100 protein-coding genes and 1 tRNA gene are annotated in these 103,060 nt (G+C 57.4%); 40 read left to right on the plus strand and 61 right to left on the minus strand.

The genetic code is table 11. The annotated features are described in order from the left end of the window. Positions 1 to 195: 195 nt before the first annotated feature. The 7 genes from Q0932_RS15960 to sfsA form a co-directional block, all read right to left on the minus strand. Positions 196 to 270, minus strand: a tRNA-Phe gene (locus tag Q0932_RS15960). 78 nt (positions 271 to 348) lie between these two features. Continuing rightward, positions 349 to 531: a DNA gyrase inhibitor YacG gene (gene yacG / locus Q0932_RS15965; protein ID WP_299355343.1), complete on the minus strand. Its 183-nt coding sequence runs from the start codon at positions 529 to 531 to the stop codon at positions 349 to 351. Next, on the minus strand, positions 528 to 1,553 hold the full coding sequence (locus Q0932_RS15970; protein ID WP_299355346.1) for a ribonuclease E/G: 1,026 nt from the start codon (positions 1,551 to 1,553) through the stop codon (positions 528 to 530). Before Q0932_RS15970 ends, yacG begins: the two co-directional genes overlap by 4 nt. After that, positions 1,550 to 2,128: a Maf family protein gene (locus Q0932_RS15975; RefSeq protein ID WP_299355348.1), complete on the minus strand. Its 579-nt coding sequence runs from the start codon at positions 2,126 to 2,128 to the stop codon at positions 1,550 to 1,552. The genes Q0932_RS15970 and Q0932_RS15975 overlap by 4 nt, the downstream gene beginning before the upstream one ends. 43 nt (positions 2,129 to 2,171) lie before the next feature. Next, complete coding sequence (gene infA / locus Q0932_RS15980) at positions 2,172 to 2,390, minus strand: translation initiation factor IF-1 (protein WP_007205486.1); 219 nt, start codon at positions 2,388 to 2,390, stop codon at positions 2,172 to 2,174. An 80-nt stretch (positions 2,391 to 2,470) separates the two neighbouring features. Then, the gene (locus Q0932_RS15985; RefSeq protein ID WP_299355351.1) at positions 2,471 to 3,349 is read right to left on the minus strand and encodes a carbon-nitrogen hydrolase family protein; all 879 of its coding nucleotides are present in this window, start codon (positions 3,347 to 3,349) and stop codon (positions 2,471 to 2,473) included. A 58-nt stretch (positions 3,350 to 3,407) separates the two neighbouring features. Beyond that, the gene (gene sfsA / locus Q0932_RS15990) at positions 3,408 to 4,115 is read right to left on the minus strand and encodes a DNA/RNA nuclease SfsA (RefSeq protein ID WP_299355353.1); all 708 of its coding nucleotides are present in this window, start codon (positions 4,113 to 4,115) and stop codon (positions 3,408 to 3,410) included. Positions 4,116 to 4,160: 45 nt separating this feature from the next. On the opposite strand from sfsA, the gene Q0932_RS15995 reads away from it, so the two are divergent. Genes Q0932_RS15995 through Q0932_RS16010 form a run of 4 tightly spaced genes read left to right on the plus strand, consistent with a single transcriptional unit; the run spans position 4,161 to position 7,181 of the window. Continuing rightward, on the plus strand, positions 4,161 to 4,880 hold the full coding sequence (locus Q0932_RS15995) for a molybdopterin-binding protein (protein WP_299355357.1): 720 nt from the start codon (positions 4,161 to 4,163) through the stop codon (positions 4,878 to 4,880). Continuing rightward, positions 4,877 to 5,602, plus strand: coding sequence for a GNAT family N-acetyltransferase (locus tag Q0932_RS16000; protein WP_299355360.1), 726 nt, complete (start codon positions 4,877 to 4,879; stop codon positions 5,600 to 5,602). The genes Q0932_RS15995 and Q0932_RS16000 overlap by 4 nt, the downstream gene beginning before the upstream one ends. A gap of 11 nt (positions 5,603 to 5,613) precedes the next feature. Continuing rightward, positions 5,614 to 6,186, plus strand: a complete 573-nt coding sequence (locus Q0932_RS16005) for a peroxidase-related enzyme (protein ID WP_299355363.1) — start codon at positions 5,614 to 5,616, stop codon at positions 6,184 to 6,186. Next, a complete protein-coding gene (locus Q0932_RS16010) occupies positions 6,183 to 7,181 on the plus strand; it encodes an OmpA family protein (RefSeq protein WP_299355366.1) in 999 nt (332 codons plus the stop codon). Before Q0932_RS16005 ends, Q0932_RS16010 begins: the two co-directional genes overlap by 4 nt. 73 nt (positions 7,182 to 7,254) lie before the next feature. Here the strand turns inward: Q0932_RS16010 and Q0932_RS16015 are convergent, their stop codons facing one another. Further along, complete coding sequence (locus Q0932_RS16015) at positions 7,255 to 8,160, minus strand: LysR family transcriptional regulator (protein WP_299355369.1); 906 nt, start codon at positions 8,158 to 8,160, stop codon at positions 7,255 to 7,257. Positions 8,161 to 8,470: 310 nt separating this feature from the next. Next, positions 8,471 to 9,358, minus strand: coding sequence for a site-specific integrase (locus Q0932_RS16020; protein WP_299355372.1), 888 nt, complete (start codon positions 9,356 to 9,358; stop codon positions 8,471 to 8,473). A 170-nt stretch (positions 9,359 to 9,528) separates the two neighbouring features. Between Q0932_RS16020 and Q0932_RS16025 the strand changes: the two genes are divergently transcribed. From Q0932_RS16025 to Q0932_RS16085, 13 genes are all read left to right on the plus strand, one after another. Continuing rightward, entirely contained in the window at positions 9,529 to 10,470 is a 942-nt protein-coding gene (locus Q0932_RS16025) for a DUF5906 domain-containing protein (protein WP_299355375.1), read from the plus strand. 345 nt (positions 10,471 to 10,815) lie between these two features. Further along, on the plus strand, positions 10,816 to 11,514 hold the full coding sequence (locus Q0932_RS16030; protein WP_299355377.1) for a VPLPA-CTERM sorting domain-containing protein: 699 nt from the start codon (positions 10,816 to 10,818) through the stop codon (positions 11,512 to 11,514). A gap of 1,242 nt (positions 11,515 to 12,756) precedes the next feature. Next, positions 12,757 to 13,248 (plus strand): hypothetical protein, encoded by a 492-nt coding sequence (locus Q0932_RS16035; RefSeq protein WP_299355380.1) that lies wholly within the window; start codon positions 12,757 to 12,759, stop codon positions 13,246 to 13,248. Positions 13,249 to 13,271: 23 nt separating this feature from the next. Next, complete coding sequence (locus Q0932_RS16040) at positions 13,272 to 13,508, plus strand: hypothetical protein (protein ID WP_299355382.1); 237 nt, start codon at positions 13,272 to 13,274, stop codon at positions 13,506 to 13,508. 308 nt (positions 13,509 to 13,816) lie between these two features. Beyond that, on the plus strand, positions 13,817 to 14,377 hold the full coding sequence (locus Q0932_RS16045; protein WP_299355385.1) for a hypothetical protein: 561 nt from the start codon (positions 13,817 to 13,819) through the stop codon (positions 14,375 to 14,377). A gap of 2 nt (positions 14,378 to 14,379) precedes the next feature. Beyond that, entirely contained in the window at positions 14,380 to 14,727 is a 348-nt protein-coding gene (locus Q0932_RS16050) for a hypothetical protein (protein WP_299355388.1), read from the plus strand. Next, positions 14,724 to 16,091 carry a phage major capsid protein gene (locus tag Q0932_RS16055; protein WP_299355391.1) on the plus strand — a complete coding sequence of 456 codons (1,368 nt, stop codon included), beginning with the start codon at positions 14,724 to 14,726 and terminating at the stop codon, positions 16,089 to 16,091. Before Q0932_RS16050 ends, Q0932_RS16055 begins: the two co-directional genes overlap by 4 nt. 302 nt (positions 16,092 to 16,393) lie before the next feature. After that, entirely contained in the window at positions 16,394 to 16,633 is a 240-nt protein-coding gene (locus Q0932_RS16060) for a hypothetical protein (protein WP_299355394.1), read from the plus strand. Beyond that, a complete protein-coding gene (locus Q0932_RS16065) occupies positions 16,614 to 16,796 on the plus strand; it encodes a hypothetical protein (RefSeq protein ID WP_299355397.1) in 183 nt (60 codons plus the stop codon). Before Q0932_RS16060 ends, Q0932_RS16065 begins: the two co-directional genes overlap by 20 nt. Next, entirely contained in the window at positions 16,793 to 16,972 is a 180-nt protein-coding gene (locus tag Q0932_RS16070) for a hypothetical protein (protein WP_299355400.1), read from the plus strand. Before Q0932_RS16065 ends, Q0932_RS16070 begins: the two co-directional genes overlap by 4 nt. Beyond that, positions 16,963 to 17,133, plus strand: a complete 171-nt coding sequence (locus tag Q0932_RS16075) for a hypothetical protein (protein ID WP_299355403.1) — start codon at positions 16,963 to 16,965, stop codon at positions 17,131 to 17,133. Before Q0932_RS16070 ends, Q0932_RS16075 begins: the two co-directional genes overlap by 10 nt. Beyond that, positions 17,126 to 17,434 (plus strand): hypothetical protein, encoded by a 309-nt coding sequence (locus tag Q0932_RS16080; protein ID WP_299355406.1) that lies wholly within the window; start codon positions 17,126 to 17,128, stop codon positions 17,432 to 17,434. Before Q0932_RS16075 ends, Q0932_RS16080 begins: the two co-directional genes overlap by 8 nt. Positions 17,435 to 17,448: 14 nt before the next feature. Then, positions 17,449 to 17,799, plus strand: coding sequence for a hypothetical protein (locus tag Q0932_RS16085; protein ID WP_299355409.1), 351 nt, complete (start codon positions 17,449 to 17,451; stop codon positions 17,797 to 17,799). A gap of 332 nt (positions 17,800 to 18,131) precedes the next feature. On the opposite strand, the gene Q0932_RS16090 is transcribed toward Q0932_RS16085, so the two are convergent. After that, positions 18,132 to 19,040 (minus strand): AEC family transporter, encoded by a 909-nt coding sequence (locus Q0932_RS16090; protein WP_299355412.1) that lies wholly within the window; start codon positions 19,038 to 19,040, stop codon positions 18,132 to 18,134. Positions 19,041 to 19,183: 143 nt separating this feature from the next. On the opposite strand from Q0932_RS16090, the gene Q0932_RS16095 reads away from it, so the two are divergent. Continuing rightward, positions 19,184 to 20,113, plus strand: a complete 930-nt coding sequence (locus Q0932_RS16095; protein WP_299355415.1) for a homocysteine S-methyltransferase family protein — start codon at positions 19,184 to 19,186, stop codon at positions 20,111 to 20,113. Between the two features lie 3 nt (positions 20,114 to 20,116). On the opposite strand, the gene Q0932_RS16100 is transcribed toward Q0932_RS16095, so the two are convergent. Beyond that, positions 20,117 to 22,144: an NADPH-dependent 2,4-dienoyl-CoA reductase gene (locus tag Q0932_RS16100; protein WP_299355418.1), complete on the minus strand. Its 2,028-nt coding sequence runs from the start codon at positions 22,142 to 22,144 to the stop codon at positions 20,117 to 20,119. A 200-nt stretch (positions 22,145 to 22,344) separates the two neighbouring features. Here Q0932_RS16100 and Q0932_RS16105 point away from each other — a divergent pair, with 200 nt between their 5' ends. Both Q0932_RS16105 and Q0932_RS16110 read left to right on the plus strand, forming a co-directional pair. Next, on the plus strand, positions 22,345 to 23,106 hold the full coding sequence (locus Q0932_RS16105) for an SDR family oxidoreductase (RefSeq protein ID WP_299355421.1): 762 nt from the start codon (positions 22,345 to 22,347) through the stop codon (positions 23,104 to 23,106). 58 nt (positions 23,107 to 23,164) lie between these two features. After that, positions 23,165 to 24,049, plus strand: coding sequence for an amidohydrolase family protein (locus tag Q0932_RS16110; protein WP_299355424.1), 885 nt, complete (start codon positions 23,165 to 23,167; stop codon positions 24,047 to 24,049). Between the two features lie 6 nt (positions 24,050 to 24,055). Here the strand turns inward: Q0932_RS16110 and Q0932_RS16115 are convergent, their stop codons facing one another. Together Q0932_RS16115 and Q0932_RS16120 are read right to left on the minus strand one after the other, a co-directional pair. After that, a complete protein-coding gene (locus Q0932_RS16115; RefSeq protein ID WP_299355427.1) occupies positions 24,056 to 24,433 on the minus strand; it encodes a hypothetical protein in 378 nt (125 codons plus the stop codon). Positions 24,434 to 24,444: 11 nt separating this feature from the next. Next, complete coding sequence (locus Q0932_RS16120) at positions 24,445 to 25,218, minus strand: DUF6478 family protein (RefSeq protein WP_299355430.1); 774 nt, start codon at positions 25,216 to 25,218, stop codon at positions 24,445 to 24,447. Positions 25,219 to 25,418: 200 nt separating this feature from the next. Here Q0932_RS16120 and Q0932_RS16125 point away from each other — a divergent pair, with 200 nt between their 5' ends. The 3 genes from Q0932_RS16125 (at position 25,419) to Q0932_RS16135 (ending at position 28,603) form a co-directional block, all read left to right on the plus strand. Continuing rightward, positions 25,419 to 26,300 (plus strand): CPBP family intramembrane metalloprotease, encoded by an 882-nt coding sequence (locus Q0932_RS16125; protein ID WP_299355433.1) that lies wholly within the window; start codon positions 25,419 to 25,421, stop codon positions 26,298 to 26,300. A gap of 72 nt (positions 26,301 to 26,372) precedes the next feature. Next, positions 26,373 to 27,332, plus strand: coding sequence for an acetyl-CoA carboxylase, carboxyltransferase subunit beta (accD, locus tag Q0932_RS16130; protein WP_299355436.1), 960 nt, complete (start codon positions 26,373 to 26,375; stop codon positions 27,330 to 27,332). A 2-nt stretch (positions 27,333 to 27,334) separates the two neighbouring features. Next, positions 27,335 to 28,603, plus strand: a complete 1,269-nt coding sequence (locus Q0932_RS16135) for a folylpolyglutamate synthase/dihydrofolate synthase family protein (protein WP_299355439.1) — start codon at positions 27,335 to 27,337, stop codon at positions 28,601 to 28,603. A gap of 240 nt (positions 28,604 to 28,843) precedes the next feature. On the opposite strand, the gene zapE is transcribed toward Q0932_RS16135, so the two are convergent. Then, positions 28,844 to 29,911: a cell division protein ZapE gene (gene zapE / locus Q0932_RS16140; protein WP_299355441.1), complete on the minus strand. Its 1,068-nt coding sequence runs from the start codon at positions 29,909 to 29,911 to the stop codon at positions 28,844 to 28,846. A 133-nt stretch (positions 29,912 to 30,044) separates the two neighbouring features. On the opposite strand from zapE, the gene Q0932_RS16145 reads away from it, so the two are divergent. Beyond that, complete coding sequence (locus Q0932_RS16145) at positions 30,045 to 31,280, plus strand: MFS transporter (protein ID WP_299355444.1); 1,236 nt, start codon at positions 30,045 to 30,047, stop codon at positions 31,278 to 31,280. On the opposite strand, the gene Q0932_RS16150 is transcribed toward Q0932_RS16145, so the two are convergent. The 8 genes from Q0932_RS16150 to mbfA all read right to left on the minus strand — a co-directional run bounded on the left by Q0932_RS16150 (position 31,277) and on the right by mbfA (position 38,209). After that, positions 31,277 to 32,197 (minus strand): alpha/beta hydrolase, encoded by a 921-nt coding sequence (locus tag Q0932_RS16150; protein WP_299355447.1) that lies wholly within the window; start codon positions 32,195 to 32,197, stop codon positions 31,277 to 31,279. The genes Q0932_RS16145 and Q0932_RS16150 overlap by 4 nt on opposite strands. Further along, positions 32,194 to 33,105, minus strand: coding sequence for an ornithine cyclodeaminase (locus tag Q0932_RS16155; protein WP_299355449.1), 912 nt, complete (start codon positions 33,103 to 33,105; stop codon positions 32,194 to 32,196). Before Q0932_RS16155 ends, Q0932_RS16150 begins: the two co-directional genes overlap by 4 nt. Further along, positions 33,102 to 33,722 carry an HAD family phosphatase gene (locus Q0932_RS16160; RefSeq protein ID WP_299355452.1) on the minus strand — a complete coding sequence of 207 codons (621 nt, stop codon included), beginning with the start codon at positions 33,720 to 33,722 and terminating at the stop codon, positions 33,102 to 33,104. The genes Q0932_RS16155 and Q0932_RS16160 overlap by 4 nt, the downstream gene beginning before the upstream one ends. Positions 33,723 to 33,754: 32 nt before the next feature. Next, a complete protein-coding gene (locus Q0932_RS16165) occupies positions 33,755 to 34,744 on the minus strand; it encodes a DMT family transporter (protein WP_366141423.1) in 990 nt (329 codons plus the stop codon). Positions 34,745 to 34,894: 150 nt separating this feature from the next. Continuing rightward, the gene (locus Q0932_RS16170) at positions 34,895 to 35,347 is read right to left on the minus strand and encodes a YaiI/YqxD family protein (protein ID WP_299355455.1); all 453 of its coding nucleotides are present in this window, start codon (positions 35,345 to 35,347) and stop codon (positions 34,895 to 34,897) included. Between the two features lie 3 nt (positions 35,348 to 35,350). Beyond that, positions 35,351 to 36,184, minus strand: coding sequence for an S-formylglutathione hydrolase (fghA, locus tag Q0932_RS16175; protein ID WP_299355458.1), 834 nt, complete (start codon positions 36,182 to 36,184; stop codon positions 35,351 to 35,353). Between the two features lie 79 nt (positions 36,185 to 36,263). Further along, positions 36,264 to 37,193, minus strand: a complete 930-nt coding sequence (locus Q0932_RS16180) for an AEC family transporter (protein ID WP_299355461.1) — start codon at positions 37,191 to 37,193, stop codon at positions 36,264 to 36,266. A 41-nt stretch (positions 37,194 to 37,234) separates the two neighbouring features. Continuing rightward, positions 37,235 to 38,209 carry an iron exporter MbfA gene (mbfA, locus tag Q0932_RS16185; protein WP_299355464.1) on the minus strand — a complete coding sequence of 325 codons (975 nt, stop codon included), beginning with the start codon at positions 38,207 to 38,209 and terminating at the stop codon, positions 37,235 to 37,237. A 119-nt stretch (positions 38,210 to 38,328) separates the two neighbouring features. Here mbfA and Q0932_RS16190 point away from each other — a divergent pair, with 119 nt between their 5' ends. Both Q0932_RS16190 and Q0932_RS16195 read left to right on the plus strand, forming a co-directional pair. Further along, a complete protein-coding gene (locus Q0932_RS16190; RefSeq protein ID WP_299355466.1) occupies positions 38,329 to 38,949 on the plus strand; it encodes a TetR/AcrR family transcriptional regulator in 621 nt (206 codons plus the stop codon). Then, positions 38,949 to 39,320, plus strand: a complete 372-nt coding sequence (locus tag Q0932_RS16195) for a GFA family protein (protein ID WP_299355469.1) — start codon at positions 38,949 to 38,951, stop codon at positions 39,318 to 39,320. Before Q0932_RS16190 ends, Q0932_RS16195 begins: the two co-directional genes overlap by 1 nt. 13 nt (positions 39,321 to 39,333) lie before the next feature. Here the strand turns inward: Q0932_RS16195 and Q0932_RS16200 are convergent, their stop codons facing one another. From Q0932_RS16200 to Q0932_RS16210, 3 genes are all read right to left on the minus strand, one after another. After that, positions 39,334 to 40,152 carry a DUF2189 domain-containing protein gene (locus tag Q0932_RS16200; RefSeq protein ID WP_299355472.1) on the minus strand — a complete coding sequence of 273 codons (819 nt, stop codon included), beginning with the start codon at positions 40,150 to 40,152 and terminating at the stop codon, positions 39,334 to 39,336. A 197-nt stretch (positions 40,153 to 40,349) separates the two neighbouring features. Beyond that, entirely contained in the window at positions 40,350 to 40,886 is a 537-nt protein-coding gene (locus Q0932_RS16205; RefSeq protein WP_299355475.1) for a hypothetical protein, read from the minus strand. Between the two features lie 120 nt (positions 40,887 to 41,006). Next, positions 41,007 to 42,239: a DUF3179 domain-containing (seleno)protein gene (locus Q0932_RS16210; protein ID WP_299355478.1), complete on the minus strand. Its 1,233-nt coding sequence runs from the start codon at positions 42,237 to 42,239 to the stop codon at positions 41,007 to 41,009. A gap of 551 nt (positions 42,240 to 42,790) precedes the next feature. Here Q0932_RS16210 and Q0932_RS16215 point away from each other — a divergent pair. After that, a complete protein-coding gene (locus tag Q0932_RS16215; protein ID WP_299355481.1) occupies positions 42,791 to 43,372 on the plus strand; it encodes a GNAT family N-acetyltransferase in 582 nt (193 codons plus the stop codon). Positions 43,373 to 43,425: 53 nt separating this feature from the next. On the opposite strand, the gene Q0932_RS16220 is transcribed toward Q0932_RS16215, so the two are convergent. The 8 genes from Q0932_RS16220 to Q0932_RS16255 form a co-directional block, all read right to left on the minus strand. Then, positions 43,426 to 44,115, minus strand: a complete 690-nt coding sequence (locus Q0932_RS16220; RefSeq protein ID WP_299355484.1) for an ABC transporter ATP-binding protein — start codon at positions 44,113 to 44,115, stop codon at positions 43,426 to 43,428. Then, entirely contained in the window at positions 44,112 to 44,867 is a 756-nt protein-coding gene (locus Q0932_RS16225; protein WP_299355487.1) for an ABC transporter ATP-binding protein, read from the minus strand. The genes Q0932_RS16220 and Q0932_RS16225 overlap by 4 nt, the downstream gene beginning before the upstream one ends. Then, a complete protein-coding gene (locus Q0932_RS16230) occupies positions 44,860 to 45,843 on the minus strand; it encodes a branched-chain amino acid ABC transporter permease (protein ID WP_299355490.1) in 984 nt (327 codons plus the stop codon). Before Q0932_RS16230 ends, Q0932_RS16225 begins: the two co-directional genes overlap by 8 nt. Before the next feature lies 1 nt (position 45,844). Beyond that, positions 45,845 to 46,765: a branched-chain amino acid ABC transporter permease gene (locus tag Q0932_RS16235; protein ID WP_299355493.1), complete on the minus strand. Its 921-nt coding sequence runs from the start codon at positions 46,763 to 46,765 to the stop codon at positions 45,845 to 45,847. Positions 46,766 to 46,826: 61 nt separating this feature from the next. Continuing rightward, on the minus strand, positions 46,827 to 47,963 hold the full coding sequence (locus Q0932_RS16240) for an ABC transporter substrate-binding protein (RefSeq protein WP_299355496.1): 1,137 nt from the start codon (positions 47,961 to 47,963) through the stop codon (positions 46,827 to 46,829). Between the two features lie 140 nt (positions 47,964 to 48,103). Further along, positions 48,104 to 48,559, minus strand: a complete 456-nt coding sequence (locus Q0932_RS16245) for a MarR family transcriptional regulator (protein ID WP_299355500.1) — start codon at positions 48,557 to 48,559, stop codon at positions 48,104 to 48,106. Further along, positions 48,556 to 49,290: an SDR family NAD(P)-dependent oxidoreductase gene (locus Q0932_RS16250; RefSeq protein WP_299355503.1), complete on the minus strand. Its 735-nt coding sequence runs from the start codon at positions 49,288 to 49,290 to the stop codon at positions 48,556 to 48,558. Before Q0932_RS16250 ends, Q0932_RS16245 begins: the two co-directional genes overlap by 4 nt. After that, positions 49,287 to 51,572 (minus strand): bifunctional salicylyl-CoA 5-hydroxylase/oxidoreductase, encoded by a 2,286-nt coding sequence (locus Q0932_RS16255; RefSeq protein ID WP_299355506.1) that lies wholly within the window; start codon positions 51,570 to 51,572, stop codon positions 49,287 to 49,289. Before Q0932_RS16255 ends, Q0932_RS16250 begins: the two co-directional genes overlap by 4 nt. Before the next feature lie 172 nt (positions 51,573 to 51,744). Between Q0932_RS16255 and Q0932_RS16260 the strand changes: the two genes are divergently transcribed. Further along, the gene (locus Q0932_RS16260; RefSeq protein ID WP_299355509.1) at positions 51,745 to 52,920 is read left to right on the plus strand and encodes an acyl-CoA dehydrogenase family protein; all 1,176 of its coding nucleotides are present in this window, start codon (positions 51,745 to 51,747) and stop codon (positions 52,918 to 52,920) included. 2 nt (positions 52,921 to 52,922) lie between these two features. On the opposite strand, the gene Q0932_RS16265 is transcribed toward Q0932_RS16260, so the two are convergent. The 8 genes from Q0932_RS16265 to Q0932_RS16300 form a co-directional block, all read right to left on the minus strand. Next, positions 52,923 to 53,405, minus strand: a complete 483-nt coding sequence (locus tag Q0932_RS16265) for an RNA pyrophosphohydrolase (protein WP_299355512.1) — start codon at positions 53,403 to 53,405, stop codon at positions 52,923 to 52,925. Between the two features lie 188 nt (positions 53,406 to 53,593). Further along, positions 53,594 to 54,928: a S41 family peptidase gene (locus tag Q0932_RS16270; RefSeq protein WP_299355515.1), complete on the minus strand. Its 1,335-nt coding sequence runs from the start codon at positions 54,926 to 54,928 to the stop codon at positions 53,594 to 53,596. A 3-nt stretch (positions 54,929 to 54,931) separates the two neighbouring features. Next, the gene (locus Q0932_RS16275) at positions 54,932 to 56,071 is read right to left on the minus strand and encodes a peptidoglycan DD-metalloendopeptidase family protein (RefSeq protein ID WP_299355517.1); all 1,140 of its coding nucleotides are present in this window, start codon (positions 56,069 to 56,071) and stop codon (positions 54,932 to 54,934) included. Beyond that, positions 56,068 to 57,588, minus strand: coding sequence for a 2,3-bisphosphoglycerate-independent phosphoglycerate mutase (gene gpmI / locus Q0932_RS16280; protein WP_299355520.1), 1,521 nt, complete (start codon positions 57,586 to 57,588; stop codon positions 56,068 to 56,070). Before gpmI ends, Q0932_RS16275 begins: the two co-directional genes overlap by 4 nt. 112 nt (positions 57,589 to 57,700) lie before the next feature. Beyond that, on the minus strand, positions 57,701 to 59,743 hold the full coding sequence (locus tag Q0932_RS16285) for a hypothetical protein (protein ID WP_299355523.1): 2,043 nt from the start codon (positions 59,741 to 59,743) through the stop codon (positions 57,701 to 57,703). Further along, entirely contained in the window at positions 59,740 to 62,487 is a 2,748-nt protein-coding gene (locus Q0932_RS16290; protein WP_299355525.1) for a DUF4159 domain-containing protein, read from the minus strand. The genes Q0932_RS16285 and Q0932_RS16290 overlap by 4 nt, the downstream gene beginning before the upstream one ends. Continuing rightward, complete coding sequence (locus Q0932_RS16295; protein ID WP_299355527.1) at positions 62,484 to 63,356, minus strand: DUF58 domain-containing protein; 873 nt, start codon at positions 63,354 to 63,356, stop codon at positions 62,484 to 62,486. Before Q0932_RS16295 ends, Q0932_RS16290 begins: the two co-directional genes overlap by 4 nt. Further along, positions 63,353 to 64,360, minus strand: a complete 1,008-nt coding sequence (locus Q0932_RS16300; RefSeq protein WP_299355529.1) for a MoxR family ATPase — start codon at positions 64,358 to 64,360, stop codon at positions 63,353 to 63,355. Before Q0932_RS16300 ends, Q0932_RS16295 begins: the two co-directional genes overlap by 4 nt. A gap of 67 nt (positions 64,361 to 64,427) precedes the next feature. On the opposite strand from Q0932_RS16300, the gene Q0932_RS16305 reads away from it, so the two are divergent. Further along, positions 64,428 to 65,018 (plus strand): DUF1285 domain-containing protein, encoded by a 591-nt coding sequence (locus Q0932_RS16305; protein ID WP_299355531.1) that lies wholly within the window; start codon positions 64,428 to 64,430, stop codon positions 65,016 to 65,018. On the opposite strand, the gene sulP is transcribed toward Q0932_RS16305, so the two are convergent. Next, a complete protein-coding gene (sulP, locus tag Q0932_RS16310; RefSeq protein ID WP_299355534.1) occupies positions 65,015 to 66,757 on the minus strand; it encodes a sulfate permease in 1,743 nt (580 codons plus the stop codon). The two genes, Q0932_RS16305 and sulP, sit on opposite strands and share 4 nt — an antisense overlap. A 152-nt stretch (positions 66,758 to 66,909) precedes the next feature. On the opposite strand from sulP, the gene Q0932_RS16315 reads away from it, so the two are divergent. Beyond that, on the plus strand, positions 66,910 to 68,052 hold the full coding sequence (locus tag Q0932_RS16315) for an aromatic ring-hydroxylating dioxygenase subunit alpha (protein WP_299355537.1): 1,143 nt from the start codon (positions 66,910 to 66,912) through the stop codon (positions 68,050 to 68,052). Between the two features lie 3 nt (positions 68,053 to 68,055). Here Q0932_RS16315 and Q0932_RS16320 read toward each other — a convergent pair whose 3' ends face one another. After that, positions 68,056 to 69,729 carry a TIGR01244 family sulfur transferase gene (locus Q0932_RS16320; RefSeq protein ID WP_299355540.1) on the minus strand — a complete coding sequence of 558 codons (1,674 nt, stop codon included), beginning with the start codon at positions 69,727 to 69,729 and terminating at the stop codon, positions 68,056 to 68,058. A gap of 201 nt (positions 69,730 to 69,930) precedes the next feature. Between Q0932_RS16320 and mutL the strand changes: the two genes are divergently transcribed. The 3 genes from mutL (at position 69,931) to Q0932_RS16335 (ending at position 73,380) form a co-directional block, all read left to right on the plus strand. Then, positions 69,931 to 71,790 (plus strand): DNA mismatch repair endonuclease MutL, encoded by a 1,860-nt coding sequence (mutL, locus tag Q0932_RS16325; RefSeq protein ID WP_299355543.1) that lies wholly within the window; start codon positions 69,931 to 69,933, stop codon positions 71,788 to 71,790. Next, positions 71,787 to 72,938 (plus strand): DNA recombination protein RmuC, encoded by a 1,152-nt coding sequence (rmuC, locus tag Q0932_RS16330; RefSeq protein WP_299355546.1) that lies wholly within the window; start codon positions 71,787 to 71,789, stop codon positions 72,936 to 72,938. The genes mutL and rmuC overlap by 4 nt, the downstream gene beginning before the upstream one ends. A 115-nt stretch (positions 72,939 to 73,053) precedes the next feature. Beyond that, positions 73,054 to 73,380 (plus strand): DUF3775 domain-containing protein, encoded by a 327-nt coding sequence (locus Q0932_RS16335; protein ID WP_299355549.1) that lies wholly within the window; start codon positions 73,054 to 73,056, stop codon positions 73,378 to 73,380. Positions 73,381 to 73,498: 118 nt separating this feature from the next. Here the strand turns inward: Q0932_RS16335 and Q0932_RS16340 are convergent, their stop codons facing one another. Next, positions 73,499 to 74,641 (minus strand): saccharopine dehydrogenase NADP-binding domain-containing protein, encoded by a 1,143-nt coding sequence (locus Q0932_RS16340; RefSeq protein ID WP_299355552.1) that lies wholly within the window; start codon positions 74,639 to 74,641, stop codon positions 73,499 to 73,501. A 12-nt stretch (positions 74,642 to 74,653) separates the two neighbouring features. Then, positions 74,654 to 75,709: a saccharopine dehydrogenase gene (locus Q0932_RS16345; protein WP_299355554.1), complete on the minus strand. Its 1,056-nt coding sequence runs from the start codon at positions 75,707 to 75,709 to the stop codon at positions 74,654 to 74,656. Positions 75,710 to 75,948: 239 nt separating this feature from the next. Between Q0932_RS16345 and polA the strand changes: the two genes are divergently transcribed. Beyond that, positions 75,949 to 78,759 carry a DNA polymerase I gene (gene polA, locus Q0932_RS16350; protein ID WP_299355557.1) on the plus strand — a complete coding sequence of 937 codons (2,811 nt, stop codon included), beginning with the start codon at positions 75,949 to 75,951 and terminating at the stop codon, positions 78,757 to 78,759. A 6-nt stretch (positions 78,760 to 78,765) separates the two neighbouring features. Here polA and Q0932_RS16355 read toward each other — a convergent pair whose 3' ends face one another. Then, the gene (locus tag Q0932_RS16355; RefSeq protein WP_299355560.1) at positions 78,766 to 79,521 is read right to left on the minus strand and encodes a TIM barrel protein; all 756 of its coding nucleotides are present in this window, start codon (positions 79,519 to 79,521) and stop codon (positions 78,766 to 78,768) included. 213 nt (positions 79,522 to 79,734) lie between these two features. On the opposite strand from Q0932_RS16355, the gene Q0932_RS16360 reads away from it, so the two are divergent. Next, the gene (locus tag Q0932_RS16360) at positions 79,735 to 80,670 is read left to right on the plus strand and encodes a DMT family transporter (protein ID WP_299355562.1); all 936 of its coding nucleotides are present in this window, start codon (positions 79,735 to 79,737) and stop codon (positions 80,668 to 80,670) included. Here the strand turns inward: Q0932_RS16360 and Q0932_RS16365 are convergent. The 4 genes from Q0932_RS16365 to Q0932_RS16380 are packed head-to-tail and all read right to left on the minus strand — an operon-like array spanning position 80,667 to position 84,583. After that, positions 80,667 to 81,593, minus strand: coding sequence for a metal ABC transporter permease (locus tag Q0932_RS16365; protein ID WP_299355565.1), 927 nt, complete (start codon positions 81,591 to 81,593; stop codon positions 80,667 to 80,669). The two genes, Q0932_RS16360 and Q0932_RS16365, sit on opposite strands and share 4 nt — an antisense overlap. Continuing rightward, on the minus strand, positions 81,590 to 82,795 hold the full coding sequence (locus Q0932_RS16370; protein WP_299355568.1) for a metal ABC transporter permease: 1,206 nt from the start codon (positions 82,793 to 82,795) through the stop codon (positions 81,590 to 81,592). Before Q0932_RS16370 ends, Q0932_RS16365 begins: the two co-directional genes overlap by 4 nt. Before the next feature lie 3 nt (positions 82,796 to 82,798). Continuing rightward, a complete protein-coding gene (locus Q0932_RS16375) occupies positions 82,799 to 83,605 on the minus strand; it encodes a metal ABC transporter ATP-binding protein (protein ID WP_299355570.1) in 807 nt (268 codons plus the stop codon). A gap of 15 nt (positions 83,606 to 83,620) precedes the next feature. Further along, a complete protein-coding gene (locus Q0932_RS16380) occupies positions 83,621 to 84,583 on the minus strand; it encodes a zinc ABC transporter substrate-binding protein (RefSeq protein WP_299355572.1) in 963 nt (320 codons plus the stop codon). Between the two features lie 187 nt (positions 84,584 to 84,770). Here Q0932_RS16380 and deoC point away from each other — a divergent pair, with 187 nt between their 5' ends. The 3 genes from deoC to Q0932_RS16395 are packed head-to-tail and all read left to right on the plus strand — an operon-like array spanning position 84,771 to position 88,490. Then, on the plus strand, positions 84,771 to 85,763 hold the full coding sequence (gene deoC, locus Q0932_RS16385) for a deoxyribose-phosphate aldolase (protein ID WP_299355575.1): 993 nt from the start codon (positions 84,771 to 84,773) through the stop codon (positions 85,761 to 85,763). A gap of 6 nt (positions 85,764 to 85,769) precedes the next feature. After that, positions 85,770 to 86,135: a hypothetical protein gene (locus Q0932_RS16390; protein WP_299355578.1), complete on the plus strand. Its 366-nt coding sequence runs from the start codon at positions 85,770 to 85,772 to the stop codon at positions 86,133 to 86,135. A 3-nt stretch (positions 86,136 to 86,138) separates the two neighbouring features. Further along, positions 86,139 to 88,490, plus strand: a complete 2,352-nt coding sequence (locus Q0932_RS16395; protein ID WP_299355581.1) for an aldehyde dehydrogenase family protein — start codon at positions 86,139 to 86,141, stop codon at positions 88,488 to 88,490. A 5-nt stretch (positions 88,491 to 88,495) separates the two neighbouring features. Here the strand turns inward: Q0932_RS16395 and Q0932_RS16400 are convergent, their stop codons facing one another. From Q0932_RS16400 to Q0932_RS16445, 10 genes are all read right to left on the minus strand, one after another. Continuing rightward, complete coding sequence (locus Q0932_RS16400) at positions 88,496 to 89,794, minus strand: pitrilysin family protein (protein WP_299355584.1); 1,299 nt, start codon at positions 89,792 to 89,794, stop codon at positions 88,496 to 88,498. Next, complete coding sequence (locus Q0932_RS16405; protein WP_299355587.1) at positions 89,791 to 91,131, minus strand: pitrilysin family protein; 1,341 nt, start codon at positions 91,129 to 91,131, stop codon at positions 89,791 to 89,793. The genes Q0932_RS16400 and Q0932_RS16405 overlap by 4 nt, the downstream gene beginning before the upstream one ends. Positions 91,132 to 91,225: 94 nt before the next feature. Beyond that, positions 91,226 to 91,735 (minus strand): DUF3035 domain-containing protein, encoded by a 510-nt coding sequence (locus tag Q0932_RS16410; RefSeq protein WP_299355590.1) that lies wholly within the window; start codon positions 91,733 to 91,735, stop codon positions 91,226 to 91,228. A 51-nt stretch (positions 91,736 to 91,786) separates the two neighbouring features. Next, positions 91,787 to 92,257 (minus strand): signal peptidase II, encoded by a 471-nt coding sequence (gene lspA, locus Q0932_RS16415; RefSeq protein WP_299355593.1) that lies wholly within the window; start codon positions 92,255 to 92,257, stop codon positions 91,787 to 91,789. Between the two features lie 96 nt (positions 92,258 to 92,353). Further along, a complete protein-coding gene (purH, locus tag Q0932_RS16420; protein ID WP_299355595.1) occupies positions 92,354 to 93,943 on the minus strand; it encodes a bifunctional phosphoribosylaminoimidazolecarboxamide formyltransferase/IMP cyclohydrolase in 1,590 nt (529 codons plus the stop codon). Positions 93,944 to 93,962: 19 nt separating this feature from the next. Beyond that, on the minus strand, positions 93,963 to 95,705 hold the full coding sequence (locus Q0932_RS16425; RefSeq protein WP_299355598.1) for a heparinase II/III family protein: 1,743 nt from the start codon (positions 95,703 to 95,705) through the stop codon (positions 93,963 to 93,965). 133 nt (positions 95,706 to 95,838) lie between these two features. Further along, a complete protein-coding gene (locus tag Q0932_RS16430; RefSeq protein WP_299355601.1) occupies positions 95,839 to 96,990 on the minus strand; it encodes an ABC transporter permease in 1,152 nt (383 codons plus the stop codon). Beyond that, positions 96,987 to 98,015 carry an ABC transporter permease gene (locus tag Q0932_RS16435; protein WP_299355606.1) on the minus strand — a complete coding sequence of 343 codons (1,029 nt, stop codon included), beginning with the start codon at positions 98,013 to 98,015 and terminating at the stop codon, positions 96,987 to 96,989. The genes Q0932_RS16430 and Q0932_RS16435 overlap by 4 nt, the downstream gene beginning before the upstream one ends. 12 nt (positions 98,016 to 98,027) lie before the next feature. Further along, positions 98,028 to 99,899, minus strand: coding sequence for an ABC transporter substrate-binding protein (locus tag Q0932_RS16440; protein WP_299355621.1), 1,872 nt, complete (start codon positions 99,897 to 99,899; stop codon positions 98,028 to 98,030). 10 nt (positions 99,900 to 99,909) lie between these two features. Further along, positions 99,910 to 101,682: an ABC transporter ATP-binding protein gene (locus Q0932_RS16445; RefSeq protein ID WP_299355609.1), complete on the minus strand. Its 1,773-nt coding sequence runs from the start codon at positions 101,680 to 101,682 to the stop codon at positions 99,910 to 99,912. A gap of 218 nt (positions 101,683 to 101,900) precedes the next feature. On the opposite strand from Q0932_RS16445, the gene Q0932_RS16450 reads away from it, so the two are divergent. Then, complete coding sequence (locus Q0932_RS16450) at positions 101,901 to 102,392, plus strand: class I SAM-dependent methyltransferase (RefSeq protein ID WP_299355611.1); 492 nt, start codon at positions 101,901 to 101,903, stop codon at positions 102,390 to 102,392. Here Q0932_RS16450 and Q0932_RS16455 read toward each other — a convergent pair. Continuing rightward, positions 102,370 to 102,684: a hypothetical protein gene (locus Q0932_RS16455; protein ID WP_299355614.1), complete on the minus strand. Its 315-nt coding sequence runs from the start codon at positions 102,682 to 102,684 to the stop codon at positions 102,370 to 102,372. The genes Q0932_RS16450 and Q0932_RS16455 overlap by 23 nt on opposite strands. Before the next feature lie 10 nt (positions 102,685 to 102,694). Between Q0932_RS16455 and Q0932_RS16460 the strand changes: the two genes are divergently transcribed. Continuing rightward, on the plus strand, positions 102,695 to 103,060 hold a 366-nt coding region (locus tag Q0932_RS16460; RefSeq protein WP_299355617.1), incomplete at its 3' end, for a DUF4833 domain-containing protein.

Here is a 103,060-nt window from a genome sequence, read left to right on the forward strand (position 1 = left end):
AAACCATCATACCAATGGAACCCAGGCCGATCATGCACTAACAATCAACTTGGACCCGTCAGATAGGGCTGCTCAATACCCCCAGATCGTCTGGCTGCCCCCGGAATCACCTGAACGACGCTGGACTCAGAATGCAGCAAAATCATGGCGTTACCCGAAAAATCGGACGCCGTCGGACAGTGCTGGAAGTGGTAATGGTGCCCGGGGGCGGAATCGAACCACCGACACGAGGATTTTCAATCCACTGCTCTACCCCTGAGCTACCCGGGCACGGGTGAACATCGAGTGTTCGGGTTGCGGCGTTCTATGTCAGGTCCGGGGGGCTGTCCAGAGGGTTTTGACAAAAAATCAATGTGGTCGGGACGAAAGTTGCTCTAACGTCTCGAGCGCCTCTTGCTGGTCCTCGGCGTCCTGTGAGGCAAAGCTATAGTCCCCGCCCAGCCACTTGCCCAAATCGACATCTGCGCAGCGCTTTGAGCAAAAGGGCTTGTAGTCGGGTTTGATGTCTTTCCGGCAGATCGGACAACTCATTTTAGAACCTCGCTCAGTGGCAACCGGGCCCGCTTTCTTTGCAGTTCATAGTGCCCCAGGGGTGTCCAACCGACTAAGGTCGTGTCGATTGTATCGGCGCGAAACGCGCTGCGCAGCGCGCTTTCAAAAGCGCGGCGATCCTTTTTGGGCATGGGCGCCAGATCCAGTGTGATCTGACCGCCAAGCCCCCGCAGGCTCAGTTGGCGCGGCAATTCACGCGCTGTGGCCATATTGGCCTTGAGCCCGGCTGCGGGCGAGGTATCGCGGCCGGTATTCACATCGACGGCGACCAATGCGCGGGTTGGTTCGATGAACAGCGAGGCACCACCGCCCAGAGAAACCGAGATGTCATTCAGATCTTCGACAGCATCCAGAACCCCGTGTGTTTCAAAACTGCCTGCTGCAGTCACGATCTCGGCCGGATCGGTCCATTCCCGCCATGCCTCGGCATGCGGGGCATCACCCTCGACCAGTGTCTCAACAGAACCCTCGGTTTCCGCGCTCACTTGGCGTGCGAGCGTCAGCATGGCGTCGATATCTTCTGCCACCTCTCCCGCCTCTGCCGTGGCACAGGAGGATCGCAGGATCAGCCCCATGTTGTCGTCCTCATCCATGACTTCGTGGACAATTCCCAACAGCGTGTCGCGGACGTCTTCATCACGGATTGAGCGGCTGATGTTGCGACCCGGCGCATCGGGAGTGACGATGGCATAACGGCTTTTGAACAAAACCTTTTGCGTCACCGGGATGGCTTTGCCTTCCTCAGCGAAACCGGTGACTTGAACCAAAATGGTTTGACCCGGTGCCAACCCTTTGACTTGTCGCAGAAAAGCAGGACCATCCGGGGTTTTCAAAAACATGCCACCTTGACCTTTGACAGGCCGGTCAGCAGTGGCGCGATAGATGGTGCCGGGACGCGGGGCGTCCGTGTCGACCAGGATATCCTGCAGCTTACCGTCAACCAAATGGGCCGCAGCTTCGCGTCCGTTCAAGTGGTCAAGAATGATCTGTGCGCCCTTCATTTGCGCTCCTTGTAGAGGGGGTAGCCTGCTGCCTGTAGCAAAGAGGCGGTCTCAGCGACCGGCAGGCCCATGATGGCCGAAAAAGAGCCGCTAATCCACGGGACGAATGCTCCTGCTGGGCCCTGGATGGCATAGCCCCCCGCCTTGCCCTGCCAGTCGTTCGAGGCGAGGTAGGCGTTTAACTCATCATCCGAAAGGCGCTTCATCTTGACGGCGCTGACCACGGTGCGTTCCCACAATGAATCACCACGACGCAAGGCCACCGATGTGATCACCTGATGGCGTCGGCCACCCAGTGAGACCAGAAATTCAGCGGCTTCTCCGGCATCCTGAGGCTTGCCCATGATGCGACGACCCAGCGCGACGGTGGTGTCAGCACACAAGATGATGTCATCGCGATCCGCTTGTACCGCCATCGCCTTTTCACGGGCGATGCGTTCACAATAGGGGCGCGGAAGCTCTCCCTTCAGGGGATCTTCGTCGATATCTGGTGGACGGATATCATCGGCAACAACGCCGATCTGCAAAAGCAGTTCCTTGCGGCGCGGGCTGCCGGAGCCGAGGATCAGTTTCATGCCTTCGGTCCTGTTTGATGCCGCGCCACGAGGGCTGGTGAGCTTACTTAAAGCGATAGTTGATCCGACCCTTGGTCAGATCATAGGGGGTCATTTCCACCTGAACTTTGTCGCCTGCCAGAACACGGATGCGGTTCTTGCGCATCTTACCTGCCGTATGTGCGATGATCTCATGGCCGTTCTCAAGCTCGACCCGAAACGTCGCATTGGGCAGGAGTTCCTTCACGACACCGGGAAATTCGAGCAGTTCTTCCTTGGCCATATTTTATCCTTCACAAATCACCCGCCAATCGCGGGCAGCCCTTAAATGGGCCGAAACGCTCTGATTTTCAAGGGCGATTCTCAGGTGAGCGAGGAATATGTGACCTGTTGGTGACGGGGGTCCTGTTCTTCCCAATGGGTGCGGTTCAAGACCCGACCGTCGGCACGTACGTGCGCAATGGCCGAGAGGTCGACCTCTCCATAAGTCCAACCGGGCACACAGATTTTTCCCTCTGCGATGATCCCGGTGTCTGGGAAGCCAACATCCGGAGGCCCAAACAGCGCGCCCATGCCGGTTGTCACGTCCACCGCTTCGGACCACTCAGCCGTACCGACCAGAGAGGCCATCGCGGTCACACATTGATTCTCAAGCGCGCGCGCCATGGATCCGATCCTAACCCGCCAATAGCCCGAGAGCGCCTCGGTGCAGGAGGGAGACAGGATCACATCGCACTCTGCCAGCGCTCTTCCCAGCAATGGAAATTCACTGTCATAACAAATCAACACGCCAATTTTGCCCAAGGCAGTCTCAAAGATTTTCAGCGGGCCACCGGGTGCGACACCCCAGGGGTCGCGCTCAAAGCGGGTCATGATTTGCTTGTCCTGAAAGTCGCTTTTCCCTTCGGGTGCGAAAAAATGCGCGCGATTGAAAGGCCGGTCAGCGCCATCAAACACCGGAGCCGATCCTCCGAGGATATGCACATCAAACTCTTGCGCGAGATGCGCATGAAGAGCGTTGGCTTCGGTCATGCGATCCGAAACGGCATGCAAGGATTTCTCCAGGTCTCCAGCAACTTCGGACCCGGATAGTGTCGCCAGTTCCATGGCCGCGTATTCTGGGAAAACCAGAAGATCTGCCCCGTGCGTGGCCGCGTCATCTACCCAGCGGAAAATCTTGTCTTCATACTCGGCCCATCCTCTCAGAAAATCGAGCGGGTAAGCGGCGGTCGCAATCTTCATCGGTTGTGGTCCATATTAGTGCCAGTCGTCCCGATGTTGCCGCAAACTTTCGCGCTTGTCACACGTTACGCTCAAAGGGCAATGGCTTTCCGACTGTGATCTCGTTCGGGGTAATGTTGCAGTCATAGGCCATCACCTCGACCCCGGAGGCAATGGCACGATCAAAAGCGGCAGCGTAAGTCGGATCGATATCATCAGCGAGGGTCACAACTGTCGTATCGGTACGCTGAACGAGATAGAACATCACGGCGCGATGCCCTTGCGCCACCATGTCTTGCAACTCGGCCAGGTGTTTAGCACCGCGCGCTGTCACGCTGTCGGGAAATTCACCCACGCCCTCATGGCGCGACAGGGTGACGGACTTTACCTCAACGTAACAATCCGGTCCCTCCCCGGTAAGCAGAAAATCAACCCGACTGTTCTGCCCGTATTTGACCTCGGGTCGGACCGTTGGATAAGCGGCCAGTTCTGGAATTTCATGCGCCAGCAGGGCAGATCTCAGCGCCCGATTCGGCACGGAGGTATCGACGCCGGTGAAATGCCCGTTTTCATGCTCAACCAATCGCCAGCCATATTTCAGCTTTTTCTTGGGATCGTCATTTGGCTCTAGCCAAATCCGGATGTCCGGGTCTTTCAGCCCCATCATGCTGCCCGGATTGGCACAATGGGCGGTGATCTCTCGACCATCCTCGAGCCGCGCGTCGGCAAGAAAGCGTTTGTAGCGGCGCAACAGCACGGCAGGCACAAGAGGGGTTTGAAAGCGCATGGCCCAGCCCTATACCTGCCAAGTAAGTCTGACAAGGAGGCCGCAATGCCCAACCCCACCGCCGCCATGCTGGTCATCGGAGATGAAATCCTCTCGGGGCGCACGCGGGACGCCAATATGTACTTTTTGGCCGGCGAGCTGACAAAGCAGGGTATTGCGCTGGCCGAGGTCCGCATCGTTGGCGATGAGAGTGAAGACATTATCGCCGCCGTCCGCGCCCTGTCCGCACGTTATGACACCGTGTTTACCAGCGGAGGTATCGGGCCGACCCACGACGATATTACGGCCGATTGCATTGCGGCAGCTTTTGAGCGCCACATCGATGTGCGCGACGATGCGCGTGCCCTGCTCGCAGCGCACTATAAAAACACCGGAAGTGAATTGAACGATGCCCGCCTGCGCATGGCGCGCATTCCTGACGGCGCCACACTGATTGAAAACCCTGTCTCTGTCGCACCCGGCTTTACCCTTGAAAATGTCCACGTGATGGCCGGTGTTCCCAGCGTCTTTCAGGCGATGGTGGCAACTGTGTTGCCCACCATGACCGGGGGCGCGCCCCTTCTTTCGCAGTCTTTGCGTATCGACAGAGGGGAAGGCGACATCGCTGGGCCACTGTCAGAACTGGCCGCCACTTACCCCGACCTTTCCATTGGGTCGTACCCGTTCCAAAAAAACGGCGCCTTTGGGTCGAACATTGTGATCCGCGGCACGGACGGAAGCCGCATTGACGCTGCGATCTCAGACTTGTCGGAGTTGTTTGCATGACACTGCCCAGCACCCAAGATTTGTATGAAGTGGTTGACGCAACTTGGCCGGCGGCCAAAACGTCCCGGCGAGGACCATTTCTGATCCGCGACGGTCAAGGTGGTGGCAAACGCGTCTCTGCCGCGACTCTGACAGCATCATTTGAAAGCGCTGACATTGCTGATGCGGAAAACGCGATGCGGGATCTGGGTCAAACTCCGTTGTTTCAAGTTCGCGAAGGCAACAGCGATCTGGACGACGCCCTTGCCGCACGGGGCTATGAGGTGATCGATCCTGTCACAATGTACGCTGTCGAGGCGTCCAAACTTGCCACCGAACGCCCCCCGCGCACGGTTGCGATCGAGACCACGGGCCCTCTCAACATCATGCGGGAGATGTGGGAGACCGGTGGTATCGGCCCGGAACGCGTCGAGGTGATGAACCGGGCCTGCAAACCCAAAGCTGGGTTCGTGTCGCGTTGGCAAGACAAACCCGCTGGAACAAGTTTCATCGCCATGTACAATGGCATCTCCATGATACATGCGGTCGAGATTTTGCCGTTCCAACGCCGGCAAGGACTGGGACGCTGGTTGATGCAACGTGCCGCGTTCTGGACGCGGGACAATGGTGGTCATACGCTTTCGGTGATTTGTACTGATCATAACGCTGCGGCAAATGGCTTGTACTCTTCCCTCGGCATGTCGGTTGTGGGACGGTATCATTACCGCATTCTGTCCGACTGAGAGGGAGACACATGAGCCAGTCCGATCAACCCACCGCCCTTAACCTGCCCCCGGTCGATCCCCTGCCACCCGCAACGCAGAAATATTTCGACATTTGCCAAGATAAGCTGGGCATGATCCCGAATGTCCTGCGGTCCTATACATTCGACATCTCAAAACTCGACGCGTTCACGGGGATGTATAACGACCTGATGCTCGCCGAGAGCGGCCTGACCAAACTGGAACGCGAGATGATCGCGGTGGTCGTGTCGTCCATCAACAAGTGTTTCTACTGCCTGACCGCCCACGGGGCGGCTGTCCGGGAATTGTCGGGCGATCCGATTCTGGGAGAGATGATGGTGATGAATTACCGGTCCGCCGACCTGGACCCGCGTCAGCGTGCAATGCTGGATTTTGCAGAAAAGATCACCAAGGAAAGCTACACAACAGAAGAGTCGGATCGTCAGGCGCTTCGGGATGTTGGCTTTAGCGACCGGGACATTTTCGACATCGCCAGTGTGGTTGGTTTTTTCAACATGACCAATCGCGTGGCCTCAGCCATCGATATGCGCCCCAACCCTGAGTACCACGCACAATTCAGATGAAACTTTTTGCCGCGCTCCTCCTTCTTGTCATCCCCCAGATGGGTCTTGCTTTTGAGCCGGACCTTCCAAAAGGCGCGCGGCAACTGACGGATGAAGAGCGTACGCGCAGTTTCTACGAGCTGCCACTGGGCCCGTATCGCAAAGGGGACATGCCGACCGAGCGTGTCGGGGGTCTGCTAAGGCTTCAGTCTTGGCGCATCGAGGGGCAGTTTGCAGCAGTGACAGAAATCGGGGCGGCACTGGCCGCGCAGCTCGAATCTCAAGGGTATGAGTTGGTGTTTCGGTGCGAGACCGACGACTGCGGCGGCTTTGACTTTCGGTTTGAAACGATGGTTTTGCCACCCCCGGACATGTTCGTGGATCTGTCAAACTTCCGTTTTGTGTCAGCTCGCAAGGAAACCCAGAATGGGCCCGAGGTCGCTGGCGTTTTGATCAGTCATACTTCAACCGCTGCGATGCTTCAGTTGGTATCGGTCACGCCGATGCACCCGGTGCAACTCAGCCTCGTTGACAGCCAAGACCGTGAATCTGCAGAGCAAGCCGAACTCACCGCAGCCGAACTTCCAGAAGACACGCCGGAAGACGGAGGCGCCATGCGCCAGAGTCCTGGTGACATGGATCAGCTCATCGTCACGTTGCTCGATCGTGGTCATGTTGTTTTGGGCGACCTTAGCTTTGAGACCGGATCCTCAATTCTTGCCAACGGTACGTTTTCTTCTCTTGAGACCCTTGCGGCGTGGCTCCAGCAGGACAGTGCGCGACGCGTGGCCCTGGTCGGCCACACCGACAGCAAGGGCGGCCTGGATGGAAATGTGAAACTGTCCCAAGCCCGCGCCGCTTCGGTTCAGGCGTTTTTGACCACAGATTTGAATGTTCCAAATACTCAGGTCGAGTCACATGGGATCGGGTATCTCGCGCCGATCGCCAGCAATCTCGAGGAAGGCGGACGCGACGCGAACCGGCGCGTCGAAGCTGTTTTGTTGTCTGCACCCTGAACAAAAAAAACCCGAACGTTTGAAGCGTCCGGGTAGTTCTTTGGCTTTTTAAAGCCGGGGGAATATTCGTGGGTTACCAGTCAGAGGGCCCTTTTTCGGCAAATGCATGGACAAGAAAGTCTATGAATGCGCGCACCTTGGGCTGCGTAAAGCGACCGGGCGGGTAGACGGCATAAATGCCTTGGGTCTCGATCGGAAGTTCGGGAATGGCATCCTCGACCAAGCCTTGCTCGAGAGCGTCGGCATAAAGAAAACTTGGCAGATATGCGATCCCCAGACCAGAAATGGCCGCATTGAGAAGCGATTGGCCATCATTCACGCTCAGCCATCCAGCGGTGCGCACCTGACGTTTTTCGCCGGATGGCGCAGTCAGTTTCCAAACCGCACCATTAGACTGGCTGGAGTAATGCAAAAGCTTGTGGTCATTCAGATCGTCAATTTTCTGCGGGCGTCCGTATTTCTCAAAGTACGCGGGGCTTGCGATCATGCGTTTGGTCGTCGCGGTCAGCTTGCGTGCCCGTAGCGAGCTGTCTTCCAGCTCACCGATGCGGATCGCCATGTCAAAGCCTTCGCTGATCAACTCAACATACCGATTGTTGAGAACCATATTGACGGTAATCTCAGGGAATTCCGCCAAAAACTCACCCAGAACAGGACTGAGGTGATTGACGCCAAAATCTGTTGCAACGCTGATGCGCAGCAATCCGGATGGGGCCGATTGCATGGATGTGACCAAGGCGTCCGCTTCGCCGGCATCGTTCAGAACCCGGCGCGCCCGGTCATAGTATGCCAAGCCAATTTCCGTCGGGCTGACCCGGCGCGTTGTGCGGTTCAGCAGTCGCGCGCCCAGACGGGCCTCAAGCGATGACACATGCTTAGAGACAGCAGATTTCGAGATGCCCATCTTTCGTGCGGCATCTGTGAACCCGCCCTGGTCCACCACAGTGGCAAAGGCTTCCATTTCCGTCAGGCGATCCATTTTCCTACCTCAATTCTCTCGTTTGAAATAGGTTATGCTGGCGAATTTGGGCAGAAGCTGGGCAGTGCTCAGACAATATCAGGGTTTTCGAAGCCATCGTTTGCGGCTTGGAAACAGCGAAACAAGGCGTTTCCACATACATCCCTAGAGTAGTGCGGGACATCTACGTTATAGTCACCTGCTACTCTGAGTAGTATGGAGGCTGCACGCCGCGCTAGCCTGACTATAATGTGCTATAGGGCGTCAAGCACGTCAATTTCCCCCATCCCCCAGTCTCCCCCCATCGGACAGGGTTTTGTTCGCGCAATGTTCACCCAATACCACCGAGTGCGTTCCCAATCAGGTCAACGGCATTCGCGCGGTGTTCCTCGTCTGCCGAGCAGTACAGTTGCAGTGTGGTAGAGATGTTCGCGTGGCCGAGCAGGGACTGGAGGGTCTTCGGATCGACGCCTTGGTTGTGTAGCATTGTCGCAAAGGAGTGCCGCGCCGTGTGGATGCCTTGGACATTATCTGGGAATCCCAGCTTCTTTTTCGCACGGTGCGCCCGCTGGCTCAACTTGCCCAGTTCGAGGAAGCCTCCCCGCTCGCCGGGAAACACCATTCCCTTGTCCTTATATATAGGCCCTGCTGCGAGACGTTCTTCGGCGTTCTGTTTTCGCTGGGCCGCTAGCACGTCGCGCAGCGCTTGGGATAGGGGGATAGTGCGGGCGCTGGACGCGGTCTTGGTGTCGCCCAAAGCCAGTTCGAACTTTCCGTTCTTGTCCCGGCGTTTGTAGAGGGTCCGGCGCACGTCTACGTGGGTGTCGTGAACATCTTCCCACATCAGACCGCCAAGTTCTGAGCGTCGACAGCCTGACAGGAACAGAAATCGCAGCGCATTGCCGAACCGCGATGTCCGGTCCATCAACTCTATATACTGTGCGACCTGCGCCACGGTCAGCGCTAGCGGTTTGTTCTTGCGGGCAGTAGGCAGGGTCACGCCGTCCATCGGCGACACTGGGATCAGGCGCAAAACAACCGCGTGTTTCATAGCCACGGCCAGAACGGCCTTGGTCGACTGGACGGTTCGCAGAGACAGTGGCTTGCCATTTCCGACCGGGTTGCCCTTGGTCAGCAGTTTGTTGAGAGCGAATTGGATATCCTGACCATCCACTCTGATCAGTGGGATGTGACCTATCAGCGGAATGATAGATTCCATCTTTCCCCAGTGTGACAGGGCGCTGTTTCCCTTAAGAACACCAGAAGCCACACGTCCCTCGTGCCACTGGGTCAAGAACTCAGCCAGAGACCCCTGCCCGCTTGTCCCGCGTGTGCCGTGGAGCAGGTCCAGCTGGGCGCGTCTGGCTTCTCAACTGGATGGCGTTGAAGGTGCAGTTTCCAACTCTGTTGATGGAAGTGGCACCCGTGCTGGTGTCAGATGTTCACGGCACGGGCAAGTCGACGATTTCCAAGATAATGGGGCGCATCTTCGGCGACCATGGTGAGAGCATCAGCGATATGAACAAACTGACGGGACGGTTCTCTGTTATCGCCGAAGAAACGTTGTTCGTTGGCGCAGACGAAATCATGTTTTCAGGTGATCGCAAGCGGGCTGACGTTCTCAAAGGCATCCTGGCCGACGACCGTATTAACGTGGAAAAGAAGTTCTTCGACGCTCAAACCATCGCCAACATGCTGGGCATCATCTTCACATCAAACCACGAGCACGTGGCACACGTCGAAGCCTCGGACCGTCGCTACGGGTTTCTGGAGGTGATGGACACTTTGGCTGGCGACAAGGCGTACTGGGCAGAGTTCTACGCGTGGCTGAAAGGTGGTGGCTATGGCGAAATCCTGTTCCAACTACTGCAGCGCGATGTGTCCCAATTCGAACGCCGCGACATCCCAGTGTCCAAAAAGAAAGCCCAAAATATCTTGGCGTCGCTGGAAGGTGTGGACGCGTGGCTGTTGGAGAGCGCCAACCGGGGAACGATGACGCTGGAGGGGGCTAGCCTTTCCACACCTGACGCCAACAGTTGCTTTGTCGACAAGAACAACATGTACGCGGCCTACTTGGAGTGGACCCACAAGCACCACCGCTATACGTCTCCGATGGACGTGGCACAGTTCTGGAAGCACCTGCGGACCAATCTGGACGTGGTTGTTCACGAGAACAAAGGCGGCAAGGGCAACGGGCACCGTCGGAGCGTGGAACTAGTGTTGCCTCCAAAGGCCATCCAGCGGGTCCACCTTGCCAACAACCTGACACAGCCAGAGGTCGAAGAACTAGATGACGTGCCTGAGTTGTGGGACTGGCTGAGCAAGTTCTAGGAGGTTCTGAGGTACATACTGGTAGAAGGTGTTACATGCTTTTGCATTTCTGCTGCACCATGCTCATTTCGTTACTAGGGCGGATACCTGTCGTTCGCTGCTTTTGGCACCAATGTCTGCTTTGCGTATGATTCGAACGTCTTGCCTTGTGCAAGCGCCCACAGTCATGGTTGTTCTGTAAGTCGATACAATCGCGGCCAACCGCAAGCAATATCGCTCAATGAGAACAAGTCAGGGGAGTAAACGCACCGAAAAGGTCTGCAAATTGTCAAAGTTGTGGCAGAAGTTGGGCGAGCTAGCTAAGATGGGAACCTGTAGAAATTTGGTACACTGGGAGATTTCATTATGAAATTTGGTGCATTAGTCGCAATTGCCGCAGCTGGCTTGCTTTTTGCAGGCGGTGCGGGCGCGGCGACTTACATAGGAATAACGGAAGGAAAGCGTGACTTGGTTTCCGGCACTACGGCCCTAATCGGAACGGATTGTTCACCTATTGGCTGTATTGGAGGTACCAAACTCGGATTTGGTGCGGGCGAGGCAAGCGTTGTGGATCTCCACGGTCGAATTGTCGGCGACCGAGATAGGTATATCTTCGAAGCCACATCTTCATTTACTATCTCATTTTTGTTCGGAGGTGTTCAAGCTATCGATACAATTAATGACGGACAAGAAGATGGAACAGGCGCAGAATACACCCTTAACCCCACTGGGTTTATTAGGGAAGGAGTCGACGGGGAGGGCTTAAACAACAGATCGGTGTTTTCTCTGCTTGGTCTTCTGGGTAACCCTCTCGATTTAGAACACACGATGCGCACAAATGTTGGTGGCCCTAATAGTAATAAGCTGCCGAATCCTGGATCGCCGATCCTATTCCAAGGCGGACCTGGTTCTTATGCCTTCACTATCGACAATCGGGATTCAAATCCGAGCTATGCCGCTCGCTATGACATTCAGATCGCGGCCGTTCCCGTTCCCGCAGCGGGCTTATTGTTGCTGGCAGGCCTCGGCGGACTGGGTTTTGCGTCTCGTCGCCGCAAAACCTAACTCCCGAACAATCTATTTGAGATCATTTTTGGCACCGGGTTCTTTTACTCGGTGCCTTCATTTTTGTTAAGTGAAAATGGTCCTGTATGAGCGATGGCGCTTCAGATTGGCCGGACGGCAGGCCCGAATGACAGGTAGGTTTGCCATAGTCATGGTGGTTCCTCCCGTCCGCCGCTATCCACCACAGCGCTAACCTGACAGCGGCAAAGTTAGGATAGCAAGCGGATATGAGGCTAAGTAGCAAGTCAGGAAAGAGACCATGTTACCTCGTGGTACACCATGTTTGAACGTCTGCATTGCAGAGGCTTTGCCTACTGCTCGTAAGACAGGGCCGGTTTTTCTCGTGCGATTTCGCTACGGCTAAAGATGTTGCAATTTCTCACTCGGTAGAAGTGAGCTCAATACTGCTGTTAGCTACATTGGCCACCAAGGTCTGCTTTGGGCCGAAAGCGACAACCCTGCCGAGGTTCGGCACACGTCCGAGTTGCTCCAAAGTGGTGCTCGGATAACTCCCAAATTGTGCCGTCGGCGGGGTCGGCGGGCGTCGGTAGGTCGAACCTGCCGATCCCAAAACCCCTCTTGGCCCGAACCCACGGTCTCGTCGGCAGGTTCGGCACATGGCGGCGGGTTCTGGAGGGCAAACCTCCCAAAAAATAAAAAAGGGGTTTGGTTCCAATCGCATACATCTCTTCCCCCCAAAAAACTTTCCAAAAACCTGCCGAACCTGCCGACCTTGCCAACAAATCTTGGAACGACTTGGGGGATGGTGGTGTTCGTCAGGCCGAGGCCACGAGAGGGGCACGGGAGCGCCGTCCCGCGGTCCAAGCAGTGTCCACCGCCAGCCAGTGCTCAAGCCCAGGGACGACCCCGTCCGGTTGGCTCGTGTTGGGCGGGCTGGTCACACCACAGCACCGCCGCTTGCCCGCGCCAAGGTTGGGCTTTGTCCCAGTCGAACTGCGCGTGCTGGAAAGTCATCTGCCACCTGCCGACCGCCCCGAACGCATCGCCGCGCCAGCCGCTGGAATATTTGGGATGGTTCACACCTAGAGGAAGGTAGCCCAGAAAGGCTTAGGGGGCATTTCGTACCGCGTTGGGGGCTATTCCTTGAGCCAATTGCGGGCATTTCCGGGCATTTCCAATTTATTCTGACCGATATTGCCAGCGAGGCTTCGTCGATATTTTTTGGGGGGTATCCCGTGGCCTTTTGGAGGCCCTCAGAACACCCGACGAAAGGCTTTCGATATGTCAAAATCCCACTTCCATCACGATCAGGCTGACGCGCTCGCCTCTGCTGGGAAACTGCACTCTTGGCCAGACGAGATCGAGTTGCCAGTCGATCCCGAAACCGCCGGACGAGCGCAGAAGGTTTTCGACAAAGTCCAGACGAACCGCGCCCACGGCGACTGGGCCGAGGGTGATTTGTTGGAAGTCGCGCGGTACGCTCGTCTAGTGTCCGATGTTGAAGCAGTCTACATTCAGCTGCAACAACAGGGATGGACTGTGATGGGGGGCCGCAATGGAACAACGCCTGTCGCAAACCCTCTGGCAACAATTCACAGCAACTTGCAAGCGACATTGGGAGCCATCGCGCGTCGCCTCAACCTAGCCGCAGGCTACCAGCCAGCGAAATCAAAGGACCGTGGCCCTCAAGACGCTAGAGCCAGAACAGAGCGCGAGGCCCGAGAGGTCCTGAAAGGCAAAGACGCTCCCGAAGGTCCACGGTTGCTTGCGTGATACCTTTCCCTAGGCAGGTAGTGTTGCCGGACGGCCCAGAGGGGCAACACGCCGTCCAAGTGTTCGACGCGCTTGTGGAACGCTACCCGCCCGATGGTTTCCTAGACGAAATCCGGCTTGCTACCGCAGCGCGGGACGCAGCGATGTTGCAGTACCATTCAGAAGAGTTTGCAAGCATTCCAGACATCGCTGCGCTGTTGGAAGAGGACGCGCGGCGAACACTATTGGAACTCCGGCCAGCGCCGACATACGACGCCTGAGGTCTTCCCATTGTTGGGTGTATATCGCCTGTGGTTTTGTGGGGTGTACCATGGAGATACAACCAATGCCCAACTCTTGGCCGAGCGCTGTCATAGCGCCCCAAAATGCTGATCTTACATACGCGATATACCGCGAAATACTCAGACGAAAACCAAACTCAGATGTCATACGCGCTGCCCGTTTCGCGGTTGCCGCCGCATTTGTTGGGACACACTGTGACGCCGTAACACATTGACAACAAAGCGATATATTCACGCAAGATACCTCGCGTGATAAAATGTACGTACCTGATTTATAGGACGTACGGATGCGCAACATCACTACAGCGCCGAAACTAGCCCGCAAACTTGTATCACGGGCACCTTTCCTCCGTGCCGAAATCACAAGAGCCTCGAAAGCCGAAGAAAATGGCACTGCTGGTGCTACAGTGGAACGTGAACGTCTGACGGCTAGTTTTGCCCGCGAACACAAGGCTGTCGAAGACGCGATTGTCGAGGCTGACGCCGCCGCCCGTGACTTCGATTTCGCGCATATCATTCTGAAATCAAAAACTGATTTGGGAACCCAACGTGGCCCAATTTCCGAACTGGCTGCGATGCTGGTTCGAATGTCGGATGGGGAACCTCACTGTCCATCTTTGGACACGCTCACTGAGATTGCCTCAGGCAAAACAGCAGTGGCCGCAGAACAAGCCAAGGTTCGTTTGGAAGATGCTGAACCTGAACTGCGATCCGTTGCACTGCTGGCACAATACCGAGCGGTACTCCCCTCAGTAAAATTTGATCACAGCCACCCGAAAGTGGTGAGGCTCAAGCACGCCTTTTTCGATGCAAGCCAAATCGCTGCTAAGCGTAGAAAGACACCCTGAAAATGACCCAGAACCCCTTCCGCTCAGCTTCCAGCCAGCGACGCCAAATGCCCCCCCAGCCGACGATTTCGAAGGCTGATATTATTGCCGAGATCGACGCTCGCATTGGGGCGGTTACGGATGTTGTCACAGACGTACTGGCGGAAGAGTTGGGACCAGTCACAAAGCGACTAGTCACGATTGAGCGTGCCTTGGACGTCACTCGGAAAGACGTTGCCGACACAATCCAGAAGGCCACAACAGCCTATTTGGGCGGTGGCACTGTCGATGATGACGACGTCGCTCCGACTTTGGATGAACTCGAAACAATGGCTGCTCGCCACAAGAAGACATTGGAGAACCGCAAATGACCCTATTCCAAGGCGACGACGCCGCCGACCGCAAAGCCCGACAAATCCTCGACAACGAAATGAAAGCCGTTGCCTTCGATGACGCATTGAAAGTGGCCAAAGCCGCTCCGGCAAATGCCCGAAAACTCGCTGCTGTGCAGGCAGAGAACAAGGCGCTCAAAGCGCAGGCTGATCGCCCGGTCAATGTGACGGTTAAACCGCCCGCCGCACCACGAAAAGCCGTACAGCAGGCGAAGGTATCCTCGCTTCGTACTTTGGCATTGGCGTCATATGGTGGAATGAAACAGGCTGTCGATAAGGGCCACGTCCACGGCCACATTGAAAGCCTGTTGGAATCCAAACGGACCCACCAACACGTGATCCGCGATGCAACAGCTGTGGCCACGACCACCAGCGCTGGTTGGGGCGCTGAACTGACCACCTCAATGAGTATGGGATTTGTGGAAGACCTAGCCCAAACGTCTTGTGCAGCCCAACTAATCGTCCGCTCCGGTGTTCAACCTTTCAACGGCGCAAACAGCCTTACTTGGGCCAAGCGTGCCGATAGTACCAAGGGGGATATCAAACCGTCTTGGGTCGGCGAAGGGGCGACCATCCCAGTAATGCAGTCTCGGTTTAGTTCTGTCACGCTGTCCCGCCATAAGATGGGCGCGATTGCCGTGGCGAGTGATGAACTGATCCGCGTATCTAATCCTGCGATCTTGAGACTGATCGAAGACTTCATTCGCGAGGATGCTTCAACTGGTTTGGATACGTCGATGTTCGACCCAAACATTTCTGAAATCGCTGCCATCCGGCCAGCATCCATCACCTACAACGCGACCAACACCAGCAGTGATGGCGGATCGACGCTTGCTAGCATCCTGAAAGACATCAAGTGGCTCCGCACCAATTTATCTGCCGTCAACGCGGTGGACCCAGTGATCCTGATCCACTCGGATCGCTATATGGCTTTGCAGATGGTCACAGGCGATAGTGGGGATACTTTTCCTCTGCGGGACGAACTCGCCGCGACGGGTGGTTTGTTTGGAATACCAATTCTGCACAGCCCCTTTATGAATTCTCAGCACGCGATTGCCGTTGATGCCGCCCGTCTAGTCGTCGCGATGGACGGTGTTCACGTCGACACAAGCAGCGCAGTCACTCTGGCGATGGCCGACGACGATGGCGTTGCGCCGACGATGGCCGACACCGACGCAGTGAATGATAGTGGCGGCTCTATCCACATCAGCGACGTGACATTGCCTGTTACTGAGATGCGTTCGACGTTCCAGACAAGTTCCACCGCGATCCGTCTGGTAATTCCGATGACCTACAAAATGTTAAAGCCAGCCGTGGCGTATTTGACCAACATTGGGTGGTGATACTATGACACAGCCTCGCATCGTCAAAGCCAATCCCGAACCTCTCACTGCTTCGGTGGTGACAATCAATGTGCGGCAGACGTCACGATCAGGCAGGGCGACCCGGTCAGGATCAGTCACCCGGAGAGCATCCGCGAGGCTATTGGGTTGTACCTGCTCGACAATGGTTTCTCGGGGAATCAGACAATCCACGTCCGGACGCTGAAGCGCGCCGAGTGGGCTTGCCAGTCATTGGAATACACTGGCCTAGCCACGGGTTTGTCCAAGACCGCTGCGAATAAATTGCGAAAGGAATCCCGAAAATGATAGTCCGAGATTTTTCAAAGATCGCGACCGCTGGTGGTGGCGCAATGCCCGACAACCCGCTGATGACATATAACAAATTCGGTGTCAGCCAGCACCATATCGACGCCTCGACCATCAAGGACGTTTCGCCCATCAATAAGACGCTGGGGGTAGTCACCAACGCCGAGGGTGTGGGCCAGCGCACCTACGTCAAACTAGCACAATGGGAGGCATACCGTGATCGCAAAGAGAAATAAGCAAGGCACTCTGGTTGGGACATTTGACGAGGCGCGTTTCGACATCAACAAGCCAGTGCAGGGTACAACGATGGAGGGGTTGGTTCAGATGGGACAATCCAACGGCCTCAACGCTGCGGTCTGGCACCGCGTCTACGCTCTAGCGACGGATTTGACGCCATGACGACCCGTAAAAAGGCCGAACCCGACGTTGTCCAAGTTGCCCAAGTGCAGAACGCCAAATTCGTGCGTGGCGAAACCAAGCGGCAGACCCTCGCTGCCCGACTGATAGATTGTCGGAAGGCAGGGTTGGTGTCTGCTGCAGCCGCCTTGGAAAAGGAGTTGGAAAAATGCCGTTAGATGACACCAACTGGGAGCCGCGTCCCGAGTATGACCGCGACGCCGTTGCAGCGTCGGTCCAGAAAGAATTGGGACGCCCGCTGTTTTGGTCCGAATATGTGAAAATTTGGAACCACCTAACGGCCCAGATGGGTAAGACTGATTGGTGCTACGATGGATGACTTTGAGCCTGAACTTTTAGCGACGCTGTTCGATCTCTGCCAGTTGGCTGGGAAAATGGCTGACGATCCCAATTTTCGACATCTCAAGGGAGAGGCGCTAGGCAATCAGATGTATGCCACTATTGCCGCGCAGATGTACGTTGGTGCTTCGACGCCGCCGAGCAAGATTGATGTGTCGTCTGTCCTGGCGACCATCGACATCGCCTTGGAAGAGGGCCGCGATGTCGGCGAAGACGTCGCTCTTTGGGTCGGCAGGCAGTCGGCACAGCGAACAATCCCTCGCGGTACAACGCTGTCATAGGGGAGCACGGCTTGATGTCTCAATCGCCAGCTAGCGCTGTATCATTAGAACGCACTTTCCTGCCGAAGAGATACCAGCCTGCTGTTAGCGTTCTGGTTTCGGCATTGCCGCTGGGTATTCACTCATCGGTCAACGGCAAGGAGGATAAGCTAGCACTATTCGCTATCACCGCAGCGGTCGCCAACATCAACGAGGCGGTACGCCTACACAAGAACGGCACCAGACGAAAACACCACGAAGAATTTAACGAGTTTCTAGCCAGCGCGGCGTGTTGGATTGCCGACATCACGGAATTGGAGGCGGATTTTCTATATCAATGCCTTCTACGCGGTGTCTGCGCGACCGTACCCCCAGAGGACGACTGATACACCGATATCTGGCGGTATCGCCCCGCCAACGGGAGGTACATCCGAGTGCGCTTGGCATATGGTCCGCTATAACCATAGCCGCAAACATTGTTGAGACATCCCCGCGTGTGATCTCTTTGGGACATCGCAACAACCGAGGATGACCCAATGGCTAGGCAGAGACCACCAAAGCACATTCGAGACGCAAATAAGGACGACAAAGACTAGTCTCTCGTCCCCCCATCGTCCCCCCATCGCCTCAGACGCCAATAGCCGCAGAACCCGTCCCCGTTGGGTCTCGCGGCCATCCGGCGCTGTTGTGGAAGCGATGAAACAATCGGTTTCGTCAGCTACAGGAGCACTTCGATCAGCGTTATCCAAACCGGTAGAGTTGCAGCCGCCAGCAAGGTGGATTGCGCTACGAGCGTGGCTGCCAATTCGCGATCTGCACCAAAGCCTGCAGCCAGAACGTGAGCGGCAGACGCCGTGGGCATTGATGCGAACAACACAAGCGTCTGGGCGATTGGGCTTTCGATTCTGAACGCAAGACATCCAATAAGTGTCACAGTCGGCAGCACCAATAGTTTCGTCGCCGTAATAATGCCACTGAACCGATTAAGCCGCGCCAATGCACCCCAGTTCATTGTGGCTCCGACTGAGATCAACGCAACGGGAATGGCAGCCTGCGCCAGCATTTCCAGCGGGGCCATGATGGGCGCCGGTATCGTCACGCCGCTCAGCCCAACGATCACACCGGACACACTTGCAATCAGAAATGGGTTAGTGGCCACTTTTATCAAAGTCTGTTTCACACTGCCGCTACCACGGGACAACGCGGTGACGGCGAACACGTTGGCCACCGGAATGGCCAACCCTACAGCGACGGCCAACTCACCCAATGGCGGAGAAGACAACGTACCGACCGCCACAAAGGCCATTGCAGTGTTAAACCGCCACGCAACCTGCCACGACCCGGCAAAGTCGACAAAACGCTCCGGCCCAAACGGGCGGGCCAGATACCCGACACACAGTCCCAGTGTCAGAATGGCCCAGACCGCAGGGCCGATACTCAGGATATCACCAACAGCGATGGGGCGCCCTGAGGCCGCGACAAAGATCAGCGTCGGAAAGAGAATCTCGAAATTCAGCTTGTCCAGACCCTGCCACGCATTCACCGACAGGCGATTGCGCACCAGGCCTCCCAAGATCACCATCAGGAAACTGGGCAATAGGCCGAGGAGGATTGATACGAACACCATGTGTCCATCTAGGCACAATCCCTGTCATCAGCAATCACTTAAGCGTCACAGCATGCCGCAGGGTGTCAACGAATTGCGTAGTGTTGGGTCAACACCCGATTTCGTGGTAGATTCGAAATCTTCTGCCCCACGAGGATAAACAAATGCCCAAGTACCGCGACAGCTTACCCCAGATGGGCGAGACTGTTTTTCTGACCTACGTGGGCATGGAAACCGATCTGATCTTTACCAAGGGCGTCGATTTACCAGGTTTTGCCTCATATCCGTTGCTGGAAACCGAACAAGGGCGGGAAACCCTTCGTGCCTATCTTCGCGACCTGATGGCTGTCGCGCGCGCGTCAGGTTTGGGCGTTATTTTGGAAAGTGCGACGTGGGTGGCAAACGAGGATCGCGCGGCACCTCTCGGCTATTCACCTGATCAGTTGGTTGAGCTGAACAAGGCGGCCATTGAGCTAATGGCAGAACTGCGCCAGGCCGAAGGAGATCTTCCAACCGTGATCAGCGCCAATGTCGGGCCACGGGATGATGCCTATGCGCCGAGCGCGCAAATGGATGCGACTGAGGCCGAGGCCTATCACGAAACCCAGTTGGCGACGTTGGCGGAGACAGACGCGGACCTTATCAGCGCCTACACGCTGGCGTATCCGGCAGAAGCGATTGGTCTCGTCCGCGCCGCGCGCAAATTCGCGCTACCGGTCATCGTTTCCTTTACGGTCGAAACTAATGGACGCTTGCCCACAGGAGAGTCGCTTGGGCAAGCGATTGAAACCGTGGACAAGGCTACTGATGGGTATGCCAGCTATTTCATGATCAACTGCGCACATCCTGATCATCTTGCGACGACGCTAAACGATGCCGGTGGGATGTCACGTGTAAAGGGGATCGTGGCCAATGCCTCGCGGTGCAGCCATGCCGAACTGGATCAGGCAACGGAGCTAGATTCTGGCAATCCTGAAGAGTTGGGACAGCAGTTGGCTGACATTCGCCGCAGGCACCCTCAAATCTCGATTGTTGGAGGGTGCTGCGGTACGGATATGCGCCACATGACGCATATCGCAAAGAACGTCGGTTAAAAATCAGAGGCTAGCCGCCAGTCGCGTACCCTGATCGATGGCGCGTTTGGCGTCCAACTCGGCGGCCACATCAGCACCGCCAATGACGTGGCATGTCACACCTTTTTCCTCAAGCGCATCCGCGAGGGTCCGGTTTGGCAATTGCCCGGCGCAAATCACGATGTTGTCGACGTCGATGACTTGTGGGTTCTCACGCGCCTCACCAAAGGAGATGTGCAGCCCATCGTCGTCTATCTTTTCGTAGTTCACACCACCCAGCATGTTCACGTTTTTCATTTTGAGCGCGGCGCGGTGGATCCAACCGGTGGTTTTACCCAGCCCCTTGCCCAGCGCCTTGGCCTTGCGCTGCATCAGTGTGACTTCGCGCGCCGCCGGGTGGGGTTGTGGCCCTTCCGGCGCAAGACCCCCACGGGTTTCCTCGGGATCACCAACGCCCCATTCCTTCATCCAGTCCGGCAGGTTCTCTGTCAGGCTCTCACCTTCGTGAACCAGAAACTCAGAGACATCAAAGCCGATGCCCCCTGCCCCGATGACAGCCACGCGTTTGCCAACAGGTTTCTTATCGCGAAGGACGTCGAGATAGCTCAGCACTTCGGGGCGGTCGCTGCCGGGAATACCCGGGTCGCGCGGCACGATACCGGTGGAGATGATAACCTCATCATAATCCGCAAGGTCATCGGCGGTGGCCGTTGTCCCCAGTTTGACCGTGATATCTGAGGCTGCAATCTTGGCCTCGTACCAATCGACAAGCCCCCAGAATTCCTCTTTGCCTGGGATCTGCTTCGCGACGTTCAGCTGACCTCCCAACTTGTCCGCGCGATCAAACAGGGTGACCTTGTGACCACGCTCTGCCGCCGTCACTGCAGTTGAAAGACCGGCGGGACCTGCACCAACAACCGCCACTGTCTTGGGCGTGTCTGCGGGCGCGATGGCCAACTCCGTTTCGTGGCATGCGCGCGGATTGACGAGGCATGACGTCAGCTTGCCGCCAAAGGTGTGGTCCAGACAGGCTTGGTTACAGCCAATGCACGGTGCGATCAGGTCGGCCTGACCCGCCGCGGCTTTGTTCACAAAGTCAGCATCCGCAAGGAAAGGACGCGCCATAGATACCATGTCGGCGCAGCCTTCGGCCAAGACGTCTTCGGCGACGTCAGGCATATTGATCCGATTCGAGGTGATAATCGGAATGTCCACCTTGCCCATCAGCTTCTTGGTTACCCAGGCAAAGGCGCGGCGCGGCACCGAGGTGGCAATCGTCGGGATGCGTGCCTCGTGCCAGCCGATACCTGTGTTGATGATGGTTGCGCCCGCCTCTTCAACCGCCTTGGCAAGCACGACGACCTCTTCGTGGGTTGAGCCATTGGGAATGAGATCAATCATCGACAGACGGTAGATGATGATAAAGTCCTCTCCCACGGCTTCGCGGCAGCGGCGCACCACCTCAACCGGCAGACGCATGCGGTTTTCATAAGAGCCGCCCCAACGGTCGGTGCGCTTGTTCACATGGGTAACAAGGAACTGGTTCAGGAAGTATCCTTCCGACCCCATAATCTCGACACCGTCATACCCAGCTTCGCGAGCCCGCACTGTTGCGGTGACGAAATCCAGAATTTGTTTTTCAATACCTTCCTCGTCCAATTCTTTGGGCGGGAACGGAGAGATCGGAGACTTCACCGGTGAGGCTGAAACACACTCCGGACCATAGGCATAGCGACCCGCGTGCAGGATTTGCATCGCGATCTTTCCACCGGCCTCATGGACGCGATCCGTCACAACTTTGTGGTTGGCGATATCCTGATCGTTGAACAGCCCGGCCGCACCTGGAAACACACCGCCCTCTTTCGAAGGAGCCATACCGCCGGTCACAATCAACGCCACCCCGCCACGCGCCCGTTCAGCATAAAACTCGGCAACGCGGTTCCAGTCCTTGGTCTCTTCGAGGCCTGTGTGCATAGACCCCATCAACACACGATTTTTCAGGGTGGTAAAACCAAGGTCAAGCGGCGCGAGCAGGTGCGGATAATCGGTCATATGGGCCTCCAGAAATTTGCTTTACCAAAACGTAAAGCAGCGACCTTGTCATTTGGAACGCGGCGTCAAGCCGAACGGGGGACGCTGCGTAAAACAAGGTCTACGCATCAAATCACACTCTCTAAGCCAGTCAAAGTGTGTTTGGGGTGGCCCCCTTATCGCTGTCTTGGCACAATGTCAGTTGAAACAAGGGGACGCGCATGTCTGACTATGGTGTTTTTTCACTGACCGGCAAAACCGCACTGGTGACGGGTTCTAACAGTGGTCTCGGGTTCGAGGCCGCCCGGCTGTTGGCCGAGGCAGGTGCCAAGGTCTGGGTCAACGGGCGGGATCATCAGGCAACTGAACAGGCCGCTCAGGCAATCTGCGACGCAGGAGGCGATGCCACAGCGTTGCCATTTGACGTCGCGGATGAAGATGCCGTGAATGCCGCCTTTGAACAGATTATCAACACGGGCGGGTTGGACATTCTGGTCAACAATGTAGGCATGCGCGACCGTCGTGCATTGGCAGAGTTTTCTAAGGCTGACCTGCAGCGCCTCTTGGACGTGGACCTGATTTCCCCATTTCGACTATGCCAACGAGCCGCAGCCATCATGCCCAACGGCAGCCGGATCGTGAACATTTCTTCAATTGCAGGGTTGCTCGCTCAGGCAGGCGACGCGGCCTATACCACGGCCAAGGCCGGTATTAACGGCTTGACCAAAGCCTTGGCTGCAGAGTTGGGGCCAAGGGAAATCACTGTCAACGCCATTGCACCTGGTTTCTTCAAGACAACTCCGAACCTCGCCAATGCTAAGAATCCGGCCATTGCCCAGCGCCTCGAGGATGCGACCTCGCTGGGCCGGTGGGGGGAACCGGCAGAGCTGGCGCCGGCCGTTCTGTTTCTGGCCTCACCCGCAGCAAGTTATGTGACCGGGCAGGTTCTGGCGGTGGATGGTGGATACACAACGCACTACTGAGGCTTGACGAAAAGCTGCAGTGGGCCATCCTGAAAGTAACCACAACAAAGGACCTGCCATGTCGTCCCTGATCCGCCAGATTTGTCTTGTTTTATGCCTTTCGCTCGTGAACTCGAGCGTTCACGCAGATGATGCCGCTCCGATCGGTGAAGCGATCTCAGACTTGCCGCTGTTTGATGCCCACATGCACTACAAGGAACCCGCATGGGACGCCTATCCGGTGGACAGTGTTATTGAATTGATGGATCGCAACGGCGTGGCCATGGCGCTGGTGTCTTCAACACCTGACGAGGGCACGATCATGTTGTGGGAGTATGCCCCAAACCGGATTGTTCCCGAATTGCGCCCCTACCACGGGGACGTCGGGTCTTCGAACTGGGCCAAAGCCAAAAACATGCAGGCATATCTGGAGAAACGCCTCAACACCTACCCACATGAAGGCATTGGCGAATTTCACATCCACCGCCTCGACACCAGCGATGAGCCGCTGTTTCGCGAAGTGATCCGGATGGCGCGCGAGCGTGACATCTATTTGCATGTGCATAGCGGCACGGAACCGATACGCTGGCTCTACAGTCTTGATCCAGAGGTCAAGATCATCTGGGCCCATGCGGGCCTCGGGGAAAGGGCGCCGGCGATTTACGATCTCATGGCAGAGTATCCCGATCTTTTGGCAGACACGTCACTCAAGGAATACTCGATCCTGAGCGGCGGTCAGCTCAACCCGGATTGGAAGGCGATCATCTTTACGTTTCAAGATCGGTTGATGATCGGCAGCGATACATGGGTCAACGGGCAATGGGACGACTACGACGCTATCATGCAGTCAAATCGCAAGTGGTTGTCGTTCCTGCCGCGCAAGGTGGCTGAAAAAATCGCTTACAAGAATGCCGAACGCTACTTTGGTCGTGACATCTCGAACACGTTGATAGGCACACGTTAGGCGGCGCTACATCGTTTCTACGCAATGACGCCGAAAGGCGCGTTTGAGCATGTCCAACTCTGCCCGCAAAAGATCCATTTCGGATCTGATGTCGTCGGCCAGCACTTCGCCAGAAATCATGGTGATCTTGTCCAATAGCGCTCCCGAATCCCCGTCACTTATGAGGAAGGTCTGAACCCCATCCGCAATCGCCTCGGTCGGAATTGGGATACGAACGACCCAACGATTTTGCGGCGCATCTTCTTTTACCTGCACCCCATGAACGGGTGAATCCAAAAACGTCACGCGAAGGTTCGGCGCAGCGCTGCCAGTTCCGGCACGCGTCAGCACTCCTTCCCAGATACCTTCGAATAGTCGGGTCTTGGTCAGCGTCCAATCACTCATTGTCGGGTCTCCTAGAATTCTGCCCGTGGGCGGCGGCTGATTGTGACATCGCGAAGGATGATCTGGTTCATCTCGGGCCCTTCAAAAATCAAATCAATCCAGGCCTTTTCCACACGTTTTTCATTGAGCTTCGAATAGGCCAGATCAAACTCGACCATGATCTCTTCTTCGTTGAGCGGCAGCTCTCGTACGATCTGTTCCGTGTTTGGACCATGTTTGATGTTGAGACGGGCAAAAATTTCCAGCGGTTTTTCAAGCTCTACAATCGTGTCCAGCCGGATCAAGTGATTGCGTTTCAAACCATCCACCGCCGGTGCAGGCAGATCAACGACGAGCGACAGGAACGACCCGTCAAACCGGAAAACATCAAGCCGTAGACCAAACGGCGCCAAATCCGCCTCGCGCGTGTTGCGCAGTTGGCGCATGGTCAGCTCGGAGACCCGGCAATCATGGAACAGTGTGACCTCATCGCCCAGCATTTCACGGTTTGGTGCCGACGACACTCCGGGACGATCCAGCGGTGCGCGCCACAGCTGCGGGCGCCACGCCCAATCTGTGCCATGGGGCTTGTGAAAGGCATTTGAGCCGATTTGAGGCAAAGCCAAACGGCTTTCGGAAATAGAGATCAACGTGTTCAAGTGTTGGCGCAGCTTGCGGGCGCGCTGACGCTGAAATCGCAGGGTGCCAAGATTGGTCTCGGACGCAACACGAGCATTTCGCGCCCAATAGCGCGCCAACCCTTTCTGATAGAGTCGTTGAACGAACCCTGTCTTACCTTGCCCCATACACACACTTCTCCGCTTCAGATGCCGTTTCCATACGCGAAACAATACCCGGTGGTCTTTTTCATTATGTATCGGATTGGTTTGCACGAAACAAACAACCAATGGCAGTTGTCGCGCATTTTATTCAAATCGTTGCAGTCACTTGTCCTACACGACGATGCGCCCTTGCCGGAACGACAAAAAACGGGCAAGCCGATGTCATGAGCCGTTATCGATTGCACGAAGTTCTGGTTGCCCATGCACGCCCCTCTGCCGGTGTTGGTCGTCTTTTGGCAGGAATCGCGCTGATTGTGGCTGGGTTTTTCATGCTCAGCCTTGTGTATTTTCGACTGCTCGAACAGCTACCGGAATGGGATCTTATCCTGAATGAACTGTGGGATGGTCGCACACCGCGTGCTTTGTGGATCATGCTGGCGAATTTCTGGCCGCTGCTATTGGTGTTGGCGGTTGTCTTGCAGATGCTTCACGCGCGGACATTGATGACGCTGATTGGGCCTCGCATCCTTTTCATGCTGGACTTTCGTCGTGTGTTGCGGCCCCTCATTCTGCTGTTTCTCGTGATGGCCCTGTTACCAGCCCCCGAGGCAATGACACCGATCAGGAACATGGATTTTTCGGCCTGGTTGGTTCTCGCGCCCTTTTCCCTTCTGTTGATCCTGATCCAGGTTGGTACTGAAGAGCTGTTGTTCAGGGGCTATTTGCAAAGCCAGCTGGCAGCACAGTTTCGCTCTCCGCTGGTGTGGATGGTTTTGCCGTCGCTGTTGTTTGGTGCTCTGCACTTTGAACCCGCGACTTACGGCGCCAACGCTTTGCCGCTGGCCATTTGGTCGACACTTTTTGCGCTTGCCGCGGCAGATCTGACAGCCCGCTCGGGTAATCTTGGTCCAGCCATTGCTTTACACCTGGCCAACAACGTTAGCGCAATGCTGATTACCTCGACCCAAGGCTATTGGGATGGTGTTGCCCTTTACGTCGTACCGTTTGGACCGCAAGATACGGACCTGATGCGGCAGGTTTTGCCACTAGAAGGCCTGATGGTTCTATGTTGCTGGCTGATTGGGCGCATCGCGATACGGCGCTGATTGCATTTCCTGACGTGGCGTCTTATCTGACGACAAACCGTTCTTTACGGCCAGACATGAGAAGGATTGCGCATGAACTGGATCACCAACTATGTCCGCCCCCGGATCAACTCGATCTTTTCGCGTCGGGAAACGCCGGATAATCTGTGGTCGAAATGCGATGAATGCGGCACGATGCTGTTTCACCGTGAGTTGTCGAGCAATCTGAACGTTTGCACACAATGCGGACACCATATGGCCATCACCGCACGCGACCGGTTCATTGCCCTGTTTGACGGTGGCATCTTCACCGAAGTTGACGTGCCGGCCCCGACCGCCGATCCGCTGCAATTCCGCGACCAGAAGAAATATCCCGAGCGGATGAAGGCAGCCCAGAAAAAGACCAGCGAGAAAGAGGCCATGCTTGTGGCCGAAGGCGAGATCGGACGTACCCCGATTGTTGCCGCCTGTCAGGACTTTAGCTTTATGGGCGGGTCTATGGGCATGTATGTGGGCAACGCGATTATCGCGGCCGCACAACGTGCAGTTAAGCTAAAGCGCCCTTTGGTTCTATTCTCCGCCGCTGGTGGCGCACGCATGCAGGAAGGCATCCTATCTCTGATGCAGATGCCACGCACCACGGTCGCCGTGCAGATGCTGAAAGAAGCAGGCCTGCCGTATATCGTTGTTCTGACCCATCCGACCACGGGTGGTGTGACCGCGTCCTATGCCATGTTGGGCGACGTGCAGATTGCTGAACCCAATGCACTGATCTGTTTCGCGGGACCACGAGTGATCGAACAGACCATTCGCGAAAAACTGCCCGAAGGATTCCAACGCGCTGAATATCTGTTGGACCACGGCATGTTGGACCGCGTCACGCCACGCACCGAGATGCGGGACGAATTGATCACCATCACTCGAATGCTGCTGGGAATGCCTCCGGCCGTGAAAGGTGATCTGCCGTCGCCCGAAGCCGTTGAAAAGGCCGAGGCCGAGGCCAAATCGGGCACGTCAACGACAGACGAGAGCAAAACGGCCAAGAAAAAGTGAGCATGCAAACATCGGACGCCATCCTCTCGCGGATGATGGCGCTTCACCCGAAAATCATCGACCTGACGCTGGACCGTGTCTGGCGTTTACTGGACGCGTTGGACAACCCGCAAAACCGCCTGCCACCGGTGATCCACATCGCCGGCACCAATGGCAAGGGGTCAACGCAATCCATGATCCGTGCGGGATTGGAAGGTGCGGGCCACTCGGTACACGCCTATACCTCACCGCATCTGGCGCGCTTTCACGAGCGCATCCGGCTGGCTGGAAATCTCATTTCCGAGGACGACCTGGCAGCCATTCTGGATGAGTGTTACGCCAAGAACAGCGGCGTCGACATAACCTATTTCGAGATCACGACCTGTGCGGCCTTGTTAGGTTTTGCGCGGACTCCGGCAGACTATACGCTGTTAGAGGTTGGGCTGGGTGGCCGCTTGGACGCAACCAATGTGATCGACTCACCTGCGCTGACAATCATCACGCCGGTCTCGATCGACCACGAACAGTTTCTCGGAAACACATTAGCCAAGATCGCTGCCGAGAAGGCCGGCATCATTAAACGCGGCGTGCCCTGTGTGGTAGGGCCACAACAAGACGAAGCGCTTGAGGTGATCGAGGCGACGGCCATGCGGCTAGGGGCGCCTTTGCTTGTGCATGGGCAGCATTGGCACGTCTCGCAGGAACACGGACGGTTGGTCTATCAGGACGAGGCCGGTTTACTTGATCTGCCATTGCCCGCGCTGCGGGGTGACCACCAAATTCAAAACGCAGGCGCTGCGATTGCGGCCTTGCGTCACCTCGGTGCGGATGAAGCCGCTTGCGAGGCGGCGATGACAAATGCCGAATGGCCCGCGCGCATGCAACGGCTGCGGCATGGCCCGCTGACTGAAGCGGCTCCAGAGATCGAGTTGTGGCTGGACGGCGGGCACAATGCTGCGGCGGGCTTTGCACTCGCCAAAGTTCTTGCCGATTTGCCCAAGCGGCCAACGCATCTGATCTGCGGCATGCTGAACACAAAGGACATCTCGGGATACCTCGAACCATTGGCAGCCCAGTCTGATAGCCTGACCGCAGTGTCCATTCCGGGCGAGGCAAACACCTTACCCGCGCATGAAACAGAAGCCGCCGCAAAAGCCATTGGTATGAAAGCACAGTCTGCAGACACAGTGGCGCAGGCGCTGTCGGACATTTCGAAAGCAGACCCAAAAGCACGGGTCCTGATTTGTGGATCGCTCTACCTTGCGGGCGCAATCCTTCGCGAAAACGGCTGACAACCCACGAGCCGCAAAGAAAAAACCGAATCAAATCAAGTGATTCGGCGTTCTGCGAATCACGCCCCATTGACTGATTCGAATCACCCCGCCTATAGTCAAAAAAATTTCGGGTTTCCCTGCGAAGCATAAGCAAACAAACGGGAAACTTGTTACGGATTATCGGGACAGGCAGGCAGGTAAGAATGGGGGGTGCAGGGGCACCCCCCTAACAATTCGCGCAGACCGTTTTGAAAACTCTCAGGCTGCGTCCTGTCCCCAGCTTTCGTCCTGCATTTCGCGTAGTCGGCTGGCAGTGCGCTCAAACTCAAACATGCCTTCTCCTTCGATGTAGAGCATCTCGGGTTCCGACGCCGCAGAACAGATCAGCCGCACCTTGGCCTCGTAAAGCGCATCGACCAGGATCACAAAGCGTTTGGCTTCGTTAAAGTTATGCCGCGACAAACGTGGAATATCTTCCAAAACCAAGACCTTGATCGCATCGGCAATCGCCAGGTAGTCACCGGGCCCCAGCATTGTGCCGCACAAATCAAAAAAGCTGGCTCGCGCCACACCATTTCTAAAAGCGGGCAAAACAACACTGCGCCCCTTTACGGTCAGCGTCAGCGGCTCTGCTGCCCCACCTGTCAGGTCCTGCCAAATCGCTTGAATGTCCGAGCGTGCCTCGTGCCCCGCCTGAACAAAATAGACCTGGTTCCCCTGCAGTCGGTTTTGGCGATAGTCATTGGGGCTGGCCAACTCCCAGACGGTCAGGCGCTCTTTGATCAGCGCTATGAAAGGCAGGAAAAGCTGTCGGTTCAAACCGTGCTGATAGAGGTCATCCGGTACACGGTTTGATGTGGTGACAATCACGACACCTGCCTCAAACAGCTGTTCGAACAGACGTCCAACAATCATCGCATCCGTAATGTCTGTGATCTGCATCTCATCAAACGCCAGAACCCGCACGGACTGAGCAACAGATTGGGCGACGGGCTGGATCGCATCTTCGACGCCGCGCTGACGGGCTTCGTGCATGGCGCCGTGGATTTCCTGCATAAAGGCATGAAAATGCACGCGACGCACCGGCGCGGTCAGCGAGTCGACAAACAGGTCCATCAGCATGGACTTACCACGCCCCACACCGCCCCACAGATACAAGCCATCGATCTGTTCCGGGGCCGACTTGCGAAACCAGCCCTTTTTGACAGGTTTCTCGACCTCGGCCCGGATCCGTTCAAACTCGGGCAGAACCGCCTCTTGAGCGTCGTCGTAGTGCAGCTCTCCGGCAGCCACCTTGGCGGCATATATCTCGGGCAGTGTTTCCATCACTCTCCCTTATCCAATACGCGGCCATGAGAAAAGATGCTCGTGACGGAAGTTGATGAGGCGGTTCACAAATCTTGAATTGACCCGGCACGTACCCAGGATCATTCTGCCATTTGCGAGACAGGAGAGCTTTATGCAAGCGCGCACGCCCCTCTTTACGCCGGTGTTAATCGTCGGTTGTGCAATCATCTTGGTATCTTTTGCGATCCGGGCCAGCTTTGGCGTGTTTCAGATTCCGATCGCAGAAGAATTTGGGTGGCTGCGCGCTGAGTTTTCTATGGCGATTGCCATTCAGAACCTCGCTTGGGGGATTGGTCAGCCGATCTTTGGGGCGATTGCAGAAAAGATCGGGGACAGGCGCGCAATTGTCCTGGGCGCTTTGGTTTATGCTGCGGGGCTCGTGCTGTCCTCGTTTGCGGTTACGCCCGAGGCCCATCAGTTTTACGAAATTCTCGTTGGCTTTGGCATTGCGGGGACCGGGTTTGGCGTGATCCTCGCTGTCGTGGGCCGCGCGAGTTCGGACGAGAACCGCTCAATGTCGCTGGCAATCGTCACAGCGGCGGGTTCTGGTGGTCAGGTTGTTGGGCCACCGGTGGCTGAATGGATGCTGAGCATGGTAAGCTGGCAGACAACCTTTGTGGTGTTCGCGGCAGCGATCCTTGCAACGCTTTTGCTGCTACCTGCCATGCGCGCGCCTGCTGCAACAAAGTCCGAGCTTGAGGAAAGCATGGGCACCATCCTGCGGCGGGCATTTCGTGATCCATCTTATACCTTGATTTTCCTCGGGTTCTTTTCATGTGGCTATCAACTCTCGTTTGTCACCGCCCATTTCCCGGCCATGATCACCGAGATGTGCGCGGCGGTTGACCCTTCGGGCATTCTTGCCTCAATCGGAGTCACAACAACCTCGCAACTGGGGGCGATTGCGATCTCGCTGATTGGTTTGGCAAATATCGCGGGCACTCTGTTCGCCGGTTGGCTGGGCAAACGATACTCCAAGAAATATCTCTTGGCTGGCATCTATACGCTCAGAACCATCATTGGCGCGGGCTTTATCCTGATGCCGATCACGCCGACCAGTGTCGTCATCTTCTCGGTGGCAATGGGGTCACTCTGGCTGGCCACAGTGCCACTGACCAGCGGCTTGGTCGCCTATATTTACGGGCTGCGCTACATGGGCACGCTTTATGGCATCGTGTTTTTCAGCCACCAGTTGGGCAGCTTCCTCGGCGTTTGGCTGGGCGGGCGCATGTATGACGCCTTTGGCGATTACACGGTGGTCTGGTGGATCGGTGTGGGCGTTGGTGCCTTCAGCGCCATCGTACACCTGCCGATCCGTGAAAAACCGCTGGTGGGCGCAACCGCCTAGTCCATCAAAAGCTTTGGTGACAGCACGTCCCACATTGCATTGGTATGCGTGTAGATCAGCCCATGACCGGCCTCTGGAATCAAGATGTGCTGGGCCATTGGGTTCCACTGCGCCAGACGATCTTTGCACGAGATCGAAATGACATCATCAGTCCCCCCCCAAATTGCCAGAACAGGCAGCTTAAAATCGCACAGACTGCGGTGATCTTCTTTCAACGGAGAGGCCAAAACACCGCGAATACTGGACAAAATCGAACGTAAATACCCCCGCCAGCGCAGTTCGTCCAATTGGCGATCCACGATGCCCGGCACGGTTGATGACAAGCCGCGTTCAGCCTCGATCCCCCTGCGCAGAACCCGCGGATAATTCATGTGAAACAACCAGTCGCCAATCAGAGGAACAGATTTGGTGAGCCGCGCACTCAGACCCAGATCATGCCCCATGCCTGCAGGCACACACAGAACCAATTGACGTACGCGGTCAGGGTGTTGGGCGGCAAAGCAGGTTGCGACTGCCGACCCCATTGAGTTGCCAAACAATGTCACTTTGCCTTCGATTTCTTGGTCGCGCAAAATCTGTGACAGCATGGATGTGAAGAAGGCTGACGTCTGCCGGCCCCTTGGTCGATCAGACAAGCCACGCCCATAAAGATCGAAACTCAGAACTCGAAACCCTTGGGCAACCAGCAGAGGGATCAATCCGTCCCAAACAAAGGACGGTGTGGTCAGCCCATGAACGCAGACTGCGATCGGGCCATCCTTAGGGCCATGCCATCTGTAATAGATCCGCCCATCCGACAGTTCTGCGAACTTGCCTTCTGGATCGACCGGTTGCCTTTGAGACACCGGTTTGCGGACGACTTCCCGGATCACCGGGAGTGCGGCTGCGGCGCCAAGAGCATAGGCCCAAAAGGTCATTCTGCCTGAAAACGGTTGAGAATATAGGTGCTGGTCATCAGATCCAGATGCGCGCCGCCACCGTTCTTAAACAGCGTGATTTCATCGTCTGATGTGCGCTGAAACTTGTCGATTGAATAATAGTCCGCCAGCACATCCTCTTTTGAAATCACACCGTTCGCGATCGGTGTTTTGTACTCGCCGATATGATCCACGGTGGTCGCGTAACTGTCAGCAAACAAACGCGCGCGTCGCAATGCCGTGTCGTCGGTTTCGCGCATGTCCGGACGGTATGCGCCGATCAGATCAATGTGCTGCCCTGGCTGGAACCAATCACCGCGCAAAAAGGGTTCCGTGGACATCGTGGCCGAGGTGACGATGTCTGCTTCGCCGACCGCAGTCTCCAAGTCCGTGGCCACAGACAGGCCTTCGATCTCGGAGGCCATCTTTTCAGCGTTCGAAATGGTTCGGTTCCAGACGGTGAAACTGGCTTGCGGGAAGGCTGTTTTGTAAGCGGCTTGCAGGTTCCGCCCGACGGTACCAGCCCCGACGATCAGAATTTTGCGGCTGTCTGGTCGCGCCAGTTTGCGGGCCGCCAAAAGGCTGTCGCCAGCGGTTTTCCATTTGGTCACAAGATGGAAATCAATTAGGGCTGAGAGAATACCGGTGGCATCGTCGAACAACGTCACGGCCCCATGTATCAGCGGTAAATCCTTTGCCGGGTTATCCGGATAGATCGTGGCAGATTTCACTGCGATTCCAAGACCATCAATCCATGCCTGACGCTGTAAAAGCGTGTCTTTTCCGCGGTAGAGCAAGCTGTCTGAAATCTCGGCTTTGGGCAGCTTGTGGCCCGCCTCAATCGCGTCCGTGAGGCCAAGCCAGTCGAGATCTTTTTCCCCAGCCTCGAAATCGATAATCGTGGTCATCTTGCATCCTCTTCGGATAGGAGCCCTTCGGCCACCAACCGGGCCGCCCAGCCTTGTGGCCCGTCAAACAAATGAGTCTTCCAGCCTCGGTCCGAAGCTGCCGCCACATTTTCAGCGCGATCATCGGCAAATAGCAAGCGCTGAGGCGGTATTCCGCAGTCAGTTTCAACATGTGCGTAGATGGCTGGATCGGGTTTGATGAGTTTCAAGCGACCGGATACATACTCCCGGTCGAACAGTTTGAGGAATGGAAAGGCATTCTGCGAACGCGGAAAGTTATCGTGGCCAAAATTCGTAAGCGTGAAGACAGGCACCTCTTTCCGCACGAGCGCTTCTAACAAGCGTACAGAGTGGGGAATTGCGGGTGCGGCCAAGTCGTCCCAGTTGTCATGCCACATTAGGATTTCATCGCGCCATTTTGGATGGGCATTTGCCAAGGAATACATAACGTCCTTTAGGGATTCACCCTCATCCACCTTTTGATGCTCTTCATGTAGTGGCACTTCGTCGAAAAAGGCTTTGCGTCGCGCATGCCCGATGACGCGGTCATAAAACGTTTCTGGTTGCCACTCGATCAGCACATTGCCGATATCAAAAATCACCGCCTCGATGGTCATTCCCGCCTCGCACAGTTTGGGTCATTGCGAACCTACCGACGGGTGCGTGGCCGCGCCACCCCTTTGCTGCGCCCTTGCAGGCTTTCACGCCAGAAAATGAAAAGCCCGGCGCCGATAATCAGCGACATACCCAACCACGAAAGCGGCTCGGGCCACTCCCCGAAAATCACGACACCAAAGAAGATGGCAATTGGCATGGCGGTGTATTCCAGCGGAGCGATGACGCTGGCCTCGGCCAGTCGATAGGCTTGCGAGATAAAGAAACCGCCCAATGCACTGGTGATCCCGAGAAGAAATAGAATACCCCAATCGCGGGGTTCAGCTGGCCAGGCCCAACCGCGTAGAAGGAAGTCAAACATCGGATCACCTTGGCCAACATATTGACCGTGACCAAGAGACAGGCCGACTAACCCGCTGACAACAATAAAAGTTATCTGGATATAGACAGACATGGTTGCCGCACTTTCAGTGCCACCGATCTTGCGAGTCAGGATGTGTAGAAACGCATAGGCAAAGGCTGCGATCATCGGCAGAAAGAGCGCAATGCGAAAGTCCTCGGTGCCGGGGCGAACCATGATGAGCACGCCGATCAGCCCCGCAAAAACAGCCATCCAACGACGCGGCCCAACCTGTTCCCTCAGGATCAGCACCGACAGCGCCGTGATGATCAACGGAGAGATAAAGAATACCGCGACCGCATCAGCAAGCGGTAGGACCGAGAGCCCAAGGAAGAAGGTAATGTTGGCAAAAACCACGCAAAATCCGCGGATTAGATGCATGCCCAACCGCTGAGTCCGCAAGACTTTAAAGCCTCCGTCCAAGGGCACGATCACGACCATCAGCAACACAAGTGCAACAATGGACCGGATCAGTACGATCTGATGCAGTGCATATCCCGAAGACAGGAACTTGATCGACGAGTCGTTTAGCGAAAAAAAGAACGTCGCAACAAGCGCGGAAATGGCGCCGAGCATGCCGGGTGACAGGGTGGATTTAGAGAACATGTGCACAGTTGAAAACAACCGCGATCCTAGGTCTGGCCCGTTCACGACAACAGCGTCGCAAAGGGTGTCCGGGCGGTGTTTTTTACCGGTGGTACCACATTCAGATCGGGGATGGTGCGCTTTGTACATAATAATTCGCGACCAAAGCCCGTCAGACCGCGCGTCAGATCAGGCCGATTTGGCGACTCGAAGTTCGCGCTCCAGCGCGTCGAGAAACCGCGACCGGTCGGACTTGGAAAACGCCTTCCCACCGCCTTGACGAAACGGATCGGCAGAGCGCAGATCGGCCATCAGATCACGGGTCGCCAGAACGTTGCCGATGTTGGCCGCCGTTAAGGCCTCACCGTTGTGTTTGAGAACGCGCGCTCCGGCTTCGACACATTTGGCGGCAAGAGGGATATCTCCGGTGATGACGACATCCCCGGTCCCAGCCCTATCGGCGATCCACATGTCCGCCACATCCGGCCCTTCGGGCACGATTACATTCTCAACCAAAGGATTGGCCGACGGGCGCAAGCCGCCGTTGCTGACGATGAACATCTGCGCCTTGTGGCGGGTGCCAACACGCTCGACCTCGGCCTTGACCGGGCATGCGTCGGCATCAACAAAAATCCGGGGCATGTGTCAGTCCGCGTAAAGCGCCTCGGCATGGAAACTCACGTGATCTTCCATGAAGGTTGAGACAAAGAAATAGCTGTGATCGTATCCCGGTTGCATGCGGTGGATCATGTGCTGGCGTCGCGTGGCGGCCGCGCCTGCCAATGCCTCTGGGCGCAGCAGGTCGATAAACTGGTCGTCGGCGCCCTGATCCACGAGAACAGGCCCATTAAAGCCCTTTTCAATCATCAAAAGCGAGGCGTCGTGCGTCGCCCATTGGCCGGAGTCGTCACCCAGGTAGGCCTGAAGCTGTTTGCGGCCCCAATCCGCGCCCGTCGGGTTACAGATCGGCGCAAAGGCTGACACAGACCGGAAACGTCCGGGCAGTGACATCGCCAGAGTTAATGCTCCGTGGCCGCCCATTGAGTGACCGGTAATGGCCTGACGGGACATATCGAGCGCAAAGTTTTCCTGTAGCATAGAGGGCAGGTCTTCGGCGATGTAATCCCACATCTGGAAGTGTGGCGCCCAAGGTTTTTGCGTGGCGTTCACATAGAACCCCGCGCCCTGGCCAAGGTCATAGGCGTCGTCATCGGCAACACCATCGCCGCGTGGACTGGTGTCGGGGAACACCAAAGCAATGCCTTGCTCGGCAGCCCAGGCTTGCGCGCCGGCTTTGACCATTGCGTTTTCATGGGTGCAGGTCAGGCCAGACAGATACCACAAGACCGGAACCGGGCCATCACGGGCCTCTTCCGGCATGAACAGACCAAATGTCATTTCACAACGGCAGGTTTGCGATTGGTGCGAATACACCCCTTGCACGCCGCCAAAGGCCTTGTTCTCAGAAATGGTTTCCATCGCGCCCTCCAGTATTGCACTCAACATGGCTAACGCAGGCGCGGGGGGCGGGACAAGGAAAACCGCGTTCTTGGCGCGATTAAAGCGCTGTGACCCAGGCAATCACGGCTGGAACGGTCGCGACGCTTATGGTTGTTGAAAACAAGATCGACGCCGAAACCCTATGGGGTGCCACCCCATAGTGTTGCGCCAGAATATACACATTTCCCGCAACGGGCAGCGCAGCTGCAGCAACGATCACACCGGCAGAATAGGGGTCGACAGGAAACAAGTAGATCGCCGCGATCGCCACAAAGAGGGGATGTAAACCAAGTTTGCAAAAGGACAACCACAGCGCTACGGAAATGCGCTCGGCAGATTTGGACGCCAGTGAGGCGCCAATGGCGAACAGGGCTCCAGGTGTGGCTGCGCCGCCCAGAATGGCCAGAAATTCGTTAGTTGGGGCGGGAATGGGAATTTCCAGAGCCGACCAGATCAGACCGCTTGAGATCGCAACAATCATCGGATTTTTGAGCAAACCCAAACCCAATGTCTTAAAGATGCCAAGGCTCATCCGGCCCTCGCGGGCGCCAGTTATCAGAATGACGATCAGGCTGGAAAACACGATCAGGTCAACCGCCAGAACCAACATGACTGGCCCGATGGCCTGTTCCCCCATCAAAAGGGCCAGCATCGGAACGCCCAGAAAGCCGGTGTTGCCAATCGCGCCACACTGGGCCTCGACTGCGACCGTGGGCACATCCAGTCCGCGCAGATACCCGACCACTGAGGCAACCCCATAGGCCGCAGCCGTACCCCAAAGATAGGCCCAGACAAGCGGCCAATCCAAAACCTCTGCCAAAGACAAGTTGGCTGAAAACCGGAACAGCATCGCCGAAAGCGCAAAATAGAAGACGAATTTGGTCAGATAGGCGGTGGCTTCTTCAGTGAAAAACCGCGTACGGCCAGCCCAATAGCCAACGCCAATCAGCGCAAAAAAGGGCAGGGTTTTGAGGAAGATCGCCAGCATGAGACTCTGTTAGCAGCTTGAACGCGGGTCGCCTAGTGGCTCTACCCGCTGCCGATCAGAACACCAGCGGCAAAGACCAGCGCGCCCCCCAGAACAACCTGGAAGGCCGCGCGGAAAAACGGCGTCTGCATAAAGCGGTTCTGGATCCACGCAATGGCCCAAAGCTCGATAAACACCACCAGTATGGCAACAGTCGTCGCTGTCCAGAAATCGGCGATCAGATAGGGCAATGCATGCCCCAGACCCCCAACCGTGGTCATGATGCCTGAGGCAAAACCACGTTTGATCGGCGAGCCACGTCCAGACAGTTCGCCATCGTCCGACGCAGCCTCGGTAAAGCCCATCGAGATGCCCGCCCCGACCGAGGCCGCAAGTCCGACAAGAAACGTGGTCCAGGTGTCCTGCGTGGCAAATGCCGTGGCAAAGATCGGTGCAAGGGTGGACACGGAGCCATCCATCAGCCCGGCAAGACCAGGTTGAACCCAGGTCAGGATAAACTGACGCTTGGACATGTCATCTTCTGAGGCGCGCGTGTCATCATCCAGATGTGTTTGCTCGAGCGAATGCGCCGCCGTCTGGTGACCCGCTTCGGCCGCGGCCAGATCACCCAGCAGCTTGCGGGTTGCGCTATCTTGCGACCTTGCGGCGGCGGCGATGTAGAAACGTTCGGCATCCCGTTCCATGGCCGCAGCCTCGGTTCGGATGCGCTCGATCCCGAGGTTCTGGATTAGCCAGATCGGGCGACGGGCGTAGAACCCGGCCACGTGCTCGCGGCGGATCAGGGGGATGGTTGGCCCAAACCGCGATTCATGCAGAGCAATCAGGCGCGCGCGATGGTCATCTTCTTCCACGGCCATGCCATCAAATACGCTGGCGGTTGCCGGAAATTCGTCGCGCAGACTGGCCGCGTAACTACGATAGATGCGGGCATCATCCTCTTCCGAGGATATTGCCAGCGCGATCACCTCTTGCTCGGACAAGTCGCGAAACTGGCGGCGTTGGGAAAAGAAACGCATGGGAGCCTCTTATTAGAATGATTCTAAATTATCACGTCACGCCGCCACCGCAAGCACCTTGTCTTGTGAAAACTAAACTGAACGGTTTATATTCGAGTTTCAATACAGTTGAGGCGCGGATGAACACGCAACGACCAGCCATTCGCAAAGGGCGAAAATACGATCAGGTGCTTGATGGCGCCCGCGAAGTCTTTTTGCGGGATGGGTTCGAAGGTGCCAGCGTCGACGACATTGCACGGGCTTCGGGCGTGTCCAAGGCTACGCTTTACAGCTATTTCCCTGACAAGCGCGGGATGTTCATGGAGATGGCTCGCATGCAATGCGAACGCCACGCCGACAGCATGTTGCAAGAGATCGATCAGGAAGCCCCTGTAGAGCGCGTGCTTGAAATGGTGGCACATGGGGTTCTGAAGTTGATCCTGTCCGAGTTCGGTTTGAAGATGTTCCGCATCTGCGTAGCCGAGGCTGACCGGTTTCCAGAACTGGGCCAGCATTTTTACGAAGCTGGCCCGGCCATGGGGCGACGACATCTCGCCGAGTTTCTGGGCTGCGCTTGTGTGCGGGGCGAGCTTGAGATCGAGGATCCACAAATGGCCGCCGCCCAGTTCCAGGAACTGGTTAAGTCGGACGTCTATATGCGGTCAGTGTTCTGTGTGGATACTGAGTTTTCCAAGAAAGAGATCGATCTGGTCGTTGCCGAAGCCGTGGCGACCTTTATGGCCCGTTACGGCAAAAGCTGATGCAACGGATGAGTGGCGGATGTCTCTGCGGCAAGGTGCGGTTTGAAGCCAAAGGCACGCCGGATCGCGTGGGGATTTGCCACTGCAAGAACTGCCGCAAGCATCACGGTGCGGTGTTTTATGCCGCCGCGATTTATCCTCGCGAGGCCGTCACGGTAACCGGTGAAACTGCGAGCTATGAAGGGCGGCACTTCTGCCCCACCTGCGGGTCGTCGGTCTTTGCGGTGAGTGGCGATGAGGTGGAACTGCACCTGGGTGCCTTGGATGATGCAGACCAATTTCAACCGGACTATGAGCTTTGGATACGGCGGCGCGAGCGTTGGCTGCCAACGTTTGACGACGTAGAGTCTTTTGAGGCAGACCGAGACTGAGAGATCCTCTAGACTAGCCTTCTGCCGGCGTCACAGCCCGCTGGTAGAGATGCCATGTGGTGTGACCGAGGATCGGCAGGGTGAACACCAAACCCAAAAACGCAGGCACCATTGACAGCAGTACGGTGACCGAGATGATCGCCGCCCAGCCCAACATGACCACAGGGTTCTCTTTGACCACCTGAATGGAAGTCAGCATGGCTGAGACGAAATTGGTCTCGCGATCCAGCAACATGGGCATGGCGACAACGGTCACCGCGAACAGCACCGCCGACAGGATTGCGCCCGCGCAGGTGCCAATCGCAAGAAAGGTCCAACCCTGAGGTGTATAGAGCACGGCGTTCAGAAACCCGTTGAAATCCGAGAATGAGGCGTTCTGAAGTGTGATCACCAGCCACAAGCGAATCTGATACATCCACACCCAGAATATGAACAGCGTGACAAAGGCCATCCAGCCCATCTCGCGTTTGCGTTGATCTGCCATGACGGTGAGAATGTCAGGCCAGCCAAAGGGCTCGTCCTTTTGCATCCGGCGGGACATTTCATAAAGCCCGGCGGCGGCAAATGGTGCCACCAGCGGAAAACCGACAACGGCAGGGATGATCATCCAGATCTTGCCCAGCCAGACCAGGCCCCAGACCAAAAGAATGCCAAACACCGCATAGAACAGTCCGAAAAAGCCGCTCATCACCGGGCGGGCAAGAAAGTCGGAAAACCCGGCCTTCAGGGACGCACTGATATCCGCCGCCGTGACCGTGTTAATCTCGGGCATGGCAGGCGGTTGGGGTGTCAAATTGTCCGGTGATGCGGAACCTTGGCTGTTGGGTGTCATGGCGTACTCCTCCCGGAGCATGACGCCCTGCTGGCCGCTTGGCTTGCGGATCCAACAGTGAAACGGACATCCCTGCCCCATGCACAAGTGTGCCTTAGCCGCGGCATTGGGGCAAGGGGAGAGGTGGATAGCCCAATACGGCAGGTCAGGCGCGCTGCTGGCGCCTGTTGCAGTTTAGAGAAAGGTGCCTTGGCTGATCAGAAACTGTCCATGCAAATGCGGGCGCGATCAATGGCGTTTTTCGGGGTTTTAAGGCTCACCGTGACGGTGTTGGGCGTGTCCTGAAAGGCGACGAACTCTCGAGCTTCTTCGAGATCGGCGATGAATCGTGGGTTGCTAACGACGATATAGGCGCCACTGAACCCGCCGGACAGTGACTGTGACACGGTGGTTGCATTGCCGACATAAAGGTTGCCGTTCAAAACAATGGTGACTTCGCGCTCGCCCTCGGGAAACTCAACATCCTTCAGGAAAGCACCGAGATACCCGGCATCCTGCGCCTTGGTCAAACCGGCCTGCACGGCACTGGTCTCACCGCGCCACTCAATAAAGCAAGACTGTCTCGTGGTATTCTTGAAAACCGTCCAGTACTTGGCGCTCCAATATGTTTCCACGGTATCGCCTGTGGTCGGCAGGATGCTTTCATCAGCGGCATAAGTCACTGAGGCCGCGCAGATCATGGCGGCAGCGGCAGCGCCGGAAAGAAGTGTTCGAACGGGTTTCAGACTAATCATAGGATATGCTTCCTCTGTCGATACGTTGCGGGCCAGCGCTTGAAACGGCGCCTGGGTGCGGGGTTTGGCTACAACGGTAAGGGATGATCCGCGTTTGGTCTATCGCGGTGTTGCAGGCGGCTACGCAACCTCTTCCTGAGTGGCCTTCCCTGCCCGATTGATATCGGTGGTCGGGAAAAACTCGACCCAGACATGCCAGAAGAGACCGGCACGCAAGCTTTCGACACGGGTTAGTTGCCCTTGGTCGCTGTTGCCCCAGAAGTCGCAGGTTGCCACAGGTTTGCCGCTGTCATTGTACCAGACCCCGAGGCTTTCGAACTTGGGATCGTAGCTGACCACCACGTCGCGGCCGCCGACGGTGGCATTCACAAGATTGTCGTTCTCGATCACGAAATCATCGGTCCAGCAGACAGCGTCATTGCCCACAGTCACACCCCAGACATAGGTCTTGTTGGGCAGGCGGTCGTCAGAGTGAGTCATATTGTCCATCACCGGCGCGGCCTCGTGGTGCTGACGTTCGATCCCCCAGCCAAAGACGATGCCCATCACCATGTCAAACAGCCGCAAGGCGATGTTCTTGGGCGGCATATTGATGAAGACTTCGCCCTCTGGATAGGCCTTTTGGAAAGCGCGGAAGGACATGCGGAAAGTGGGCCATGGCTTCATGGCGAGTGCGGGGCGCAGGGGACAGGTCACACCCTCGGCAGAGGAGTCAGCGTCCTTGTCCTTGAAGCCATAGATGTGCTGGATGGCCTCGCCGGTATTGTTGTCGCGCAGAATCAGGTTGTTGCCGTGTTGGGCAAGCACTTCGAGGTTCAGTTTTTGACCGTCGATAGAGGGTGTATAGCCGACACCAAGGTTCGCCATCGCGCAGTAGGTCATGATGACATCTTCGCCGCCAAGACCCTGTTCGTTGCCGGCAAGGTGCGGGCGCATCATCTGTGCATCAGAATGGGCGCGGGCGTGGCCGTTGTTCACCACCACCATGACGCTGGCCGAAGGGTTGATGTAATCACGGGCGACGTCGATGGGGTAATACTGTGCCTTGTCTTTCTGGTTGCGCAGGCCGACGTGCACCCACACCCAGGTGAAGGCAAAAAAGAACACCGTTAGCACAAGGGCAACCCAGAATAGCCAACCGACCCCACCCCCCAGCACGTACCCAACGATCATGGCAAGTGTCGCAGAAAGCCCGGTGCCCACAAGTTTGTACTCATGTTTCATAAACCGAACTGTGCTCTCGCGTTTGGTCTTGATGACCATTTGCGAGATGTCTCCTAGGTCGCGGAAATAGACAAGTCCGATGCTGAAGGACACCAAGAGACCAGCGTAAAACAGGAGATTGCCGAGCATAGGGTGGGCCTTTCAATTGCGATGTTCAAATGGTCCGGGTTGGGCAGGCCTATAATGGCAGAGCGTCTGTGAGGCGCAATGGGTTTCAGGCAGATCCGCGTTACCCCGGTCCTAACAAGTATATGGGGTCCGAACAGCGTGTCGACATGTGATGTCGGGTCAGAAAGGGCTATGACGTCGACAGACTTGGCCCTTCAGCGCATGCATGATCAAGGGCGGCGGTCCGGGCCTTTGCAATGTGCGAAAGGCTGAAGGCCTCGGTCACTCCGCACGTTAATAGAGGCGTTGAGCGCTGTCAGTCGCTGACGGCTGAAACTGCCGTTTTTCAGCAGCGCCACGGACTTCGGCTATGACACTTCAATTTGATTTGGGCGAGGATTGATCCTGATCAACGCGACCCGAGATTTCCCCGGAATAATTGCAAGTGGCAGGTTGTGTTGAACACAAAGCCGTCTGCATGGAAGGGAAAACACCCTTCCGGAAATCCGCCAGTGTGGGTTTGAAAGACCTTATTCGTATAGCGCGACAGAGACATATTTAGGAGCCGCCCCATGACACTAAAGATCCGAAATGCGACGCTGGACGATGCACCCTTGCTTGTGCGCGTCGTTGACATGGCAAGTGACGGAGTGGTGCCCACGCTCTGGGCTGAGATGGCCACTCCGGACATGGACGGCATCGACGTGGGGCATGCAATGGTAACCGCAGAGGACGGTGAATTCAGCTATCGGAATGGGTTCATCGCCGAACGCGGTGGCGTAGCTTTGGGTGGGCTGATCGGCTACGTGCTTCCGACCACTCCGCAGCCCGTCGCGCCTGACGTTCCCGAAGCATTTGTCTGTGTCGAGGAACTCGCTCAGCTCGTTCCGGGTCATTGGTACATCAATTTCATGGCCTCAATACCTGAAGGACGAAGGCAAGGTGTGGGCGCTGCCCTGCTGAACAAAGCTGAGGAGCAGGCACGAGAAGGTTCTTGCCCAGGTCTCGCGCTGATCGTTGCCGCCACCAACGAGAAGGCCATAAGCGTTTATCAGCGGGCTGGTTACGCCGAGCGCGCACGGCGACCGTTCGACCTGTCTGACTTTGGCGAGGCGCCGACAGAAGCCGTGCTGATGGTGAAGGACCTCGATTAACTCTTTAATCGCAGTGGCGTTTGGGCTTCGGTAAGCACGGCAGGACACTGCAATCAGACCCCGAGGTACTTGTCCGTCACTTCAGGCGTCAGGTCACCAAAATCGCCATGCCAGACCGAAACACCCTTTTCGACGATCACCGCAGTGTCAGCGACAGTACCGAGTTCTTTCAGCGACTTGTCGATCACCAGAATGGCCATGCCGGTTTCCGCCTTGAGCCTGGCAATGGCGGCCCAGATTTCCTGACGCACCACCGGGGCGAGGCCCTCGGTGGCTTCGTCAAGGATCAACAAGCGTGGGTTGGTCATCAGGGCGCGGCCAACGGCGAGCATCTGCTGTTCACCACCCGAAAGCGACGCAGCCAGCTGGTCGCGGCGCTCTTCGAGGCGTGGGAACAGGCGTGCAACGGCGGCAAAGTCCCACTCACCCGGGCGCGAGGCAGCGATGAGGTTTTCGTGCACGGTGAGATTTGAAAAGCAGCGGCGCCCTTCCGGCACCAAGCCAATGCCGGATTTTGCGGCCTGAAAGGATTTGAGCCGGGCCATGTCACGACCATCAAACATGATAGACCCACCCCGGTTTTTTAACATCCGGCAGATCACCTTGACGGTCGTGGATTTGCCCATGCCGTTGCGGCCCATGAGCGCCAGTACTTGCCCTTCTTCCAGTGAGAGATGCACGTCGAACAGCGCTTGCGAGGGGCCGTAAAAGGCGGAGATATGCGAGAGTTTCAAGAGACTCATGCGGCGTCCTCCTCGCCCAGATAGGCGGTGCGTACGATGGGGTTTCCACGAATGTCGTCGACGCTGCCGGTCGCGATGATCTCGCCGTAGACCAACACGCTGACACGGTCGGCCAGCGCAAAGACCGCGTCCATATCGTGTTCCACCAATAGGATCGGGGCCCGGTGGCGCAAGCCGTCAAGGAAATCGGTCAGACGTTCGGTCCCTTCTGCGCCAAGGCCAGCCATAGGCTCATCCATCAGGAACGCCTTAGGTTCCAGCGTGAGCGCCACGGCGACCTCAAGCTGGCGGCGTTGGCCGTGGCTGAGTTCCGAGGTGCGGAAGGCGTGGAAATCCTCAAGACCCACCTGTTCCAGCGCGGTGTGGGCCTGTTGCAGTAGCTCTTTGTCTCTCATTACCGGTTTGAAGAACCGAAAGACATCACCGCGACGGCCCAGCGCACCGAGGACAACGTTTTGCAGAACAGTGAACTCCATCGCCAGAGACGAAATCTGAAAGGTGCGCCCCATCCCAAGCTGCGCGCGGGCTGCGGTGCTGAGGCGGGTTACGTCCTGCCCCGCGAAATGTACCGTGCCGCTGTCGGGGGTGAGACCGCCTGCGACCTGCTTGATAAGGGTCGATTTACCTGCCCCATTGGGACCAATCAGGGCATGAATCTCACCAGGCCTCAAGTTGAGCGTGATGTTGTCGCTGGCTTTCAGCGCCCCGAAGCTTTTCGAGATACCGCACACATCAAGGATTGCGTCAGTCATGCGCCACCTCCCGTCCCGCGATAAACCCAAAAAGTCCGCCGCGGGCAAACAGAACCACCCCCAGCAGGATTGCGCCGAGATAGATGTGCCAGAACTCTGAAAGACCGCCGAGTTGGTGTTCCAGCAGGATGAACAGCGCCGCACCTGCAACCGGGCCAAAAACCCGCCCCACCCCGCCCAGAATCACAAAAATCATGATCTCACCCGAGGTCTGCCAAGAGAACATCGTAGGGCTGACAAAGCGGTTGAGGTCGGCGAACAGCGCACCGGCAAGACCGGTGATGGCGCCGGAGATGACGTATGCCGTGAGATAGAGGCGGTAGGGTCCCTGCCCTATGGCCTGAATGCGGTCTTCGTTCTGACGCGCGGCGCTGAGGGCCAGACCAAAGGGTGAATGGGCGGCGCGGTAGACGAAGAACAGCACCAACAGAAGGATCACGTAGCAGATCGCGTAGAACTGGATCGGGTCCATCGTGTTGAGACCGGGAAAGTCATTGCGGATGTAGATCGACAGCCCATCTTCGCCACCATAGGTCGGCCATGAGATGGTGAAGAAAAAGAACATCTGCGCAAAGGCCAGCGTGATCATAATGAAGTAGACACCGGAAGTTCTGAGCGACAGTGCGCCAAGGGCCACCGCAACAATGGCCGAGGTGATGATGGCGACCAGCCAGATCACCGGCATAGATTTGGTACCCTCGATAACAAAGGGCCATTCCATAAGCGGCGTGTAGGTCTGAGCATGATAGGCGAGGATGCCCATGGCATATCCGCCAATGCCGAAGAACGCGGCATGTCCAAAGCTGACGAGGCCTCCGAAGCCCAAAGCAAAGTTGAGGCCCACGCCCGCAATCGCGAAAATCACGGCGCGGGTGGTGAGAGTGATGATAAAGGGCTCGTCTGCGGACTGCGCCCAGAGCGGGATCGCCAAAAGGATCAGCAGAAGGGCGGCGTTGAGGATGGTTTCGCGTTTCATGTCAGTGTCCTCCGCCAAACAGACCGGATGGTTTGAACAACAGAACTCCGGCCATCAAGATGTAGATCAACATGGACGAGAGCGACGAGCCGACAGATGTGGCCGCCGAAGCATCCATGAAGAGGCCGAAAAATTGCGGCAAGAGCAAGCGGCCGAGCGTGTCGGTGAGGCCAACGAGTATTGCGCCCACAAGCGCGCCCTTGATCGAGCCGATCCCGCCGATCACGATCACCACAAAGGCTAGGATCAGAACCGGTTCACCCATGCCGACCTGCACCGACTGGATGGCTCCGATCAGGGCGCCGGCAAAGCCCGCCAGCGCCGCACCGAGGGCAAAGACCAACGTGTAAAGTCGGGAAATGTTGACGCCCAGTGCTCCGATCATCTCGCGGTCATTCTCACCGGCGCGGATCTGGATGCCGATGCGTGTACGGGCAATCATCCAGAAGAGACCCCCCGCCACGGCAAGGCCGATAAGGATGATGGTCAGACGGTAAAGGGAATACTCGATGCCAAAGGGCAGCATGACGGTACCGGAAAGCCATGCGGGTTTGTCGAGGAACAATGGAAACGAGCCAAAGACCCAGCGGGTGCCTTCGGAAAAGATCAGGATCAGGGCAAAGGTTGCAAGCACCTGATCAAGGTGGTCGCGATCATAAAGCCGCCGGATCACCGTCATTTCGACGATCACACCCGCGATAGCCGCCGCAATCAGGCTGCCGATCAAGGCGAGGATGAACGAGCCAGTGGCCGCCGCCACAGCCGCCGCTGCAAAGGCGCCGATCATGTAGAGCGAGCCATGGGCGAGATTGATCAGGCCCATCACGCCAAAGATCAGAGTCAGACCTGCGGCCATAAGGAAGAGCATGACGCCGAATTGAAGACCGTTCAGCGTCTGCTCGATCAGCAGAATTGTAGACATGATTTCCCACCGTTCCCGTTACACCCGCCCCGGCAAATACCGGGACGAGTTCGGGGTTTGGTTACATCTTGCAGTCAGCCGCGTAAGCGTCTGAGTGATTTTTTAGACCAATGCCTACGATCTTGTTGGTGAAGACATCACCCTCTTGGATGACCTCACGCACATAGATCGTCTGAACGGGATGGTGGTTGGGACCGAATTTAAAGTCGCCGCGCACCGAGTCGAACTTGGCGGCTTCCAATGCGGCACGGAAGGCGTCCTGATCGTTGACGTCTGCCGCATCCATGGCGGACATCAGAAGGTTCGCTGTGTCAAAACCCTGGCTGGCATAGAGCGACGGCAGGCGGCCATATTCAGCCTGGAAATCCGCAACAAAAGCTTTGTTGGCGGCATTGCCGAGGTCCTTGGACCATTGCGAGGTGTTTTTCACACCCAGTGCAGCCGCGCCAACGGCTTGCAAGATGCCCTGATCAAAGCTGAAGGCCGGGCCCACAACGGGCAGGTCCACGCCGCTGTCGGCATATTGCTTGAGGAAAGAAATCCCCATGCCACCCGGCAGGAAGAAGAACACGCTGTCCGCATCAGATGCACGGATCTGTGCGATCTCGGCGGCGTAATCGGTCTGACCCAGCTTGGTATAAACTTCACCCGCCAGTTCACCTTTGAAGAAGCGTTTAAATCCGGTTAGTGCGTCTTTGCCCGCGGGATAGTTCGGCGCAAGAATGAACGCTTTTTTGTGTCCCGCATCAGAGGCATAGCCGCCCGCTGCTTCGTGCAGGTTGTCGTTCTGCCACGCAACATTGAAGTAGTTTTTGTGACAACCTTTGCCCGCAAGCGGCGATGGGCCGGCATTGGGCGAGAGATAGAATTTGCCCTGCGCGGTTGCAGCCGGAACAACAGCCATTGCGAGGTTCGACCAGATGATGCCGGTCAACACGTCGACCTTTTCGGACTGGATCATCTTGTCGGCCAGTTGCACGGCGATATCCGGTTTGCGCTGATCGTCTTCGATCACGACTTCCAGATCGCTACGACCCGCTTGCTTCACAGCCAGCATAAAGCCATCGCGAACGTCGATGCCAAGGCCTGCACCACCGCCGGAAAGCGTGGTAATCATGCCAACTTTGACGCCTTCGGCCTGGGCAGCAGCAACTGCCAGACCCATTGAGGCGGCCAGAATAAGTGATTTGAGTTTCATTGGTATCCTCCCGTTGAACCAACTTTTCTTAATTTATGGATAATCGATACATGTTTTTGCGCTCTTGTGCAGAGGTTTGTGGTGTATCTCAAATCCGTTTCTATCCAGCGTGATCCTGACTCTCCCCAGCCATTGGCGGATCATGCGGATGTTTCGTGATCGTCTCCTTCGATTTTCCAGATGATGTCGCGCAGAGCGTCGAGGTCGCTTTCGTCGAGTCCTGCAAAGAGCTTGTTGATTTCGGTTGCATGGGCCTCGGCCTGAGCTTCGAACTCGGTGCGGCCAGCGGTGGTCAGTGTGACCAGAACGGCGCGCCGGTCGGTCTCGGACTGGACCCGTTTGGCCAACCCATCCTTCTCGAGCCGATCCACCACGGCGGTCGCGTTGCCGTTGGATACCAGAAGCGCGCGACTAAGGTCGCTCATCTTCATCGGGCCATCGTGACGGTGCAGTGCGGCCATCACGTCAAAGCGCGGCAGGGTGGTGTCGTGGTTGACACGGAGGAACTCGCGCAGGTGATTTTCGGTGCCGCGCGTCAGGCGCAAGAGCCGCAGCCAGACACGAAGACGGCGGCGGGTCAGATCGGCGTCGCTCATACCTCACCTCCGGCGATGGGAATGGCCTGACCGTTGATACCTTCGGAGCCTGGCGCGCAGAGCCAGAGGGCGGCGGCGGTGACTTCAGAAGGTTGGATCAGGCGTTTTTGGGGGTTCGTTGCGGCGAGCGCAGCAATGGCGTCGTCGCGGGACTTACCGGTTTTTTCCATGATATTTGTCACGGAGCGGTCGGTCATCTCGGTATCAAGAAAACCGGGGCAGAGGGCGTTCACGGTCACGTCGCTGCGCGCCACTTCGAGCGCGAGCGACTTCACCATACCAACCACACCATGTTTGGCCGCCGCATAAGGCGCGACATAGGCGTAGCCCTTTAAGGCTGCGGTCGAGGCCACAGCTATCAGGCGGCCCCATGCGGGCATCTGGTTGAGGCCCTCTCGCAGGGTCAAAAACGTGCCAGTGAGGTTGACCGCCAGCATGGCGCTCCAGTCCGCCAGCGAGGTGCGGTTGAAGGGCGCACTGGTCGAAGCCCCGGCATTGGCGATCACGATGTCGTAGGGGCCGGTGGCGAACATGTTTGACACGCTCGTCTCATCCGTGATGTCGGCTACAACCCAAGCGCACCCGGCCTGATCCGCAACCCGCAACAGCGGTTCTTCGCGGCGACCCGCGATGGTTACATCGGCCCCGCCAGCGGCAAAGGTGCGGGCCATCTCGGCCCCCAATCCCGACCCGCCGCCGGTGATCAACACGCTTTTGCTGTTTAGGCTCATACCCGGATAACTTCCTGTGCTTTCTCGGCCAAACGCCGCGCCTGATCCCGGCCTGCCTCGTATGGCAGGGGCCAGGTGGCCTGCATGTCGCCCAATTCGACCGCAGCATGCAAGGTCCAGTAAGGATCGGCAAGATGCGGACGGCCAATTGCCACGAGATCCGCACGGCCGGCCATCAGGATCGAGTTGATGTGATCGGTTTCATAGATATTGCCAACCGCCATCGTCGCGATGCCAGTCTCGTTCTTGATCTGGTCCGAGAAGGGCGTTTGGAACATGCGACCATAGACCGGATCTGCGTCGATGGACGTCTGCCCGGCAGAGACGTCGATGATGTCGGCGCCTGCGTCGCTGAATGCCTTGGCGATCTGCACCGCCTCTTCCGGAGTGACGCCATCCTCACCCACCCAGTCGTTGGCCGAGATCCGCACCGACATGGGTTTCTCGGCAGGCCAGACCGCGCGCATGGCATTGAAAACCTCGAGCGGGTAACGCAGGCGGTTTTCCAGGGAGCCGCCATACTCGTCCTCCCGCGTGTTGGATTTCGGCGAGATGAATGACGAGATCAGATAGCCGTGGGCGGCATGCAGTTCGATCATGTCGAACCCGGCGCGGTTGGCCATTTCGGCTGAGGCCACGAATTGCGCGATCACTTCGTCCATATCGGCGCGGGTCATCGGGCGCGGTGTGGCGTTGTTGGGCGACCAAGGAATGTCACTGGCTGAAATTAGATCCCAATTACCTTCTTTCAAAGGCGCATCCATGACCTCCCAACCCAACTGGGTCGAGCCTTTGCGACCCGAATGACCGATCTGGCAGCAAATCTTGGCTTGTGTTTCCGCGTGCACAAAATTGGTCAGCCGTTTCCAGCCCGCCTCGTGCTCGGGCGCATAAAGGCCGGGGCAACCGGGGGTGATGCGGCCCGTCGGCGACACACAGGTCATCTCGGTATAGACCAGCCCTGCCCCGCCTTTGGCGCGCTCGGCGTAGTGGGAGAAATGCCAGTCTCCGGGGACGCCATCAGTGGACTTATACTGCGCCATGGGCGAGACCACGACGCGGTTGGTCAGGGTCATCTCGCGCAGCTTATAGGGTGCAAACATCGGGGCGCGGCCCGGTTCGCCACCGGCTTGCGCCTGAAACCAATCTTCGGCACTGCCCAGCCATTCAGAATCGCGCAGACGCAGGTTTTCATGGCTGATCCTTTGCGAGCGGGTCAGAAGGGAATAGTTGAACTGGACAGGATCCATGTCGAGGTAGCGTTCCACGCGCTCAAACCACTCAAGGCTATTTCGCGCGGCGGATTGCAGGCGCAGCACCTCAAGGCGGCGCTCTTCCTGATAACGTTCAAAAGCCTGCGTCATCGTGGGTTCAGAATGAAGGAACTCGGCAAGCGCAATGGCGCTGTCAAAGGCCAGCCGCGAGCCGGAACCGATGGAAAAATGCCCCGTGGCTGCTGCATCGCCCATCAGCACGACGTTCTCATGGTGCCAGGTTTCACAAATCACCCGCGGGAAGTTCATCCACACTGCCGACCCACGCAGGTGCGCCGCGTTCGAGATCAGCTCATGCCCATCAAGGTACTTCTCAAAGACCTTGCGGCAGGTCTCGACCGTTTCCTCTTTGGACATGTCCTCAAAACCCCAGTTGTCCCAAGTGTCCTGCTGACATTCGACGATGAAGGTCGCGGTTTGATCGTCGAATTGATAAACGTGCGCCCACATCCACCCGTGCGATGTTTTCTCAAAAATAAAGGTGAACGCGTCGTCGAACTTCTGATGCGTGCCAAGCCAGATGAACTTGCATTCGCGCATATCGATGTCTGGGCGGAAGGTGTCTTCGTATTCCGCACGCACAGCCGAGTTGATGCCATCACACCCCACAACGATGTCATAGTCCTTACGATATTCCTCTGCGGTTTTGAACACCGTCTCAAAGCGCATATCGACACCCAACTCGCGGGCGCGTTGTTGCAGCAGGATCAGCATCGCCTTGCGGCCAATTCCTGCAAAGCCATGACCGCCCGATACAGTGCGCGTACCGTTGTGCTCCACCGCAATGTCGTCCCAATAGGCAAAGTTGCTGCGGATCGCCTCGGTGCTTTGCGGATCGTTCTCTTGCATCTGCTCCAGTGCGTCATCTGACAAAACGACACCCCAGCCGAACGTATCATTGGCGCGGTTCCGTTCGAGCACAACAACCTCGTGGTCCGGATCGCGGAGCTTCATCGAGATGGCAAAATAGAGACCCGCCGGGCCGCCCCCTAGACACATGACCTTCAAGATACATCCTCCGTATTTCGGGTCGATCGCGCAGTTTTTCGCGACTCAGGCTAGGCGGAAATGAAATTTGCTTCAAGTTTAAAATTTCAAGTTTGAAGTAAATATGCAAAATCATTGACCGGAATTTCGCTATTCGCCACGCTCGGACAAGGCAAACAATGGGAGCACAACAATGGACCAGTCGCTGGGGTTTGACGCCACCACATCAAGTGACTTCTTCTTTGATGAAGATCATCACATACTGCGTACCCAAGTACGGCGTTTCGTGCAGAATGAAATCAAACCATACGGAGACGTATGGGAACATGACGGCGCAACGCCTCGCGAATTGCTGCGCAGCATGGGAGCGCTGGGATTCTTCGGAATCCGCTATCCCGAGTCCTTTGGCGGCGCAGAAATGGATGTACGTGCCACAGTGGTTCTGGCCGAAGAACTTGGCCGAAGCACCTATGCCGGGGTGGCGATCACGGCGCTGGTCCATACTGATATGGCCTCGGTGCATATCTTCAACGCAGGCACGGATGCGCAGAAAGAGCGATTCATGCCGGGGGTAATTTCTGGTGAGACCATCACCGCAGTCGGCATCACCGAACCCGGCGCTGGGTCGGACGTCAAAGGCATCCGGACAACAGCGCGAAAAGTTCCGAATGGCTGGATGCTAAATGGCGCTAAGGCATTTATAACAAACGGTGTTTTAGCTGATGTGTATTGTGTCGCCGCCAAAACAGATAGCGCGGGACCAGCCAGTCAGGGTGTGACGATGTTCATCCTTGAGAAGGGCATCGAAGGGTTCATGGTCACACGGGAACTGGACAAACATGGCTGGCGCAGCTCAGACACGGCAGAGCTGAGTTTCGTCGATGTGGTCGTGCCCGAAGACAACGTGCTGGGTGCCGAGGGGCGCGGGTTCTACGAGATCATGAAGAATTTTCAGAACGAGCGGCTGGTGCTGGCGGCCATGGCAATGGGTGAAGCGCAGGCGGCCCTCGAGCATACGGTAACGTACGCTAAGGGTCGCCAGGCTTTTGGCGCCCCGCTTTGGGACAAACAGGTTATCCGCCAGCGGCTCGCTGGCTTGGCCACGCGCGTCGAGGCAGCGCGTCAAATGACATACGCCACAGCCTCCCGAATGGCGCGTGGCGAAGATCTGGTGCGTGAGGTGTCGATGCTGAAAGCCCTATGCGGAGAATTGGTGAATGAGGTCATGTACGATTGCCTGCAATTCCACGGAGGCACCGGCTTTATGACCGGTACGGTTATCGAGCGCATGGCGCGGGATGCGCGTGTGCAGGCCATCGGCGGTGGTGCCACCGAGGTCATGCTGGATGAGGTGGCAAAACGGATGTGAGCTTAGAGATGCTCCTCAAACGCAGCGACCACCGCCCGATAGACGTCCCGCTTGAAGGGTACGATCTTGTCGACCAGCTGATCCACCGGCAACCACCGCCATTCGGAAAACTCAGCATGATCGGTCTGGATATTTACGTCTGAATCCACACCGTTAAAGCGCAACAGATACCATTTCTGCTCTTGCCCTTTGTAGCGCCCTTTCCAGATGCGCGGCACCAGATCATGCGGCAGGTCATAGGGCAGCCAGTCCTCGGTTTCCGCCTCAATGGTTACCAGATCAGCCACAACGCCGGTCTCTTCCCACAATTCACGCAAAGCGGCATCACGCGGGTCTTCCCCCTTGTCCACGCCACCCTGTGGCATTTGCCAGGCATCCGTGGGGTTGTCGATGCGCTGCCCAACAAAAACGCCACCGTTGGCATTCACCAACATCACACCAACACAAGGGCGATAGGGCAGTTTGGCAATCTCTTCGGGGGTCATCTCAAATCCTTGTCACACAGAGGCCCCCAACTCCTAGCGCCCTGAGACTGTGGGTGCAAACCCCAAACCTGCTTCGTATTGCCAGAAATACTCTGGGGCGAATGGGTCGCCGGTCCAGAGAGGCAAGGCCCGTCAATTGCAAAAGGGCGCCCCGCAGGACGCCCTCGCTACATGTGATCTGGATTTGGTTACTCTGTCGGGCCCAGCGCCGAAAGACCTTTCAGAATATCAATGGCATAAGCCAGTTGATAATCATCTTCACGCAATTGGGCTGCGGCTTCGGCCTTGGCGCGATCCTCTTCGATCTGACGGATCTCATCCTCGCTCAGGCTGTCATTGTTAAGGCTGCCGCGCAGGTCTGCTTCGGTACGCACGCGACGCTGTTCTTCTTGCTCTTCTTCCTCAGCAGGTTGGCGGCGCGGTTGTTCGACAACGATGTCGGGGCTGACACCCAGCGCCTGAATTGAACGGCCAGAGGGCGTGTAGTAACGCGCGGTTGTCAGGCGCATCGCCGCACTTCCGCGCAACGGCATCACGGTCTGAACCGAACCCTTCCCGAAACTCTTTGTGCCAACAACTATTGCACGGCGATGGTCCTGAAGTGCACCGGCGACAATCTCGGACGCCGAGGCCGAGCCGCCATTGATCAGGACAACGATGGGTTTGCCATCCGCCAGATCTCCGACCGTCGCATTGAAGCGGTCGCCATCTTCCGGGTTACGGCCACGTGTCGAGACAATTTCACCCTTCTCAAGGAAGGCATCTGAGACGCGGATCGCTTGTGTCAAAAGCCCACCGGGGTTGTTGCGCAGGTCCAGAACAATGCCGTTCACGTTCTCCATGCCACCCAGTTCTTCAACCTGCTTTTTCAGGCCAGCTTCTAGGTTGGGCATCGTCTGATCGTTAAAGGTGGTCACACGCAGGATCACGGTGTCGCCCTGGGTCCGGGTTCGCACTGCGGTCAGCTTGATCGTGTCGCGGATGATCGACACATCAAAGGGGTCAGGTTCACCCTCACGTCCAACGGTAATGACAATTTCGGACCCCACTGGCCCGCGCATCATTTCAACCGCCTGATCAAGCGTCAGGCCGAGCACGCTTTCGCCGTCAACATGTGTGATAAAATCACCGGCTTCGATGCCGGCTGCATCTGCCGGGGTGCCGTCAATCGGCGAGACCACTTTGACAAAACCGTCTTCCTGGGTGACTTCAATCCCGAGCCCCCCAAATTCACCGCGCGTCTGGACACGCATGTCTTCAGCATCATCTGGCGAAAGATAAGACGAGTGCGGATCCAAAGAGGTCAGCATACCATTGATCGCAGCTTCGATCAGATCGCCTTCGTCCACTTCTTCAACATACTGAGCACGAATGCGTTCGAAAATGTCCCCGAACAGGTCCAGCTGCTCATAAACATTGGACGTTCGCGCAGATTCCTGCGCCAACAAGGGGCCTGCGATCTGCGTCGCCGCCAGCACACCGGCCAAGGTTCCGCCTAATGCGGCCGCCACAAATTTCTTCATCGATTATCCATCCTTGTCTGTGCGGAACCAGATTTCCGGGTCAACCGCATCTTCGCCTTGTCTGACCTCTATATAGAGCGTTTCTGTGCGTGTGTTTCCAGTGCCATCACCGCTAGTTGATAGAATTGAGCCAATTTCCGGGTCTTCTCCGCCCATCAACCCCACTGGAGAGCCTTCTGGGATCACTTCACCTGTCGCACCGAACACCACATCAAGCCCGGCGAACACGAACATCAACCCGGCCTGGGGTTCCAGAATCACGACATTTCCATAGTCCAGAAGTGGTCCGCGATAGCGGATCGTGGCGGCCGTTGGGGACACCACCAACGCATTCGGACGCGCCGCAAGCACGAGACCGGGGCGTTGGATGCCCGCGGCGTCAGCCTCACCCGCATGTCGCAACACCCGAGATTCGACTGGCAAAGTCAGATCACCCATCCGATATGTGATGTCGACCGGGGCAGCTGCAGGGTCGTCGGTGTCTTCCTGAATATCGTTGAGCCCGCTGGCAAATCCCTCGAGCGTTTCTGTCGAGGCTATCAACAAAGCGGTTTTGACAGGGTCATCGGCAAATCGTTGTGGCAATCCGGTTCGGTCAGAAATCGCCTGAGACAATTCGGTTCGCGCGGTTTGCACGCCACTTAGACCATCTTGCAAACGTTCAACGGCGCTCTGTTGTAGGTCACGCAGAATGGCCACTTCTTCCAGATCATGCCGCAGACGCTCCGCACGGGTTTCCAAGGCGGGCGTGACATCTGCCAAAATCATACCGCTTCGCGCAGTTCCTGTTGGCCCAGCGGGATGCAACAACATCACAGGCGCGGGGCCTTGACCCATACTTTGCAACACCCCAAGCAGGCTAGCGATCTCGTCTTCTTGCGCCTTCAGTTCACGTCCGATTTGGGCTTCACGAATTGCAGCGCGACGTAGACCTTCGCGCAAGGCTGCCAGACCTGCTTCAAAGCCCTGAACCGTCTCAGTTAGTGCCGCGACGCGATCGCGCGCGCCGTCGGCGTCTTGCAGCGACAACGATGCCTGCTCCAACTGCTCGGCGGCTGCCCGCGCGGCCTCGGCCGGACTGGTTTCGGCGCGGGCCAATCCCGCGGCACAAACCATCAGCGTCAGCAGAGCAATCCATTTCATGCGCTTATCAGGCTCTTTCCGGTCATTTCGGCGGGTTGTTCCAACCCCATCAGTTCCAGCAACGACGGCGCAAGGTCGGCCAGGCGTCCCGAATTGAGAGAGGCGCCCGAGGGCCCATTCACAAGGATAACCGGCACCAGGTTGGTCGTATGGGCCGTATGCGGCCCGCCGGTCACAGGGTCGACCATCACTTCGCAATTGCCGTGATCTGCGGTCACAATCATCGTGCCACCCGCCTTGGTCAAGGCTTCATGCACGGCGGCCAACCCCTGATCAACGGCCTCGCACGCGCGCATTGCGGCATCAAGGTCCCCGGTGTGGCCCACCATGTCGGGGTTGGCATAGTTGGTGACGATGAGGTCATAGCCCTCTTCAATGGCGGCCACGAACTGTTCTGTGACTTCACCTGCCGACATTTCGGGTTGGAGGTCATAGGTTGCAACTTTGGGCGAAGCCGCCATGTACCGATCTTCGCCCTGCTCAGGTGCTTCCTTGCCGCCGTTTAGGAAAAAGGTCACATGCGGATATTTTTCGGTCTCGGCAAGGTGGAATTGACGCAAGCCCTGCTTGGCCACCCATTCACCCAGCGTGTTGACGATTTCCTGCTTGGGATAGCAGGTGGTCATATAGGTGTTGTGATCGTCCGAATAGTCGACCATGCCCAAAAGCACCGCCCAGTTTGGACGCAGCCCTGTATCGAAGGCGTCAAAGCCTGGCTTCCCGATGGCCGCCAGAATTTCCCGCGCACGGTCAGCGCGGAAGTTGAGGCAAAAGAATCCATCGCCATCCTTGGCCCCGGCATAGTCGCCAATTACGGTTGGGGTGATGAATTCGTCGCTTTCAGACCTGTTGTACGCATTTGACACGGCCGAATGCACATCGTCAGAGTGATTGCCCTCTGCCTTGATCCAAGCATTGTAGGCCTCTGAGACGCGTTCCCAACGGTTGTCGCGATCCATCGGGAAATAGCGACCTGAGAGGGTGGCAATCCGGACACTCTGGGGCAAGTGCTCAGCAAGGGTTTCGAGGTAGGTAAACGCAGATTTCGGGGCCACATCCCGACCATCCGTAATGGCATGCAATACGACCGGCACACCGGCATCAGCTACCGCTTTGGCGGCAGCCAAAATGTGGGTGATGTGGCCATGAACACCGCCGTCCGAGATCATACCCATCAAATGCGCGGTGCCACCGGTATCCTGCAGTTTTGCGATGAAGGCCCTAAGGGCAGCGTTTTCAAAGAATGACCCATCTTCGATGGCAAGGTCGATTTGACCAAGGTCCATCGCAACCACGCGACCCGCACCGATGTTCGTGTGCCCGACTTCGGAGTTGCCCATTTGCCCAGACGGCAGGCCGACATCCGGCCCGTGCGTGATCAGCGTCGCGTTGGGGCATGTGGCCATCATCTTGTCAAAGGCAGGTGTTTCGGCCAGCGCAGGCGCATTTGCCTCAGTCGTTTCGCTGATGCCCCAGCCATCGAGGATGCAAAGCACAACTGGTTTCGGCGCGGTCATGAGAAGTGGCTCCAAGTCTGGTTTCTGCGCGTTCTAACGCGCCACGTCGCAAGGGTGAACCGCTTTTGTGATGTCTGCTGCGAATTGCCCGATTAATCCAAGTAAGATTGGACTAGCGACGGCCTTCCCGAAGCCAGCCGCCAAGGATCAGCATTGACGTCATCAACAGCACCAGCCAAGGCGGCAAAATCGGTGTGCGCGCAATGTCGCGAACTTCAAAAGCGCCGCGCGGTGTCAGCCCCAACCAGCCGTTACCGGCCGCCGGGCGACCTTCGCGCACTGAGCGGAATGTGGGCATCCCATCTTCCAGCGCAAAACTGCCACCCCTTTGCGCGTCGAGCGCAGGAAGAAGCACCGCATCAGTCGCAATAGTTTCCTCAAATTCCTTGGGCGCCGCTGGCCCCAGACCAATGACGGCCTCATGCGTGTCGTTTGCCAGTCGATAAAGCCCGATCTCAGGCCCGCTATAGCGCGCCTCAAATTGACCTGGGCGTGTCTCTTCCATCTGCAAGGTAACCGTGCCGCCACCGGGTGTCGTGACGATCAGTGCGCCAACATCATCTTCAAGCGAGCGCCGTATCACGCGCATTGTTTGGCCGTTGGCCTCGGCCCAGAGGGCTTCTTCTTCCAATTCCGGTTCACCCATCATCCAATGCGCCAGTCGACGCAGCAATTCCAACTGCGGACCACCACCTTCAAAGCCGCGCGCCCAAAGCCAGACCTGATCCGACGCAATCAAGGCCACGCGCCCCTCTTCAACGCGATCCAGAACCAAAAGCGGCAGCCCATCATGACCGCTCATCACGACATCGCCCTCACCGGGCTCGACCTCAACCTGGCGCAACCAGCGGCCCCATGTCTCTTGATCCGGCAGGTCTGCGGTGACGGGATGCCTGTGGCCAAGATCGGTGATTTCCGGAACATAGCCTTGATCCAGAACCCGGGCTGTGGGCTTTGCAGGCAGCACTTCCGACAAAGGCGACCGATACAAGCTGTCGGCACTGGCGAAATCCGGCCCCGCGCTTACCAGAACGGCACCGCCATTGCGCACGTATTGAACGACATTGTCCAAGTAGAGCGACGGCAGAATGCCTCGCCGCTGATAGCGGTCAAAGATAATGAGATCGAAATCCTCAATCTTTTCCATGAACAATTCGCGCGTTGGGAAGGCGATCAGAGACAACTCACTGACCGGCACACCATCCTGTTTTTCAGGGGGCCGCAGAATGGTGAAATGCACGAGGTCCACCGAGGCGTCGGATTTCAAGAGGTTGCGCCACGTGCGCCCGCCGGGATGCGGCTCACCACTCACAAGAAGCACCCGCAAGCGATCGCGCACGCCGTTGATCTGGACTAAAGCCGCGTTGTTGCGATCTGTGATTTCGCCCTCGCTGGCAGGCACCGTGAACTGGATCACATTGCGCCCTCCGTGGGGCAGGGTCACAGGCAATTCAATGGATTGCCCAATAGGCACCATAAAGGCGCGCGGCTCATCGCCGTCCACTGAGATTTCTACGGGTGCCTTGCCACCGTTGGGCGGGACGGCACCGCTGTCCTCAATCCGCAATGTCAGCGTGACAGGTTCCCCCAGAATGGCGAAAGCAGGGGCGCCCGTCACGATCAGCCGCCGGTCCCAATCTGCCTCGCGCCCGGTGTGCAACAGATGCATCGGAGCAGGCAAAGGGGGCATGCTTTCCATATCGTGCACACGGCCATCACTCAGCGCCAGAATCCCCGCAATCCGTCCGCGCGGTTCCTGGGCCAGCGCCTCTGAGAGGGCGCGCATCAACTCGGTTCCGGCGTTCCCTGTCCCGTCAGCCACGTCAATTCGGCGCAATTCGGTATTGGGTCTGGCGGCGATCCGCGCCTCGATCACAGTTGCAGCGCTTTCTGTCACGTCAGACCGGTCGCCAAGATCCTGACTGGCGCTTTGGTCAACAAGCATCAGGACGATATCGGTAAGCGGTGCGCGATTTTCGCGTTGCAGGACTGGTCCCGCCAAAGCCGCTAAAACCACGAGCATCGCCAGCAAGCGCAAGCTCCAACCGGCCAATCCGCGCCACCACGCCCAAGCAACGGCAATCAGCGTCAGACCACCCAGCACCGCGATTATCCAAAGCGGCAAGAGAGGATCAAAGAGAACCAAGCCCGTCATTGACCCAACCTATCCAAAAGCGCCGGAACATGGACCTGATCTGATTTGTAGTTGCCGGTGAGGACATGAATCACCAGATTAACCCCAAACCGATAAGCCAATTCGCGCTGCCGCTCTCCGGCCCGGCCGCGCCCGACCGGAAGCAACGCGTTGCCACGTCGGTCCATCGCCCAGGCCGCGGCCCAGTCATTGCCACCGATTATCACTGGCGTCACACCATCGTTAAGGTTGCGAAACGGCATGCCTTCAACCAGCTCGGCATCGGCGGGTGCTGCCTCGACCCAGACATCACGCGACTCGTAGCGCCCGGGGAAATCCTGCAACAGATAGAAGGTTCGGGTCAGCACGTGATCTTGCGGCACCACCTCAAGACCCGGAATATCAAGCGGCGCAGCCAGACGCTGAAGTTTGCGTCCATTGGGGCTCGAGGCACCATAGCGCGCCACATCCGCATCGCGTGTGTCAAACAGGATCATCCCACCAGACCGCAAGTACGTGTTGAGCTTGGCATAGGCTTCGGCCGACGGCGTGGGCTGCAGCGGTGTGATAGGCCAATAGAGCATTGGATAGAGGCCCAGCGTGTCTGTCTCCAAGTCAACGGCTGCAGGCTCATCAGGCTCAACCGAGGTGCGGAAATAGAGCGTCTCGGACAGGCCCAACAGGCCAGCATGGGCCAGATCATCCACGGCTTTGTCACCGGTCAGAACATGGCCCAACACCACCTCTCGCGTGTCTGAAATCGCGCGCGTGTCCTGCGCTTCAAGGCTTTGTGGCAGCATCGCCGCCAACAGCACAACCGTCGCAACCCGAGCACCCCAAAGTCGCCCTGAGACCAACAGTGACGCCAAAACGTCCGCCGCCAATAAGATCAGGGCCGCCGCCAGGAACCACCCTGATAGATCTTTGGCGGGTGTGACGGCCAACCCTTCGACAGAGACGCCAATCGGCCAGCTTGCTGGTTCTAGCACATCCCCGTCACGCAGGACGTTGCGGGCCAAGAGCCGTGCATCATCCCGGTACAACCCGGGGCGCAAATTCTCGCTAAGGGGTGCCGAAGTCAGGTCTTCACCGGTAACACCCGGTAGCGTTTGCCCATCCGAGAGGCGGCCCAAACCATCCAAGACGCGCACAGGCTGCCAAATTGTGCCTGCCATGCGGGTTTCGTCTTCGGCATCTGTCGCGCTTAAAATGGCCAATCGGTCCAACATCTGCACAAACAACCCCGAGAGCGGCAAACCAGACCATTCCGCGTTCGCTGTGACATGGAACAGTACGACTTGTCCCTGCCCCAGTGCCTTGCGCGTCACAAGTGGCGTCCCATCGACAAGCTCTGCCACCACGCGTGACGCCAGCGTCGGGTCAGGCTGTGCCACGACTTGCGCGCTGACGCGCACTTCGTCCGACACGCTCAATCCAAAAAACGGGCTGCCCTCGGCAAAGGGCGCGAGTGTCTTGGGTTCCCCCCAGCTCATCGCACCGCCAACGCTACGCCCACCTGCCCGCAGGCGAACCGGCATCAGCGGGTGTTCCTCGCTGCGGCCCAAACCACTGGCGGCGACTTTTGGCCCGGCAAATCGCACCAACAAACCTCCGGCTTCAACCCATTCGATCAAGGCGGCTTCGTTGCCCGGCGCCAAGGCTGCGACATCGGCCAAAACAACCACGTCAGGATTGGCGGGCAGAACATCGCCCAAAGCGCCTTCGAGCACTTCGGCATTCGGCACAAGTGCCTGACGCAGGTAGTGCAGCGGCGACAAAAGTTGCAAGCCTTCGCGATCTTCACGCCCGGCGATCAATGCGATCTCACGCCGTTGCAAACGGTCATCAGACAATGACACGGCGCCGGCCGTTCCAGCACTTGCGATCTCAAATCGGGAAATCCGTGCACGTAGCTCGGCGGGCAAGGCAATCTCAGCCTCGGCCTCGGTCGCGTCAGCCTCAAATGTCAGGGACATCGTGGCCAAGACCCGTGCAGCCCCGGATGGGTCCAAACCGTGCGCCTGTATCTCAACATCCCGTGCAATGCCCGCAACAGGGCGTTGTACTCGGAGCAGCAGGCGACCATCTTCGTAGACCGGCGGGAGCATCCCAAGGGTTCCTGCGCCGTCTTCGATGACCCGCAAAACTCCACGATCAGACAGCACATCCGCCAAAGTCGAACGCCCTTCCAAGGCCAACCCATCCGCCACCCAAACCGTGTCAAAAGCCCCTTGCTCCAAAACAGAGGCGAGCCTCTGCAGAGTGTCACTGCTGGGTTGCCAGGGCATTGGGCTCACACCCGGCAAACGGGCTTTCCAAATCGCAGCCTCCTGAAACGCTAAGGCTGCCGGATCACTCAGGTTCACGATGGCAACCTGCTGACCGGCGCGATCTGCCTCATCCAACAGCCCCTCGACCATCGCCATTTGGCGCGGCCAATTGCCAGCGGTGGCCCAGCTGCCGTCCAAAATCACCAGCAGGCGGTCAGCCTGACCCTCTGGCCGTTCGGTGGGGTTGAGAATTGGGCCAGCCAAGCCAACGATGACTGCCGCGATGGCGATTGCACGCAGCAGAAGCAGCCACCAAGGTGTACGGTCTGTAACCGTGTCCTCGTCTTGCAGGCCCAAAAGCAGTGCGACACCGGGAAACCGGCGACGGATCGGCGCCGGGGGAATGGCGCGCAAAATGATCCATAGGATGGGCAATGCAACAAGCGCCAGCAGCACCCAAGGTGCCGCGAAACCGATGGGGAACCCAAAGATCATTGACGCCGCTCCATTGCGCGATACAGCCACAACAATGCTGCCTGAGCCGATTTTGCGGTATCATGATGACCAAATTGCCAGCCTGTCACGCGGCAGAGGTGCTGCAACTGGTCGCGCCGCTCGGCGAGCCTGTCCAGATAGCGAGTCTTCAGATCAGAGGCCTTGCGCGTTTCATGGCTGACGCTTCCGCCCATACTCTCAAAGATCGCGCGCCCTTGAAACGGAAAGCTTTCTTCGGCCGGGTCCAGCACCTGATAGACAACGCCACGCACGTCGCGGTCTGCGGCCTTGTATAAGGCTGCTTCGACCGCTTCAAAATCTCCCAGAAAGTCCGAAACGAAAACGGCCCGCGCATGCGGCAACATCGCCCGTGCTTCGGGCGCGCCATAATCTTCGGCCTCGTCACTTTGAAGCATCTCGGTCAGACGCAGGATCTGCGCTTCGCCACGCCGGGGCGGCAGGCTGCTACCCGAGAGGCCGACACGCTCGCCGGCGCGGATCAGCAGGATCGACAGCGACAGCGCCAGTACACGGGCGCGGTCAGCTTTGGTCGCGCCGTCCTTGTCTGACGTGAACCGCATTGAGGCGGATTGATCCACCCATAACATGACAGATTGGGCAACCTGCCATTCGCGTTGGCGAATAAACTGCTGGTCAGATTTTGCAGAGCGCCGCCAATCGATCAAACGGCGGCTGTCGCCCGGCTGAACCGGACGGTATTGCCAAAAGTCATCCCCCAGACCCGCGCGCCTGCGGCCGTGCTCGCCCAACAGCACCGTACCGGCCAAATGCTCGGCACGCGCCAACAGGGGCGGCAGACGCGCCGCCTCGGTCTCGGCGCGCGTTCGCAGGTTGGGGGCGGTGTTCACGCGGCGGCTCCGATCCCATCAAGGCCCTGAACAGTCTCGGCAATCAGGTCGGTGACGGTCTCACCTCGCGCACGGGCCGCAAAGGATAGCGCCATGCGGTGACTGAGCACGGGGCTGGCCATATCGATCACATCTTGCGCATTCGGGGCCAGGCGGCCATGCAACAAAGCCTGTGCTCGCACTGTCATCATCAGGGCCTGCGCGGCACGCGGCCCTGGCCCCCAAGCCACACTTTCGCGCACGGCTTCGGAGGCACTGTCGTCGTCGGGCCGGAAAGCGCGTACGAGATCCAGGATCATTTCCATCACGCTCTCGCCAACAGGCATTCGACGAAGCAATTTCTGCGCCGCCCGCAACTCTTCGGCGGTGAACACCTGATGGGTTTCTTCCTCTTCAACACCCGTGGTCGCCAGCAGAATATCCCGTTCGGTTCCGCGCTCAGGGTACGGCACGTCGATCTGCACGAGGAACCGGTCAAGCTGTGCTTCCGGCAAGGGATAAGTGCCTTCCTGCTCAATCGGGTTCTGGGTCGCCAGCACATGAAACGGCTGATCCAAGGGCCGGTCGGCGCCTGCGACGGTGACCTGGCGCTCCTGCATCGCTTGCAACAAGGCAGATTGTGTGCGCGGGCTAGCCCGGTTGATCTCGTCCGCCATCAGCAACTGACAGAATATCGGTCCTTGAATAAACTTGAACTCGCGGCTGCCGTCGTTGCCGGTTTCCAACACTTCCGATCCGAGGATATCGGCGGGCATAAGATCCGGTGTGAACTGCACCCGGTTACCATTCAGCCCCATCACCGTTGACAGCGTCTCGACCAATCGCGTCTTACCAAGGCCCGGCAGACCAATCAGCAGCCCGTGCCCCCCACAAAGCAAAGCCGACAGGGTCAGATCAACCACCCGTTCCTGTCCGATAAAGCGTTTGGTGATCGCCACTTTTGCCTGACCAAGCTTTTCGCCCAGTGCTTCGATTTCCTGCACCAGATCGGCGGGTTCGGTCATGACAACTCTCCTGTTTCGGCTATATCTATGTAAGACCTTATAGCGCGCGACAGAAATGGCAAAAACAATGAGCGGACAAATTCCCGTGAAAGCATCGACAGATGGCATCGCAGCTTCGGCTAGAGCCGCGCAAAAGGGCAAAGGGCTGCCACCGGTACACCTGTGGAACCCGCCCTTTAGTGGCGAGATCGATATGCGTATCGCCCGTGATGGCACGTGGTTTCACGAAGGCTCGCCAATCAATCGCGAAGCGCTGGTCCGGTTGTTTTCCACCATCCTGCGCAAGGATAAGGACGGCTATGTGCTTGTCACACCTGTAGAAAAGGTCCGAATCGAGGTTGAAGATGTGCCGTTTGTAGCGGTGGACTTCGACGCCGAGGGCGACGGTGACGCGCAGGTTCTGAGCTTCGTCACCAATGTCGGGGACGAAGCTGTGGCCGGGCCAGAGCATGCGATTCGGGTCGAGCGGGATGCCGACAGTGGGGAACCTGCCCCTTATGTGATGGTGCGCGCGGGCCTTGAGGCGCGAATTGATCGCAAAAGTTTTTATCGCCTGGTGGCCTTGGGCGAACACCAAGACGTGAACGACCAGAGCTGGTTCGGCGTAATGTCGAGCGGGGTGTTTTTCCCGATGATCCCGTCGGAAGAGCTGGATTAAGCCCTTTCTGTATCGGCCGAAGGTGTCAGCGCCACCATGGCGTCATATTGCGCGAGAAAGACCTGACCCGTCAGGTGATCAAGGAAATGGCTGCGCTTCAAACGATCCATGACAGGGCCTTTGACCTCGGAGAGATGCAGCTTGATGTCCATGTCACCGAGACGGCGGTTCAATTCCTCAAGTGTTTCCAGCGCACTCAGATCGATCTCGTTCACCGCCGAGCACATTAACACCACGTTCCGGATCGGCTGTTCGCAGGCGACACGGTTGAGGAGATAGTTCTCAAGAAATCGCGCGTTGGCAAAGTAGAGACTCTCGTCAATTCGCAAGCTGACAAGGCTTGCATGGGTTTCAACCTTGTGGCGCAGTATGTTGCGAAAATGTTGCGTGCCGGGCACGAGGCCAACCTCGGCGACGTGGGGACGCGAGGTTTTGTAGAGGAACAGGCCGAGCGACAAAACAACACCCGCAGAGACACCCGTTTCCACACCAAGGCCCAGCGTCAACACGATGGTGGCGGCAACCGCTGCGAAATCGACGCGGGAGTAGGTCCATGTTTTCTTAAGGATCGAAAAGTCGACGAGGCTGAGAACGGCGACAATGATTGTCGCAGCGAGCGTGGCCTTGGGCAAAAAGAACAAGAGCGGGGTCAGCAAGAGCGCGGCAAAGGCGATGCCGATCGCGGTAAAGGCCCCCGCAGCTGGGGTTTCAGCGCCCGCATCAAAGTTCACGACGGAACGGGCGAAACCACCGGTGACCGGATAACCACCTGAAATCGCGGCAGCAATGTTGGACGTACCAAGACCCACAAGTTCCTGATCCGGGTCGATGCGCTGGCGTTTCTTTGCTGCAAGGGTGGTCGCAACCGAAACGGATTCAACAAATCCAATGACTGAGATCAGCAGCGCCGAGACAAAGAGCGACGACCAGATGTCCGCCGAAAAACTGGGCATGGACAGCGGAGGCAGGCCCATAGGCACCTCCCCCACAATTCGAACGCCGTGATTTTCGAGGTCGAAAATCCAAACCACCAGTGTGGTGACGGCGACCGCGGCAACAGGGCCGGCCTTGGCCAATATGTCGGCAAGACGGGGGGCCATGCCGGTGTTTAGCAGCATTGGTTTTAAACCCTTGCGCACCCAGAATAGAAAGCCCAAGGCCATGAGACCTATCAATAGGGTAAAAATGCTGGTTTCCGGTAGATGCGCGATCAGCGAACCGATCAGATCAATCAGGTTATGACCATGCGCATCCACCCCGAGGATGTGCTTCAGCTGTGAGAAAGCGATCAGAATGCCTGAGGCCGTGATGAACCCGGCAATCACTGGATGCGACAGGAAATTGGCCAGAAACCCCAGCCGGAACAACCCCATGACGGTCAGGATCAAACCGGAGATAAAGGCCAGTGTGATAGCCGCAATGACATATTCGGCGGTGCCTTGCAGGGCGAGATTGCCAACGGCGGCGGCGGTCATCAGCGAGACCACGGCGACCGGGCCAACCGCCAGCGCGCGTGAGGTACCAAAGATCGCATAGGCCACCAGCGGCAGGATCGACGCATAAAGCCCCATCTCGGCTGGAAGACCCGCCAAAAGCGCATAGGCCAGCGACTGAGGGATCAACATGATGGTGACGATAACCGCGGCAACAAGGTCCGAGGTCAGCGTGTCCCGCGAATAGGTTTTTGACCAACCGAGGATGGGAAAATGCCTCTCCAATTGAGAACGCTTAAATTTCATATCTCGCATGGTGGTCCTGTCTGCGGTTGTTACGAAGGTGCTTATATATTCCAATTATCGAATAAGTGAAGGGGAAATCCAAAACCCGCTACGTCTTGACCCATTCTCTGTCGCTGCATAGCGTTTTTCAGAGAGAAAAATGAAAGCCACGGATGTCCGACACAGTCTTATTGGATTACTGCCCTAAATCTCTGCCGTCTACTTGTTACCTTGATGACAGTTGGTTCAAGCGTGAACAGGCAACAATTTGGTCGCGCGAATGGATCTACATCGGTCGCCAAAACAGCTTTGCCCACGGGATGCTGCACCGAAAAAACATAGCAAACTGCAGCATCATCATATGCTGCAATGTCCACGGACAGCTCAGCGCTTTTCACAATGTATGCATGCACCGTGGTGCAGAATTGTGCCCAGGAATTTCCGCTAAAATGCGCGGTAAACTGATAACCTGTCCCTACCATGCCTGGGCCTATGCTGACGACGGGCGCTTGGTCTCGACGGCCTTCGCTACGCCAACAGAAGATTTCGACAAATCCAAGCACGAGCTGAAGCCAGTTCACCTAAAAACTTGGAACGGGTTTTTGTTCGCTTGCCTTGCTGAAACACCTCCTGAGTTTGCACCGGACTTAGGTTTGGATGCGCTAAACAATTGGCCGATGTCAGATCTCGTTGTCGGACACACCGTGCAAAAAACCATGAACTGCAATTGGAAGGTGTTCTGGGAGAATTACAACGAGTGTCTGCATTGCCCTGGCGTGCACCCTGAACTGACCAAAATGGTGCCCGTCTATTCCAGAGGCATCATGTCAAAACAGGAAGCCGCAACATGGGATGGAGACCGGGAAGGCCGAAACTTGCGGGAAGGCGCGCAAAGCTGGACGGTGTCGGGTATGCCCTGTGGCCCAGAGTTTCCCAACCTGACACCCGAGGAACGCGACGAGGCGCACCGTTTTGTCACGTTCTATCCGACCGCCTTTGTTGTCGCACATGTGGACTACGCCCGTGTGGTCAGCCTGCAACCGATCGACGCCGAGAGCACGCTGCTGACAGCCGAATGGCTATTTGACCCAAAAACGTTGGCGCAGCCCAACTTTGATCTGGCACATGTCACCGACTTTGCCACTGGTGTTCTGGAAGAAGACGCCACCGCTTGCGAATGGAACCAGCGCGGCCTGCGATCGCCAGCGTTCAAGCAAGGGCGCCTGATGCCGCAAGAGTTTTACATCCACGACTTTCACAAATGGGTACTTGAACGGGTCAGCAAAGACGGATCGCTCGTTCCCTCGCTCGACTAGCCATCATTTGGCCGAGACTTTCTCGGGTTTAGCGAGCCATTCCTTGCCGCGCAGCATGGCCTTCCAATAGATCGGTGGCAGGATCTGCTCTTTCAGGATCCAAGCGCGACGGGTGGGCTTGGTGCCATCAACCAGCCACTTGGGGAAGGTCGGCAGCAAAGTACCGCCATATCCGAACTCTGCCAGCACGATCTTGCCACGCTCGACTGTCAGCGGGCAGGAGCCATAGCCGTTATAGATCGCAGTTGGGGATTTGCCATCGATGTCGTCGATCAGGTTCTCGGCCACAACCGGCGCCTGCGCGCGGGCCGCGGCGGCAGTCTTGGCGTTGGGGGCGTTCATCACGTCTCCGAGTGACCAGATGTTGTCGAACTCTTTGTGGCGCAGGGTGGATTGGTCGACGTCGATCCAACCCGCCGCATCCGCCAAGGGCGACACGCGGATAAAGTCCGGCGCGATTTGGGGTGGGCAAACGTGCATCATGTCGAACTCGGTCGTGATCGTCTCTGGTTCGGCGTCGGGTTTGGTGACCTCAAAGGTCGCCTGTTTGGCCGGGCCATCTACGGAAATAAGGTTGTGATGGAAGTTGAGATCAGCGTTGTAGCGCTCGACATAGTCCATGAGGGCCGGGACATAGTCCTTGATCCCGAACAGCACGGGTGTGGCATTCATGAACTGGATATCGATGTCTTTCAGAACACCCGTTTTCTTCCAGTTGCTGGCCGAGAGATAGAGCGCCTTTTGCGGGGCGCCGGCGCATTTGATTGGCATCGGCGGTTGCGTGAACAGCGCGCGACCCTTTTTCATGCCCTTGACCAGTTCCCAAGTATAGGGCGCGAGATCGTAGCGGTAGTTCGACGTCACGCCGTTCTTGCCCAGCGTCTCAACCAGACCCTCGACCCCGTTCCAGTTCAGCTTGAGCCCCGGACACACGATCAGACGGTTGTATTTCACTACGCGGCAGCCATCGAGGATCACGGCATTGTCCTTGGGCTCAAACGCGGCAACGGCCGACTTTAGCCAATGCACACCTGAGGGGATCAGTGATCCCATGGTCTTGGCCGTGGTTTCGGCGTCAAAGATGCCGCCGCCGACCATGGTCCAGCCAGGTTGGTAATAGTGGATGTCGGCGGGATCGACCACGGCGATGTCCAAACCCGGACGGCGCGACTTCAGGGACGAGGCCACGGCGATTCCGGCGGCCCCTCCACCCACAATGACGATGTCAAAGGCCGCATCGGCACTGTCGGTCGGGGTTTTGCCACCGTTAACGATGCGACGCACCACACCTGCCATGTCATACCCGGCGTTCTGCGTGGCCTCGAGAATCTGCGCTGAGTCCATCGACTTGGCCTGTGCCAGTGACCAGAGCGTTGCGCAGCGCGTACCTGTTCGGCAATAGGCAAAGACCGGCCCTGGCAGCTCCATCAGCGCCTTGCCAAAGGCTTCGGCATCTTCATCCGTCACCTTGCCCGAGATCACCGGCATGTACTGGCAGGTGAGACCAGCCTTTTCCGCCGCGTCCTCGACTTCGTCAAAGGTCGGCTGGTCGGGGCCTTCACCGTCCGGGCGGTTACAAATGATCGATCGGAACCCAAGCCGCGCGACCTCGGCCATGTCATCGGGCGTGATTTGAGGCGAGACGGAAATCTGGTCGGAAATCTTGCGAGCGTCCATAGGGCAGTCCTCTTACGGGCCGGGTCAAAAGTCGCGCGGATCATAAACCAAACAGTCACAACACCATAGATCACCCCCCGTGACCAAGGGACACAGTTCCAAGAGACGCATGGTCGCAGGCGGCCGCAGGAAAGCCGCGTGTTAACCGCGAATGTCAGTGGCAGAATCAAACGAGAACATGCTAGGTTTTGCGGTATGCCCATGCCCGACCACCAAATAAGCGAAAATCGCCCCGTTATCCGTCAATTGGATGATGCCGCCATCAACCGCATTGCGGCCGGCGAAGTGGTGGAGCGCCCTGCGTCTGCCGTGAAGGAATTGGTGGAAAACGCTTTGGATGCAGGCGCACGGCGGATTGAAGTGGCCTATGCCGATGGCGGCAAGACACTGATCCGAGTGACCGATGACGGCTGCGGCATTGCAGGCGCCGACCTGCAGCTGGCGCTGTCGCGCCATGCCACGTCAAAGATCGACGGCAGTGATCTTCTGGACATTCACACCTTTGGCTTTCGGGGCGAGGCCCTACCCTCACTGGGTGCTGTTGGGCGGCTGACAATTACAAGCCGGATTGAGGGAGGTGATGCCTCTGCTATCACGGTTGAGGGCGGCTCCATGGGGCCGGTGAAACCTGCGGCCTTGAGCGGTGGCACCATCGTGGAGCTGCGCGATCTGTTTTACGCCACGCCCGCGCGGCTCAAGTTCATGCGCAGCGACCGGGCCGAGGCACAAGCCATCACCGATGTGATCAAACGGTTGGCCATGGCAGAGCCGTTCGTGCGCTTTGTTCTCCGCGATGTTTCCGGCGGCGGTGACGGACGAGTGACCTTTCGTGCTGACGCAGAAAGTGGTGATCTGTTTGACGCGTTGCACGGACGTCTGGCGCGAATACTGGGGGCTGAATTTGCCGAAAACGCCCTGCGGATCGATGCCCCACGCGAAGGACTGCATCTGACAGGATATGCCGCGCTGCCGACCTATTCGCGTGGGTCTTCCACGGCCCAGTACCTGTTCGTGAATGGCCGCCCTGTCAAAGACAAGATGCTCTTGGGGGCACTCAGAGCCGCCTATTTCGATTTCCTCAGCCGCGACCGCCACCCGGCCGCGGCGCTGTTCATTGAATGTGATCCTCATCTTGTCGATGTAAACGTGCACCCGGCGAAATCCGAAGTGCGGTTCCGCGATCCAGGTCTCGCACGCGGATTGATCGTCAGCGCTCTGCGTCATGCTTTGGCCGAAGCTGGGCACCGCGCGTCCACAACTGTTGCCGATGCAACGCTGGGCGCGTTCCGCCCTGAGGCCACCGGGCAGGCGCGGGTCTATCAGATGGATCGTCCGTCGCTTGGCGCCCGCACCGCCGGCTATGCAGCGCAAGCCCCTGACCAGGAAAACGGGTTCGCTGAATTTTCAGGTGAGTTCAGTGCACGAGTAGAGTCTGTAGTTGAAAACATTCCACAGGGGAGTGAAGAGATACTGGCCGAACGCCTGCCTCTCGGTGCGGCTCGGGCGCAGGTGCATGAGAACTACATCGTGGCACAGACGCAGGACGGCATGGTCATCGTCGACCAGCACGCCGCGCATGAACGTCTGGTTTATGAAAAGCTGAAAAACCAGATGGCCGAGAACGGTGTCGCCGCGCAGGCATTGTTGATCCCTGAGATTGTCGACCTTAGCGACGGTGATTGCGCGCGATTGCTGGCGGTGTCTGAAGACTTGTCAAAGTTTGGTTTGACCATCGAAGCCTTTGGCGGCGGGGCCGTCGCGGTGCGCGAAACCCCTGCGATCCTTGGCGAAGTCAACGCGCGCGCCATGATCCTCGACATCTTGGACGAGCTGGACGATCAGGGCGAAAGCAACCTCGTGCAGGCCCGCATCGAAGCAATCCTGAGCCGCGTGGCCTGTCACGGCTCAATCCGTTCCGGGCGGCGCATGCGGGCGGATGAAATGAACGCGCTCTTGCGTGAGATGGAGGCAACGCCTCACTCGGGGCAATGCAACCACGGGAGGCCTACTTACGTGGAACTAAAGCTCGCCGATATTGAAAAGCTGTTTGGACGGTCATGATTACGATTGCAGATACGACGCTTGAGGCACCGGAACTGGTGGCATTAGGGATTGCCGCCGTAGTGATCGTGCTGTTGATCCTCGCGGTGCGCGCCGCAGGACGCTCGGCGCGGCTGGCGGAACCTTTGGCGCAGCAGATGGGTGCTGTTGCAGCGCGGGTACAGATGTTGTCGGACGGGCAGCAACAGCTTGCTGGTGGGTTGACCCATGTCTCCGAAGCGCAGGCGGCCTCGCAGACCAGCATGCTTCAATTGATGGAAAAACGCCTGGCGCAGGTCAGCGAGAAGATGAACGAGAACCTGCAAGGGTCTTCCCGACGCACAGCCCACAGTTTGGGTGAATTGCAGGAGCGACTGAAGACCATCGACAAAGCGCAGGAAAACATCACCAAGCTGTCCGGCGATGTCTTGTCTTTGCAGGACATCCTGTCGAACAAGCAGACGCGTGGGGCGTTTGGGGAAATCCAGCTTAATGACATCGTGGGCAAGGCGTTGCCCAAGGATTCATATGCGCTGCAGCATACGCTTTCGAATGGGAAGCGGGCTGATTGTCTGATTCATCTGCCCAACCCACCCGGCCCCATCGTCATCGATTCAAAGTTTCCGCTGGAAGCTTATGAGGCGCTGCGCAACGCGACCACGCAAGCCGAGTTGAACGAGGCCGCACGCATGCTGCGCACCTCAGTCAAGGCACATATCAAGGCAATCTCCGAGAAATACATCCTCGATGGTGAAACCGCAGATGGTGCGTTGATGTTCCTGCCGTCAGAAGCAGTCTACGCCGAGCTGCATGCGAATTTCCCGGAACTGGTGCGTGAGGGATTTGCAGCGCGGGTCTGGATCGTGTCACCGACCACCTGCATGGCAACGCTGAACACCATGCGCGCGATCCTGAAGGATGCACGCATGCGCGAGCAAGCGGGCGCAATCCGGCGCGAGCTGGGGCTATTGTACGCGGATGTCGAGCGCCTGGGAACGCGAGTTGAAAACCTCGACCGGCACTTCGGACAGGCCGCCAAGGATATCTCTGAGATCAAGATCAGCTCGGACAAAGCCGGGCGACGGGCCCGGCGGCTGGACAATTTTGACTTTGAGGAATTGGCCCCGGAAGACGACAAAGTTGTGCCGTTGACCAAGCCTGAAACCTAACACATTCAGCAATTGAGATGCGGGTCTCAAGGTATTCTCAATTGCGCGAGATCAAGGACGGCGTGCATACTTCTCTGTGAAATAGGAGCGCACAGGACAATTTGGAGGCCCTCAAATGCTTGAAATCTCGCCGTGGAAAGTCGCACAGGTCGTGCTGATGTCGCGTGAGCTGAACCGCGCCGAAGGTGAACTGCGGGGCTTCGTGGATCGTCTGAACGAGGATGAACAAGCCAGCCTAGTCGCTGTTATGTGGATTGGTCGCGACAGCTTTGATGCCGAGGAACTGGCCGAAGCGATAGCAACCGCCAAAGCCGAGGCAACGGCTCCGACAGCAGATTACCTTTTGGGGTCGCCGCATCTTTCGGACCATTTGGAGAATGGCATGGAAGCGCTTGGCATGTCTTTGACTGACGAAGAAGACGATTTGATGCGGCGGGGCTAATTCTCCCCCACACAACATGAAAATGCCGCGGTGTGAACCGCGGCTTTTTTGTTTTTAACAAGACGTGATGGTGCAAAGAAATAGGTAGGTCAGACAAGATTGCCCAACCTACGAAACGCTATGAAAGATGGTCAACCACCTGCAAATGCTGGGCAAGCTTGTCAATCTCAGCCAGCCATGTCGTGAACAACGCTGGGTCACTGGGCGCGGCATGTACACCGGCGGGGATTTGGCGATTCAACACAGCCTCGACGGCCAGTGAAACCGGGATCGACACGAGGCGCGCCATCGCGGTGCCGCGGTCATCGCCCCAAGCGTCCATGGCATAGGTCTTGTGCCAGACCTCTTGTCCGTCTTTCTCAGCTTTGAGGCCAACACAGAGGATCACCCGATCTGGCTCTCCTTCGTCGTAAGCATTCTCAGCCCAGAACTGGTCTGACATCTCCTTGAGACGGGCGTCGCCCTCTGGGCCCGATAGGGTCTCAATTTCTTCAAAGACACTGCCCCAAGCCTCGGCCCAACCGTTCAGGCGCAGGGTCCCGCGCACGAATTCCTTAACTGTCCAGTCGGGATCGAACTTGTAGTCCTCCATGAAAGGAATCGAATCGCGGTTCGGATAAACCTCAAAACTTTCCGGAGCGGGAAGCGGTGCAACATAAGAGGAAATCGCGTCCCAAGGGCGGGCCACATCAAGCGGTGCATGATCGCGGATCGAGCGCGAAGGCGAGCGCAGCGCTTTCAGTACGCCCAATGGTGACCAACTGAACTTGTAACGAAACGGGTTGGGGTGTTTCGGCACGCCGCCACAATAGCTGATGAAGGAAATTGTGTTCGACACGTCATAGGCGGGCGATGCTTTGTAATCAGCAATAAGCGCATGGGCCATCAGATGGTCTATGCCCGGGTCCAATCCAACCTCATTCACGCAGGTCACACCGGCCTCGCGGGCGGCGTCATCGAGAGCCTTCATTTCAGGCGCTATGTAAGACGAAGACACAAAGTTTGCGCCCTTAGAGATGCAAAGCTCAGCTAGTGGTACATGCCAATCGCCAGGCAGCATTGAAATGACCACATCGTCTTTGGCCAGAACGGCCCCAAGAGACTCGATGTCAAAAGCGCGGATATCCTTGGCAATATCTCCAACAGTTTCTTTCGCTTTCGCGACAGTCCGGTTCCAGACTGTGACGTCATGCCCTGAATCGATCAGGCGACGCAGGCCGGGAATGGCCGAAAGGCCGGTGCCACACCAGTGGATAGTCATTTTGCGTCCTCCTTAGAGAGCATTGGAATGTTTGATAAAATCAGCTTCGGCGCGAATCCAAACCCCATCTGACAAGTCATCGAGTTTCATGAGCGTCGGCAAGAGTTGCTCGGCGTAATCCTCAGAGGATTCCGCGGGTAGCATCGAAGGCAAGTTGTCGATGGCCATGACGTCAAGCACGGGCGCGTCATGCACGCGCAGGGCAGGCGCCTGCCAAGAGGTCGCCTCGTCATAGACGGGAACCGGATTGTAATCGCTGTCTGGGTCACAGGCGACATCACCGATGGCCGTCAGCTGACGCATTGCTGTTTTGGCGTCTTGCGGTACAAAAACCGGCGTGCCGGGACGTGCAAAGATGCAGTTCATAAAGATATCATGGGCAAGGATTTCCGGGAAAGGTCCACCACTGGCGGTTTCGGCCATGTCCCATTTCGTGACCGCGACACCCAGCGTTTCCAACAGGTCCGCAGCCCCGGTGCCAACGCGGCCCAGAGCACCGATCACGATGGCAGAGGGCAGGTCGACGCTGAGGTTGTCCAGGTCAAGCCCAAGGTCATCGAGCAACGCGTCTTTGTCTTTGTAGACGTCAACGGGACCGCACAGTTTTCCCTGTCGCTGAGCGACCCAGGATTTAAGGGTCACAGCAGCGCCGGCGTAGCCTGCCCAATATCCAAACGCAGCGACACGACGACCTGTTTCATCCACAAGGTATTCGAGATCATAAAGCGTCCCACCACCCTCTTTGAAGCGATTTAATAGAGCGATCCCAGAGTGTTGACCTTTGAATGCGTGTCCAAACATAATGTGCCTGTGCGGCAAGGGAGTACCGTCTTCGGGCAATTCCTTGAGACCAAAAATGATCGCGTCCAGCGGGGCATCAGGCCAGCTGTTTTCAGGCGCAATCTCACATCCTGCGGCCTCGTAACCCGCAAGCGGAATGGCGCGAACCGAGCTTTCTTCGACCGTTACGCGAATGCCCTTATCAATCAGGGCCTTAGCCCCATCTGGCGTCAGGCCGACGCGCTGTTCGTTTGGCCGCTGTTCGGCGCGTACCCAAAGGTGAGTCATGGTGATCCCTCAAATCTGACGCGAAAGGTAAAGCATCGGGTCAGGGGAATGGCAAGAGGGCTGAGAACCAGTCTAAATCTCCGGGTTTGTATTGTTTTGTACAGAATGTCCGACCCCGAAATGCCGTTTTGTATTTAGTGTTTGGTCAACAAAACGCCGGGGCCCGCCACCGAATTGTGGTGGAACCATCTCTCCGAGCGTGGCAAGAAGTACGAGAACAAAACGGGGAGACGCGCGACATGGACACAGGGTTTGGCAAGGGCTGCCATCTGCACCTCATCGATGGGTCTGCGTTTATCTTTCGCGCCTATCACGCGCTGCCACCGTTAACCCGGAAATCCGACGGGTTGCCAATCGGAGCCGTGGCCGGATTCTGCAACATGCTGCAGCGGTATGTTGAGGGCAACACCGGCCCAGACGCACCGACCCACGTTGCGGTGATTTTTGACAAGGGCAGCCATACGTTTCGAAACGACATGTACCCTCTCTACAAAGCCAATCGCGAAGCAATGCCAGAAGATTTGCGTCCGCAGATGCCGCTGACTCGCGAGGCGACCAAGGCGTTCAACATCGCCTGCAAAGAGATTGAAGGGTTCGAGGCCGACGACATTATCGCCACGCTGGCCTGTCAGGCGCGCGACGCAGGGGGGCGCTGTACAATCATCTCTTCCGACAAAGACCTGATGCAGCTTGTGGGTGGTGGCGTCGAAATGCTGGACGCGATGAAGAACAAGCGCATCGATCGTGACGGGGTACACGAAAAGTTTGGCGTCGGACCAGAGCGTGTTGTGGATGTGCAGGCATTGGCCGGCGACAGCGTCGACAACGTACCCGGAGCGCCAGGGATCGGAATCAAAACGGCAGCTTTGTTGATCAACGAATACGGCGATCTGGAAACGCTGCTGGACCGGGCCGGAGAGATCAAACAGCCCAAGCGGCGTGAGACGCTGATCGAAAAGCGCGAGCAGATCGAGATGTCCAAGCGGCTGGTGCAATTGGACTGCGAAATGGATTTGGATTTTGCTCTGGAAGACCTTGAGGTGCAGGACCCAGTCTCGGAAGAATTGATGAATTTTCTTGCTGAGATGGAGTTCCGCACGCTGTCTAAACGCATTGCTGACCAACTGGGCGTTGAGGCCCCGGTGATCCCGGACGCGCCTGCAAAGAACCCAGAGGCAGGAGCAGTAGACACCCCCGAAGACTTGCCCTTTAACGCCGACGCCTATGAGTGGGTCAAGGACCGCGCGCGGCTGGAAGACTGGGTCGCCAAGGCAACCGCTCGTGGCTATGTCGCGGTGGACACCGAAACCACCGGACTGGACGAGATGATCGTGGATTTGGTGGGCGTGTGCCTGTCAGTGGAGCCGGGCGAGGCCTGTTACATCCCCGTCGCGCACAAAAAGGGCGCGGCAGATGATCTGTTTGGCAGCGAAGAGTTGGCAGAGGGTCAGTTGAGCGTCGACGAGGTCCTGGACGTGCTTAAGCCGATGCTGGAAGACCCTGCGATCATGAAGGTGTTCCAGAACGCCAAGTATGACTGCAAGATCTTCAAACGCTATGGCGTTTCGGTCGCCCCCATCGATGACACCATGTTGATGTCTTACGCGCTGCAGGCTGGGTTGAACCGGCATGGCATGGACGCGCTGTCAGAATTGTACCTGTCGCATCAGCCGATTTCGATCAAAACGCTTTTGGGAACCGGAAAGTCAGCCATCACTTTTGACCGGGTTCCGATTGAGGACGCGGTGAAATACGCAGCTGAAGACGCGGATATCACCCTGCGCCTGTGGCAGAAGTTCAAGCCTCAATTGCATCAGGAACACGTCACCACTGTCTATGAGACGTTGGAGCGCCCGTTGTCCCCTGTTCTGGCCGAGATGGAGATGCACGGCATCAAAGTGGATCGAGATACGCTCAGCCGTATGTCCAATGCATTTGCCCAGAAAATGGCTGGGCTTGAGGCTGAGATTCACGAGTTGGCCGGTGAGAATTTCAATGTCGGCAGCCCGGCGCAATTGGGCGAGATCCTGTTCGACAAGATGGGGCTTGAGGGCGGCAAGCTGGGAAAAAACGGAAAATACTCGACCGGGGCGGATGTTCTGGAAGACTTGGCGACCGAACATGACCTGCCCGCACGGGTCTTGGATTGGCGGCAATTGTCGAAGCTGAAAAGCACCTATACGGACGCGTTGCAGGACCACATCAACCCCGACACGGGTCGCGTGCATACCTCTTACGTGCAAACTGGCGCGAACACCGGGCGACTAGCGTCCACTGACCCGAACTTGCAAAACATCCCCGTACGCTCTGAAGAAGGCCGCCGCATCCGTGAGGCGTTTATCGCAGAGCCGGGCAAGACTCTGATCAGCCTCGACTATAGTCAGGTCGAGTTGCGCATCCTCGCGCATATCGCCGATATCGACGCGCTGAAACAGGCGTTCCGCGAGGGGCAGGACATTCATGCCATGACGGCGAGTGAGATGTTCGATGTGCCGTTGGACGAGATGACGCCGGACGTGCGCAGTCGCGCCAAGGCGATCAACTTTGGTGTGATCTATGGCATCTCGGGCTTTGGTTTGGCGCGCAACCTACGTATTCCGCGCGGCGAGGCGCAGGACTTTATCAATCGATATTTTGAGCGTTTCCCCGGCATTCGCACCTACATGGATGAGACCAAGGCGTTTGCCAAAGAGAACCTCTATGTGCAGACATTGTTCGGGCGGAAAATTCATATGCCGCAGATCAACGCCAAGGGACCCCATGCCGGATTTGCGTCACGTGCGGCGATCAACGCCCCTATTCAAGGCACGGCGGCCGACATCATCCGGCGCGCGATGATCCGAATGCCGGACGCGATTGCGCATTTGCCCGCCAAGATGCTGTTGCAGGTGCATGACGAGTTGATCTTTGAGGTCGAGAATGACGCAGTGGAAGAAACCATAGACGTCGCGCGCGACATCATGCAGGGCGCGGCCGACCCCGCCGTCAAATTGGACGTGCCACTGATCGTGGATGCCGGGCAAGGACAGAACTGGGCTGAAGCCCACTAACGAAATTTAACCCAGCGTCAACCAACGCAAGCCTTTGGCCGTTTCGCCTGCGGGATGGTATTCACCGCTGACAAACCCACGGTAGCCTTGCGCATTTAGTTGGTTGAAGAACTCGGTATAGTCCACGTCACCGGTCTGCGGCTCGCGACGTCCGGGAGCACCTGCAATCTGGATATGCCCGGCGCGGTGCCCATGTTTGGACCATGACCCCATGATATCGCCGGTGATCATATGCGCGTGGTAGGCGTCGAACTGAAGGGCAAGGTTCGGGGCAGAGACCGCGTCCAGGATCTCGGCCGCAAGGTCGAAATCGTTCAGGAAGTACCCTGGCATATCGATGGTGTTGATCGGCTCGATCGTGATTTTTTGTTTGGGGGCAAACTCTGTCGCCCAACGCAGGTTCTCGACCATCGTGTCGCGGGCGTTGTCCCCGGAAGCGATCCCAGCCATCACATGGATCATCGCCGCGCCCGTCACATCGGCGTACCGCAGGGCGCGTCGAAAATCATGGCGAAAACGATCCTGCCCGTCTGGTATGGCGGCAAACCCCCGGTCTCCGCCCGTCCAGTTGGGAGGCGGCGTATTAATCAGGGCAAGGGGCATATTGGCCGCCTGAAGCGCGGCCAGGATGTCTCGGGCTGAAATATCATAGGGAAACAGGATTTCGACAGCTTCGAACCCTGCAGACTTCGCAGCCGAGATCCGTTCAAGAAACGGCAACTCGGTAAAAAGCATACTAATATTGGCTGCAAACTTAGGCATTTTGTTTCCGTTCGCGTCCCTGTATGCCTGACGTGAATTGGCGTCAAGTGAAAGCTGACGTTAGTTGGCGTCGGAACACGGACGAATGACGCAGAACGTCGAAATGCGACACGGTGTCGAAAATGGAACAGATCAGGCCGCCATTCTAATCCACTTTTTTGCCACCGGGTCAAATTCACGGCCTGTTTCTGATTCGTATTGAAGGATTTGGGAATGTCAGTGACAGGCCCCGATGCCGCTGGGTTTGATACCACCCGGCGCAACAGTCAGGTTATGTCTGGAAATGCCTTGGGCATGGCCTCGATGCTGACCTGGGCCTGCGGATTTCCTGCCGCTGAATTCCTCTTGGTCAGCTGGCCGCCCCTGGCGCTCATCACCGCACGTTTCGCTTTTGCCGTGGCGTTTTTGATGATCCTCTGGGTGATGCGGGACGGGCTACGCCCCTTGGCGAGTGTGCGATGGGGCCGTGGAACCGTGGTTGGCGGTTTAACCTTTGGTCTTGGTGCCTTTTTGTTGTTGGTTGCTCAAAGCCTGACCGACGCCGTGACCGTCGCGATTATCGCATCCGCCTGCCCTGTCGCGGCTGCTATCGTCGAAGTCGCCAACGGCACGCGCCGCATGACCACTGCGTTTCTGACGGGATTGGCCGCCTCGGTGGTTGGCGGCATTGTGGCTGTCGGCGCTGGCACCGTAGGCAATCTGGGCCTCGGTGCTATTGCGGCCATTACGTCCTGTTTTCTTTTTGTGTTCGGAAGCCTTTATACGGTGCGCGACCTGCGGCATTTGTCAGAGATTGGGCGCTCAACCGTGACACTGGTTGGCGGATTGGTGTTCACGTCTGCCGCATTGTTTGCGTCGCACATGGCCGGGGTGGAGGTGCTTCCAACTCGCGTGATCGATGCCCAGCAAATCTGGCTGTTGGCGCTCTATGCCGTTGCGGGCATGGCCTTGAGCCAAGTGATGTGGATCGCCAGCGTTGGACGTCTGGGCGTTGCCGTGGCCTCGTTTCATATCAACGTCGCATCGTTTTATGTCATGGTGATCATGCTCACCGTGGGGTCTGGCTGGAACTGGACAAAAGCATTGGGGGCGGCAATCGTAATTGCCGGAGTCATCGTGGCGCAAAAACCTCCGCGCAGAAAACGCTAGACCGCCGGCGCCCCAAGCCGCTTACGACACGGGCCGAAAACCGCGGTCAGGGCAAGAATGAGACCCGACACCGTCGCGATCATACCCGCAGCGCTGACAGCGTTGCTAAATCCGAGCATCTGCGGACCGAAGCCAGCGGCCAGATACCCTAGCACGGCACTGAGTGTGGCGAACACAATGCTCCACATGATTTGCGCCTCGAGACGGTTGGTCATCAGCCGCGCAGCGGCTGGCGGGCAAATGAACATCGCAATCACGATAATGGACCCGACCGCATCAAAGGCGGCGACGGCTGCAATCGCCGCCACGGCGACCAATGCCAAGCCCAAGAGATTAGTGCGCATACCCAATGTCCGCGCGAAACCCTCATCAAATGTAGAAATCTTGAGCGGTCGCCAGAAAATCCAGACAAAGGCAGACACGGCCACAAGCGTCGCTGACATGCGGATCAGTTCCGGGGGCAACCCGGCCAGCGCCACAGGGTCCCAGAGGCTTTGCCACCCCAGGGCATCCAGCCAGATCAAGCTTTCAAGATTGCCATAGAGCGCGTGCTCAACATCAAGGTGCACGGACGATGTATCAGACTGTTCCAGCAACAGCACGCCAGCAGCGAACATCGCCGTAAAGGCAACACCCATTGCCGCCCCCGGCTCGATACGTCCGAGCCGACGGATCGCTTCGATCAAAACGACGGCTATGATCGATGCGCCAGCAGCACCGATCATCATTGGCCAGGTACTGACGGACCCTGTGATCAGAAAAGCGACAACGATACCCGGCAAGACTACGTGACTGATTGCATCTCCGATCAGCGCCTGTTTGCGAAGGACCAGAAAGTTGCCCGGCAACGCACAGGCAATCGCGGCAAAGACGCCGATTAATAGTGGAGGCAGGGAAAGCGGAACAAACTCGGCGCCGTTCATGTCGGCACCCCGGCGGGCCCACCAATGCGGTGATCAATCTCGGTGATCTGGTCCTGAGTCAGCACGGTTTCGATCTCGCGGAGGCCATCATATAGCGCGGCGGCGCCTTCAAAGGCTTGATCTGCGCGCACAACTTCCCAACGTTTCTCATCTCTGAGCGCCTTGGCGGCACGGGCGCGCCCTGCCTCGGTTGCAACACCATCTGGGCGCGCCAGACCGGCGCGTTGCAAAAGCCGCAGGGTGAGCTTCTCATAAATGGGCTGTCCCTGTGCCAGCGCCAACAAGCCCTGACGCATGTGCACACGATGCTGAAACCGAAAGTGACGCAGAACCGCAGCCAGCACGCCGCGATTGGGCGCAAAGAACAAGGCCACGCAAAACAGGGCAAAGCTGACAAGAACGATGATGGGCCCCGTTGGCACGTTTGGTGCCGACGCCGAAAGACCGGCCCCGACGTAGCCTGACACACCGCCCACAATGCCAGAGATCAGAGAAACGTGATCTGTTCGGTCCGTCCAGAACCGCGCGGTGACCGGTGGAATGATCAGCATGGCGACGATCAGGATCAGTCCGACAATCTTGAGCCCGACAACAGTGACTGCCATCGCCAATCCCATGATCAACAGATCAATGCGTGCGACGTTCATGCCGTTGGCCGCTGCAAACTCGGGATCAAAGGCCACAAGGCTCATGGGTCGACGAAACGCCAACACGAGTGCCAGCGTGGCGAGGCCGCCGATCAGGATGACGATTGCGTCACTCCACAGCATGCCAGCGGTTGAGCCCAAAAGGAAACCTTCCAGCCCCGCCTGCCGCCCGGCCGACATGGATTGGATGATGGTCAGCAGCACGATGCCAAATCCAAAGAACACCGACAGCACGGCCCCAATGGCAGCATCCTCCGCAAGGCGCGTGTAGCGGGTCAGCCAACTGACACAGAGTAAGCCGATACCTGCGGACGCCGCTGATCCCAAAAGCAGACCGATCAGGTGTCGCCCATCTCCGCCAAATGTCACCATGACGATGAACGCCAACGCCACACCCGGAAGGGTGGCATGGCTGATCGCATCGCTGACCAGCGCGCGTTTGCGTAAAAACAGGAATGTGCCCGTGACACCCGCGGCAACCCCTAGAAAACAGGCGCCAAGCGTCACCAGCGTGGCGTTATAGCCAAGCTGCAAGAACAGAGCTTCCCAAAGCATGGCTTAGCCAGCCGCCAGATCCAGTTGGTCGATCTGGCCAGTGACCAACCGCCCGCCATAGGTCTTTTCAAGGTTGGCCGCGGTAAAGGCCTCAGCCACAGAACCTTCGGCGATCTTGCGGGTGTTGATCATGAAAACACGGTCAAAGTATTCGTTTACAGTGGATAGATCATGGTGCACGGCGACAACGGTTTTGCCCTCATCACGCAGCCCTTTCAGGACCGAGATGATGGCTTTTTCCGTGGCGGCGTCGACACCCGCAAAAGGCTCATCCAACAAATATAGGTCGGCTTCTTGCGCCAAAGCACGGGCAAGAAATACCCGTTGTTGCTGGCCACCGGAAAGCTGGCCAATCTGACGCTCGGCAAAGTCTGTCATGCCGACGCGGTCCAGACAGGCCATGGCCTTGTCGTGATGCCGAGGGCGGATCCGGCGCAACAGGCCAAGTTCACGATAAAGACCCATCAGGACCACATCGATCACGCGGGTTGGAAAATCCCAGTCAACGCTGGCGCGTTGCGGGACATATGCAATTCGATGGCGCTGTGACTTGAGCGACTGGCCATAGATCATCGACTGGCCGGACAAGGGTTTGACAATGCCCAGAGCCGCCTTGAGCAGGGTCGATTTACCCGCTCCGTTCGGGCCAACAATCGCGGTCATTGCCCCTTGGGTTACGGTCATGTCCACAGAGAACACCACCGGTTTTTGACCGTAAGACACGGTCATGCCGCGAATGGCCAAGGGGCTGTCGTCCACCTGATCGGCGATCGGGGCGGTGCCTTGATTTGCTGCAAGTTCCAGTGACATCAACTCAAACCCTCATCAAAACCCGGCGGACAGCTTGCCTGCCATACCGCGCGCAGGTGCGTTGCCGCCCAGCGCATTGGCGATCACGGTCACGTTGTGGTCAATCATGCCGAGATATGTGCCTTCGTAGGTGCCATCCTGGCCCATCGCGTCAGAGAACAACTCTCCGCCGATAATGACATCATGGCCTTTTGCCGCAGCCCCTTCGGTGAGTGCGCGGATGCTGCGATCAGACACCGAACTTTCAACAAATACGGCACCGATCTGACGATCAACCAACAGGTCAACAAGCTCGCCGATACGGTTGAGGCCAGCCTCGGATTCGGTCGAGATGCCTTGGATACCCAGCACATCAAAACCAAAGTCGCGACCGAAATAGCTAAACGCATCGTGCGCGGTGATCAGCACACGAGACTGTTCTGGCACCGTGGCGATGGCAGTGTCGGCGTAAGACTGAAGCTCAGCCAGCTCGCCGACGAACCCTTCGGCATTAGCCATAAAGGTTCCGGCCATGTCAGGACGAACGTCGATCATTGCGTCACGGATCGCGTTGACGCAATGCACCCAGATCGAAGGCACCATCCAGACGTGGGGGTCAAACTTACTGTCATAGTCCGGGTGCGCACGCAAAAGATCACGCGGCAGGTTTTCGGCGACAGCACGCACTGTGACGCGTTTTTCCAGCTTTTGCAGAAAGGCTTCCATCTGTGCTTCGAGGTATAGCCCGTGCCACAGAACCAAGTCGGCCCGGGTCATTGCAACGATGTCAGACCGGGTCTGGCGATAAGAATGCGGGTCGACGCCCGCGCCCATCAATCCTTGAACTTCGACAAAGTCTCCGCCGATCCGACGCACGGCATCTGCGATCATACCCGTCGTGGCAACAACAGTCAGCTTATCCATCGCCAGTGCGGGCGTTGCCAGCGCCGCAGCCCCGGCAAATGAGGTCTTGATAAAGTCACGGCGCGAAAAGCGCATGGAATCGCTCCAATACTCTGTTGCACTTGAATATGAGAGCCATTCGCAAGAAAGTCAATGCAATTGAGAATAGTTCTCATTTAAAGTTGACCATTTGGACAAATTTACGCCGATTGACCCGACGCCTCGCCTTGAAATGGCAGGCAGAGCGTGACACGGTGGACTCTGTTTTGAGATAGGGCGAGATATGCAGACCCCGACATCCACTTCATCTGACCTGCAACTGCCGCAGACTGTTGAACCCCGCAATCCAGGCATGGACCTGGATCTGGACTGGGTGCGCCGCGCTCAGGCCAATACGTCGGCAATCGAACGGCGGGCCAAAACCTTGCCCGGTCGGCGTTCGGTCAAGAAGGATTACCAAGCCGCATGGCTGCTTAAGGCGATATCCTGCATCGACCTGACAACGCTGTCTGGCGATGACACCGAAGGCCGCGTGCTGCGGCTCTGTGCCAAGGGGCGCCAGCCCGTGCGGGCGGAAATGTTGCAAGCGCTGGGCATGGAAGGTCTGACCACCGGTGCGATCTGCGTCTATCACGACATGATCCCGACAGCCGTTGAGGCGCTGAAAGGTTCGGGCATTCCCGTGGCCGCCGTCTCGACCGGCTTTCCCGCGGGTCTGTCGCCGTTCCATTTGCGGGTCGAAGAAATCCGCGAGAGCGTCAAGGCGGGCGCGGAAGAGATCGACATCGTGATCACCCGTCGCCACGTGCTGCAGGGCAACTGGCAGGCTTTGTATGAAGAGATGAAGGCGTTCCGCGAGGCTTGTGGCGATGCGCATGTCAAAGCGATCCTGGCCACTGGTGAACTGGGAACATTGCGCAATGTGGCGCGCGCCTCTCTGGTCTGCATGATGGCGGGGGCAGATTTCATCAAGACCTCGACCGGCAAGGAAAGCGTCAATGCCACCCTGCCCGTCAGCCTCGTGATGATCCGCGCGATCCGCGACTATTATGACCGTACCGGATACCGTGTCGGCTACAAGCCTGCGGGCGGAATCTCCAAGGCCAAGGATGCGGTGACCTATCTCGCGCTGATGAAGGATGAGTTGGGCCATCGCTGGCTGCAGCCTGACCTGTTCCGCTTTGGCGCCTCGTCGCTGTTGGGTGACATCGAACGCCAGCTGGAACACCACCTGACCGGCGCCTATTCCGCCACCTACCGCCACGCGATGGGCTGATCCGCGATGCTGCGCACCCTGTTCCTCTCACTCTGCGGGCTCTGGGCTTTGCCCGGCATTGTGCTGGCCGAACCGGCCCTGTTCTGCGGTGAGTGGAGCAATGCGAGCCTGCGTCACCGGGGCGACATTACTCTTTCGGTTTCCCAATCCGGGCTCACCTGGAGCAATGGAAAATCCGAGTACACGGCGGCCTTTGTCGATGGCAAGCCGGGGCGCATGACCTTTGTCGACGATGCGTCCGTCTATATTGCCTATGGTGTGCCCGAGCAAAACGACCAGAACGAGTGGTTTCTTGGCAAGCCAGTGTCCCTCGTGCGCATCTTTTATGTGAGCTCTGAGCTTAAAACTTCCCAACTCAAATGTGGGTACTGAACAATGACCGTCAAAGAGATTTTCGAAAGCATGGATTACGGCCCCGCCCCCGAGGCGGCAGGCGATGCGCTGGCGTGGATCGTGGATCAAGGGGCCAAGTTTGGTCAGTTCATTGATGGTGCTTTCACCGACCCAACCGATGACTTCAAAAGCAGCAACCCCGCCAATGGAGAGATTCTGGCGAACCTCTCGCAGGCCACCACTGCAGATGTTGACGCGGCTGTTGACGCAGCGCGCAAAGCGCAAACCAAGTGGGAGAAGCTGGGTGGACATGGCCGGGCAAAGTATCTCTATGCCATAGCGCGGCTTGTGCAAAAACACAGCCGCCTGTTTGCGGTGCTGGAGACACTAGATAATGGCAAGCCGATCCGCGAGAGCCGCGATATCGACATCCCGCTTGTACATCGCCATTTCTATTACCACGCCGGCATGGCGCAGCTGATGGACGCCGAGATGCCGGACCGTGCGGCGCTGGGTGTTTGTGGCCAGATTATCCCGTGGAACTTCCCCCTGTTGATGTTGGCGTGGAAGGTGGCGCCGGCCTTGGCGATGGGCAACACGGTGGTGTTGAAGCCCGCCGAGTACACCTCACTGACAGCCTTGTTGTTCGCCGACATCTGCCAACAAGCCGGGCTACCCAAAGGCGTGGTCAACATCGTGACCGGTGATGGCGCTGTGGGCGAGATGATCGTGGGGCATGAGGGCATCGACAAAATCGCCTTTACCGGCTCAACCGAGGTGGGCAAACGCATCCGCAAGGCCACCGCTGGATCAGGAAAGTCGCTGACGCTAGAACTGGGTGGCAAGTCCCCCTACATCGTCTTTGATGACGCCGATATCGACAGCGCCATCGAAGGGCTGGTGGACGCGATCTGGTTCAATCAGGGTCAGGTCTGTTGCGCGGGCTCACGGCTTTTGGTGCAGGAAGGTATTGCCGAGCGCTTTCATGAAAAACTGCGCACCCGCATGGATGGTTTGCGTCTTGGCGATCCATTGGACAAGTGCATTGATGTGGGTGCCGTGGTGGACCCGGTGCAACTGCGGACCATCACTGAGATGGTGGACAGCAATACAGAAGGCACCGTCTATCGCGCCAACGTCGATCTGCCGAACGAAGGCTGTTTCTATCCGCCGACATTGATTACCGGACTGACAACGGCATCGCCTCTGATGCAGGACGAGATTTTTGGCCCGGTTCTGGTGTCGACCACGTTCCGCACGCCGGGCGAGGCGGTGCAGATCGCCAACAACACGCGCTATGGGCTGGCGGCAAGCCTGTGGACCGAGAATGTGAACCTTGCGCTGGACATCGCGCCACAGCTGGTGGCCGGTGTTGTCTGGGTGAATGCCACGAACCTGTTCGACGCGGCTGCAGGTTTTGGCGGGATGCGCGAAAGTGGATTTGGCCGAGAGGGCGGCTGGGAAGGCCTTACGGCCTATACCAAGCCCAAGAAGGCTACAAAATCGCTGTCACCGGTGGCGGCGTTCAAAGGGGACAGCCGCAAAGCCGGAGAGCAAAGCGATCCGCTTGACCGTACGCCAAAGCTCTACATCGGTGGCAAGCAAGCGCGTCCAGACGGCGGCTATTCACAGAGCGTTTTCAGCAAGTCAGGCGCGCTTTTGGGGCAGGCCCCAATCGCCAACCGCAAGGACATCCGCAACGCAGTGGAAGCGGCCCATGCGGCCAAGGGCTGGAGCAAGACCACCGGCCACTTGCGCGCTCAAATCCTTTATTACATCGCCGAAAATCTCTCGGCCCGTGGCGACGAGTTTGCGGCCCGTATCAACGCGCTGACCGGCGCGCGGAATGGGCGTAAAGAGGTGGATGCCTCGATCGATCGCCTGTTCAGCGCTGCGGCCTGGGCGGACAAATTTGACGGGAAGGTCCACAATGTGCCTATTCGAGGCGTGGCATTGGCCATGCGTGAACCGGTTGGCGTGATCGGCGCGCTTTGCCCGGATGAGAGCCCGCTCTTGGGGTTGGTTTCAGTCATGGCGCCCGCGATTGCGATGGGCAACCGGATGGTGCTTGCGGCCTCGGAACCCTTTCCCCTGGCTGCCACCGATTTTTACCAGATTCTCGAAACATCAGACGTGCCCGGAGGCGTGGTGAACATTCTGACCGGCAGCCATGACGAACTGGCCCCGGCTTTGGCCAGCCACCTGGACGTGGACGCGGTCTGGAGTTTCTCGTCGACCGACCTTGCCACCAAGATCGAAGAGGCCAGCGCGGGCAACCTCAAGCGCACATGGGTCAACAACGGCAAGGCGCGTGACTGGAATGACGACCATAGCCGCGCATTCCTGGAAGCCACGACTGAGGTTAAGAACATCTGGGTGCCCTACGGCGAGTAGGGCCGCTAGACCCCGTCGGGTTTACCAACAACCACGAACGTCAGCTCATCTGGGTTCAGAAACTCTGATGCAACGCGGTTGATGTCTTCCAGAGAGACCGCGTTGACCTTGTCATTGCGTGTCGCGATGTAGTCAATCGGCAAACCCTGCATTTGCATGCCGGCCATTATCTGCGCGATGGAGCCATTGCCATCAAACCGCAACGGGTAAGCGCCGGTCAGCAGGGCCTTGGCTTCGTCCAGCTCTTCCTGTGTGACACCCTCTGCGGCCATGCGCGACCACTCGGCTCGGATTACGTCGACGGCCTCGGCAATACGGTCATTCGCTGACGAGACACTGCCCAGATACAATGCGGCCCAATCCTTGGGGACCAGATACGAATAGACGCCATAAGTCAGGCCACGTTTGACTCGGACTTCTTCCATCAGCCGGCTCTCAAACCCGCCGCCACCAAGGATAGTGTTCAGCAGATAGGCAGCAAAAAAGTCATCATCGTCCCGCTCCATCCCCACTTGTCCGAACAGGGCGACGGACTGTGGCGTATCGAACTCAACGACAGATGTGCTTCCGTCCAGCATCGGCGCAACTTTGTCTGGCAGCGCCGCACCCGTCTCGGGCAGATTTGCCAGAAGCTCATCGAGCATCGGGCCAAGTTCTGCTGCGGTGATGTCACCAACAGCCGCCACATAAAGCCGGTCTCGAGTCAGAACGCCTTTGTGTGCCGCCACGATGTCATCTCGGGTCAGAGCGCCAACGCTATCAATGGTCCCCTGTAGTGCAGAGCCATAGGGGTGGTCGCCAAAGGTCGCGGCATCAAAGGCCCGCGACGCAATGTCATTGGGATCGTTCTGACTGGATCGGATTCCAGCCAAAACCTGTTGGCGCACGCGGTTGACCGCAACCTCTTCAAAGCGCGGTTCAATAATCGACAGGCGCAGCAATTCGAGGGCCTCATCGCGGTTCTCGGTCAGAAATCGTGCCGAAATGCTGGCGTTATCGTCTCCGACGTCATAGCCGAAACGCGCGGCCAAAGCCTCGGTCGCCCGCGCGAAACCCTGACTATCAAGCTCGCCCGCGCCTTCTTCCAGCAGCCCTATCATCAGGTTGGTCGCACCGCGTTTGCCCGGTGCATCCAGCGATGCGCCCCCCTGAAACCGCAGCTCGAGTGCCACAAAGGGGATCGACGGCTCTTCGACGAGCCAAGCTGTAATCCCGCCGGGCGAGGTCACTTCTTGTATTTTGACTTCGGCGCGTGCTGGCAGGGTCAGGATGACAGTCAGCGCAGCGATCAGCAGATATCTCATTGTGAACCCTCCTCAGACGTCGGGCTTGTCAGCCAACCGGTCACCGATTGACGCTCATTAAAAACAAGCTCGCCGGCCGCTCGGATATCTTCGATGGTCACGGCCTGCAGCACGTCGGGCCACTCTTGAACGTCCGCGATTGTCAAACTTGTGGTCAGAGCCCGGCCATAACGATTGGCCAAAGACTCTACACTGTCACGGGCATAGATCTGGGAGGCACGCAGCTGCATTTTGATCCTCTCGACATGGGCTTCGTCGATTTCAGATGCCATAAAGTCGGCAAGCGCCTGATCCATCGCATCCTCGGCCTCTTGCAAACTGACGCCCTGAATCGGAACAACCGTCACATTGAACGAGGTCGTGTCCAAAGAGGTTCCGCGGTAAAACGCGCCGGTATAGACCGCAAGTTTCTGGTCAAACTGAAGCCGTTCGTTCAAAAACGACGTTGTCCCGCCCCCCAACAATTCGGCCAGAATTGTCAAAGCCGCCGCTGTGCTCTGATCACCGGGGTTACGTTCGGGCGCCAGATAGCTTCGGGTGACATAAGGTTGTGCAACACGCGCATCTTCGAACACCAGCCTGCGCGGGGTTGTTTGAGGGGGTTCTTGCGGCCGGTCCCGCGGCTCAAGGTCCGGGTTTGGCGGCAGAACACCAAAATAGGTTTCAGCCAAGGCGCGAACATCATCTGGGTACACATCCCCAGCCACAACCAGAACCGCGTTATTTGGCGCGTAATAGGTTGTGTAATAGTCCAGTGCATCCTGCAGAGAGAGTTGCTCCATCTCATGGCGCCAGCCGATGATCGGCACGCCATAGCGGTGGTTGAGATATTGCACGCCATCCATCTGCTCTCGCATCAAGGCGCCAGGGCTGTTTTCGGTGCGCTGGTTGCGCTCTTCGATGATGACATCGCGTTCGGTCAGAATGTCGGCCTCATCCAGACGCAGATTGACCATCCGGTCGGCCTCCATCTTCATCATCAATTCCAGACGGTCCGCGGCGACGCGCTGAAAATAGGCCGTGTAGTCATAGCTAGTAAAGGCATTGTCGCGACCACCATTGGCAGCAACGGTGGCAGAAAACTCACCTGACTCGAGCGTGTCGGTGCCTTTGAACAATAGGTGCTCAAGGAAATGCGCAACGCCAGAAACGCCCGGTTGTTCATCCGCCGATCCGGCGCGGTACCAAACCATGTTCATGACCACGGGGGCGCGGTGATCTTCGATCACGACGACTTGCATGCCGTTGTCCAATTGGAAATCTGTAACCTGCTCGAAAGCATGTACAGGCGACGTCGCCAAAGTAAGACCAAGCATCAAGGTCAGAAAGCGCAACATGTGCCACTCCGTAATCATTCAGACTTATGTGATAGTTACGGTCGCATCGGCCCGCTTCAAGGGCCAAACACGCGTGGTCACGAAATGTTTTGGCTCAGCCAGGAGGTGCCGCAGGCGTTGCAGCACCACCACGGCGCCAACGTTCCTGTTCTTCATACTGGTTCAGGTGCTCGCGTTTGTAGACTTCGTTGTACTGGTCGGTACGCACGATACGGATGTTGGTAAAGCGCCCGCGTTTTTTGCGGTAAGCCTCATCTTCAACTGCAAGAGTTGTGCGAATGTCCTGAGTACGCCCCTTACGGCCAGAATAGTTCACGAGACCGGAATCACCGCTGGGAATAGTCGTGCTATTGACCGCGTTGCGCGATCCGCCCAACGCGACGACTGCATCCCCTTTGGGATCAAGATCTGTTCGGTTCGCGGCGCCGGGTGTCGGTGCAGGCAACGCATCATAGCTTGAAGGTGCTTCAAGTGATTTGCTGGGAAGAATACGGAATTCATCCGGCCCATCTCCGGCTGAACTGAGATGGCGCACGCCATCGTCTTTGCTGCACGCTGCGAGCAACAAACCCAGACCAATAATCATCACACGCGTCATGCGCATAACGTTTCTCCTGCTACCTCGACCCGTGTTTAGCGCATCTTTCTGACAAGGTCACGAGGGCTTTTTGGTTCCACCCAGAAAGATCAGGCCAAAAGCGCCGATAAAGATCCAAGCGTCAGCCAGATTGAATGCGAATGGATTGTTTATCCCGCAACAAGACATATTGATAAAGTCCGCCACGGCCCCATAGAGCACACGATCCACGACATTGCCTAGCGCGCCACCAATCAGCACGCCGGCGCACATCATGCCCCAACGATCAAGTGGATCACGCTTAACCCACATGAACACAAAGGCAGAAATCACCAAGGCCACACCGATCAATATCCAGCGACCCATATCACTATCGTTCGAAAAGAGGCCAAAGTTTACGCCCCGATTCCAAGCCATGTGCAATTGCAAAAAGGGCGGAAACACATCGATCTGGCCCCGTTCAATCAGGTTCATCCAATGCACGACGAGATACTTGCTCGCCTGATCCGAAAGGAAGGCCCAGAACCCTGCCCAGAATACCAGACGCATAATGCGCCCCCCTTTTCTGCCCAAAACGCTCCTCATTTATTGAGGTTGCGTGCTTTGCAGCCCCCTGCTGTGCAGCGGGCCGCGTTGTTACCCACCTTAATGGCGGAAGTGGCGCATGCCTGTAAAGACCATCGCGAGGCCCGCTTCATCTGCGGCTTTGATGACGTCATCATCGCGCATTGAGCCGCCCGGCTGAATCACACATTTGCCGCCTGCAGCAGCGGCCTCCAAAAGACCATCCGCAAATGGAAAGAATGCGTCCGAGGCCACTGCGCTGCCTTTGGCGGGGCTTTCGTCCATACCCAGTTCCTCGGCCATGCGTGCGGCCTTGGCGGCGGCAACGTTGGCACTGTCGAGGCGGCTCATCTGGCCAGCTCCGACACCAACAGTGGCGCCGTCTTTGACGTAGACGATGGCGTTTGACTTCACGTGTTTGGCGACTTTCCATGCAAACAGCAAATCGGCCATTTCCTGATCTGTCGGCGCCTTTTTGGTCACGACTTTAAGATCATCCAGGCCCACATAGCCGACGTCCTTGTCTTGAACTAACATGCCGCCAGCGACCTGCTTATAGGCCATGATCGGTTTTCTCGGGTCCGGCAGGCCGTCGGTCAACAAGAGACGCAAGTTCTTTTTGGCAGCAAAGATTTCCTTGGCCTCGTCCGAGGCACCAGGGGCAATCACCACCTCGGTAAATATCTCGACGATCTTACCCGCAGTTTCCGCATCAAGGGGCTGGTTCAGGGCAACGATGCCGCCGAATGCAGAAGTGCGGTCGCAATCAAAGGCTTTTTGGTAGGCCTCGGTCAGCGTCGCACCCACGGCGACGCCACAGGGGTTGGCGTGCTTGATGATCGCAACAGCCGGGCCATTGGCTGGATCAAATTCTGCCACCAGTTCAAAGGCCGCATCGGTGTCGTTGATATTGTTGTAGCTCAGCTCTTTGCCCTGAAGCTGTGTGGCGGTTGCCACGCCGGGGCGGTTTGAGCCGTCGGTGTAAAAGGCAGCCTTTTGGTGGCTGTTCTCGCCATAGCGCAGGGTCTGTTTCAACTCACCCGCGACCGCGCGACGCTTGGGCGCCTCAAGCGACAGCTGATCCGCCATCCAGTTCGACACGGCCGCGTCATAAGCGGCGGTGCGGGCATAGGCTTTTTGAGACAGCTTGCGGCGGAACTTGGCACATGTCGCGCCATTGTGCTGGTCCATGTCGCCCAAAAGCTTGTCGTAGTCCTCAACGTCGACAATGACGTTCACAAAGGCAGCATTTTTGGACGCGGCGCGGATCATAGCCGGACCACCAATGTCGATGTTTTCGATGCAGGTGTCATAGTCGGCGCCAGCCGCCACGGTGGCCTCGAACGGGTAGAGGTTCACCACAAGCAAGTCGATCGCGCCGATGCCATGTTCTTCCATAGCCGCAACGTGGGTGTCGTTATCGCGCAGCGCGAGCAATCCGCCGTGCACCTTGGGATGCAGCGTTTTCACGCGGCCATCCATCATTTCAGGGAAGCCAGTAACTTCAGAAACATCTTTCACGTCCAGCCCGGCGTCGCGCATGGCTTTAGCGCTGCCTCCGGTGGACAAAAGCTCGACGCCACGCTCGGCGAGCGCTTGGCCCAGTTCGATCAGTCCGGTCTTATCAGAGACTGAGATCAGGGCTCGGCGGATGGGGGTCATATCGGTCATAGGTTCAGGCGTCCCAGGGTCAGGTTGTCATATCCAGCTCATCCCGGTTGAGGTCTCGGATCGCCACCGCAGAATCCTGCGCTTTGGCCAAAGACCACCGGATGCGGGTCGCATACTCTATTGCGACGCCAGATAGAACGATCTGTTTTGTCGCGCGTGGCTTTAATCGGTTCTTTTCGAGAAAAACACTGGGTTCCAGCGTCATTTCTGCCTTGCCAACCTGCCGGAAAATCCAAATCTCACCGCTTTTCAGCGCGATGGACACGGCTGCCCCGCCCAGATCGACCGTCGCATCCGCTTCGGGGTGGAGGTGAAACCTGAGTTGATAGGAGATTCCCTGCAGTTCTTTTTCATCCATCGCACGGTCGAATTGCTGCTTTGCGGGGTCATCAAGCGCGATCAACAAATCCTCGCCCACCATGCCACGCCCATCAAACGTCAGTTCAAGCGTGCGCGCATGTGTCAAACCGTGCGTGCCGACATATCCGTCATGTCCGCCTTGGAACCGCAGGCCATCCGGTGCCTGGCTCATCTGGATCGGCACGCGTTTTGGTGCATCGATCAGGTGTTCTTCACGCCAACCTTGACCACCTTCACCCAATCGCGCACTGGAATAGCCATCCAGTGCCAAGGTCGAATGACTGGGTGTTGCACGCCCGGCGCGACGCCAGTCTTCGCCAAAGCTGACACCCGACCCACAGTTCACGATCAGGGGTCGCCGCCCGCTGGTTAGCTCAAATGCCAATGTTGACGCATGCGCGTTAAGAGAAGCCGCGCCATGAGGAGGTGGGCTTGCATCGACGATAACACTGCTGCGCCCCGCCGACAGACGCGCATATCCCATCGACAGACCATCCGCCTGACGGGACTTAATCTCACTCTCGGCGAGGGCATGATCCAACCTCCCTTCAAGGCCGCGCCCACCACCGTGAAATCGAGCAAGCCCGCCATCGGCGTGGCGAAGCGTGCGCAAGGTCGGTGCAATACGTTCAATCGCCGCCAGATGTTCCTTGGCCGGGCTTCGACCCGCTTCGCTCAGAGCCGCCGCAGCCCAAGTCAAAAGCGTAAAAACCTCTAGCAGCTCTTCTGGATTGCGTGTGGGAATGCCGCCCTGATCGCTGACCTGGGTTCGGCATTCACGCTCTAACGCCTTGATCGCGGGGTCCACATGCCCGCCCATGCCTTCGAGCGCTAGGCCTGCATAGATCAGACCGGTGAGCGCCTCAAAGCGCGGCAGTCCCGAATGTGATGTGTGCCATCGCCGGGACAGGAAAATCGTCTGCTGACCAAGCGAGCGATAGAAGGCTTCGGATTGCTCGGACTCACGGCCTCTCAACAAAAACAGGGCGTGGTTGATCCAGCGAATAAGGCGGCGGCCTGTGAGGTCTGGCGTCCAGCCGTCGCCGCGTCCACGACCATAACGGTCAATCCATTGCCAGACCCAGACTTGCGCCTTTTCGCGGGCAGGCGCATCGCCAACGGCGGCCAGATCATCAAGCCAGGCAAAACCCTGCAACTCTTGGCCAAAGACCGGGTCGGCCACGTTGGTGTCCCACAGTGACAACTCTGGCGCTGTCACAAGGTGCCCGGCAAAAAGATAGTTGCCCGCCACCAATTGCCGCCCCCGCGCAAAGGCGCCAATAGTACGAGGTTCGGGCATTGAGGTGAAACCGGTTGCAGGGCGCGCACGGGTACTCAGCCGTGCATGCACACGGTGCATTAAGCGCGTCCAGCGCGCTTGAAACCCGTCGGGGTTGCTCATGTCTCTGCCTCTGTGCCTTATGGCTCTTTTTAGGCAATGATACATGTGGCCAAAGCCAAAGTCACCGATTGAATCGGCGCCGCAAGCTTGGTCGCGAATTCCCGCTACCGGGCTAAACCTTTAGAAGGTCACATCAACTGCGGTTTGGATCCAGCGCGTCACGCAGCCCGTCACCAAAAAAGTTGAAGGCGAGCACGATGATGACGATTGGTAACATCGGGATCGCCGTCCACGGGTAGATCTCAATCGACGCAAGGTTTTGCGCATCGTTCAACATCACGCCCCAACTGACCGCCGGTGCCCGCAATCCAAGCCCGAGGAACGACAAGGCCGTTTCACCAAGGATCATCGCCGGTATCGACAGCGTCGCCGAGGCAATCAGGTGGCTGAGAAAGTTCGGCAACAGGTGTTTGCCAATAACGCGGGATGGTTTGGCGCCCATCATCTCGGCGGCCCGGACAAACTCTTCTTCGCGCAGCGATAAGAACTTGGACCTGACGGCCCTCGCCAAACCGGGCCAATCCAATATCCCCAGAATTATCGATATGATGAAGAAAACCGCTACCGGACTCCAATGCGATGGGACCGCTGCGGAAAGAGCCAACCACAACGGCAATTCCGGCAGGCTGCGCAAAATCTCAATGACGCGGTTGATGATCCAGTCAAGGAAACCACCAAAGTAGCCAGCGATACTGCCCAGAATGATGCCAATAAAAAAGGAAACTGTAATGCCGACCAAACCTACCGTCAGCGACAGTTGCGCGCCGTATAGGATGCGTGAGAACACGTCCCGTCCCAGCCTGTCTGCGCCCAGCAGAAAGACGGTCGCGCCTTCTGGCGCGCAGAACAAGTGTCTGTTGGTCTTGATAAATCCGGCAAGTTTGTAATAGGACGCCTCGCAGAAAAACTCGAGCTTTGCAGGGTTGTCGTAATCCCGGATGTACTCCCAGCTAAAGGTCTCCAAATTTACCTCGGCGGTAATCGGATAAACGTAAGGCCCGATCAGCGAACCCTCGTGGAAGAGATGAATGCCTTGTGGCGCGCCATAAAGGTGGTCAGGCGCCCTTTCATTCGCCGTGTAAGGCGAAATGAAACCCGCAAAGGGCAGCATCAGGTACGAAAACAGCAGGAACAGCGCTGAGACCAATCCCAGTTTGTGCTCGCGGAACCGACGCCACACCAATCGGGTGTTAGACACATCCAGATCCGCGTTGCGTGCCTCTTCACCAAGGTCACGCTCATAGGGGCGGTCGTCGACATAGCGTCCGTCAGGCAAAGTGCTCATGATGACCGCCCTCCGAACCGAATTCGAGGATCAAGAAGCGCCAGCAGCAGGTCTGAGATCAACGTGCCGATCAACGTCAGCAAAGCCACGAACATCAACACGAAGGCCGACAAGAACAGGTCCTGCGATTTCAATGCGGTCAGCAACACCGGCCCGATGGTCTGCAATCCAAGAACCACGGACACAAGAACCGAGCCGGACACCATCGCTGGCAACAGGGTTCCGATATCTGCCACGAAGGGGTTGAACGCGACCCGCAGCGGGTATTTTACCAGCATCCGGCTCTCGCTCATGCCCTTGGCGCGGGCGGTTTCGACATAGGGCTTGCCCAACTCGTCCAAGAGGTTGGCCCGCAATCGTTGCATCATCGCTGCCGCGCCAGAGGTGCCGATGACAAAGGTCGGGATGATAAGGTGCACCAGAACTGATTTCATCTTTTCAAAGCTCATAGGCTCGCCTTCGAACTTTGGATCCATCAGGCCGCCAATCGGCAAGTTGAGATAGCGGTTGCCGTAATAAAACAGGATCAATGCGAGCAGAAAGTTCGGCGTTGCAAGTCCCAGGTACCCCACAAAGGCAGAGGTATAATCGATCCAGGTCTTGGCACGCGCTGCGGCGATGACCCCCAAAGGCAAGGCCACCATGTAGACGAACAGGATCGCGGCAAGGTTCACCAGAACCGTAAGCCACAGCGCACCACCAACAAGCTCTGCCACGGGGCGGTCAAATTCAAACGACCAGCCAAATTCCCCCTGAAGCAGCCCTGAAAACCCATGCGGGCCGGGCGCAAAGCCCATCCAGATCAGGTATTGCTCCCACAGCGGGCGATCCAAGGCATATTCCTGCCGCAAAAACTCGGCCTTGGCCACGCCCGAGGATTGGCCCGTGGCGCGCAACTCATTGATTTGATTGGACAGGTAATCACCGGGCGGCAAGTTGATAATGATAAAGATCAGCACCGACACGACCACGAGGGTCGCCAGCATTGTAAAGAGCCTGAAGACTGCAAAGCGCAGCATTGCCATCGACGTGTCCCCCTACCGATCGAACCAGAATTCATCCGGGCGATGCACCCCGAAATGTGCGCCCGGAGACCAGGCCCAGATGGCCTTTTGCGGGACATTGATAAGGTCGTTATTCACCACGACCGGTTGCCGAGCACCGGACAAAAGCCCAATCGCAAAAACCTGATCCGCGTGAATATCAACGATCTCCTGCCAAATATCACCCCGTTTGGCCTCGGACGTGGATTGCTTCCACGCCGCCGCCAGTTCCATCAATCGGATGGCTTCGGGCATATCAGGTGCCTCACCCGCCTCGCCGTGGGTCTGATAGTATTGACCCCACTTGGGCCAGGCAAAAAACTCTTGCTGTTGTGGCACGGCAAACATGGGCGGGGTAGAGGGTTGCGGCAGACCATTGTCCCAGCCGAACCAGACCGCCGACTGCGTTTGCCCCGAATACACACGATTGCGCAGGATATCGCGTTCAAGCGGGCGCATGATCATTTTGACACCGATATCGCGCCAGTTATCGACCACGATTTGCAGTGCGTTTTCAACCTCTTGCCGTTCTCCTGCGGTCTCAACAACCAACCAGAGGGGGCGTCCGTCCGGCAACAGCCGTTGGCCTTCGCGGTTACGCTCGGTCAGGCCAATTTCATCCAGCAGCGCGTTGGCTTTCTCTGGATCAAATTCCGCCCAAGCTGTCAGGTTTTCCGGTTTGTGAAACGGGCTCTGCGGCAGAACCGTCATATTGCCTTCGTGAGCAAGACCAAAATACAAGGCTTTGTTGATGATCTTGCGGTCAATCGACAGCGACAGAGCCCGGCGGAAACGCACATCGCGCATCAAGTTACGCCAGCCGTCATCATTATAGTTCAGGTTCAGATAGATCGCGATTTGTGAGGCGGTTCCGTTCTTCCACAACTCGGTGTGATAGCCGCCCATGGCCTCGCCCTTTTTGAGGACCGCGATGTCCTTAAAATCCAGGCCGCGCGCCTGAAGATCAACCTCACCGGCATTGGCTTTGGCCGCCACCAGCCCGCTGCTGACAACATTCATTTCAATAATGTCGAGATAGGGCAGCTGGGTGCCTTTGGTATCCACGCGGTGATAGAATGGGTTCTTTACAAAGAGATAGCGGCTTTTTGCATCTTTGGTGGCCAGCATCCAGGGCTGCAGGGTCGGCAGATCGGCATTGTCGAACTTGTACATATTGTCCGACTTATTGTGCAGGGCGGCCCAACTGCGGACACGCTTTGCGCGCAGCTCTGCCCGCAAAGAGTCTTCGTCGGCATATTTTGCGTGGAAGCGTTTCAGAAAGTGCGCGGGTCGATAGATGAAAGGCGGTCGCGCCTCGGCCAGTTGCTGCACAAATTCCGGGTTGGGACCGGACCATTCATAAATCACCGTGTTCTCGTCAGGGAAAGTGACCGTCGGCAACTCGTCATCCACCCTCAGGAACTCCAGCGGTCCTGACGGGGACAGGTCGGGGTTGTTGGCAACATCCTCCCACCAATACCGGAAGTCTTCTGATGTGAAGGGATGACCGTCTGACCAGCGGTGCCCCGGACGCAAACGCAGCGTAAACTTGCGATTGTCCTCAATATCGAGTGCGGCCAGAATGTCCGGCCTGATTTCGTAGGTCTCGTCATAGCCCACCAGACGCGCGTAGCCATAGACCACCATCTGGCGAACATCTTTTGACCGCGTCACCAGTGTGCGCAGGGTTCCCCCCTGTCTTCCGGTCACCCGGCCCTTTGCTTCAAGATCAACGACCAGTGGCACATAGGGCAACCGCTCGGCGATCGGTGGCAATGAGCCCGCGTCGACGTCCGTCTGCCAAAAGCTGCTTTCGGTGTATTGTGCGGAGGCCAGGGTCGCCGCGAAAATCGCGCAGGCAATCATCAGGAAACGGTTAAGCATAGCAGCGCACCTTATGTCCAAGGCCCATCTCAGTCAGGGGCGGCACGCTGGTGCCATCGAACCGATACGCCTCGGGCCAAGTGGACGGAGACCCAGCGCCCTGGGCCACAATCTTGAGGTTGATCGGACGGTTGATATCCGGCTCTGGCTGGGCTGCCAGCAAAGCCTTGGTATAGGGGTGTTGCGGGTTGTGGAACAACACTTCGGTTGGCCCTTGCTCGACCACCAATCCTTCGCGCATCACTGCAACTTCATCGGCAATCCGGGCCACGACGGCAAGGTCGTGACTGATGAACATGTAAGAGAGGTTCAGGCGGTCGCGGATTTCTTCCAGCAGCTGTAGAACCTGTTCTTGAACGGAAACATCCAGTGCCGATGTCGGCTCGTCACACACCAGGAACGTCGGCCCAAGCATCAAAGCCCGCGCAATGGACAGGCGTTGGCGCTGACCGCCTGAAAAGGCATGTGGATAGCGGGTCAGCATGTTTGGGCTTAACCCAACCCAGCGCAGCATCTCTGCAGCGCGATCAACCCGTTCAGGGCGCGTGCCCAGCTTGTGGATGTCCATCGGTTCGCACAGCGCGTCCTTAACCCGCATTCGCGGGTTCAAGGTCGAATAGGGGTCCTGAAACACCATCTGCGCCTGCCGCTGAAACGCCAGCCGCGCCGACGTATCCAAGTCTTGCAAGTTAACCGTATCGGCGTCCGGCTTAGCCCGGAACAGGATTTCCGCACCCGGATCGGCGCGTTCAGCGCCCAGCGCCATGCGTGCACAGGTGGTTTTGCCCGAGCCGGATTCCCCGACAACCGCAAGGGTCCTGCCGCGCTCGACGCCAAATTCAATCCCTCGCACGGCCTGAACGTGGATCTTGGGGTGCCAGGCGGCCTTGCCTTTGAGGGTGTAGGTCTTGGACACATTGCGCATCTCAAGAATGTAGTCCGGTTTGTCCTCGCGTGAGACTTCCTCACCGGAGTCTGGAATCTTCGGGGCAGCTGCGAACAAATCTTTGGTGTAGCCATGTTGCGGATCGCCCAAGACCAATGGGGCAGGTCCGGCTTCCATGACGCGGCCCCGGTTCATCACCGTAACCGTGTCGGCGAGATTGGCCACGACCCCAAGGTCATGGGTGACAAGGATCATCGCCATGCCGTTATCTTGCTGAATCTCTTTGATCAGCCCGAGGACCTGAGCCTGAGTTGTCACATCCAGTGCCGTCGTGGGCTCATCTGCGATCAACAGATCTGGCTTACCAACTACTGCCATCGCGATCATGGCGCGCTGACGCATGCCGCCAGACAGCTCAAATGGGTAAGACTGATAGATGCGCTCAGGATCGGCGAATCCCACCCGCTCAAATGTCTCAATCACGCGCTTGTATGCGCCTTGGCCTTTTGCCGTACCATGCAGGCGCAGCACTTCGATCACCTGATTGCCAATTCTGTGCAGCGGCGACAGGGACCGCATCGGCTCCTGAAAGATCATGGAAATGCGATTGCCGCGAATGTCGCACATCGCTCTTTCGCTCAGCCCCATCAAATCGACCGGGCCATTCGAACCATCAAACACGACCGAGCCGGAATGCACTTGCGCCACTTCCGGCAGGATCCGCAACGCCGCTCGGCAACTAAGAGTTTTTCCCGAGCCGGACTCGCCAACCAGTGCCAGCGTTTCCCCCGGTTCAACCGAAAACCCGACGTCTTCAACAACGGGAGCAGCATTACCAAATCCAATGGTAAGCCCCTCTACCTTCATCAATGCACTCACGTCGTCTCCCCTGCCCGTCTTTCCGACCTGTTCATCTTGTTCCGGGCGCGTGCCATCGGTCCCTGCTGAGTGAAGCACGTTTTGTCGCACGCGGGCAACCCGCTTGCCCCGAAGTCTGCACCTTAACTGTCGAAAGATGTTCTATTCGATCACAAGACTGTTATTGCCGACAAATCTGAGCTAGGACCAAAATCGACCCAAAGCCCAAAGGAACCCTTATGAGCCGCCTTGATGTTTTTATTAATCGAATGGTCTCGCAACGTGCGTGTCTGGACCATGCCATCGCCGAAACACGTGGCATGTCAGGGCCAGTTTTTGAACTGGGGCTTGGTAACGGACGCACCTTTGACCACCTGCGCGCCAACATCCAAGAGCGGGACATTTTCGTGTTCGAGCGCAAAGTCGAATCCAATCCTGCTTCCACGCCAGACCCAGAGCAAACATTGCTGGGAGACGTCATGGAGACGCTGCCCGCTGCCTTGGAGCGATTTGGCGCAACCGCGACGTTGGTTCATGCAGATCTTGGCGGACATAACCTTGAAAAAAATGACATTTTCGCCCGCAAAGTGTCTCCGTTGATCGAACCGATTCTTGCGGTTGGTGGACTCATGGTGTCCAGTGACCGGATGTACTTTGATGATCTGGTCAAACAACCGCTGCCCAAGGAGGCCATCCCTGGCCGGTGTTTCATCTATCGCCGCGAAGCTTGATAGCAAACTCAATTTCCGAGACCGAAACCGCACGCCCAACCGCCGCAAAGATTAGATAAACAAACACAACGATGCACCAGACCAACGCCAAATCACGCCCGAACGCGACAAAGCACGTGCTTTCTCGCTTTGCGGCTTTGACGTGTTTGGTTCTTGTTGCAGCAATGTCCAATTTCGGGGCGGCCCATGCGGACGCATCGCTCAGTCTTTCTGGCTCAAAAACCTCAACCGCTTTACCGATGGCGCGGGAGAATTGGCCCCAGCCCGCCGACACGCACCAGGTTTTTTTCATCCAACGCAGCATGAACCGAAACACGGTGGTCTACACGGCGCAATTCGATTCGAGTGGAAACCTGAAATCTGACCCGATTCACGCTTATTGGCGTCGTTTCGCGGAACAAGGTCAAACCAAACCCCTGAAGATGGTGGAACGGCTGTTTGCCTATGGCGTCAAAACCAGTGAAAACCGAGCGCAAAACTTCTGGGATGTGCGATTCGCCGCTTTGGCAGAGCTACGCGCCGAGATGCGCCAGTCCGGCCCTTTCAAAGCTGACCTTTGGGCCACTATCAACGACCAAAACTATAGGCTGGTTGAGCCTCCCCATCTGAATGGGTCCACCGTTAAGGTTAGGAAACGGAGGACTAAGAATGGCAAACAAGCGACTGAA

The sequence above is a fragment of the uncultured Shimia sp. genome, assembly GCF_947498095.1.
Lineage (GTDB): Bacteria > Pseudomonadota > Alphaproteobacteria > Rhodobacterales > Rhodobacteraceae > Shimia.

Excerpts from the sequence above, each read along its gene's own strand:
- yacG (WP_299355343.1), bottom strand. The coding sequence starts at position 531 with ATGAGTTGTCCGATCTGCCGGAAAGACATCAAACCCGACTACAAGCCC.
- Q0932_RS15970 (WP_299355346.1), bottom strand. The coding sequence starts at position 1,553 with ATGAAGGGCGCACAGATCATTCTTGACCACTTGAACGGACGCGAAGCT.
- Q0932_RS15975 (WP_299355348.1), bottom strand. The coding sequence starts at position 2,128 with ATGAAACTGATCCTCGGCTCCGGCAGCCCGCGCCGCAAGGAACTGCTT.
- infA (WP_007205486.1), bottom strand. The coding sequence starts at position 2,390 with ATGGCCAAGGAAGAACTGCTCGAATTTCCCGGTGTCGTGAAGGAACTC.
- Q0932_RS15985 (WP_299355351.1), bottom strand. The coding sequence starts at position 3,349 with ATGAAGATTGCGACCGCCGCTTACCCGCTCGATTTTCTGAGAGGATGG.
- sfsA (WP_299355353.1), bottom strand. The coding sequence starts at position 4,115 with ATGCGCTTTCAAACCCCTCTTGTGCCTGCCGTGCTGTTGCGCCGCTAC.
- Q0932_RS15995 (WP_299355357.1), top strand. The coding sequence starts at position 4,161 with ATGCCCAACCCCACCGCCGCCATGCTGGTCATCGGAGATGAAATCCTC.
- Q0932_RS16000 (WP_299355360.1), top strand. The coding sequence starts at position 4,877 with ATGACACTGCCCAGCACCCAAGATTTGTATGAAGTGGTTGACGCAACT.
- Q0932_RS16005 (WP_299355363.1), top strand. The coding sequence starts at position 5,614 with ATGAGCCAGTCCGATCAACCCACCGCCCTTAACCTGCCCCCGGTCGAT.
- Q0932_RS16010 (WP_299355366.1), top strand. The coding sequence starts at position 6,183 with ATGAAACTTTTTGCCGCGCTCCTCCTTCTTGTCATCCCCCAGATGGGT.
- Q0932_RS16015 (WP_299355369.1), bottom strand. The coding sequence starts at position 8,160 with ATGGATCGCCTGACGGAAATGGAAGCCTTTGCCACTGTGGTGGACCAG.
- Q0932_RS16020 (WP_299355372.1), bottom strand. The coding sequence starts at position 9,358 with ATGGAATCTATCATTCCGCTGATAGGTCACATCCCACTGATCAGAGTG.
- Q0932_RS16030 (WP_299355377.1), top strand. The coding sequence starts at position 10,816 with ATGAAATTTGGTGCATTAGTCGCAATTGCCGCAGCTGGCTTGCTTTTT.
- Q0932_RS16035 (WP_299355380.1), top strand. The coding sequence starts at position 12,757 with ATGTCAAAATCCCACTTCCATCACGATCAGGCTGACGCGCTCGCCTCT.
- Q0932_RS16045 (WP_299355385.1), top strand. The coding sequence starts at position 13,817 with ATGCGCAACATCACTACAGCGCCGAAACTAGCCCGCAAACTTGTATCA.
- Q0932_RS16050 (WP_299355388.1), top strand. The coding sequence starts at position 14,380 with ATGACCCAGAACCCCTTCCGCTCAGCTTCCAGCCAGCGACGCCAAATG.
- Q0932_RS16055 (WP_299355391.1), top strand. The coding sequence starts at position 14,724 with ATGACCCTATTCCAAGGCGACGACGCCGCCGACCGCAAAGCCCGACAA.
- Q0932_RS16060 (WP_299355394.1), top strand. The coding sequence starts at position 16,394 with ATGATAGTCCGAGATTTTTCAAAGATCGCGACCGCTGGTGGTGGCGCA.
- Q0932_RS16070 (WP_299355400.1), top strand. The coding sequence starts at position 16,793 with ATGACGACCCGTAAAAAGGCCGAACCCGACGTTGTCCAAGTTGCCCAA.
- Q0932_RS16075 (WP_299355403.1), top strand. The coding sequence starts at position 16,963 with ATGCCGTTAGATGACACCAACTGGGAGCCGCGTCCCGAGTATGACCGC.
- Q0932_RS16080 (WP_299355406.1), top strand. The coding sequence starts at position 17,126 with ATGGATGACTTTGAGCCTGAACTTTTAGCGACGCTGTTCGATCTCTGC.
- Q0932_RS16085 (WP_299355409.1), top strand. The coding sequence starts at position 17,449 with ATGTCTCAATCGCCAGCTAGCGCTGTATCATTAGAACGCACTTTCCTG.
- Q0932_RS16090 (WP_299355412.1), bottom strand. The coding sequence starts at position 19,040 with ATGGTGTTCGTATCAATCCTCCTCGGCCTATTGCCCAGTTTCCTGATG.
- Q0932_RS16095 (WP_299355415.1), top strand. The coding sequence starts at position 19,184 with ATGCCCAAGTACCGCGACAGCTTACCCCAGATGGGCGAGACTGTTTTT.
- Q0932_RS16100 (WP_299355418.1), bottom strand. The coding sequence starts at position 22,144 with ATGACCGATTATCCGCACCTGCTCGCGCCGCTTGACCTTGGTTTTACC.
- Q0932_RS16105 (WP_299355421.1), top strand. The coding sequence starts at position 22,345 with ATGTCTGACTATGGTGTTTTTTCACTGACCGGCAAAACCGCACTGGTG.
- Q0932_RS16110 (WP_299355424.1), top strand. The coding sequence starts at position 23,165 with ATGTCGTCCCTGATCCGCCAGATTTGTCTTGTTTTATGCCTTTCGCTC.
- Q0932_RS16115 (WP_299355427.1), bottom strand. The coding sequence starts at position 24,433 with ATGAGTGATTGGACGCTGACCAAGACCCGACTATTCGAAGGTATCTGG.
- Q0932_RS16120 (WP_299355430.1), bottom strand. The coding sequence starts at position 25,218 with ATGGGGCAAGGTAAGACAGGGTTCGTTCAACGACTCTATCAGAAAGGG.
- Q0932_RS16125 (WP_299355433.1), top strand. The coding sequence starts at position 25,419 with ATGAGCCGTTATCGATTGCACGAAGTTCTGGTTGCCCATGCACGCCCC.
- accD (WP_299355436.1), top strand. The coding sequence starts at position 26,373 with ATGAACTGGATCACCAACTATGTCCGCCCCCGGATCAACTCGATCTTT.
- Q0932_RS16135 (WP_299355439.1), top strand. The coding sequence starts at position 27,335 with ATGCAAACATCGGACGCCATCCTCTCGCGGATGATGGCGCTTCACCCG.
- zapE (WP_299355441.1), bottom strand. The coding sequence starts at position 29,911 with ATGGAAACACTGCCCGAGATATATGCCGCCAAGGTGGCTGCCGGAGAG.
- Q0932_RS16145 (WP_299355444.1), top strand. The coding sequence starts at position 30,045 with ATGCAAGCGCGCACGCCCCTCTTTACGCCGGTGTTAATCGTCGGTTGT.
- Q0932_RS16150 (WP_299355447.1), bottom strand. The coding sequence starts at position 32,197 with ATGACCTTTTGGGCCTATGCTCTTGGCGCCGCAGCCGCACTCCCGGTG.
- Q0932_RS16155 (WP_299355449.1), bottom strand. The coding sequence starts at position 33,105 with ATGACCACGATTATCGATTTCGAGGCTGGGGAAAAAGATCTCGACTGG.
- Q0932_RS16160 (WP_299355452.1), bottom strand. The coding sequence starts at position 33,722 with ATGACCATCGAGGCGGTGATTTTTGATATCGGCAATGTGCTGATCGAG.
- Q0932_RS16170 (WP_299355455.1), bottom strand. The coding sequence starts at position 35,347 with ATGCCCCGGATTTTTGTTGATGCCGACGCATGCCCGGTCAAGGCCGAG.
- fghA (WP_299355458.1), bottom strand. The coding sequence starts at position 36,184 with ATGGAAACCATTTCTGAGAACAAGGCCTTTGGCGGCGTGCAAGGGGTG.
- Q0932_RS16180 (WP_299355461.1), bottom strand. The coding sequence starts at position 37,193 with ATGCTGGCGATCTTCCTCAAAACCCTGCCCTTTTTTGCGCTGATTGGC.
- mbfA (WP_299355464.1), bottom strand. The coding sequence starts at position 38,209 with ATGCGTTTCTTTTCCCAACGCCGCCAGTTTCGCGACTTGTCCGAGCAA.
- Q0932_RS16190 (WP_299355466.1), top strand. The coding sequence starts at position 38,329 with ATGAACACGCAACGACCAGCCATTCGCAAAGGGCGAAAATACGATCAG.
- Q0932_RS16195 (WP_299355469.1), top strand. The coding sequence starts at position 38,949 with ATGCAACGGATGAGTGGCGGATGTCTCTGCGGCAAGGTGCGGTTTGAA.
- Q0932_RS16200 (WP_299355472.1), bottom strand. The coding sequence starts at position 40,152 with ATGACACCCAACAGCCAAGGTTCCGCATCACCGGACAATTTGACACCC.
- Q0932_RS16205 (WP_299355475.1), bottom strand. The coding sequence starts at position 40,886 with ATGATTAGTCTGAAACCCGTTCGAACACTTCTTTCCGGCGCTGCCGCT.
- Q0932_RS16210 (WP_299355478.1), bottom strand. The coding sequence starts at position 42,239 with ATGCTCGGCAATCTCCTGTTTTACGCTGGTCTCTTGGTGTCCTTCAGC.
- Q0932_RS16215 (WP_299355481.1), top strand. The coding sequence starts at position 42,791 with ATGACACTAAAGATCCGAAATGCGACGCTGGACGATGCACCCTTGCTT.
- Q0932_RS16220 (WP_299355484.1), bottom strand. The coding sequence starts at position 44,115 with ATGAGTCTCTTGAAACTCTCGCATATCTCCGCCTTTTACGGCCCCTCG.
- Q0932_RS16225 (WP_299355487.1), bottom strand. The coding sequence starts at position 44,867 with ATGACTGACGCAATCCTTGATGTGTGCGGTATCTCGAAAAGCTTCGGG.
- Q0932_RS16230 (WP_299355490.1), bottom strand. The coding sequence starts at position 45,843 with ATGAAACGCGAAACCATCCTCAACGCCGCCCTTCTGCTGATCCTTTTG.
- Q0932_RS16235 (WP_299355493.1), bottom strand. The coding sequence starts at position 46,765 with ATGTCTACAATTCTGCTGATCGAGCAGACGCTGAACGGTCTTCAATTC.
- Q0932_RS16240 (WP_299355496.1), bottom strand. The coding sequence starts at position 47,963 with ATGAAACTCAAATCACTTATTCTGGCCGCCTCAATGGGTCTGGCAGTT.
- Q0932_RS16245 (WP_299355500.1), bottom strand. The coding sequence starts at position 48,559 with ATGAGCGACGCCGATCTGACCCGCCGCCGTCTTCGTGTCTGGCTGCGG.
- Q0932_RS16250 (WP_299355503.1), bottom strand. The coding sequence starts at position 49,290 with ATGAGCCTAAACAGCAAAAGCGTGTTGATCACCGGCGGCGGGTCGGGA.
- Q0932_RS16260 (WP_299355509.1), top strand. The coding sequence starts at position 51,745 with ATGGACCAGTCGCTGGGGTTTGACGCCACCACATCAAGTGACTTCTTC.
- Q0932_RS16265 (WP_299355512.1), bottom strand. The coding sequence starts at position 53,405 with ATGACCCCCGAAGAGATTGCCAAACTGCCCTATCGCCCTTGTGTTGGT.
- Q0932_RS16270 (WP_299355515.1), bottom strand. The coding sequence starts at position 54,928 with ATGAAGAAATTTGTGGCGGCCGCATTAGGCGGAACCTTGGCCGGTGTG.
- Q0932_RS16275 (WP_299355517.1), bottom strand. The coding sequence starts at position 56,071 with ATGAAATGGATTGCTCTGCTGACGCTGATGGTTTGTGCCGCGGGATTG.
- gpmI (WP_299355520.1), bottom strand. The coding sequence starts at position 57,588 with ATGACCGCGCCGAAACCAGTTGTGCTTTGCATCCTCGATGGCTGGGGC.
- Q0932_RS16285 (WP_299355523.1), bottom strand. The coding sequence starts at position 59,743 with ATGACGGGCTTGGTTCTCTTTGATCCTCTCTTGCCGCTTTGGATAATC.
- Q0932_RS16290 (WP_299355525.1), bottom strand. The coding sequence starts at position 62,487 with ATGATCTTTGGGTTCCCCATCGGTTTCGCGGCACCTTGGGTGCTGCTG.
- Q0932_RS16300 (WP_299355529.1), bottom strand. The coding sequence starts at position 64,360 with ATGACCGAACCCGCCGATCTGGTGCAGGAAATCGAAGCACTGGGCGAA.
- Q0932_RS16305 (WP_299355531.1), top strand. The coding sequence starts at position 64,428 with ATGAGCGGACAAATTCCCGTGAAAGCATCGACAGATGGCATCGCAGCT.
- sulP (WP_299355534.1), bottom strand. The coding sequence starts at position 66,757 with ATGAAATTTAAGCGTTCTCAATTGGAGAGGCATTTTCCCATCCTCGGT.
- Q0932_RS16315 (WP_299355537.1), top strand. The coding sequence starts at position 66,910 with ATGTCCGACACAGTCTTATTGGATTACTGCCCTAAATCTCTGCCGTCT.
- Q0932_RS16320 (WP_299355540.1), bottom strand. The coding sequence starts at position 69,729 with ATGGACGCTCGCAAGATTTCCGACCAGATTTCCGTCTCGCCTCAAATC.
- mutL (WP_299355543.1), top strand. The coding sequence starts at position 69,931 with ATGCCCGACCACCAAATAAGCGAAAATCGCCCCGTTATCCGTCAATTG.
- rmuC (WP_299355546.1), top strand. The coding sequence starts at position 71,787 with ATGATTACGATTGCAGATACGACGCTTGAGGCACCGGAACTGGTGGCA.
- Q0932_RS16335 (WP_299355549.1), top strand. The coding sequence starts at position 73,054 with ATGCTTGAAATCTCGCCGTGGAAAGTCGCACAGGTCGTGCTGATGTCG.
- Q0932_RS16340 (WP_299355552.1), bottom strand. The coding sequence starts at position 74,641 with ATGACTATCCACTGGTGTGGCACCGGCCTTTCGGCCATTCCCGGCCTG.
- Q0932_RS16345 (WP_299355554.1), bottom strand. The coding sequence starts at position 75,709 with ATGACTCACCTTTGGGTACGCGCCGAACAGCGGCCAAACGAACAGCGC.
- polA (WP_299355557.1), top strand. The coding sequence starts at position 75,949 with ATGGACACAGGGTTTGGCAAGGGCTGCCATCTGCACCTCATCGATGGG.
- Q0932_RS16355 (WP_299355560.1), bottom strand. The coding sequence starts at position 79,521 with ATGCCTAAGTTTGCAGCCAATATTAGTATGCTTTTTACCGAGTTGCCG.
- Q0932_RS16360 (WP_299355562.1), top strand. The coding sequence starts at position 79,735 with ATGTCAGTGACAGGCCCCGATGCCGCTGGGTTTGATACCACCCGGCGC.
- Q0932_RS16365 (WP_299355565.1), bottom strand. The coding sequence starts at position 81,593 with ATGAACGGCGCCGAGTTTGTTCCGCTTTCCCTGCCTCCACTATTAATC.
- Q0932_RS16370 (WP_299355568.1), bottom strand. The coding sequence starts at position 82,795 with ATGCTTTGGGAAGCTCTGTTCTTGCAGCTTGGCTATAACGCCACGCTG.
- Q0932_RS16375 (WP_299355570.1), bottom strand. The coding sequence starts at position 83,605 with ATGTCACTGGAACTTGCAGCAAATCAAGGCACCGCCCCGATCGCCGAT.
- Q0932_RS16380 (WP_299355572.1), bottom strand. The coding sequence starts at position 84,583 with ATGCGCTTTTCGCGCCGTGACTTTATCAAGACCTCATTTGCCGGGGCT.
- deoC (WP_299355575.1), top strand. The coding sequence starts at position 84,771 with ATGCAGACCCCGACATCCACTTCATCTGACCTGCAACTGCCGCAGACT.
- Q0932_RS16390 (WP_299355578.1), top strand. The coding sequence starts at position 85,770 with ATGCTGCGCACCCTGTTCCTCTCACTCTGCGGGCTCTGGGCTTTGCCC.
- Q0932_RS16395 (WP_299355581.1), top strand. The coding sequence starts at position 86,139 with ATGACCGTCAAAGAGATTTTCGAAAGCATGGATTACGGCCCCGCCCCC.
- Q0932_RS16400 (WP_299355584.1), bottom strand. The coding sequence starts at position 89,794 with ATGAGATATCTGCTGATCGCTGCGCTGACTGTCATCCTGACCCTGCCA.
- Q0932_RS16405 (WP_299355587.1), bottom strand. The coding sequence starts at position 91,131 with ATGTTGCGCTTTCTGACCTTGATGCTTGGTCTTACTTTGGCGACGTCG.
- Q0932_RS16410 (WP_299355590.1), bottom strand. The coding sequence starts at position 91,735 with ATGCGCATGACGCGTGTGATGATTATTGGTCTGGGTTTGTTGCTCGCA.
- lspA (WP_299355593.1), bottom strand. The coding sequence starts at position 92,257 with ATGCGTCTGGTATTCTGGGCAGGGTTCTGGGCCTTCCTTTCGGATCAG.
- purH (WP_299355595.1), bottom strand. The coding sequence starts at position 93,943 with ATGACCGATATGACCCCCATCCGCCGAGCCCTGATCTCAGTCTCTGAT.
- Q0932_RS16425 (WP_299355598.1), bottom strand. The coding sequence starts at position 95,705 with ATGAGCAACCCCGACGGGTTTCAAGCGCGCTGGACGCGCTTAATGCAC.
- Q0932_RS16430 (WP_299355601.1), bottom strand. The coding sequence starts at position 96,990 with ATGAGCACTTTGCCTGACGGACGCTATGTCGACGACCGCCCCTATGAG.
- Q0932_RS16435 (WP_299355606.1), bottom strand. The coding sequence starts at position 98,015 with ATGGCAATGCTGCGCTTTGCAGTCTTCAGGCTCTTTACAATGCTGGCG.
- Q0932_RS16440 (WP_299355621.1), bottom strand. The coding sequence starts at position 99,899 with ATGATTGCCTGCGCGATTTTCGCGGCGACCCTGGCCTCCGCACAATAC.
- Q0932_RS16450 (WP_299355611.1), top strand. The coding sequence starts at position 101,901 with ATGAGCCGCCTTGATGTTTTTATTAATCGAATGGTCTCGCAACGTGCG.
- Q0932_RS16455 (WP_299355614.1), bottom strand. The coding sequence starts at position 102,684 with ATGAAAAAAACCTGGTGCGTGTCGGCGGGCTGGGGCCAATTCTCCCGC.